We start from the raw sequence: 114,152 nt of genomic DNA, 5'->3' as shown, positions 1-114,152 counted from the left end.
CTCACCCTGGTTGAATCCCAACTCCTTCGACCAGGTCACCGGGTTGACCGTCGTTCGCTCCACTGCCACATCAACTCCATTGGGTTTGCCGGGATTACGTACGTCCATCGGCCAGGTAGCCGTCATGCCTGACGTCGCCGCAACGAGCCTCCCAACAAATCACGACACCCTCGGTCATGTATTCCTCTAGGGTTTTCGCATGCGTGCCGACCGGCTGGTCTCACTGGTCCTCCTGCTGCGCCAGCGCGGTCGCCTGACCGCGGACACACTGGCCCGCGAGCTGGGGGTATCCACCCGCACCGTGCTGCGCGACATCGAAGCGCTGTCCGCATCGGGCGTCCCGGTCTACGCCGAACGCGGCAGGCACGGCGGGTTCGCGTTGTTGCCGGGCTTCCGGACCGAGCTGACCGGACTGAACCACGACGAGGCCCTCGCGTTGCTGACCGCCGGATCGGGTCGCGGCGAGCAGGTTTTCGGCCTCGGCTCGGCGCTCGCGGCGGCCATGCGGAAGGTGGTCGACGCGCTGCCCGAGAGCCACCGGGCCAGCGCGAGCGACGCGGCCCAGCGATTCCTGGTCGATCCGGAGAGCGACCTGCTCTCACGCCGACGGGCCACGGAGGACATACCCGGCGCCACGATGGTCGAGGTCAGGCGCGCGGTGCTCGCCGGGCACAAGCTGCGCATCCACTACGCGGCCACGGGCCGGCAACCGCAGTGGCGCACGGTGGACCCCATCGGCCTGGTCACCGTACGAGACCGGGCCTACTTGCTGGCCACCCGGGCCGGCGAGGACCGCACCTACCGGCTGTCGCGGGTGCTGGCCGCCGAGGAACTCCCCGAAACGGCGCAGCGCCCCAGCCGGGTCGACCTGGACCGGATCTGGCGGGAACGCTCCGCGCGGTTCCTCTCCGGCGGCGATCACCTCACCGTGCGGGTACGGATGAACCCGGTACGGCGGGAAGAGCTGCTGGCCACGGCGCTGGCCGTGCGCGCGCAGGAGCCTGAAGCCGACGGCTGGCTGCGGCTCGAGGTGACCTTCCAGGATTCCCGGCATGCCGAATGGGCGCTGTGGCAGCTCGGCACGGACGCGGAAGCCCTGTCCCCGCAGTCGCTGCGCACTTCCCTGCATGAGCGCGCCGTCCTGATCGCCGCCCGATACGCGGACTCGTCCTGAGACTGGCCCTGCCCGCCGGCCTCCTCGGATCTGTCACTTCTCTGCACCGCATCTTCATACGGGTGAGTCCTGTTACCCGGCTATGACATACCGATCTTGAATCGGCCGCGAACGGCAAAGTAGGTTCGCCATGCACCGAGTTTCTGACACAAGCCGGCGTTCCGGCGCCGGGAGGAGATGCCACATGGGTTCCCACGCCCGCCCCAACAGGCTGCACCGGACCGGAGCCCGGATCGCGACCGTCGCGCTCGTCGGAGCCGTCCTGCCGATCACCGCCGGCGGCCTCGCCCAGGCGGCCACTCCCCATGCCACACACGCCGCCGACGAGAGTCAGGACGCGCCGGACACCGGATCGCGGGACGCCCCCAGCGTCAAGGCCGACCACGCCTTTCTCCTGGACGCCCGCGACGGCAGCCAGGAGCGGGAGTTGTGGGCCGGGCCCAAGGCCGACGAGAGCATCTCGATGGCCAGCACAACAAAGATCATGACCGCTTTGGTGGTGCTCAAGCACCCGGAGTGGCTGGACCGGCAGATCACGGTGAAGCAGGAGTACCGCGATTACGTGACGGAAACCGGCTCCAGCACGGCCGACCTTCAGCTCGGCGACAAGCTGACCGTCAAGCAGTTGCTGCACGCCATGCTGATCCCGTCAGGGGCGGACGCCGCGATGGCCCTGGCCGACCACTTCGGCACCGGGGACACCACGGAGGCGCGGATCGCCGACTTCGAGAGCCAGATGAACGCCGAAGCGCGGCAACTTGGCATGACCGGCACGCACTTCGACTCCTTCGACGGCATCTCGCAGGGCGACAACCGCAGCACGGCTCGCGACATGGCCAAGCTCGGCCAGCGCGCGATGCTGCAGCCGGTGTTCGCCGACATCGTGAAGAACAAGCAGTACAAGACCGAGGCCCCGGCGGCCAACGGACGCACCCGGTACTACACCTGGGACAACACCAACGCGCTGCTGAGCACCTACGACGGCGCTCTGGGCATCAAGACCGGCAGCGGTGCCGAGGCCGGCTACTCCCTCGTCTTCGCCGCCGAGCGGGACAACCGCACCCTGGTCGGCGCGATCATCGGGACCGACAAGAGCCGCTTCGACGACGCCACCAAAATGCTCGACTGGGGCTTCGCCCACTGACCGGACAGCCCCACGTCCCCCGCTAACTCCACCGTGTCCGCCGACGCAACCAGCGGAGCGCCGCTTCGCCCTGAGCACCCTGGAACGCACGCAGTGTCGGCAGCCCGGGCGGCGCGGCCTGGACGGACTGGTGAAGGAAGAAGCCGGCCACAGCGACCAGGACCACGGTGACGTTCTCGGAAGGAGCACCTCGGGCGTCAAGGTGCTCGTCGAGAAGAGGAATCAGGTCCTGGCCGCCCTGCATGACCACACTCGGCCCCATGGCGATCACGTCGAACCGAGAAGCCCCGACTGCCGCCGCGGGCCAGTCGACGAAGATGACCCTGTCTTCGGTCAGCAGTACGTTGTCCGCCCGCAGATCTCCGTGGACCAGGCCCCTACCGGCTGCGGCGGCCCGCCAGCCGCCCTCCAGCTCGGCGAGCCGCCCGAGATTGCGGCGCGCCCAGGGGTCGAGCCAAGCCAGGTCGTCGGCATGCTCCTCGAACGCCGCAGCCAGACGCCCCCAGCCCTGAAACTTGTCGCCGAACCGCTCGGCGACCGTGGGCGCCTCGACCGGCGAGGGGTCCAGCAGCGCCGACATGTCCGCGGCTGCCGCGAGCACACGCAGGAGTTGGTCGGTCTGCCATGGCTGGGCCGGCATCTTCCCCGCCACGTCCTCGAAGGCCAACACCACCCAGCCCTCGAATTCCAGCGCCATCAGCAGCGGGGGCACAGGAGCGGTGGCGGGCAGAGCCGCCGTGATGTGCGCCTCGGCACGGTGCATGCCGGGAGAGTCGGGGTTCGGTTCGGGTCCCACAGCCTTCAGGAAGACCCGCCGGCCATCGGCAAGGCGCACCCGCGCGGCGACACCGGGCGAGAAGCCCGCGTGCTGGGACACGGCACTGCGCACCGGGGAGCCCAAGCGCGTCTCGACGAGGTTCCGCACCGCCACGGGAACGGCCCGCCACTCCATGCGCACGCCCGCAGCCGCGGGCGCTCCCGGGTTCGCTGCGGTAACACGTCGCCTCATGCCCACATGATCCGGGCGGCCTCCCCGCCGGAACAACGTGTTTTCCGCACGCCGCCCGCCCGGAACACCAACGCCGGGCACGCCGCCCATAAGGGAGAGCGGCGTGTCCGGCCCGACCACAGGGAACCGGCGCTCCCTACGATCCGATGCGCATGGTCACTTGTTGACGCAGAGGTTGTTCGACGCCGGGTTGAGCAGTCCGACGACGTCCACACTCAGGCCGCAGGCGTTGACCGGGACGTGTACGGGGACCTGGACAACGTTGCCGGACAGGACGCCGGGGGACTTGACGGCGCCGCCTTCCGCGCCGGAGTCGGCAGCGGCGGCACCGGCGCCGCCGAGAAGGGCGGTGGCGGCCAGAGCAGCGGCGGCAAAAGCAGTACGAACACGCATGGTTGTGCTCCTTCAGGTGGAGGCGAACACTCAACTCGTTCTCCGGCCGGTGACCGCCATAACACCCGTGCCCCGAAGGAACCAGCCGCATCACCCACCCGGGTCAGACGGACGTGGGCCAACCGGCCGAGACGGCGCTTGCTCGCGAAGCGCCGGCGGGCAAGCGGCCGGGCCGGGACCGGGGCGCCCGTCGGGCTTCGGCGCCTCGTACTACCAACCCGCTCAGCTCCGCCTCTCCACCGTCCCTCCGTCCCGCTGTCTCATACGAGCGTCCTCTATATGAGACGGCGCTACGGGATCTCCGCAGGGATGCCTATGGTGGTGCGCATGTCCGGACCTGCCAGTCAGCTCGCTCTCGCGCTCTTCGCGGCCACGCCGTGGAGCGTCGACGACGCGCTCTGTCGCCGCTGACGCCCAGCGCCGCGGCCTCTCGCCGCTGACGCCTCGCTCCGCGCTCACGCGAGCCACGCCTGTCCGACTCCCCCCTCCCGTTCCCGGAGACCCCCTTGACCACCGCTGCCGATGCCGGGGCGCCGCCCAGGACCGCCCTGCTCACCCCCGCCCCCACCTCCGCCCCCGTCCCTCCGGCCGAGGCCTCGCCGCCGGTCCGGCGGGTGCCGCTGGCGGTCGCCGGCGTCATCGGTGCCGGGCTCGCCGGCTACGTCTTCGCGGAGCACGGGGCCAAGCCGGGTGTCCTGCTGCTGCTCGGCCTCGGACTGGGTTTCGCGCTGTTCCACTCCCGTTTCGGTTTCACCTCCGCCTGGCGGCAGCTGGTGGCCGTCGGCAACGGCACAGGGCTGCGTGCCCACACCCTGCTCCTCGGCACCACCGCGACGCTCTTCGCCCTGGTCATCGGCACCGGCAGCGGCCTGTTCGGGTCGGTGCCGGCGCCCAGCGCCGGGCCGATCGGCGTGGCGCTGCTCGTCGGGGCCTTCCTCTTCGCCATCGGCATGCAGCTCGGCGGCGCCTGCGCCTCCGGCACCCTCTTCGCCGTCGGCTCCGGCCAGGGCACGATCGTGCTCACCCTCTTCGGCTTCATCACCGGCTCCACGCTCGCCGCCTGGCAGTTCGGCCTCTGGAACGACCTGCCCGCGCTCGACCCGTACGTGCTCTCCGACCACGTCGGCTGGTTCGGCTCCTGGGCAGTGACGATCGCGGTGCTCGCCGGGATCTGGTTCATCGCACGTGCGGTGCAGGCCCGCCGCAATCCCCCGCCGGTCGGCACCCCGCCATCCGCACGCGGCGTCCTGCGTCGTACGGTGCGGGGCTCCTGGCCGCTGGCCGTGGGCGCCGTGGTCCTTTCGCTGCTCGGTGCCGGGGTGCTGCTCGTCTCGGGCGGCGCGTGGGGCGTCACCAGCGCGTTCGCCCTGTGGGGCTCGAAGGTCGCGGGCGCACTCGGCGGCTCGCCGGAGACCTGGGCGTTCTGGCAACAGCCCGGCAACGCGGCTCAGTTGTCGGGGCCTGTCCTCGCCGACAAGAACAGTCTGACCGACATCGGCATCATGGTCGGCGCGGCCGTCGCCGCGGCCGCCGGCGGCGTGTGGCAGCTGCACCGCGGCATCCCTGCCCGCACCGCGCTCGCGGCCGTCATCGGCGGCATCCTGATGGGCGTCGGCGCGCGTCTCGCCGGCGGCTGCAACATCGGCGCCTACCTGGCGGGCATTGCTTCGGGCTCCCTGCACGGCTGGATCTGGGGCGCCGTAGCGATCCTCGGTACCTGGGCCGGCCTGCGCCTGCGTCCGCTGTTCGGCCTGGGCAACCCGAAGCCGACGGACAGCGTCTGCTGACCTCCGCCCCACATCGGCGTGGGGCCCCGTGTCCACGGACAGAGCACTCCGTGGGCGCGGGGCCCTTCACTGCTTCGGCCGCTCGACGCAACCGCGCGGCGGCCGGATGATGCGATTCTCACCCCGGGGCCAAGGCCCCTTCGGTCACCTGCAGTTGGGCACTACGCCAGCGGCCTTGACGTAGCGAGCGGTGACCCAGCCCTTGGGCATGGCGACCCGGTACCAGGTACGGTTGCCGGCCACCGGCTGACCGGCCTTCTTGCAGACCAGGTCGATGGTCTGGCGGTAGCGGACGGTCCCGGCGACCGGCGAGGCGGAGGTCGGCTGGCGACGTACGAAGAGGCCGACCTTCGAGGTGACGGTGCCCTTGACCACCTTCGACCTGTTCGGGGCCGGAACGGTCAGATTCGTCTTCGCCACCCACTTGCCGCAGCCGACGCCGCCCACCACGACCTGGTGGCTGCCGGGAGCGGCCTTCCCGCTCACCGCGGCCCGGCCCGTGTACATCAGGGGCTTGGTCTTCTTCGTCAGCGACACCGGCCTGGTGAAGGCGTCGGACTTCGCCTGGACCGAGCGACAGGTCTTGGGAGCGCCTACGACCTTCACCGTGACCACGGTCTTCTGCTTGACCGTGGACGGGGTGACCGTGACCCTCGGCTCCATCGTCGGGGCATCGGACGCCGATGCCGGCGCAACACCAGTGAACGCCACAGAGGCGAGAGCCACCACAGCACACCCGCTCACAGCACTACGAACCATTATTTCGTCTCTCCTTGGTGACGCGCCGGGCTTGTCGAGGGAGCCCGAACTTCTGCGCTGTGCCGGAAACATAGGACTGCCGCCGGGCATATGAAGCGATCCGCCACACGACACGCCCCTGATCACCAGAATGCAGGAGCTTGGACGCGTCGCTTCCGCCCGACCGCGAACATCACGACGCCGCCGGCGACAGGTGCCCGCGGAGCGCCGGCGACCACCGGTGCGACCACCGGTGCGTCCGCCTCCTTGTCGTACGCCTCGGCATGAACCGAGAATCAGGCCCACAGCTCGCGAGCCCGCCGGTTTCCGCCAAGGAGCCCTCCCGTGAACCTCGGACCGACACCGCCGGCCCACCGCCACGTGACGGGGACAGCCGGGGAAAGGCATGGGTCGCGAACGCGCGGCCTGCTTCGTCCCTCGCGCGCAGAACGCGGGCTGTACCGCCCTGGTGGATCTCCCGGAGCGGCCGCTCGTCCCCGCCTCCGGAGGTATCCATGGACTCGCCGGTGACCACGTACTTACTGCCCCTCGTCCTCGCCGTGATCATGTACGGTCTCGGACTCGGCCTCACCGTGGCCGACTTCCGCCGGGTCGCCGCCTACCCGAGGCCGACGGCCGTCGCCCTCTGCTGCCAGCTGGTGCTGCTGCCCGCCGCCTGCCTGGGCCTGGTCCTGGCCTTCGGCCTCGGCCCGGAACTCGCCGTCGGCATGATGCTGCTCGCGGCCTCCCCCGGCGGCACGATGGCCAACATCTTCAGTCACCTCTTCGGCGGCGACGTCGCCCTCAACATCACGCTGACCGCCATCAACTCCGTCATCGCCGTCGCCACCCTGCCCATCGTCGTGAACCTCTCCCTCGACCACTTCATGAGCGGTACGGACGAGGCGCTGGGTCTGCGCTTCGACAAGACACTGCAGGTCTTCCTCGTCGTCCTGGTACCGGTAGCGGCCGGGATGCTCACCCGCCACCGCTACCCGGGCTTCGCGGAACGCTCCACCCGCGCAGTCAAGGTGACGGCGGTGGCCGCGCTGGTCGTCATCATCATCGTCGCGGTCGTCGCGGAGCGGAACAACATCGCGGGCTACCTCGCCGACGTCGGCCTCGTCGTCGTCCTCTTCGCGGCGATCTCCCTCACCACGGGCTATGGGGCTACCCGTCTTGCGCGCGGCGATCACCGGCAGTCCGTCGCCACCTGCTTCGAGATCGGCATGCACAACACCACACTGGCGATGGCCATCGCGCTCAGTCCCTCGCTCCTTGACAGCACGCGCATGGCCATCCCGTCCGCGGTGTACGCGGTGGTGATGTTCGTGATGGCCCTTGCCGCCGGCTCCCTGCTGCGTCGCATGGCTCCGCCGGCCGGGTCAACTGGCTTCGGCACCAAGGAAGTTGACGCCCCCCGGCAACGGCCGAGCACCCCCGGACAGCGGAAGGCCGCGGAAGAGCCCGGCGATGCTGCCTGATGGACTGGTCTTGCGGCGAGTCGCCAGGCCGTCGCCCCGGAGATGTCGGCCTGAACGCAGAGCAAGGCCCGCTAACGACCATCGACTCAAGGCCAGGCGGGTCAGGCGGGTCAGTTGAAAGGCATGTGACGGTTCCGCCGGCCGGGTCGCGAACAACTCGCTCCCCGCTCTGGCCAAGGGCGCGCTCTCCGACGACCATCCGAGGGAGTTCTTTCGATACGGCGGTCGGGGAGGGCCCGATGAAGGCCATCGTCCAGGACAGGTTCGGAACCGCGGAGTTGCTGCGTCTGCGGGACATCGACCGCCCCACGCCCGGCGAGGACGAGGTGCTCGTCCGGATCCACGCGGCCGGCGTGGATCCGAGCGTCTGGCACCTCATGACAGGGCGGCCCTATATCGCCCGCCTCAGTCCGCAGATCGGACTCCGGCGGCCCAGTCACCGGGTCCGTGGCTGGGATGCCGCCGGGACGGTCGAAGCGGTCGGCGCGAAGGTGCGCGGCGTGAAGGCCGGGGACGAGGTCTTCGGCGAGTGTGACGGGTCTTTCGCCGAGTACGCGTGCGGCAAGGGCAACCGGCTCGCCCCCAAACCCGCCTCCCTGTCCTTCGAAGAGGCCGCCGCGCTGCCCGTCTCCGGTATCACCGCGCTCCAGGCCCTCGCCGTGACGAGCCCGGGCCCCGGCCAGAAAGTCCTGGTCATCGGGGCTTCCGGCGGTGTCGGGACGTACGCCGTCCAACTCGCCGTCCACTACGGCGCCCGGGTCACCGGCGTCTGCGGCCCCGACGCGCACGACATGCTCCGCTCCCTCGGCGCCGCCGACGTCATCGACTACACCCACGAGGAGATCACCGACCGGTCCGTCCGCTACGACTTCATCCTGGACGCCGCGGGCAACCGGCCTCTCTCCCTTCTGCGCCGTGCCCTCGCCCCGCACGGCACGGTCGCTTTCGTCGGCGGCGAGAACGGCGGTCCCGTACTCGGCGGCATGGACCGCTGGGCGCGCGCTCTCGTGCTGTCCGCCTTCGTGGGCCAGACCTTCCGCCCGGTGTTCGCAGCTGTCCGGCAACCAGCCCTGCTGACCCTCAGAACTCTCGCCGAGGCGAAAGCGATCACCCCGGTCATCGACCGCACCTACCCACTTGCCGAAGCCCCGGCTGCCGTACGCCATTTGGAGAAGGGGCACCCCCGCGGCAAGCTCGTCATCAGCGTGTGAGTGCGTCGGCTGCCGAGCGGTGCCTACGGAGCGCAGGAGTCGGGGGGCGTCGAGTCGGTCGGCGAGGGCGATGGCGATCCCGTGGGTGAAGGGGTGGGCGGAGGGGAAGAGGGATCCGACGGCGTCGGGGTGCCGGAGGGCGATGGGTCGCCTGTCGGGGACGCGTCGTCGGAGGGGGACGGAGTGGGGCAGTCCGGGGTGGTGGGATCCGGATTGGTGGGCGCGGGAGTCGTCGGTCCGGGGCGCGGGCCGGGGGCGGTGGGGCGTGGGCCCGGGCGGGTCGGGGTGGGAGACGCGGAGTCGCCGGGGCGCGGGTTCGGCGGGTTGCCCGGCTGAGGGCCGATGACCAGGCCGCCGCCGTCCCCGCCGTTCGGGCGGGTTGCCGGGGTTTTGCCGCCCGGGCCGGGGCTGGTCGGCAGTGGGCCCCGGCCGTCGGGAACCTCGTGGACGCCGCGGCGGTAGAAGTCCAGCCAGGCCAGGACCGTGCGCAGGTAGGCGGTCGAGTGGTTGTAGCTGAGGATCGCCCGGTCCAGGTCCGCCTTGACGGAGAGGTCGCGGTCGCCCGCGCACAGGTAGCGGGCTGCCGCGAGCGCGGCGTCGTGGATGTTGTTGGGGTCGGCGCGGCCGTCCTCATTGCCGTCGGCGCCCCAACGGGCCCAGGTGGAGGGGATGAACTGCATCGGCCCCACCGCCCGGTCGTGCGTCGCGTCGCCGTCGTACTCCCCGCCGTCCGTGTCGGAGATCCGGGCGAAGCCGTTGCCGTTGAGGACGGGGCCGAGGATGGGGGTGAGGGTCGTGCCGTTGTCGTCGACCCGGCCGCCGCGGGCCTGTCCGGACTCCACCTTGCCGATGGCCGCGAGGAGTTGCCAGGGCAGGCGGCAGCCGGGGTCCGTGTCGGCCAGGGCATCCTCGGCGCGTCGGTAGGCGGTGAGGACCGTGGCCGGGATGCCGGACTGGGTGCGCACCTCGGAGGTCTCCACATCCTTGCTCCCCGACGTGCCTTTACTGCCTCGCAGGGGTGGAAGTTCGGTGTGGTACGTGTCGGATGAAGGGCCCGCGGGCGGAATCCAGCCGTCGTCTCCCGTGGCGCTGTCGGGGGCGGCGTCACGGCTGGGTGCGGCGAGAGGGCCACCGGGTGCGCCCGACGCGGTGAGTCCGGCCACCGCTACGGCCGCGACGACGGTGCCGGCCATGCCCCGGCGCATGCGGCCGCCGGCCTTCTTGCGGTGTCTGTTGGTCGTTGCCATGACTCACCTCTCGGAGTTTCGGCGCTCAGCAGTCGGGGGTGGCGGGCCGGCCCGCGAAGCGGTCGGCGAGATACGTCATGGCCTCGGCGTTCGCCGCCTGGATCGGCCAGAGGTGGTCGGCGACCGGGGGGTGACTCGTGGTGTCGTACGTCTTCCAGGTCAGCGGCACGCCTTGGGCGCAGTACTGCTTGTGCAGGGCGTCGGCCTGGTTCGGTTCGACGAGGGCGTCCTGTGTCGCGTGGTACTGGAGCACCGGCACCTTGATCTTCGGGCCGCTGCCGAGGGTGTTCTCCGTGTAGCGGGCGACCCAGGGGGCGTCGACGAGCGGGCTGCGGGTGACGTACGCGGACAGCGCTTTGTTGCCGTACTTGTTGATCATCTCGAGCGCGCAGCCGCCCGCTTCGAGGTCGGCGACCATGGCGCGTCCGGCGTCATTGAGCACGTCGCCGAACTTGAGCTCGGGATAAGCGTTGTCGAGGCCGATCAGGGCGTAGAAGAGGAAGCCCGAGCCGGGGCGGCCGTTGAGCGGCAGGGCCACCTCCATCAGGTTGGCGGGGACGCCGCCCGCGACGATGCCCTTGAGCTTGAGCTCGGGCGCGTAGTCGGGCTGGAACTCGCCCGCCCACAGCGCGGCCCCGCCGCCCTGTGAATAACCCCGGAAGGCGACCGGCGCGTCGGCGGAGAGTCCGCTCGCGGGCAGCCGCTGGGCGGCGCGGACCGCGTCGATGAGGGCGGGGCCGAGGGATTTGCCGACCATGTAGGTCGTCTCCGGCCCGGGCCGGTATCCCTCGTAGTCGGGGACGGCGACCGCGTAACCCGCCTTGAGCATGGCGTTGACGACCCACTGCTCGTACAGGGCGCCCTTGGCGATCATCCGGGACGGGGTGCAGCGGAAGGCGGGGCCCTGGCTGCCGGGGCCCCAGCCGACAATGGGTCGTGACGCGGGGCTTCCCCCCTTGGGCACCATGACGGTGGCGGTCAGCGCGTGGGATTCGCCGAGCGCGTCGGTGGACCGGTACATCACCTGCCAGGTGTCGGCCAGGGCGCGCGGCGTCGGGGTGCCGGGCTCGATCTTGCGGGAGCGGATGACGTCGCCGGGCTTCCCGTCGGGGAGGGCGGACGGCGGTACGTAGAAGTCGTCGGGCGGCGGCGTAGCGGCCGCGCGCTCCCCGGCGTCGGCGCTCGCATTCGTACTCGTACTCGCGGCTGCCCGGCCGGGCTCGCTGCCCGCCGGGCCCGGAAAGAGCGTGCAGGCTGCGAGGGACAGGGCGAGGACGGCGGTGAGCCGTCCTGCCCGGCGGGATATCCGTGTCGGCATGTCAGTTCCCTCGGGAGCTGGGGCGTGTGGCGCGAGTTGCCCGGCAGTTTGTGAGGCCGTCCGGCCGGTCAGGTCATGCGGTTGATCGCTTCCGGTCGCGGGGCGTGCGCGGGCTCCGCTAGATCTGCAGGCCATGCCGCGGGTTCTCCTGCTCCGCGATGGCCAGCGCTTCGAGATGTGCCGCCGCGGCGGGGGCTCCGCCCGCTTCGCGGAAGGAGTGGCCGACCCGGCGGGCGGCCGCGGCGAAATGCGGCTGTCCCAGTACGGCGTCCAGGGCGCACCCGACGGCCTTGGCGTCGGTCCGGCCGAACCGCACCCGCACGCCCGCGCCCACGGTGGTGACCCTGGCGGCGACCACGGGCTGGTCATCGCGGACCGGGGCCACCACCAAGGGGACGCCGTGCCACAGGGCCTCGGTGACGGTGTTGTGCCCGGCGTGACAGACGAGGGCGTCCGTGTGGGCCAGGAGGGCTAGTTGGGGCACCTCGGTGCAGATCAGCAGGTTGTCGTCGTCGCGCGGTGGCCCGAGGACCCCGTCGGGGTCGACGACCACCGCGCGCAGTTCGCGTGCCCTGGCGCGTACGCCGTCGACGCACTGCGCGAGGAAGTGGGCGCCCATCGTGGTGTCGGCGGTGTCGAGGCAGACCAGGACGAGTGCCCGGCCGTCGTCCCGGTCGACCCACCCCCACGGGAAGTCGGTGGTATCGGCGCGCGAGTCGGGCAGCCGGCCGAGCGCGGGGCCGACGAAGCGCACCGGGCCACGGCCCGGCGGCTGCGGGCCGGTGAATTCGCTGGTGGAGAAGACAAGCGTGAGACGCGGCGAGAAGCGCGGGTCGTAGCGGGCCGAGGGGTCGCCGAGGCGCAGCCGGAGTCCGTCCAGGAGGTCGGTGATCCACGGGTCGGACGGATCGGACCCATAGGCCGGATCGGAGGAGTCGGAGGGGCCGGAGGGGTCGGAGGCGTTGGACCGACCAGGGCTCGGGGTGCCGACGGGGCCGGCCGACAGCTCCGTCGAGGTGGTCGAGGAGGTGACGTAGGGGACGCCGAGCCGCTCGGCGACCAGGGCGCCCGCCACCGTCTGCTGATCGACCACGAGCAGGTCGGGCCCGAACTCCATGACAGCGGCGGTCACTCCGGGCGCCATGGCGTACGCGAGCGGCGCGAAGAACTCGTCCCACCGAAACCTCAGGGCCGCCACGCCGCGCAGATCACGGGGTCTGTCGTCGATGCCGGGCACGCCCGCGCAAGGAAAGACGGGGTGGTCGGCGGCCACCAGGCCCTCCAGGGCCGCGGGTTGCCCGGCCCAGGCCACCTCGTGCCCCCGGTCCACGAGTTCGGCGGCGACGGCCGAGGCCGGGGTGATGTGGGCGGCGAGCGGTGGCACCACGAGGAGGAAGCGGCTCACGGGGCATCGCCGCCGCACGGCGTGACGAACCCCGCAATGCCCAGGGCCGGTTGGGCATTGCGGGTGACGGTGAGCCCGGCGCAGCGGCGTTTGTCCGTGCCCGGGGCGAGGTGGGCAACGGCCGGTCCCCCGTTCGCGCGGCCGGAAGGGCTCAACCCCGGGACCGCGTCCGGGATTGCCTCACAAGACAGCATCAGAACTCCGACCGCTCGGCGACACAGGCACAGTCACGATCCGGACCGCGTCCGGACTCGGACTCGGACCCAGACCCCGGCCCGGGCAATTACGTTGAATTGACAATCGAGCCGGAAACGGAAGCTAGTCGCGCCCGGAGAAGCCGGTCAAGAGTCGTTTCACCGCATGCCGAAGATCTGTTGCGAGGTGAGTAAGGAACCGGGATCAGTTGTCACCGGGGCGCACCCCGCGTTTTTGGCATCGCGGCACAAGTCCCGTGTGTGCATTACTCACCTGCGTATGAAGCAATCCCTAAATCCAGGCAGCTGAATTCTGCTGGTAATTGACACCTTGACCGCCCAACTACCCGTCAGTAGTTTACCGATCCGAAACAGGACCGTATCTGGCGAAGATAACGACATGTACGGCCATTCTTCCTTCACCCGTTCTGCTCGTTCACGCAGTACGAGAGGCAGCTCATGAGAGCTAAACGAAAGAGAGCCGGGGTGCGTGGCGCCCTGGCCGCGGTCGCGACCGCCGGTCTTGTCACCGGCCTGATCACGGCAACCGGAGGTACTGCTTCAGCCGTTCCGCTGAAGCTCACGCAGAAGTACACCTGCAAGTTCCCGATCATCAACAACGATCCGATCGAAATCGAGATCACCGCCGACATGCCCGCCACCATGAACGTGGGCGAGACGGTCCCCGAGTACGACATCAAGGCCGTCACCAAAGTCAGCGCCAGGGCCGCTCAAGGCCTCGGCGTCATGGGCGCGGTCACCCTGGAAGGCAAGGCCACCGCCGATGTGAACGTGACCCTGCCCGGCGGCACCGGCAACCTGCCCATCAAGGTCGTCAACACCGTCGCCCAGACCAACATCCCCAACCCGGCGGCAGCCTTCACCGTCGACGCCACCGGCAAGTCGCCCGGCTCCCTGCTGACGTGGGCCGACCCCGGTACGGCCAAGTTCGACGTCACAGGCCTCAAGCTGCACAACATGATCGCCCGGGGCGCGGACGGCGCTCCGGTCCAGCTCCCGCCGTTCGGCGACGAGTTCGAGACCGCCTGCACGCTCGACGCGGGTCAGTCCACGCTTCTGCACACGATGGAGATCCAGGGCGGCAGCACCGACCCCGATCCTGACCCCGGCCCCGATCCGGACCCGGGCCCCTCCACCGGCAAGCAGAACGTGAACACCAAGGTCACGCCCAAGCAGGGCGGCGGTCAGCTCACCATGGCCCAGAGCGGCGACACCGTCGCACTGTCCCCGGTCGAGGAGGGCGCGGGCGGCAGCTCGACCGGCGCCCTGCAGAAGGTGACGGTCAAGGACGCCCGTAACGGCGCCACCGGCTGGTCGCTCACCGGGAAGGTCACCGACTTCACGGGCGGCGCCGGCACCATCGGCGCGGACAAGCTCGGCTGGACGCCGTCCTGCGAGACGGCGGCCGGGTCGGCGAGCACCTGTGTGCCGGGCACACAGGGGACGGTGGGCGGGGCGGGCGCCACGCTCGCCAGCGCGCCCGACGCGGCGCAGACCGGAGGCGAGTTCACGGTCGGCGCGGGCCTCGCCCTCGACGTACCGGCGACCGCGGCCGCCGGCGACTACGCGGCCGTGCTCACGCTGACGCTCACCTGATCCACGCTCTGCCTGGTGGGCCGGCCGTCGTGCGACGGGCGGCCCACCTTCGGCATTGCTCCGTCCTGACCCTCCCCTCCCCTCACCTCTCCCGCTTCTTCGCTCGCTCTGGGGGCCGCATGCACCACGTTCGTACGCAGCTCACGCATCACAGATACGCCGCCGTGCTCCTCACCGCCCTGACCCTGGCGCTCGGCCTGCTCACGGCGAGCGTGCCACCGGACGCGTACGCCGCCGACAACGGCCGATGGTCCGTCTTCCCCGCGGGCAAGAAGTCCGCCGAGGACGCACCCCATCGCTCGTATTTCCGGATGAAGGCGGATCCGGGCCGCACCCTGCGCGACAAGGTCACCGTCTCCAATCTCGCCAAGGAGCCGGTGACCTTCCTGCTGTACGCCGCCGACGCCTACAACACCCCGCGCGACGGCGGCTTCGCGGTGCGCGAGCCCACCGAGAAGCAGCGGTCCGTCGGGGTGTGGACGCGTCTCGCGCGTTCCGAGGTCACCGTCCCGGCGGGCGGCAGGACCACCGTGCCCTTCACCGTCGCCATTCCGCGCAGCGCGTCGCCCGGCGACCACCCCGGCGCCGTCATCGCCCTCGACAAGCGCGTCGCCCGCGCCAAGGGAACCGGCGTCGGCATCCGGCAGGCGGTCGGTGCCCGGATCTACCTCCGGGTCAACGGCGAACGGAGGCCCGGACTGAGCGTCCAGGACGTCCGGTTCGACTACGAGGTTCCGCTGGTACCCGGCCTCGGCAAGGACGCCACGGTCACGTACACGCTCGTCAACAGCGGGAACGTGCAGCTCGAGCCGAGGGTCGACCTCAAGGCGAAGGGCCTGTTCGGCCGGACCTCCTTCGACAGCGCGGGCAACAAGCTGCCCGCCGAGCTGATGCCGGGCCAGCGGGTGCGGATCACGCAGAAGTGGGCCGCGCCGCCTCCGCTGGACTGGGGCAGCGTCGAGCTGACCGCGAGCGACAAGGGCGGTGAACTGGTGGAGAGCGGGAGCACCGCCTATCGCACGGTCAACTGGGGTGTCCTCGCGGCGCTCGCCCTGCTCGTGCTCCTCCTGATCGCGGGCGTGGTGGTGCGCCGCCGCAGGTCTCGCACCGCCGCGCGGAGCTGATCCGTACAGCGTGTTCCCCGTGCTGCATGCCCCGGGCCTGTACGGCATGACCGCGGGCCCGGAGCGCCGCCGCTGCTCCGGGCCCGCTCTGCGCGCTGCCGTACGGCGGGAGTGCCACGGAACGCCGGACACCGGATGGCCGTACAGCAGCCGGCTCAGAGGGTCTCCTCGTCCCTCCGGATGCGCCGCGGCAGATAGTGGAAGGCCGCTATGCCGGCGGCGCCGAGGCCACCGGCCGCCGCCAGCATCAGGCCGATGCCGGACGTGCCGGTCGCCGCGAGGCTGCCCGAGCCGCCGGTCACCCGGGTGTCCAGCTGGGTGCCGGCGGATTCGGAGCCGCCGCTTGAGCCGCTGCCGCCCGAGGTTCCGTAGTCACCGCCGGCAGAGCCGCCAGCAGAGCCGCCGGCCGTGGTGCCGGGGTCGGTCGGGTCCGTGGGATCGGCGGGGTCGGTCGGCGGGTCGGTGGGCGGGTCCGTCGGAGGATCGGTGGGCGGGTCGGTCGGCGGGCCCGTCGGATCGGTCGGGTCCGTACCGCCGTCGCCCGTGATCTTCATCGTGTGCAGGTGAGTTTTCTGGCCTGCGTCGAGAGTGCACTCCGCCGTGAACTCGTCGCCGTTCGGCGGCAGTTGCACGGGCTTGCCCGCCGCGTCCCTGGCGATCATGTCGTGCAGCTTCAGACCCTTCACGTCGAAGGCCGCATCGCCTGGCTGGCCCCAGGTGAGCAGCCCGCCGGGTGACTTTCCGGTCGCCGTCACCTCGAACGGGGCCGCGGGGGCGGGGATATCGGCCTTGGCGACGGTGTTGACGACCTTGATGGGCAAGGTGCCGTCGCCGCCGGGCTGGGTGACGACCACGTCGGCGGTCGCTTTGCCCTCCAGGGTGACCGCGCCCATGACACCGAGGCCCTGCGCGGCGCGCGCGCTGACCTTGGTGACGGCCTTGATGTCGTACTCAGGGACCGTCTCGCCGACCTTCATCGTGGCGGGCATGTCCGTGGTGATCGCGGCTTCGATCCCGTCATTGCTGATGATCGGGAACTTGCAGGTGTATTTCTGCGTGAGAGACACCGGCTCGGCCGACGCACTGCCACCGCCGCCGGTCAGCGCCAGTACCACCCCCGCGGCCCCGGCCAGGACCGAACCGCGCACCGGCCTTCCCATTACTTTTCCCGGTTGTTCTCCCTTGCGGGCTCCCCTGCGGACTCCCATGCGATCTCCCATGTGTGGTCCCACTTCTGAAATTGACACAATCCAGAAATGACTACTGACAGGTAAGGTGCCCGTCAACCCGATCGGCAGAGTTCGGCGGGGTTGGGCGGAGTAAGGCGAAGCGGGACGCACAATTTGTCATCCCCGCACCAGCGTGTACTCACCGGGGCCACAAAACTGCCGGGACGTCAACTTCCGTTCGGCGGCGGCCGGAGCAGCCCTTGACCGCCCAACTACTCATCAGTAGTTTGCGTATCCGAAACACCGCCGTAGCGTCTGCGGTAATTCAGTCGGCAGATTCCCCAGCGGCGGCGTATTTCGCATCTCCGATTCCCCTGGACAGCTGGGCCGGCGAGTCCGGAATCGCAGAGGTGGCACCGACGTTCGTTTGTGCCCGTTCACGTAGCCCGAGAGGTAGCTCATGGGAGTGCACAAGAGACAAGCCAGGGCACGCAGTGCCCTGAGCGTGGTGGCGGCCGCCGGCCTCGTCACCGGCCTGGTCACCCTGAGCGGCGGTTCCGCCTCCGCCGACCCGGTGAAGCTCACGCAGAAGTACACCTGCAAGTTCCCGATCATCAGCAACGATCCGATCGAAGTCGAGATCACCGCCGACATGCCCGCCACCATGAACGTGGGCGAGACGGTCCCCGAGTACGACATCAAGGCCGTCACCAAAGTCAGCGCCAGGGCCGCTCAAGGCCTCGGCGTCATGGGCGCGGTCACCCTGGAAGGCAAGGCCACCGCCGATGTGAACGTGACCCTGCCCGGCGGCACCGGCAACCTGCCCATCAAGGTCGTCAACACCGTCGCCAAGGGTGACATCCCCAACCCGGCGGCAGGGTTCACCCTCACCGCCACCGGCAAGTCCCCCGGCTCCCTGCTGACCTGGGAGAAGGAAGGCACGGCCAAGTTCGACGTCACGGGCCTCAAGCTGCACAACATGATCGCCCGCGACGCGGACGGCAATCCCGTCCAACTCCCGCCGAACGGCGACGAGTTCCCCGCGGACTGCACCCTGGACGCGGGCCAGCCCACCGCTCTCCACACGATGACCATCGGCGGCGGCAGCACGGATCCCACGGACCCGACCGACCCGCCGACCGATCCGCCCACCGATCCCCCGACCGACCCTCCCACGGACCCGCCCACCGATCCTCCGACGGACCCGCCCACCGACCCTCCGGGCGATGAGCCGGTCAAGCTCGACTTCGACATCAAGGGCAACTCGTTCATCAAGGCCGCCAACGGCAACGCCCCGCTCTCGGGCGGCATCAACACCCGTTACGACCTGAACAAGGGCACCTTCGACGCCGATCTGCGGCTCGACCCGACCAAGGGCAAGTTCACCATCATGGGCTTCCTGCCCACGACCGCGGACATCGCCTTCGAACAGACCGGCAAGACAACGGGAACCCTCGACACCGCCGGTGCCCTGAAGTCGAAGTCCGAGATGTTCGTCAAGCTCTCCAGCGTCAACGCCTTCGGCCTTCCCATCGGCGGCGGCGCCGACTGCAAGACCTCCTCGGCCGCCAAGGTCGACCTCGCCAGCGAGGGCCGCTTCCAGCCGTACAAGGGCGGCAAGCTCAAGGGCACCTACACCCTGCCCGGCCTCAAGGGCTGCGGCGTCCTCAACGACATCATCAGCACGTTCATGGCAGGGCCGGGCAACACCATCGACATGGACCTGACCTACAAGAGCTAGGCCCATGTCACAGCGGCAAGCAGTCCGCCTCCCGATCCGGCCCCCTGCCCCCTTCGGGGCGGGGGGCCGGACCCGTTCCCAGACCCGTTACCCCGTCCCTAGAACTTGGAGAGGCAGTGCTGAGATCGCGCGCCACAGGATGGCGGGCCGCCCCCGCCCTCGTGCTGCTCGCCGGACTGATCGGCTTCACCTCCGGCCAACCGGCCGCCGCGGACCCCGTCTCCCTGACCCAGACGTACGAGTGCGTGTTCCCGATCATGGAAGAGGATCCGCTCACGGTCACCGTCAAGGCGGACCTGCCGGCCGAGGTGAAGGTCGGCGAGCGTATCCCGGCCTTCCGGGTCACGTCGGTGTCCGAGGTCAGCAAGGCGGCAGCCACCGCACTGCGCACGGTCGGCGGCGTCACCCTCGAAGGGACCGCCACGGCGGACGTCACCGTGCACATGCCGGAAGGCCCGCTGAACATCGGCCTCGACAACACCATCCCGAAGACACCCCTGCCGCAGCCGCCCGCCGACTTCCAGGTGACCGCGACCGGCCAGGCCCCCGCGCTGACGTTCCGGCAGCCCGGCAACGTGCGCATCGACGTCAACAGCCTGCTCCTGACGATGACCCCGCGGGACACGACCGGCGCCAAGACGGCCCTCGACACCTTCGAGACCGAGTGCGCCCTCGACCCCGGCGACCAGGACAAGACGCTGCACACCGTCCGGGTCGAACCGGCCACGACGGATCCCACCGACCCGCCGGACCCCGGCGGCGAACCGGAGCCGCTGAGCTTCGGCATCAAGGGCAGCTCGTACATCAAGGCGGCCAAGGGCAGCGCGCCACTGACCGGCGGCATCCACATGCGCTACGCCCCGGACACCGGCATCTTCGACGCCGATCTCGAACTCGACCCGTCCAAGGGGCAGTTCACCCTCCTCGGCTTCCTGCCGACGATCACGGACCTCGCCTTCGAACAGAAGGGCAAGACCACAGGAACCCTCGGCTCGGCGGGCAGCCTCACGTCGCACTCCGAGATGTACGTCAAACTCACCGCCGTCAGCGCGCTCGGCCTGCCCATCGGCGGCGGACCGGACTGCGGGACCACCGAGCCCGCCGAGGTCGACCTCGTCAGCGAGGGCCGCTTCCAGCCGCACGCCGGCGGCAGGCTCAAGGGCACGTACACCCTGCCGGGCCTGACGGACTGCGGCGCCCTCAACGACATCATCAGCACGTTCACCGCGGGCCCCGGCAACACCATCGACCTGGCCCTCACGTACAAGAACTGACGCGCACGCGTGGGTCCGGGCAGCGTGCTGCCCGGACCCACGCTCACTCAGGCCGTCAGCGGCGCATCAGTGCGAAGACCCCCCAGCCGAGGTACTCACGCTGGTATCGCGCGTAGCGGGCGGGAGCGGTGGTGAGCTCGGCCCGCACCTCGTCGGCCAGCTCGTCGCCGGGGTTCCGGTCGAGCCAGCGGCGGAGGTTGAGCCACTGGGCCGCCTGGTACCGGTCCCAGCTGTCCTGGTCGGCAAGGACCATTTCCACGACGTCGTACCCCAGCTCGCCGAACTGCTCGATCAGCTCCGGCAGTACGAGGAAGTCGTCCTTGCCGCGGGCGTGGCAGGCTTCGGCGGTTTCCTGGTCCGGCACTTCCCGGCGCCAGTACGGCTCGCCGATCAGCGTCAGGCCGCCGGGTCGCAGGCTCTCGCCGAGCAGCTCGACGGTGCCGGCCACGCCGTCCCCGATCCAGGTGGCGCCGACGCACGCGGCGACATCGACCGGCTCGTCCGCGACGAAACCGACGGCGTCACCGTGCACGAAGGTGACCCGGTCGGCGACGCCGAGTTCGGCGGCACGGGCGCGCGCCTTCTCGGTGAAGACCGTGCTGATGTCCACTCCGGTCCCGGTGACACCGTGGTCACGGGCCCAGGTGCACAGCAACTCGCCCGATCCGCCGGCAAGGTCGAGCACGCGCGTCCCGGGCTCCAGGTGCAGTGCCTGGCCCAGGGCGGCGAGCTTGCCGGGGGTGATCGGGTTGTGCAGACGGTGGCTACTTTCGCGGATGGTGAAGATGCGTGGAAGATCCACGAGATGTGTTCCTTCGGTTTGATGAGGTCATGGCGTCTGCGGGAGACAACCGACCGGAGTCGGCAGTCGTGACTCGGACCGTCATCAAATACACCTCGTTCGAACGCACGGATCTTGAGCCGCCGAGTGTAGACATCCCGGGTGGGTATCGACACCGATTTATCGGCTCTTCGCGCGGGGCGCACGCAGTCGCCGAACAGCCCGTTCCGCCCGCAGCCAGAACGGCGTCGGCAGGAACACCAGGTCCCCCACGACGGTGATCGCCGAGAACATCGGCAGCGCCATCAGCAGTCCGATGCCCAGATGCGTGCCGAGCATCACGACCAGGACCACGTACTTGAGCCGCGGGACGAACACCAGCGCGGGGAAGAGCAGCTGGGACACGACGGTGACGTAGGCGAGCAGCGCGAGGGCGCTCCCAAGGCCCGCCAGCCGGACGGAGAGCTCGGGGAAGGTCGCGAAGTCGTCGAGCCGCAGGGCGTAGTGCAGCGCGCTGCCGTCCCGCCACGTCGCACCACGGATCTTGTACAGGGCCGCGGTGCCGTAGACCACCATCACCTGGAAGGCGATCAGCGCCATGCCCGCGTTGTGCAGGACGGTGACGACGCGGCGCCGCAGTTCCTCGTACCGGCTCACGGATGCGGGAGTCGCGCGCGCGGCGCGGCGGGCGTCCAGGGACCAGCGGCGGCCCGGGGCGCAAAGGACCAGGTAGTTGGCGAACAGCAGGCTCAGCAGCTCGAACCCGCTGGCGGCGACTGCCGAGCGCATGTAGAAGCCCGCGACGACGAAGGCGAAAAGGACCGCCATGAGGCGGGTGTGCCAGCCCAGCAGATACAGCGCGCTGACCGCGACGGCCAGCACGTAGGCGGCCCTGAAGTAGTCGGGGCTCTGTGTGCCCAGCCAGGTGTACCACCAGGACAGCCGCCCGTCGGCGCCGCGCGCCTCGACCGAGGCACGGAAGAGTTCGGGGGTGTACGGGGATCCGGGCCCCCAGAGGCGGTCCGCGTGGGCCGCCTCGCGGAGCAGGTTGAGCAGGAAGAGGCCCGAGACACCGATGCGCAGGACCGCGGCACCGTACAGCCCCAGCGGCGTGCGGGTCACGGCGTGCAGCCGGTGCCGCGCGTGCCGGGCACCGTCCCGGGGCGTGGCGATCTCCGGACCGAGGGCCCGGGGCAGTGTCACGGCAGGACCTCCCAGGTGCCGAGCGGCCGGCGGCTCGCGGCCGGTGCGGGGTGGCCGGGCGGGGCGATGGGCAGGGTGCGCAGGCGCAGCTCGACGGTGTCCGGGCGGGGCTCGCCGAGGTCGTCGAGGCGTACGACGACGACATTGCGCAGATACTGCGCCGCGGGGGTCAGCGGCGCCCTCAGCTGGGTGTGGGGCGAGCCCGCGAGGTGGGCGCTGACCGCCTTGCGCAGGACGGTCTGGTCCTCCCGGCTCGGCAGCGGGTTGCCTCGGTGGGCGGCGACGTCGTGCGCGGTGAGGTCGATCCACCGTCCGGGGCGGTCCGCGCGCCAACCGCGCACCTCCAGACGGGTGTTGGCGCGTGGCGGGTCGGGCGCGAAGATGTTCCAGTCCTGCGGGAAGAGCGGCCGCAGCCAGGCGTCGGCCCGCGCCGGGCGGGCGGTGTCCGGGGAGAGCGCGGGGCCGACGTACAGGAGGAGCAGCGCCATGTGGGTCAGCGCGACGGCCATGACCAGCAGGGCGGCGCCCCTCGCCACCGCCCGCAGGGGGCCGCCGAGCGGGGTGCCCCGGGGTGCCAGCGGGTCGGGCGGCTCGGCCGTTAGATCGGCGCCGTCCGTACGCTCCGTGTCGCCCCTGCCGTCCGTGCCGTCCGTGCCGTTCACGGGCGTCCCGCCCTTACCCGGCCGATGGTGCCGAGGGTGCGGTGCCGGGCAGGTTCTCGCACTCCGGCGCCTTGTCGAAGGCCTGCTTGAGCGCGGGGTCGGCACGGAAATCGTGGGCGGGACCCTGGTATCCGCCCGCCTTGTCCATGCCTTCGCCGGCCTTCTTCAGCGCCGCCTTGAGGGACTTCTCGTCGGTGACCTTCGCCTTCCTGAGCTGTGAGGTGGTGCCGGCCAGGCTGCTGCGGGCGGTGCGGAGGTTCTTGAGCGCCTTCTTGTACGTGGCGTCGCCGCCGTCGACGGGCGGTGCGCCGTCCTGCCGCATCTTCTTGTCCAGAGCGCCGAGTTGCCTGTCGAGCGCTTCCATGAAGGTGACGACCTGCGTGTGGTACTTCTTGGCGTCCTTCCGGTCCGCGGCGGGCAGCTTCAGCTCGGCCCCGACATCCTGCACGCTGTCACAGACGTCCGAGGCCCAGTCGACCCGCGGGCCGTCGTCGACGCGTGAACTGCACCCGGACATCACCGCCGCGACCGCGACCCCGAGGGTGGCGGACAAGAGCGCGGTGGTGCGCCGCTTCCGTCTGGTGTTCTTCATGTCTGACTCCCCTTTTCCGGCTGTCTCTTGGACGGAACATTCCGGTCTCACCTGCTGAACGTGTCGATGTTCGCGATCCGCCAGGCCCCGCCCCGGTGGACGACGTCCACGGCGAACATCGCTGCCGCGTGGGTGGCCGAACCGCCCTTGGCGGTGCTGGTGTTGCTCTGGTCGGCGAACACCAGGACCCGGGCCCGGTCCTCGTCGATGACCTCGACTCCGCTGTGCGTGACGGTGGTGCTGAGGACGAGTTTCTGCCGGTCCCCTTGGGAGCGGACCTGCGCGAGCATGTCCCGGTGCTGGCCGACCGCCTTGCCGGTGAGGTACTTGTCCGCGGCCTTCTCCGTCCGGCCCGGGGCCGCGTGGTCGTAGGAGAAGACCGCGTCCACCGCCTGGCCGACCGTGCCTTTGACCTCGCTGGTGCGGGCCGTGTCGGTGAGCGCCGTGTTGCGCAGGGCGGGCAGATCGCGTGCGGCTTCGGCCCGGCTGTGGGCGAAGACCGCGAAGGCCGCGGCCAGTACGGCGAGCAGCGTGAGAAGCGCGAGCAGCAGCGGCCGGGGAACGGCTCCGCGCGCGGTCCGGGCGGGCTTCTCCCCGGACTTGGGGCGCGGGCGCGGGGCTCGCGGTGCGGGCGTGGGTGTCTCGCGGGCCTTGACCGCGGCAAGGCGCCGCTGCCGGTTGACCATATGGCGTGTCGTCGACATGGATCGGCCCCTCAGTCGGACGGAGTGTCGGTGGGCGTCTCGCCGGCGGGGGCCTGGCCGAGCCCGCTCAGTTTCCAGCCGTCGCCGGTGCGGGTGAGCTCGCCGAGCAGCCGGCTCTCCTTGGTGCTCGGCTTCTTCTTCGGCGGGTCGACGGTGATCCGCACGGCGATCAGGACACCTGCCCGGCCCTCGCGCTCGTCCAGTTCGGTGACGGCTCCGGACAGCACATCGGCCGTGGTGACCGTGCGCGCGGTGCGTACCTGTTTCTCGAACTCGACTCTGCCCTCGCGCAGTTCGTCGAGGAGGTCTCCGGTGGCGGACTGCTCCCAGGCGTCGAGGCCACGCTCGAGGTCGCGGTGGTCGAGGGTGTTCATGTTCAAGACGGCCTGTTCGCCCGCCGCGAGTACCTCGTCACGGGTCCGCGCGAAGTGCGCGGAGTCGTCGTGGGCCGCCGCGTACCAGGACGACCCTGTCCAGGCGGCGAAGCCCAGGGCGAGGGCTGCCGCCGCGGACGCGAGCGAGAGTTTCGTACGGTGCCGGAATGTCGTACGTGCCATGTCCCTCTCCGGTGGTGTCCTAGCGGGCCTTGATGTCGGTGATCGTCCAGTGGCCGTCGTCCAGGCGCGCGGTGATCGAGAGCTGGGCGGCGGCGGTGGTCGCCTTGGCGCCTTCGCGCTTGGCCCGCTGGTCGAGGAAGACAAGGAGCCGCGCCTTGCCGCCGGTGAGCTCGACGGCTCCGGCCCGTACCACCCGGGTGGTCAGCGACAGCTTCTGCTTGGTGACCTGCCGCCGGAGTTTGCCGAACAGGGCCCGGTAGTCCTCGGCCGCCTTGCCGCGCAGGACGTCGTGTGCGCGTCGCTCGGTGGTGGCCAGGTCGTCGGGCGTGTAGGTGAAGACGGTGGTGAGTGCGTCGCTGATGTCCGCGATGACCCGGCGGGTTTGCTCGCCGTCGGTCAGCGCCTGGTTGGCGGCGCCCGGTGCGTGGGCGGTCCGGTCGGCGAGGACCAGGAGTGTGCCGCCGGTCAGGAGCAGCGCGGCCAGGACGAGGGCGAGCAGCGTGCGGCCCTTGCGCCCCGCGCGGCGACCGCGTGCGGGCTGTTCCTCGGTGTCCGCGTCCCTGCCCGTCGCGGCTGTGCCGGCTTGCGCCGCACGCCGGGGTTTCAGTCCGGCGATCATCTGCGTCTCCTCATTCGTCCGCGCCCTCTCATCCGGTGAGCCCTCTCATTCCGCTGCGACCGGGACCGCGCTGAGCGAGCTGAGTTTCCAGCCCGCCCCGTTGTCGTCGAGGCCCGCCTCGAAGCGTTTGCGGTCGGTGGTGGACTTGCCGGTGCGTGCGGTCACCTCGACGCGGACGGTGGCGATGACCTTCGCCGTGCCCGCGCGGCTGTCCAGGGCGGTGACCGCCGCGTCGGTGACCGTGGCGCGGGTGCTTGTGCCCTCCTGTTCGAGGACCTTGGCGCTGTCGTCGCCCGTGCGCCGCAGTTCGTCCGCGAGCGGCCCGTCCGCCGCCTTGGTCCAGGCGCGCAGCGAGGTCCGTACGTGTTGGCCGTCCATGGTGTTGAGCACCGCGATGTGCCGACGGGCGGCGTCCAGGGCGCTGTCACGGTCGCGTGCGTAGGCCAGATCGTCGTCCGCCCGCGTGTGCGCGTACGTCCATCCCGCGAAGCCGCAGAACAGCGACCCCGCCAGTAGTGCGGCCGACCACGCGCTCCGCCGCCTCACGGCTCCCGTGTCGGTCATGACTCCCCCATTCCGAGCAGTCCGCCCAGGTCGTCCGGGCTGTTGGACGGCGTCCGGCTCTGTGCGGGATTGCCCGCTCCGGGCCGGGCGGGCTCGGGCACGCCGCCGCGCGGTGCGTTGCCCGAGCCGCGTACGTTCTGGCCGCTGCCGGGGCCGGCGGTGCAGGCCGCCTCGGTGTTGGCGGGGGCCGGTGAGGTGTCCAGGCCGTTGCGGTAGGTGGTGCCGCCGTATCCGGCGGTGCAGGGCAGCGGCTTGAAGAAGGTGGTGATCATGCCGAAGCGCACGCCGTCGGGGCCGACGGCGGTGGCTCCGGCGGAGGCGACCTGCGGGATGCGCACCATCAGTTCGCGGGTGCCGCGCTGGCGGGTCACCAGGAGCTCGGAGGTGGTGACGAGGTTGGCGAGCAGGACACTCAGACCGGGGTCGGTGTCGTGCAGCAGCGCGGTGAACTGGGTGGCCGCCTGCGGGGCCCGGGCGATGAGGCGGCGCAGGTCGGGGTCGGACTTCTCCAGTTGGGCGGCCAGTTCGGCGGTGCCGTCCGCGAAGGACTTCAGGGAGGCGGACTGCTCGTTCTGGGTGCGCAGGACCGTCTCGCCGTCGATGAGGAGTCTGGTGGTGGCGGGCAGTGACTTCCTGGCGGCCCGGATGAATTCGCTGCTGGTGTCGATGAGGATCTGCAGGTCCTGGCCGCGCCCCTCGAAGCTCTTGCCGAGCTCGTCGACGAGGGTGCGCAGTGCGGTGGTGTCCACCGAGGAGGCGAGCCGGTCGACGCTGGTGAGTACGTCGGTGACCGGTGCGGGAGTCCGGGTGGCCGCGCGCGGGACCACCGAGCCGTCGGCGAGGTAGGGCCCGTCGTCGGTGCGCGGGCTCAGGTCGAGGTACTGCTCGCCGACCGCCGAGAGGTTGGCGACCCTGGCGTCCAGGTCGCTGGGGATCTTCGAGGCCGTTTCCTTGATGCGGATGCGGGCCTCGACTCCCTCGTCGGTCAACTCGACGGCTTCCACGCGGCCCACGTCGACGCCCCGGTAGGTGACGTTTCCGTGACTGAACAGGCCGCCGGTCTCGGCGAGTTGGACCCGCACCGTGTAGTAGTCGCGGGCGCCCACGTACCGCCCGAGATCGGCGTACGTCGTTGCTATGTAGGCGAGGACGAACACGCCGAGGACGAGGAAGGCGATGTTCTTGAGGTGGGTGGAGCGGGTGAGCACTAGGAATCGCCTCCCGTGGTTCCGGTGACCGCGGGCAGCGGCAGGGACGAGCGGGTGGCGGTGCCGCCGCCTCCGCGGACCGGTGGCACGATCTCCGTGCCGGGCGCCGCGGCGATCTTCAGGTAGACGTTGAGGTAGTCGCCCTTGACTCCGCTGAGCACCTCGTCCGTGAACGGGTAGGTGAACATCACCTGTAGCGATTCGGGCAGGTCGGCGCCCGAGTCGGCGAGGTTCTTCAGGACCGGGGCCAGCGCTTTGAGGTCGGCCACGAGGTCGTCCTTGGTGCGGTCGACGGTGTCGACGGCGACCGTGGAGAGCGAGTCCAGGGCGCGCAGCATGCCGACGAGGGAGGAGCGCTGGTCGCTGAGGACCTTCAGACCGGGCGGCAGGTCGCGCAGGATGTCGCCGATCTTGCGGTCCCGGGTGGCGAGGGTGGTGGAGAGCCGGTTCATGCCGTCGAGGGCGGCGGTGATGTGTTTCTTGTTCTTGTCGAGGCTCTTCGCGGTGGTGTTGATCTGCCGCAGCACGGAGCGCACTTCGCCTTCCTTGCCGCCGAGCGCCTTGTTGAGTTCGCGGGAGATGGTCTGGATCTGCTGTACGCCGCCGCCGCTGAGCACCATCGACAGGGCGCCGAAGACTTCCTCGATCTCGGGGTTGCGGTTGGTGCGGGCGAGCGGGATGACGTCGCCGTCGCGCAGCCGGCCTTGGTTGCCGGCGTACGCCGCCGTGGTGCCCGCCCCGGAGTCCTGGAGGTCGGGTCGGGCCCGCATGTCCGTGGGGGCGACGAGCTGGACGTACTTCTCGCCGAGGACGCTGGACTGTTCCAGGTTGGCGTAGGCGTTGGCCGGCAGTCGTACGCCGCCGTTGACCTTGAGGGTGACGCGGGCGGCCCAGCCGTTGTCGGCGAGGGATATCCGGGTCACGCGGCCGACGGCGACGTCGTTGACCTTGACCGCGGAGTGCGGGAAGAGGCTGACGACGTCCTGGAACTCGGCGGTGATCTCGTACGGATGGTCGCCGAGGTCGGCTCCGCCGGGCAGCGGCAGATCCTGCAGGCCGTCGAAGTCCGGCAGGCCGCCGGCGCCCAGGGCGAGGCCGGCCAGGGCCACGGTCAGGGAGAGGCTCATCGCGATGCGTGCGGTGCGGCGCTTCATGGCCGGCCTCCCCCGGCGTTGTCCGCCGTGCCGTACACGGTGCCCACCGGCGGCAGCGGCAGCGCGGGCAGGTTTTTGACCCGCTTTTCGGGGACGGCGACGAGATCCTCGGCGGCGCCGGACGGGTTGCCGGTCGCGCCGGCCAGTTCGTTGATGTTGGCGCGGCCGTCGATGGTGCGAGTGCGCGGGTTGTACGCCTGGTCGAGGTTGGCGGCAGCCAGCGGCAGGACGTCCAGGGCCTCGGCCACGGAGGCCCGCTGCTCGACGACGGAGCGGGTGAGGCTCGCCAGTTTGTCGACGTTCGACTTGAGGCGGCCCCGGTTGTCGCTGATGAAGCCCTTGACCTGGCCCAGCGCCGTACCGAGCTCTTTGAGGGCGCCGGCGAGGTCGTCCTTGTCCGCGGCGAGGAAGCCCGCGACCTCCGACAACTGCTGCTCGGCGCGCGCCACTTGACCGTCCTTGCGCTTGAGCATGCTGATGAACTCCTGCAGCTGCTCGACGGTCTTGACGAGGTCGCCGCTGTTGCCGTTGAGGACGGCGGAGGCGCCGCCGAGCTGGTGGATGGTGTCGCCGATGTACTTGCCGTTGCCGTCGAGGTTCTTCGCCCCGGTCTCCACGAGCCCGGCCAGGGCGCCGTCCTTGTTGGCGCCGTCGGGGCCCAGGGCGTCGCTCAACTCGGTGACACTCTTGAGCAGTTCGTCGACCTCGACGGGGGTCGCGGTGTGCTCGGCGCTGATGACGGCGCCGTCGCGGATCTGCGGGCCCCCGCTGTAGGCGGGACTGAGCTGCACGAACCGTCCCGAGACCACGCTGGGGGCGACCACGACGGCCCGCACGTGGGCGGGCACCTCGACTCCTTCGTCGATGGTCAGCCGCACCCGTACTTGCCTGCCCTGCGGCCGGATCTCGTCGACGCTGCCGACACGGACGCCAAGCACCTTGAGGTCGGATCCTTCGTGGACGGCGACGGCCCGGTCGAAGTAGGCGGTGATGTGCTTGCCGTCCCCGCCGCCCGCCAGGGCCGTCACGCCTGCGATCCCGCCCGCCGCGAGGAGCACGAGGGCGACGAGAATGACCACGAGCCGCCTGCCCCACAGGGCCCCGGTCGCATCCGCGATCCGCTCGCCGAGCCCGGGCCGCGCGCGTTCGCGTAAGCGCGCCGGCGCCTGTGTGCGGGCTTGCGCTTGGGAGCGGGCCATCAGCGTCCGCCTCCCTTCTTCGGCGGCATGCATCCGGTTGCCGGGCCCGTGCCCGCGGGCAGATAGTCCTTGGGGACCAGGCCGCACAGGTAGCCGTCCATCCAGCGCCCGTTGCCCAGGGAGTTGCCGACGAGCCGGTAGTACGGTCCGGCGGCGGCGAGGGCCTTGTCGAGGTTCTTCTGGTTCTTGGACAGCACGCCGGTGACCCGGTCGAGTGCGGCGAGCGCGGGCCCCAACCGGTGTTCGTTGTCGTCGACGAGCCCGCCGATCTCGGTGCCGAGGTCGCGGGCGCCGGTGAGCAGCGCGTGGATGGACTTACGGCGGTGGCGTACCTCTTCGAGCAGCAGGTTGCCGTTGTCCAGCAGCCGCTCGAACTGGGTCTTCTTGCTGTTCACGGACGTGGTGAACTGCGCTGACCCGTCCAGGAGTTCGGCCAGTTCGTCGTTGCGCGTGGAGACCGTGCGGGAGAGCGCGCTCAGGCCCTTCATGGCCTTGCGGACGTGCGGCGGGGTTTTCTCGAAGGCCCCGGAGACGGCCTTGAAGCTCTTGGCGAGCTGGTCCTCGTCCAGCGCGCCGGTCGTGCGGCTCAGACCGTTGAAGGCCTCCATCACGTCGTACGGAGAGGTGGTGCGGCGGACCGGGATGCGCTTGCCGGGGTCCTGTCTGCGGCTGCCGAGCGGATCGACCGCGAGGTACTTGGCGCCCAGGAGGGTCTTGACGGCGATGCCGATGGTGCTGCGGTCGCCGATCCAGGCGTCCTTCACCTCGAAGGTGACCTTCACCTTGGGGCCGTCGAGGGCGACGTCCTCCACCTTGCCGACACGTACGCCCGCGATCCGCACCTCGTCGCCCGCCTTGAGGCCCACCGAATCCCTGAAGTCGGCGGTGTAGCGGGTGCCGCCGCCGATCACGGGCAGCGATTCGGCGTTGTAGGCGAGCAGCCCGATGAGGGTCATGGCGAGCAGTCCGGCCAGGGCGACGGTCACCGGGTTGCGCTCGTTGACGGGTTTGAGGCGCGGGCGCCGCAGTCGGGGCAGTTTCCCGCCGGGGAGCTTGATGTACGTAAGTCTCACGCGCGGCACCTCGCGTCCTTGATCGCGAGTCCGGTCGGCGGCGGGCTGTCGTCGTAGGTCGAGACACCGCTGACCTTCGCTTCGCAGAGATAGAGGTTCAGCCAGGAGCCGTAGGAGGCCATCCGGGAGACGGCGGCCATCTTCCGCGGTGTCTTCTCCAGGAAGTTCTCGATGAGGGGCTCGTTGTCGGCGAGGGTCGCGGACACCCGGCCCAGATCGCGGATGCCGTCCTTCAGGGGCGCCCGGCCCTTGCCGAACAGGTCCGCCGTGCTCACGCTGAGCTTGGCCAGCGAGTCGACGGACCGCCCGACGGTCTTGCGGTCGTCGGCGAACCCCGAGACGAGCTTCTCGACCGTGCCGATGAGTTCGGTGAAGCCCTTCTGACGGGTGTTGACCGCCTTGAGGACCCGGTTGAGGTTGCTGATGACCTCCCCGATCACCCGGTCCTTCGCGGCGACGGTGGTGGTCAGCGAGCCGACCGTCCCAAGAAGGCTCTCGACCGTGCCGCCCTCGCCTTGGAGGACCTGCACGATCGACCCCGCGAGTTCGTTGGTGTCCTTCGGGGAAAGCCCCTGCATCAGCGGCTGGAATCCGTTGAAGAGCTGGGTCAGGTCGAGTGCCGGGGTGGTGCGGCTGAGCGGGATGGTCTGCCCCGGCCGCAGGGTGCGGCCGACCGGTCCGGCGCCGCGGCCCAGATCGACGAAGCGCTGCCCGAGCATGTTCAGGTACTTGATGGACGCCGTCGCGGAGGCCGGCACCCGCCGCTCCCCGTCCAGCGTGAACTCGACCTGTGCGTAACGGCGTTGGACGATCTCGACGGATGACACCCGGCCCACCTCCACTCCGGCGACGCGCACCGAGTCGCCCTCGTTGAGACCGGTGGCGTCGGTGAACCAGGCCTTGTAGCTGCGGGTCCCTCCGGCGTCGCCGCCCGAGACGCTCAGGGCGAGCACGGTGGTGGCCAGCGCGGTCACCACGACGAAGATCAGCGACTTGACGGCGGGTCCGGTCAGGCTGCGCTGTCCGCTCACTTCAGCCTCACCTCCGCTCCGCGGAAGGCCGGACCGGCGAGCACACTCGACCAGTCGGGCAGGGCGCCGCGCCGGTCCTTGTCCGGTGCGGCGAGAAGTTCGGTGACAAGGTCGTTCTCCTGGGGCGAGTTGGCCACGCCGAGCCCGCCGGACACTCCGCTCAGGGTGGTGGCCGTGCTCTGCCGCGCGGCGTACGAGCCGCCCGTATAGGGGACGGGGTAGCAGCGCGGCCCCCCGCCCGCGTCGTAGCGGGGCGTGTCCCGGCCCGGTGCGTAGGCGCCGCGCGAGGGCACGACCCGCACGTCGACGCGCAGGCCCGGCCGGTCGGTGCCCTTGCCCAGGGCGGCGTCCATCGCCGGCACGAAGTCGGCGACCGTGCTCAGGGTGCAGGGGAAGGCGGGCGCGTAGCGCGCGAGGATCTCCAGCGTCGGGCGGCTGGTGCCCGTCAGCCGGATGAGGTTGGCCCGGTTGCCGCGCAGCCAGCTGCCGGTCTCCCGGGAGCTGCTGGTGACGGAGGCGTACAGCGTGGACAGCTCGGCCCGTCGCGCCGCGATGGTGGCGCTGGTGGTGGTGGCGTCGTGCAGCGCGTCCACGAGATCGGGGGCGGCGTCGGCGTAGGTGTCGCTCAGCTCGACGAGTTGCTCGATGTCCCGGTTCAGGGACGGCAGATGGGGGTTGAAGTCCTTCAGGTAGCCGTTCAGCTCCACCAGCGACTCGCCGATCTTCTCGCCCCGCCCTTCGAGGGCCCGGGCGAGGGCGGACAGCGTGGCCGACAGCTTCTGCGGCTGCACGGCGGTCAGCAGGGGCAGCAGATTGTCGAGCACCTGCTCCAGCTCGACGGCGCTGCGGCTGCGGTCCTGCGGGATGACGCTGCCCGCGGCGAGCGGGCGCGCCGAGGGGTTCTCGGGCGGTACGAGGGCCACGTACCGCTGCCCGAACAGGGTGGTCGGCAGGAGCTGGGCCCGGACGTCGGACGGCACCCGGCCGATCTTGTCGGGCCGCAGGGCGAGGGTGAGCCGCGCGGTGCGACCGCCCGTCTCGATCTTCTCGACCTCGCCGACGACGACGCCGCGCAGCTTGACCTCCGCGCTGGGGTGCATCTCGCTGCCGGCCCGCCCCGTCTCGACGACGACGGTCGCGGAGTCGGTGAACTCCTTCTCGTACACGGCGATCGACAGCCACACCAGCAGGGCGGGCACCACGAGGTACACCACTCCGGCCAGCCGTCTGCGGCGGGCGACGGCGCCCTCGGTGGGGCGCGTGCGCACGGCGGGCATGGCCACCGGGCGGGGCCTGATCTTCGGCGGGGCGCTCATCCGGCCACCTTCACCGTGGTCGTGGCGCCCCACAGGGCCAGGCTGAGGAAGAAGTCGGTGACGCTGATGAGGACGATCGCGGTGCGCACCGAGCGGCCGACGGCCACGCCGACCCCGGCGGGTCCGCCCGAGGCGCGGAAGCCGTAGTAGCAGTGCGCGAGGATCACGAGCACGCTGAAGATCAGCACTTTGAGGAAGGACAGGAGCACGTCCGTGGGGACCAGGAACAGGTTGAAGTAGTGGTCGTAGGTGCCCGTGGACTGCGAGTTGAACAGCACGGTCGTGGCCCGTGAGGCCAGGTAGGAGCCGAGCAGGCCGATGCCGTAGAGCGGGATGACGGCGACCGCGCCGGCCACGATGCGGGTGCTGACGAGGAAGGGGGTGGAGCGCACGCCCATGCTCTCCAGGGCGTCGACCTCTTCGTTGATGCGCATCGCGCCGAGTTGCGCGGTGAACCCGGCGCCGACCGTGGTGGACAGCGCAAGGGCGGCGACCAGCGGGCCGATCTCGCGGGTGTTGAAGTAGGCGGAGACGAAGCCGGTGAACGCGTCGGTGCCGATCTGGCTGAGCGCCGCGTACCCCTGGAGTCCGACGACCGTGCCGGTGAAGACGGTGATGCCGATCATCACGCCGACGGTGCCGCCGATCACCCCGAGGCCGCCGCTGCCGAACGCGACCTCGGCAAGGAGGCGCTGGATCTCCTTGGGGTAGCGGCGCACGGCGCGCGGGATCCAGAACAGCGCCCGCAGGTAGAAGAGGAGTTCGTCGCCGGGCCGGTCCAGCCAGGCGAAGGCGCGGCTCTTGCCGCCGCGTTCCGTCAGGGCCATGGGTCACAGCCCCTTCGGGGGGACGAGCTGGAGATAGACGGCCGTCAGGACCATGTTGACGAAGAAGAGGATGAGGAAGGTGAAGACGACGGACTGGTTCACCACGTCCCCCACGCCCTTGGGCCCGCCCTTGGGGTTGAGGCCGCGGTAGGCGGCGACGACTCCGGCGATGAAGCCGAAGATCAGCGCCTTGAACTCGCTGATGTAGAGGTCGGGCAGTTGGGCGAGGGCGGAGAAGCTGGCCACGTACGCGCCCGGAGTGCCGTTCTGCATCACGATGTTGAAGAAGTAGCCGCCAAGAATGCCCACCACGGAGACCAGGCCGTTGAGGAGCACCCCGACCAGCATGACGGCGAGCACGCGCGGCACGACGAGGCGCTGGACGGGCGAGACACCCATGACCCGCATGGCGTCGAGCTCCTCGCGGGTGGTCCGCGATGCGAGGTCCGCGCAGATCGCGGACCCCGCGACGCCCGAGATGAGCAGGGACACGATCAGCGGGCTCGCCTGCTGGATGATGACCAGGACGCTGGCGCCGCCGCTGAAGGACTGGGCGCCGAACTGCTCGATCAGGGAGCCGACCTGGAGGGCGATGACCGCTCCGAAGGGGATGGTCACCAGCATCGCGGGCAGGATCGTGACGCTCGCGATGAACCAGAACTGCTCGACGAACTCCCGCCACTGGAAGGGCCGCTTAAAGATCAGCCGGAGCACGCTGACGGCGAGCGCGAACAGGTGGCCGATCTCGCGCAGCACGCCGAGGCCCGGCAGCGGCCGGCGTGGCACGGGGGGCGCGCTCATGTGGCCGCTCCTCTGACCACCCGGGGCGCGGCGAGCGTGGGGGCGTCCTGCTCCCGGAGGCTTGCCTCGACGGCGCGGCGTGCCGCGGGCGGCAGGTCGTGCAGCATGCCCTGGACGCGCTCCCGGCGCCGGCGCACCGCCTGCCGCTCGGGCAGTCCGGGGGTGGGTGCCAGCTGCGGCACGATGGTGCGCTCGGTGGCGGGTCCGGCGATGATGCCGTGTGCGGCCTCCAGGTCCAAGGTGGCCTGGTCCTTCTCCTCGGACATGCCGATGGGGCCCGCCCTGCGCGCGGTGAGGAACTGCTCGACCACCGGCTCCTGGCTGGTCAGCAGCACTTCGCGGGGTCCGAACGTCACGAGGTTGCGGCGGAAGAGCATTCCCATGTTGTCCGGGACGGTCGCCGCGATGTCGAGGTTGTGGGTGACGATGAGCATCGTCGCGTCGATCTCGGCGTTGATGTCGATGAGCAGTTGCGAGAGGTACGACGTGCGCACCGGGTCGAGCCCCGAGTCCGGCTCGTCGCACAGGATGATCTGCGGGTCGAGCACCAGGGCCCGGGCCAGGCCCACGCGTTTGCGCATGCCGCCCGATATCTCGCCGGGCAGCTTCTTCTCGGCGCCGGCGAGGCCGACCAGTTCGAGCCGCTCCATGACGACGCGGCGGATCTCCGTTTCCTTCTTGCGGGTGTGCTCGCGCAGCGGGAAGGCGACGTTGTCGAAGAGGCTGAGCGAGCCGAAGAGCGCGCCGTCCTGGAACATCAGGCCGAACAGCTTGCGGGCCTCGTACACGTCCCGTTCACGGCTGTTGACCATGTCCACGCCGTCGATGAAGACGTGTCCCTGCTCGGGGCGGACCAGGCCGACGATCGACTTCAGGAAGACCGTCTTGCCGGTGCCGGACGGGCCGAGCATCACGCTGACCTCACCGCGCGGCAGGGTCAGGGTCACGTCCTGCCAGATGTTCTGCCTGCCGAACGACTTGGTCAGTCCTTCGACGACCACTTCGACTCCCATCGCACCTCCTTGCTCAGAGTTCGGGGTTGCTCACGGTTCAGGTCCCGGGCCCCGGCTCGCGGCCCGCCGGGCGATCAGAGGTCGGGGACCTGCGGTGTCTTGCAGGTCGATCCGGCGCCGCAGACGCGTCCCTGGCGGATCTTGAGTGCGTTGCCGGGACCGGAGACCGCGCCGGAGAGCAGCGCGTCCAGGTCCTCGCCGTTCGTGCCGCACCCGCCGAGCGCCGGGATGTCCAACTCGCCCTCAAGCAGCCCGCCCTCGCTGACCGGATAGCTACCGGTCAGCTCCGTCTCGACCGGCCGCACGGTGCGGCACCGGGGCCCGACGTCCAGAGGCACCCCGTTGACCCGCACGTCGTACAGGCGCAGGTGCTGGCGGTAGCCGACCTTGGTCACCGGCGGCTTGCCCGGCCTGATGATGTTGACGATGGTGGCCGGTTCGGGCTCGAAGCGGACCTTGGCGGTGGTGGGCTGGAAGCCGAAGGTGAGGAACGTGCCCTCGGTGTCGGGCAGTTGCATGAGGCCCAGGTGGTCGTACTCCACGTAATCGGGCGCCCTGACCTCACGCATGCGCATCGCCAGATGCATGAGCCCGACCCGTTGCCCGCGCGGGTCGTTGACCAGGGCCGAACTCTTCAGCTTGCGCAGGGTGGCGAAACCCGCCGGCACCGCGCACATCGAGGTCGGCTCCAGCTCCTCTGCCGCCCCGCCCGGCGGCACCGGCGGCAGCCGCTTCGGGTCGAGCTTGCCCGCGGGCGGCTGCGCGGGGCAGGCGTCCGCGGCGGCGCGGGGCCGGGTCCCGGCGTCGATGCCCTCAGGAGTGTCGCGCGGGGTATCGCTCTCCGGGCCGGCGGAGCCGGTGGCCGGCGCCGGGGGCTCCGGGGCGGGCGCCTCGACGGGGACAGCCGCGAGCAAGGTGTCCGCGCCCCCGGCCGGAGTACAGGTCAGCTCGGCCGGGGCGGGCCGCGCGCCCGCATCGCCGGTGTCCGGACCGGCGGCGGCAGTCAGGGCGAGGTCCAGCTTCCCGGCCGTGAAGGTCACATCGCCCGCGGAGCCGACCGTCACATGGGGCACGTCGCCGCTGAAGCCGATCCCGACGAGGCCCCCGGCGGGCATCCGCACCTCGGGGGAAGCCAGGTCCGCCCATCGGGCCACCGCCCGCTCCCGCCCTTGGGCGACCGTCGTGGCCAGCACGGCCGTCCCCGCGACCGATGTCGTCCCCTCCGGCAGCAGCTCGGCCACGACCGGGCTCGGCAGGCTCACCCGTACGCTCACCGCCGTGGGTGTGATCGGCTTGCCGATCGCGCCGCGCCCGGGAAACGTGGCGCCGAAGGCGACCTCGGCCCGGCGGGTGCCCGAGGGCGTCGTGCAGTCGTACGCGGCCGTGAGGCGGGCCTCCCGCTGATCCCGCGCGGCGGATCCCGAACCGGGCAGCAGGCCGAGCACACACGCCACGACGGCGACCGCGGCCACTCGTGCGGTGCGCCGGCCGCTCAGGGCACCAGTCATCGCTGCTCTCCGATCAGAGGGCGGACCCCGCGGCAGGGGGGCCGCCGCGGGGTCCGATGGTGTGGTCCTCGTGTGGTCCGGGGAAGCCGGGACCACCGGCGCGAAGGGGCGTCCGCGCCCCGAGGACCGAAGCAGGCGCCGGGCAATACCGTCCAATAAGGCCCGATCTGCTTCTTGTTCGACTTTCGAATCGGACCTTACGCACGGGTAACTGAGCGGCGCAACGGCCGAATTGGAAAAGCCCCCCGGACCGGAAAGACCAGGCATTTCCTTGTCCCTGGTACAGCAAATCCGGGAACGGCTTCGTACGCAGGTGAGTAATCCGTGCCCGACCCCTTGACGGACCCTGCTCGGGCGGGGCGCCCTGAACACCTCACCAGCGGAACGTCGTTGACCGAAAGAGAGCGATGAGCAGGGTGCACACCGGCTGTCCATGGTCTACGGTGCCAGGGGTTCCAGAGCGCCGAGATCAATGGTGACCCGCTGCCGGCCGGCTCCACCGCACTCGTCGGGGATCGGTTCCGTCTCCAGCCACTGCCGGTCAGCGGTTTCGATCACGGGTGGAGTTAGGGGAGTTCCATGACTACTGCAGTAAAGGCGGGGGATGCGGGACATCCGGCCTCTGCTCTCCCTCGCGAGTTCGCCGCGATCATGCGACCCGAACTTCCCGGGCTCATCCAGGAAGTCATCGACGAGATCCACCGTTCCTACCCCGAGTACGCGGAAGTCCTCGACGGCCCCTATTCGCGGGCCGTACATCTTATTGTCGAGCACAACCTGACGAGCTTCGTGGATCAGGTCGCCGCCCCGGACACCTCCACCGTGCAACGCGACAAGGTGTGCCGCATGTTCGGCCGCTTCGAGGCCTACGAGGGCCGCAGCCTGGACACCATGCAGGCGATCTTCCGGCTCGGCGCCCGGCTCGCCCTCAACCGGGCCAAGGGGATGCTGCGGCGGCTCAACCTGCCGGCCGGTCTGATGCTCTCCTTCGCCGACGCCCTGCTGGCCTACGTGGACAACCTCATGGAGGTCTCCCGCGAGGGCTACCAAGAGGCACGGGCCGAGATGGAGCAGGGCCAGGACATCCAGCGCCAGCGCCTCTTGAAGCACCTTCTGTCGGACGTGTCCGTCCCCCGGGCGACCCTCGTCGAACTCGCCGAGCGCGCCAAGTGGCAGCTGCCCGACGAGGTCACACCGATCGCGTTCAGCACGGACGGCCGACCCGACCGGGGCGCCGTCGCCGAGGACGTCCTGGTCGACCTGAGTTCCTCGCTGCCGCACGCCCTGATCCCGGGCCCCGTCGACGAGCACCGCCGCGCTTTCATGGACGCGGCCCCGCACACCATCCGCGCGGCCGTGGGCCTGACCGTGCCGCTGGCCGACGCCGCGGAATCCTTACGCTGGGCCCGAAGAGCCCTGAGCCTCGCCGAGGCGGGCATCCTGGAGGGCGGCGCCCCCTACATCCACTGCCGGGACCATCTGGTGGCCCTCTCGCTCTTCGCCGATCCCGGCCTGGTATCGGCGCTCGCAAAGCAGCAGCTCGCCCCTCTGGCAGGCCTCACCGCCAACCAGCGCGACCGGCTCATCACGACCCTCCGCGCGTGGCTCGACACCCGCGGAAACGTCCTTCAGATGGCCGACGCGCTCCACCTCCACCCGCAGACGGTCCGCTACCGGCTGCGCAACCTGGAGAAGGTCTTCGGCGACCTGCTGGCCTCACCGGACGATCGATTCGCCACCGAACTGGTCCTGCGCGCCCTGGAGTTGCGCTCCCGTCGAACCGCCACGGCCCACCGTCCGGGCCCGCCGCGCCTTACGGGCTGAGCGTCAGGAAGGCGCGTACGCGCCGCAGGAGGCATCGGAACGTCCCGCCCGGTTTCCCGTTGTGATCAGCCGCCCCTCCACCGTGCCGATCACCAGTTCTCCGTCCGGAGCGGCGCTCAGGCACGTCGGGGTGTAGACGTGCCCGCCGAGGGTGAGCGTCCCGCGCCGCACCACCGTGCCTTCGACCGCGCGCAGCGTGAGCAGCTCGCAGGAGCCGGCGCCGGTCACGGCATGGACGAGACCCCCATGGACGTCGACCCCGGTGACCTGAGCCTCGAAGCGGTGCGCCCAGATCACGGCCCCGCCCGGGTAGGCGCGGCGTACGAGATGGGTGGCGTCGTGCGCCGTACAGGTGTGGATGATCCCCGGACCGGCCGCGTCGTCGACGTACACGGCGGGGCCGCCGCGCAGGTAGGGGCCGAGGGAGTCGTCCCAGGAGAACGGGAACAGCCGCTCGATCCCCTCGGGGCCCGCTCGCACGACCCACTTCTCCAGGAGTTCCGTCCTGACGTCGGCGGCACCGACGCCATAGAGGAAGAGCAGGTGGGGCGAGCGCCGCACCCGGAAGTCGTAGGAGGTGCCGCTCTCCCCCAGGGGCAGGGTGGCAAGCCGCCGGCCGGAGGGTGTGAGCACGACGCTGTCGTACGGCGGCCACCTCGGCCCGGGGAACAGCTCGCGGGAGTCCCGGGCCACCCAGACACCGTCCGTGCGTGCGGCGATGGCGACCGGGAAGTCGTAACGCTGCTCGTCGAGTTCGGTGCCGTCGGCGAGGGCGAACCGGCGCAGCAGGGTGCGCCGGTTGCCGCTGTCGCCCTGCAGGACGGGGAGCCAGACGCTTTCCTCGTCCGGGGTGACGTACAAGCGACAGCCGCTGCGCTGGAACGCGTCGTCGGGCGCCGGCACGGACCAGAGCAGGGTGCCGTGCGGGGACCAGCACTCCAGCAGGGCCCCGGTCAGTGCGGAAACCAGCATCCGGCCGTCGCTCAGCACCTCCAGGGCGGATGTTCCGGGCCGCCGGGTCCAGGCGCGGCCCCTTTCCGCGGCGAGGTCGGCGAGGTAGCGCTCAGGTTGTTCGATGCGCGGCCCCCTGATGCTGCTCCCGTCGGCCTTCACCGGCACTTGGGGCCACGAGATCTGCGCCGCGAGCACGTCGGCGGTAACGCCGTGCCAGTCGTCGTGCTCGGCGACGGCTCTTGTCCAGGTCACTCGGCCCGGGTCCTCGAAGTCGATGACCGGCTCGGCGAACGTCACCTCGAGGCGGCGCGCGTCCCGCCAGCAAAGGACCGGGACACCGGCCCCGGCGACGGCCACATCAGTGCGCCGCCGGGTCTCCGGCTCGTACAGGTGCAGGCCGCCCCTGAGGGCGAACTCGTCCCCGTCCTCCGTGCCCACGGCGAGCACGGGCACGACGGGATGGAAGCCAAGCCACTCGACGCCCTGCTCCAGCACGATCTGGTCCCACAGGGCGAGGTCGCTCGTCCGGTAGATCACGACCCGCTCCATGCCGTTGCGACCGGCGGCGTGGCAACTGACGGCGATCCAGCTGCCGTCCGCGCTCACGTCGGTCGTCAGCGGGGCGCCGATCTCGGGGAACGGATCGTCGGGTATCAGACGCATCGCAGGAGCGTACCGTCTGAAGATCGTCGGCGAACGGCGGTCAGCGGCTCACCGGCGACCTGCCGTCGCTGCCGGCGTTTCCGCGTTGCCGTTGCCGTGGCCATTGCCGCCGGCGGCGGCGGTGGCGTCGCTGTCGGTACGCATCCACACCGTCCGCTGCGGGAAGGGGATTTCGATGCCCGCGGCGTCGAGGGCCGTCTTGGCGCGGCGGCGCAGTTCACGGGTGACGCCCCACTGCTTGAGCGGGACGGTCTTGACCGCCAGGCGCACGACCACCCCGTCGGCGTCGAGGGACTGCACACCCCAGACGGACGGGTCCTCCAGCAGGATGCCCTCGAACTCCGGGTCCTGCCGCATCTCGTTGCCGGTCTTCTCCAGGACGCTGTAGACCGTGTCGAGATTGGCGTCATAGGCGACGGAGATGTCCAGGACGGCGCGGGCCCATTCCTGGCTGTCGTTGCGGACACGGAGGATCTCGCCGTTGCGGATGTGCCAGAGACCTCCGTTCAGGTCGCGGATCTGGGTGAGCCGCAGGCCGACGTGCTCGACCTCGCCGACTGCTTCGCCCAGGTCGACGGAGTCCCCGACGCCGTACTGGTCCTCCATCATGATCAGCATGCCGGACAGGTAGTCCGCCACCAGGCTCTGCGCACCGAATCCGATCGCGAGGCCCACCACGCCGGCGCTGGCCAGCAGGGGGCCGAGCGCGATGCCGATCTGGTCGAGGACCATGGCCATGGCCATCAGGCCGACGACGATGGTGACGGCGCTGGAGAGGACGGAGCCGATGGTGCGGGCGCGCTGTTCGCGCCGTTCATTGGCACGGGAACGGTCGCGCTGCAGGACGGCCGGGCCGCGGCCGGTGCGACGCGGCTCGTTCCCGCCGTCGGACGGCTGCAGGATGCGCTGGACGACGCGGGTGATGGCCTTCTTGGCCACCGCCCGCACGATCGCCGCTCCGACGACGATCAGGACGATGCGCAGCGGGACGCCTATGAGAGCGCCGACGTTGTCCCGCAGCCAGCCCGGTGCCGCGAGGGCCTGTCCGCTCGTGCCGGGCTGGAGGACGTACGACGCCGACGCGCCGGTGGGTGCCACGGAGAAGACTCCATTTCCTTGGGGTACGGCTTGTCGCAGCGGGGACCATAACCGCCACGGTCGAACCGGGCCAAAAGGTGTGCAGGGGCTGTGTGAACGCGGTGACGGCACCGAGAAGGGCAGGCCAGGCGCGGCGGTTCAGCCCGCAGAGCCGGCCGGCGTCCGCCGGGGCCGGCTCGTCGTGTCGCAGGTCGACAGGGCTCAGTCCTCTTCGATCCTGCGGCGCAGCTGGTACAGGCCGCGGCGCGCGTGGCTCTTCACGGTGCCCAGGGGCAGACCGGTGCGCTCGGAGATCTGGTTCTGTGTCAGGTCGTCGTAGAACGTCATGCGCAGCACCTCTTGCTGGCGCCGCGGGAGGCCTGCGAGCACGTCGGAGAGCAGCACGCGGTCCAGGATCCGCTCCGTCGTCTCGGGCCTGCGATCCCCGGGGACGGAGTCGACGGAGCGGGCCGCCGCTTCGATCAGGTGGAGGCGCCGGGTGCGTGCCGCCAGCGTGTCGACGATCTTGCGCCTGGTGATGCCGACGAGCCAGGCGCCCAGCGCCCCGCGTTCGGGATGAAACCCGGTCCGTCCCCGCCACGCCGCGAGGAAGACCTGCTGGGTGACGTCCTCCGCTTCGCGTGCGTCGCCCAGTGAGCGGGCGGCCATGGCGTGCACCTGAGGACTCCAGCGCCGGTAGATCGCGGCGAACGCCTGTTCGTCCGCGCCGAGGAGCCCGCGGACCAGCTCCTCCTCCGGCACTGTCTTGCCGGCCTGCGGAAACAGGCGTTCCGAGGTCTGCATGGTCGCGCTCATGGGGTCGTTCCTCCTGCGGAGCGGCGTTCGCGGGACAGGTGCCTTGCGTGCCTGCGCCGGGGTGCCGACGGGCTGCCGGACGCCGGCTCGGTGCTCGCCCGAGTCTTGGACGCACAAACGACGCAAGCAACACGCGTCGGTTGTGCGTCGTACGCTGGACGGGTGAGCCCGATCGAGCACGACGAACCCGCGGGCCTGTCGACCGGCGCGGTGGCCCGCCTTCTCGGCGTCGCTCCCACCACGGTGCGTTCCTGGGACCAGCGCTACGGCCTGGGCCCCGTCAGCCACACCAGCGGCAGGCACCGCCGCTGGACGGCCATGGACATCGCGCGCCTGGAGCGGATGTGCGCGCTGACCATGACCGGTGTGCCACCGGCGGAGGCCGCCCGCATCGCACGCGACGGCGCGCCGCCGCCCCGGGAGCCCGCCGCCGCCCCGAAACGGCCAGGGCCTGCGCGCGGCCGCTCCGGCATCGGTCTGCAACTCGGCGACGCGCGCCGGGAGTGCAAGGGCCTGGCCCGGGCCGCGCTACGGCTCGATGCCCCCTCCCTGGACGGCCTGCTCACCGCGGCGATCGCCGACCACGGCCTGGTCACCGCCTGGCAGGAGGTGATAATGCCGACGCTCCAGGCGGTGGGCCGCAAGTGGGAGAGCTCGGGCGAGAAGTACGTGGAGGTCGAGCACTTCCTGTCCTGGCACGTATCGAGTGCGCTGCGACGCAGCACCCCGCCGGTTCCGGCCGGGCAGTCGGCCGACGTCACGCTGCTCGCCTGTGTGCCCGGCGAAAACCACACACTGCCGCTGGAGGCGCTGACCGCCGCCCTCGCCGAACACGGCCTGCCCGTGCGCATGTTCGGCGCGGCCATGCCCACCCAGGCACTCCTGGAGGCCGTACGCAGGACAGGGCCTGCGGCCGTCGGGCTGTGGGCCCAGTCCCGCACCACCGCGAGCCGCCCCCTCGCCCAGCACGTGGCGTCGATGCAGTGGGGCGTGCGCGGCGCACGCAGGCACCCGCTCGTGCTGACGCTCGGCCCTGGCTGGGCCGGTCAAACCGTGCCCGGTCTGCCACGGCCCCCGGGACTCGCCGAAGCCCTGGCCGTTCTGCGGACGGCGGCAACCGACGACACCCGTCGGCCTGTCACGCAATGAACCGGCGCGAGGCGATGACATCCTGACCCACCGTCGGCCCGCTCCGACCGCGACACCGGGCCGGCAGCGGACCGCGAAACGAGACGAGGAGACAGCTGATGGCCTCTCACAACCAAGCGGCCCCCGGCACGATCGTCGTCGGTGCGGGGCTTGCCGGACTCGCCTGCGCGCTGGACCTGACCCGCGCCGGACAGCGGGTCACTCTGCTGGAGGCCTCCGACGCGGTAGGCGGGCGGATGCGCACGGACCGCCGCGAAGGCTTCCGGCTCGACCGGGGCTTCCAGGTGTTCAACACCTTCTACCCGCAGGTGAAGCGACGTCTGGACCTTCGCGAACTGCGCCTGCGCCCCTTCACCCCCGGCCTGCTGGCGCACACCCCCACCGGCCCCGTACGGCTCACCGACCCGACCCGGCGCCCGCGAGAGGCAGCCAACCTGCTGCCCGGACGGGCCTTGGGCGCCCGCGACCTTGCCGCTCTCGCCGCCCTGACCGCACGCGACACCCTCCTCCCGGCCCGCGCGCTCACCCGCGGTCAGGACCGGACCACCGCACGGGCACTGACGCGCTCGGGCCTGTCGCAGGACACCGTCGACCACCTGCTGCGGCCGTTCCTGTCGGGCGTGTTCCTCGAGACCGGCCTTGAGACCTCCGCGCGCTTCTTCCACCTCGTCCTGCGCAGCATGGCCCGCGGCACCCTGTGCCTGCCATCCGACGGCATCGGCTCGGTTCCGGCGCAGCTCGCCGAGGGCCTGCCGACCGGAGTCCTGCGCCTGGAGACGCCGGTCGAGGCCGTCACCGACGACGGTGTCCTGCTGGCCGACGGCCGCGAAGAGCCCGCCGCCGCGGTCGTCGTCGCCACCGACACCCGGACGGCCGCGCGGCTGCTCCCCGGCCTCGCCGTGCCCGACGGACGGACCGTCACCACCTACTACCACGCCACCGACACACCCCCGCTGCACGAACCGACCCTGGTCACCGACAGCACCCTGGCCGTCCTCAACACCTGCGTCCTCACCGAAGCCGCCCGTACCTACGCCCCGCCGGGCACCGCGCTCGTGTCCACCTCGGTGCTCGGCGGCGACCCGCCCGGCGCGGAGACCGCCGTACGCCGCCGTCTCGCCGAGCTGTACGGCGCGGACACCGCGTCATGGACGCTGATCGCCGCCTACACGATCCCGGACGCGCTGCCCGCGATGCGGCCGCCCTGGCCGCTCAGCCGCACGACCCGCCACGCACCGGGACGGTACGTGTGCGGGGATCACCGGGCGACCGGGTCAGTGCAAGGCGCGCTCGCCTCCGGGACACGGGCCGCACGCGAGGTGCTGGCCGACCCGGCCCACCGATGACTCCGACCCGTACACCGCCCGGCGCATCCGCCGCAGCGCCACAGCCCGAAGAAGAACGACGGAGCCGGTCGGGCCGGCCGAGCAGGCGGTCACCGGAGAGACAGGGGACGGATGCACGACACGGAGATCGCCATCGTCGGGGCGGGCGCGGCAGGCCTGTCCCTGGCCTACCGCCTCTGCGCCGCCACGGGCCATGACATCCCCGCCATCACCCTGATCGACGCCCCGCGGGGGCCGCTGCGTCCACCGGAGCGGACCTGGTGTTTCTGGGAGAGGCCCGGCGGTGAATTCGACGCCGTGACGTCGGGAGGCTGGGACACCCTGCGCGTACGCGGAACAGACGGCACGCCCGTCACCGGCTCGGCCGCACCGCTGCGCTACAAGATGCTCCGCTCCCCCGCGTTCGAGTCCTTCGTCAACCGACGCCTCGACGCCACACCGCAGGTCAGGCGCCTGACCGCCACCGTCCACGACGTATGCGACCTGCCGCACGGCGCGCTGGTGCGCGGCACCACCGCGCAAGGGCAGCCGCTGGCCCTGCGAGCCCGCTGGGTGTGCGACTCCCGCCCGCTGCCCCGGCTGCCGCCCGCCCGGACCACCCTGTTGCAGCACTTCCGCGGCTGGTTCCTGCGCGCCGACCGGCCGGTCTTCGACCCGCGGGTGGCCGACCTGATGGACTTCCGCACCGTCCAGCCCGGACACGGACTCTCCTTCTGCTACGTCCTGCCGAGCAGCCCGTACGAGGCCCTGGTGGAGTACACGGAATTCTCCGCCACGGTTCTGGACCACGCGGGCTACGACCGGGCGCTGCGGACCTACGTGAACGAGCAGTTGGGGTTGGAGCACGTCGAGGTACGCCGGACGGAGCAGGGCGTGATTCCCATGACGGACGCGCGCTTTCCGCGCCGGGCAGGTCCCTCGGTGCTGCGCGTCGGCACGGCCGGCGGCGCGACCCGCCCGTCCACCGGCTACACCTTCGCCGCCATCCAGCGACAGGCCGGGGCCATCGCCGCCGCCTGGCACGAGCAGGGCAAGCTGCTGGCGCCGCCCGCGCACTCGCGTCGTTCGCTTGCCATGGACGCCGTCCTGCTTCGGGCCCTGGGCACCGGCCGGGTGGACGGAGCGGACTTCTTCACCCGTCTCTTCGGCCACGTGCCGCTGGAGCGGCTCCTGCGCTTCCTGGACGGCGCCACCCGCTGGGACGAGGACCTGCGCATCGGACTGCACACCCCGGTGGCCCCCATGCTCCGCACCACGGCCGAACTGCTCTGGCTGCGCCGCCGACCCTCGCGCGGAACGGCGCAGCGCAAGGCCTGACCAAGTGCCGTAACCACACACCGACCGTCGACGACGCAGGACGACACAGGAGGAAGGCCCCCATGCCCATGCCGGGTCACCGCCCATCACCCACCCACCCGAACCCCGCCGGAGGCCGGCAGCAGCCTGCGGTCCGGCGCGGACGTGACCGGCGCGCCCGCATCCTGCACGGGCCCGCCGGGCAGGCGCGGGTGCGGGGCGAGGCGCCGCGAGTCGCGGTGATCGGCGGCGGGATCGCCGGCCTCGCCGCGGCGACGGCGCTGGCGGAGCGGGGCGCCAAGGTCACCCTGTACGAACGCGAGAACCAGCTCGGCGGCCGTCTGGCGGGCTGGCCCGTGGGGCTCGCCGACGGATCGACGGCCACGATGAGCCGCGGCTTTCACGCCTTCTTCCGGCAGTACTACAACCTCCGCGGCCTGCTGCGGCGCGCGGACCCGGGCCTGCGGATGCTCACGCCCCTGCCCGACTACCCCCTGCAACACAGCGGCGGCCTGAGGGACAGCTTCGCCCGCGTCCCGCGCACACCCCCCTGGAGCGCGCTGGGCTTCGTCGCGCAGAGCCCCACCTTCGGCCTGCGGGACCTCGCCCGGATGAACGCGCGGGCGGCCCTGCCCCTCCTCGACATCCGCGTGCCCGACGTCTACGAGCAGCTGGACGGGATCAGCGCCCGGGATCTGCTGGACCACATCCGTTTCCCGCAGGCCGCCCACCACTTGGCCTTCGAGGTCTTCTCCCGCAGCTTCTTCGCCGACCCGCACGACCTCTCCGCGGCCGAACTGGCCCTGATGTTCCACATCTACTTCCTCGGCTCCAGCGAAGGCCTGCTGTTCGACGTCCCCGACGAGCCGTTCCCGGCCGCGCTGTGGGAGCCGCTCGCCGGCTACCTGGCCGGACACGGCGCCGACCTCCGCACCGGTGAGGGCGTCGAGAGCATCCAACCGGACCGGCACGGCGGCTCACACGTCGTCACCCGGCACACCGAGAGCCACCACGACGCCGTGGTCCTGGCTCTCGACACCGGCGGCCTGCGGCACTTGGTCGCCCGCTCCCCGCAACTCGCCGACCAGGACTGGCGGGACAAGGTGCGGCAACTGCGCACCGCACCCGCGTTCCTGGTCTCCCGGCTCTGGCTCGATCGCCCGGTGGCCGCCGACCGCCCGGGGTTTCTGGGGACCAGCGGGTACGGCTCGCTGGACAATGTGAGCGTCCTTGAGCGCTGGGAGGGCGAGGCGGCGCGATGGTCCGCTCGCACCGGCGGCTCCGTCGTCGAACTGCACGCCTACGCCACCGACCCGCACGCGCGGCGCCAGGACCAACAGGAGCGCCTGCTGGCCCAGTTGCACCGGGTCTACCCCGAGACGCGCGAGGCGAAGGTCCTTGACGCGTGCCACGTGTGGAACGCCGACTGCCCGCTGTTTCCCGTGGGCGGATACGCCGACCGGCCCGGGGTGCGCACTCCGGATCCCTCCCTCACGCTGGCGGGCGACCTGGTGCGCACCGACTTGCCGGTCGCGCTGATGGAACGGGCGGCCACCACGGGCTTCCTCGCCGCCAACGCGCTCCTCGCGCAGTGGGGTCTGCGCGGTCAGACGCTGTGGACGGTGCCGGACAGGGGGCGGATGGGCCTGCTGCGGGGCCTGAACCGCATGTTCGGCTGAGGATTCGGCCGATCGCCCCGCCTGTGCGACAAGCCTGTGCGACAAGCTCGCGCGTGTTCAGCCCGGGAAGCGGCCGGTGCTGCGCAGGGTCCAGCGTCGCTCCGCGTAGGCCAAGTCATCGCGCCACAGGCGGGCCGCGGCGGCACGCATCAGCGGGCGCAGCGCGGGCGCCGCGGCCCGGGCGAGGGCGAAGCCGCGGCGGTGTGACGCGGCGACGACCGCCTCGACGACCGCGGTACGCGGCCTCCCTCTGGCATCGGGGGCCAACGGGGTGGCGTGTGTCTCGACGACGGAGCCATGTCCCTCCCCCTCGGTGATGTGCATGACCACTGTGCGCGGTTCGGGCGCGGTGAACACGGCCCGTACCGGAACGACCGCGCGGCCGGCCACCTTGAAGGAGACGTCGACGGCGAACGCGTCCTCTGCCTGCTCGCCTGCGCTGCCCGGGTCGCCCGGCCGGCCGACGACGGTGAGGTCGACGAACGAATAGGGGTGGAACCACGCGCCGTGCCAGGGATCGAGGCGGTTGGCGACGACGTCCTCGGGCTCGCAGACTCCGACGGCTTCATAGACCGCCGTGACGGAGCGTGCCGGATCCGGGCGGGCCGGCACCACCGGCCGCTCCAGCGGCGGCTCGCCCCCGAGTCGGTCGAGCCTGACCCAGAGCAGTACGCCGTCGTCGTACGCCGGATAGGGCTCCCAGCCCGCGGCGGCCCGTCCGTCGAAGGGCATGCCGTGCCAGTGGCAGATGAGGGTGCCGCAACGGACCGGGCTGTCCTTGAGCGGAGCTCCCAGATGCGGGCAGCTGCCGGGTCCGGCCCGGAGCACTCCCGCCGCGTCGCGCCAGGCGACGACCTCGACACCGGCGATACTCCGGCCGAGTGACCGCTCGGCGCTCACGGCCGACGAACCGCCGAGGACATACCAGTTGCCCGACGGCCGGGCCTGCGCCCGCTTCAGGGCAGCGGCGATGATGCCCGGCTTCGCCTCGCTCCAGGTCGGCCGCTGCCGCTCCCAGGGAACGGGCCGGCGGCGCAGCCGCAGGGGGATGCGCCCGGCGCCGGGGACACGGCCCTCTTTCACGCTGTCTCCTTCCACGAGGACCAGGGACCTTCCACGCCCCGCAGCCGGGGTGCGGTCGAGCGCGGGTGCGCCGGGGCGGGCGCGCCGCGGGTGCGGGCCAGGGCGAGACGGACCAGGCCGTCGCAGGCCACGGCTGCCCGCTGCCGGCGGGGGACGACCGCGCGGCGGTGCAGCACCGCGTATCCGTCGTCGGCGATGGCGTCCAGGATCGTGCCGTACAGCACGAAGGCGGTGCGGATACAGGGCCGGGAGACGGGGGCGAGCATGGCGATGCCGGGTGCCGCCTGGCGGTAGACGTCGCGGGTGAGGTGCGCGGCGGTCCTGAGCATCGAGGTGATGCGCCGGTCGCCGGTTTTGGTGTCGCGGCTCCACTGCAGGAGGTCGCGGTCCACGCCGTGGGCCGCCAGCAGGTCGAGGGGGAGGTAGAGGCGGCCGCGGTCCAGGTCCTCGCCGACGTCCCTGAGGAAGTTGGTCAGCTGGAAGGCCACCCCGAGTGCGGCGGCGTGCGGTTCGGCCTCTTCGCGTGGGACCACGGTGCCGAGCACGGGCAGCATCTGGAGTCCGATCACCGCGGCGGAGCCGTGCATGTAGCTGCGCAGGTCCGCGTAGGTGGCGTATTCGCTGACCTCCAGGTCGCTGCGCATGGAGCGCAGGAAGTCGGTGAAGTGCCGCGGTTCGATGGCGTAGCGGGCGGCGGTGTCGGCGAGCGCGGCCACCACCGGCTGGCCGCGGGACCCGTCTCGCAGCGATGCCGACAGATGCCGCTCCAGACGGAGCAGCGCCTCGGCGCGCTCGGCGGTGGTGGCCGTCGAGTCCAGGTCGTCGACGATGTCGTCGGCCCAGCGGGCGAATCCGTACAGGGCGTGCACCGCGGGCCGGTGCACGACGGGCAGCAGCCGGGTGGCGAGGAAGTAGGTCTTGCCGTGGCGTGCGTTCAGGTGGCGGCAGCGTGCGTAGGCGGTGCGCAGCTCCGGGTCGGTGATGCCTGCGGCGTCCAGTTCCCGGCGGGTCATGCGACGGGTCCCTTCGTGACCGGGCCCGCCGCCCGCGGGCGTACGCGCGTCGGTTGCCCCGCTCCGGTCACGCGGGCTGCGGCCAGCTTCCCCGAGAGAAGGACGGTCGGCACGCCGACGCCCGGTGTGGTGCCGCAGCCCGCGAGGACGGCGTTGGTGGTGCCGCGCACCAGGTTGGCGGGCCTGAAGGGGCCGGTCTGCGCGAACGTGTGGGCCGCGGAGAACGGCGAACCCGCGGCGTGTCCCTGCGCGCTCCAGTCGGCGGGCGTCACCAGGCACTCCTCCTGGACGGCGGCGCCGAACCCGTCGAGCCCGCGCCGCTCCAGCTGCCGCACGAGGGTGTCGCGGTAGCGCGGGGCAAGGTCGCGCCACTCGCGCACGCCCGCGCCGATGTCCGTGTTGGGGCAGGGCGCGAGGACGTAGTGCAGATGGCGGCCGGGCGGCGCCAGCGAGGGGTCGGTCGCCGTGGGCCGGGTGATGAGCAGCGAAGGGTCGCTCATCAGGCGCCCGGTGCGGGTCAGCTCCGTGAAGGTGCTTTTCCAGGAGGCGCCGAAGGACAGGGTGTGATGGGCCAGTTGGGGCCAGGTGCGGTCGGTGCCCGCGTGCAGGACGACCGCGGACGGGGCGTGGCGCAGGGGGACGGGACGCCGCGGGCGGTGGGTGAGCAGCCGGTAGGCGATGGGCAGATCCGGGGTGAGGACCACGGCGTCGCAGGGGATGCGTCCGCGGTCGGTGATGACGGCGGTGATGCGCTCGCCGGAGCGTTCCAGGCGCGTCACGTCGTGCTCGAAACGCAGGTCGCCGCCCGCGTCCGAGGCCGCCTGCGCCATGGCCCGTGGCAGGGCGTGCATGCCGCCCGCGGGGAAGAAGACCCCGGCGACGGTGTCCATGTAGGCGATGACGGCATAGGCGGCCAGGGCGCGGGCCGGCGGGACTCCGGCGTACAGGGCCTGGAAGGTGAAGACGCGCCGCAGCCGCTCGTCGGCCAGGAAGCGTCCGACGCGGGCGTCAAGGCGGCCGAAGCCGCCGAGTACCGCGAGGCGGGCGAGGTCGGGGGTCAGCAGACCCAGCGGCGAGTCGAAGTTCGTGTCGATGAACCGGCGCATCTGCACCCGGTAGAGACGCTCGAGCCACCGGCGAAGGCGCCGGTAGCCCAGGGCTTCGCGGGCTCCGGCGAAGCGTTCGATCTCCGCTTCCATCGCCTGCGCGCCGGTGTGGACGTCCAGGGTGCCGCCGTCGGCGAACCGGGCGCGGTAGGCCGGATGCAGGGGGATCAGGTCCACGCGGTCGGCCAGCCGTTCGCCGACCGCCGCGAAGGCCTCGTCAGCGATGTCCGGCATGGTCAGCACGGTGGGTCCGGTGTCGATCCGGTACCCGCCCCGCTCGAGGAGACCGGCACGTCCGCCGGGCACCGCGGCCCGTTCCACGACCGTCACCTGCCGTCCGGCACCCAGCAGGTGCAGGGCGGCCGACAGGCCGGACAGACCCGCTCCGACGACCACGACATGATCGGTCGGACCTTTCAGCGTCCTCATCGACGGCTCGCTTCGACGAAGGGATGCACGGGGCCGGAAGTCCGACCGCCGTCGTACGCGGGGGACGTGCCGGCCGGGGCCTCGGGGGCGGGGACGGCCCGGAGACCCGCCGCCGTGCAGAACATCTCCCGCAGGTGCGCGGCCGCGGGATGGGCGAAAGCGACGCGATCCAGGTGCCGCACGCTCTGGGCGAGCAGCCGGCGGATCTTCGTCTCGACCAGATCGCGGGCTCCGCTTGCCTCCAGGGCGCCGCGCACGCGCTCCAGGTCTTCTTCCGTGAGTGCTGCCCCGCCTCCCACGTGAGTGTCCAGGATCTGGAGCAGCGCACGGTTGCCGGTGGCCTCGGCGCGGGCCCTGGCCACCGTCAGGAGATAGGTGACCTTGCCCTCCCTGATGTCGTCGCCGGAGGGCTTGCCGGTGTGCCCGGGGTCGCCGAACACGCCCAGCAGATCGTCCCTCAGCTGGAAGGCGATGCCTGCGCAGCGGCCGGCGGAACAGATCGCCCGGGTGGTGCGCTGATCGGCGCCGGCGAGCGCGGCACCAAGGGCCAGCGGCCGTTCCACGGAGTAGAGGGCGCTCTTGAGCGTGGCGGTCTTGACGGCCAGGGGCATCGAACGCGAACCCGTCCTCTGCCCGTACAGGTCGAGGAACTGACCGGCGACCATCTCCGACCTCATCGCCTGCCACAGCCCGCGCACGTGCTCGGCGGTGCCGGCCGGCATCCGGGTGGTCGCCACGATGTCGTCGGCCCAGGCCAGAGCCAGATCACCGACGAGGATGGCGGCGCCTGTGCCGAACGTCGCGCCGGGTCCGTCGGGGCGGGCGCGGTACTGCGCCGCCAGGTCCACATGGACGGCGGGCCGCCCGCGGCGTACCGATGAACCGTCCATCACGTCGTCGTGGACCAGTGCGCAGGTCTGGATGAGTTCAAGGCCTGCCCCCAGGCGCAGCGCGGCCTCGGTGCACTCCGTGTCGGCTGGGCCCCCGCAGGCCCGCAGGCCCCACCACAAGAACCTGGAGCGCATGCGCTTGCCGCCGTCCAGGGTGAAGCGGGCGACACGCTCGCCGACGCCCCGGGCGAAGCCGGCGTCGATGGCGACCGCCGCGGCGAGACGCTCGCGGAGAATGTCGTGCAGGACGCGTCCCACCGCGGCGCCGACATCGGTGTCGACCACGGCCGGGTCCCCGCCGGTGACGGGCGGTGCCTCCGTCCAGGTGCGGCGCATCGCAGGTTCCTCTCGTGGCGCGGTCGGTTCGGGCTCCTGCGTATTCCTCGCAGAGGCGCCGCGCGGATGCACCCGAGCGCGCTTTGGCGTGCCGAACCGGACGGAACGCCTCAGACCGCCGTGACCGTACGTGTTGTGCGTATCGTCTCCCGGCGGGTCAGGCAGCGCATATCGAACTCTCGGCAGGCGCTGCGTGGTCCGTCGGCGCGTACGTCATGTACGTCATGAGGCCGTGGCGAAACCGCGGTAGCCGTCCCGGGCGGCGGCATCGCACTGCGCCCGGTAGCGGTCCAGGCCGCCGGTGTAGGCCAGGAACACCCGGGGCTTGCCCGGTACGTTGCCGCCCGTGTACCAGGAGGCGACGGCGGGGTAGAGCGTCAGATCGGCGAGGTCGGCGACGTGCGCGCACCACTCCTTCTCGGCGTCGGCGGTCGCGTCGATCTCGGTGAGTCCGCTCTCTCGCAGGTGTGCGATGCAGTCGGTGATCCACTCCACGTGCTGCTCGATGGCCACCACGGCGTTGCTGAGCACGGACGGGCTCAGCGGACCGAGCACGGTGAAGAGGTTGGGGAAGCCGGACGACAGGAGGCCCAGATGGTTGCGAGGGCCGTCGGCCCACTTCTCGCGGAGCGTGGTGCCGCCCTTGCCGACGATGTCGACGGCGATCTGTGATCCGGTCATGGCGTCGAAGCCGGTGGCGTAGACGATCACGTCGACGGCGTGGTCCCGCTCCGGGGTTCTGATGCCGCTCGGTGTGATCTCCACGATCGGGGTTCTGGTGAGGTCCACGACGCTGACGTGCGGCTTGTTGTACGTGGCGTAGTAGCCGGTGTCCAGGCAGGGACGTTTGGTGCCGTAGGGCAGGCCGCGCGGGGAGAGCGTCTCGGCCGTCTCCGGGTCGGTGACGATCGAGCGGATCTTGGAGCGGACGAACTCGGCGACGGTCTCGTTGGCATCCGCGTCGACGAGGATGTCGTTGTACGTCCGCAGCAGGCCGCTGAGCAGGCCGGACTCCCAGGCCGCCGCGTAGGTGGCGGCGCGCTCGGCGGCGTCGGCCGCCAGGGCGGAGCGGGTGGGCGGCTCGAAGACGGTGCCGCCTCTGGACTGCCGCTGGGCGATCCGGAACTGCGGGTAGCGAGCCTTCAGTTCGGCGTTCTCCTCGGCGGTCAGCGCACGGTTGTGTGCGGGAAGCGCGTATACCGGGGTGCGCTGGAAGACGGTGAGCGCGGCGGCCTGCTGGGCCAGGAGCGGGATGGCCTGGACGCCGGAGCAGCCGGTGCCGATCACCGCGACTCGTTCGCCGGTGAGGTCGACGCCCTCGTGCGGCCAGTCGGCGGTGTGCAGGGCGCGGCCCCCGAAGGAGGCGGCGCCGGGTATGTCCGGCTCCTTGACGGCCGACATGCAGCCGGTCGCCAGGATGACGAAACGGGCGGTGAACCGCTCCCCCGTGTCGGTGCCGACCTGCCAGAGGTGGCGGTCCTCGTCGTAGACCGCTCGGGTCACGCGGGTGCGCAGGGTGATGTCCTGCCGCAGTCCGAAGCGGTCCGCGACGTGCCGGAGGTAGCGCAGCAGCTCCGGCTGCGTCGCGTACCGCTCGCTCCACTCCCACTCCTGGTCCAGTTCGGGCGAGAAGGAGTAGGAGTACGACGTGCTCTCGATGTCGCAGCGCGCGCCGGGGTAGCGGTTGCGGTGCCACGTACCGCCGATGTCGTCGCATGCCTCCAGGACGCGGACCGACAGGCCCAGTTCGCGCAGGCGGTAGAGCTGGTACAGGCCGGAGAAGCCCGCTCCGACCACGATGGCGTCGAACTGCGGGACGGTGGGCCGGGACGGGGGGACGCTGGGCATGCCGTTCTCCTGACGGGTCACTGGGGTCCGTGGGGCCTGCGAACGCCTCTGCCTCGCACGCCCCGGGCAGGCGTCAACTCTCGGTCGGGCGTGGGGCGGTGTTTTGCGGGCGAGCGGCACGGGCCGTGAGGGGTATCACGGCGAGCGCGAGCACTCCGCCGCAGACGGCGAGGAGCGGATATCCGCCGCCTGCCACGACGAGCCCGGAGACCAGGCCGCCGGTGGCTCCGGCGAGCGACATTCCCACGTCGACGAGGCCTTGCGTGGAGGCGCGTGCCTCGGCGGGTGCGGCCTCGGTGACCATGGCGGTGCCGCTGACGAGCGCCATGTTCCAGCCGACGCCGAGCAGCACGAGCGCGGTGCCGAGCAGGGTGGTTCCCACGGCTCCGGTGGGCGGTGCGAGGGCGGCCAGGAGTCCGGCGACGAGCAGGACGACGCCGGAGGACGCGGCCACGGGCAGGCTGCCGGACCGGTCCACCGCGAGGCCGGTCAGGGGCGAGGGCAGGAACATGGCGCCCACGTGCAGGCCGATCACGACCCCGGCCAGCTGTGTGCCGTGTCCGTGGTGGGTGAGGTGCACCGGGGTCATCGTCATGACGGCGATCATCACGAGCTGCCCGCTGATCATCACGGCAGCTCCGGTGACGACCCCGCCGCTGATACGGCGCACGTTCTGCCCGCCGGCTTCCTGTTCGGCGGCCTCCCGGTGTTGGCTGCGGGCGAGCAGCAGCGGGTCGGGGCGCAGCCAGAGCACGACGACGAGGGCGGCGGCCGTATAGGCGACGGCGGCAAGCAGGAAGGGGCCGGTGAGGCGGGGCAGGCCGAGGGAGCCTGCCAGGGTTCCGGTGGGGCCGACCAGGGTGGGCCCGGCCACCGCGCCGAGCGTGGTGGCCATGAGCACGGTGCCGGTGGCCCGGCCGCGTTTCCTGGGCGGTGCGAGGTCGGTTCCGGCGTACCGGGCGAGCAGGCCGGTGACCGTGCCGGCGCCGTACACGACGAGGGCGGCCAGGAGCAGGGGCACGGTGCGTGACCAGGCGGCGACGATCACGCCGACGCTGCCCAGGGCGGCGCCCGCGTGCCCGATGGCGAGGCCCGGGCGGCGTCCCCACCGCCCGGAGATCCGGCCGATGAGCAGGGCGCCGAGCGCGGCTCCCGCGGTGAACAGGGCCACGGGCAGACCGGCGAGGCCGGTGGAGCCGAGCAGGTCCTGTGCGAGCAGCGCGCCGACGGTGATGCCCGCCGCCATTCCGGCGCCGCCCAGGGCCTGGGAGGCGACGAGCACGGTCAGGATGCGGCGTTGCACCTCGGGCCCGGCGAGCTGCGGGGCGTGGGCCGCCGATGTCACGCGGCGGCCCTGTCGGCCGGGTCAAGGGCGGAGATCTCGGCCAGGCTCCTGCCCAGCTCGTGGTGGAGGAAGCGGACGATGGTCCAGTACGGCAGCGCGTCCTCGTCGAAGGGGCCGAACGCGGCGGTGTAGAGCGGGATCCAGCGCAGGGCCTCCTCGGCCGCGACCCGGCGTTGCCCGTCGGCCCGGCCGCCGCCTTCGCCGCCCTGGTAGTCGGTGTAGGCGATGCTGCGGTGGTGGATGAAGTACGCGCCGGGCAGGCGTTGTTCGCACAGTTCCCGGTATTCACGCGTCTGGAGGATGAGGAAGTGCCAGATCTCGTCGATCTCCTGCTCCACCGGCAGGAACAGGCCGCCGAGCCGGTCGGGGTGGCGCGAGACCAGGTACAGATAGCGCAGACACTCACGCACCTGGTGCTCGATGTGGGTGCGGGGGCGTTGCGTCTTCGCGGTGAAGTGATCGACGACCTCCTTGTGCAGTGCGCTGCCCAGGAGGTCTTCGGCGGTGGGGGCGGGAATCGCTGACGTGGTCACGGGGCGGGGTCCTGTTCGGGCGTGAGGGCGAGGGGCGGTCGGCGCAGAGCGCACGCGGGTCACGAGGGACGCGCCAGCCAGACGTACTTGCCGGAACGGCCGATCGGCAGGTCGGCGCGGTGCTCCAGGGTGCAGACGCGGCCGGTGAGTTCACCGACGGACTCTTCGAGGTGCGCGGTCTGCCCGGCGTCGAGCGGGGCGCGGTCGAAGGTGGTGTAGCGCAGGATCGCGTCGTCGGAGGTCTCGGACAGGCTCAGTTGGGCGAGGAAGACGCGGTCGGTCGCGTCGTGGACACGGGCGTCGAGGTCGGCCTGGGCGACGGGTCCGCCGGGCGTGTCGAGCAGTTCCTTCTCCCGGCCGCAGAAGGCCGCGATGCGCTCGGGGTCGGCGGAGCCGTCGGTGGTGCGCACGCAGTCGCCGGAGCGGTAGCGCACGAGCGGCATGAAGGGGTTGCGCAGGCTGGTGACGATCAGGCAGTGGATGCCGCTGCCGGGGGTGACGGGGATGAGCTCGATGCTCATGTCGTCCAGGTGGGGCCGGTAGCGGCCGGTCCGGGGGTCGCTGGAGTAGAGGTAGCCCAGTTCGGTGCTGCCGAAGAGGTCCACGACGGGGCAGTCGAAGTGGCGGTGCAGCAGGGCGCGTACGTTCAGCGGGGTGTACTCGTAGGCGTGGACGATGCTGCCCGGCTGCGGGAACTCGTCCCACAGCCCCCAGTCGTCCACCTTCTGGACGAGGTGGGCGAGGTGGTAGGCCGAGCAGTCCAGGTGATAGGTGCCGGTGGGGTGGGCGTCGCTGACCTCGCGGATCTCGGCGAGCATCCGGCGGACCTCTGTCCGGTCCCAGTCGGCCGGGTCGAGGGTGTTGTTGAGGTAGAGGGTGCGGTCGTCGAGCCAGCGCTCTCCCGGCGTCGCGCCCGGCTTGCGGGCATTGACGCGGGCGACGTGCTCGGTGGCGAGCACGGTGGTCAGGGAGATGCGCTTGGCGCCCGCTTCCCAGGTGGCGCGCAGGTCGGGGTGTTCGCTCCACAGCCGGTAGTAGGAGCGGAGCAGGAAGTACGGCGGCCGGATCAGCTGCATCCGGGCGTGGTTGGTGCCGGTCGACAGGACGAACTCCGCCTGGCCCGACTCCAGCGCCGCGGCGAGATCGGGCGTCATCCAGTTGTCCGGGAAGCCGCGGGCGATCTCGGTCTTCTCCAGGATCGGGAAGTCGCCCCGGGCGGCGGACGCGCGGTAGATGGGGATGTCCCGGACCCGGTCGACGACGTGCGGGCTCGGCAGCGGGCTCATGTGTGCTCCGGGGGGTGGCAGGCCGGGGCCGCCGCCGAGAAGGGACGGCGGCGGCCCGGGCGCGGGCGGGCGTGAGTCAGGAGATGCAGCCGCTCTTGCCGGCGACGCTGATGCAGCCGGACTTGGGGGCGGCGCTGATGCAGCCGTCCTTGGCGCCCTGCGCGGAGTTGGCGGCCACCCACTTCGACCAGTTGGCGTCCTGGGTCATCTGCTTGATGAGCTTGTCCATCACGGACCTCCTCGAGTGCCGGGGAATTGCGGACCGGGCAACGAAATGGATCTTCGTCGACCGCGCAACGAACGTAAAGATCAGGTCAATCGCATGTCAAGGGATGGTCAAGGAGCCTGGCTCGAAATGACCACTCGCCTCCCTCGCCCGACCCCGCCCGGGACGCAACAAATCGCCGCGTGCGCCCCCCGCCCGGCCTCTCCGCCTGCACTATTTCGACCTCCGCCGCACGGAACCCCTGCGCACCGTCACGCCTGTGCCGTTTCGCCCTATCGGATCAAGGTGGCCTGACTCCCCACGCTCCGCGTCCGACTCCGCCGTCACCCTGCGCGGGACACCGCTCGGCACGACTACGGCTTGCGGCACCGAGGCCAGGTGAGATATTCGATGGAATAAGCGGCCCCCGGCCCCGCCCCGACAAGTCCGGCGCCGATCCGTCCGCTCGCCCCGAACGTCAGGGAGTCGTCTGGTGGATGACCGCGCACAGCAGCACGACCCGCGGTGGCGTCCGTGATGCGGCTCGCCCTGTATCTCCCCGGAGCGGGCGCTCTCCCGCGTTGGCTGCAGATCACGGTCGCCGTCGTGGTCATCGGCTCGATGGCCACCCGCATCTGGCTGTTCATCCGCCGCCGTAAGTGACTACGCATCGCGGGCGGAAGGGGCCGAGACCAAGGCAGGCGGCCTGGATCCAGATGCCGGTCGAGGCGGCCGGCTATGCCGGCTTTCGTGCGCCCTCGGGCAGCCGTCAGCTCTGCGCCGCCCACGCCAGGAGCTGCTGGATGCGCAGCCCGCGCCGGGCGTCGATCGGCGTCGAGCGGCCGCTGCGTACCGCCTGCGCGAACTCCCGGCGCAGCACCGGCCAGCACTCCTCGTGGTCCAGTTCCGCCGTGTCGTAGACGAGTTCGTCGCCGGGGCCGAGCAGCTCCACCCTGGTGCGGGCCCGCGGCAGTTGTACGGAGCCCGAGAGCGAGGCCTGGCTCACCGCGCCGTTCTCGTGTTCGCAGGTCAACTCGATCCAGCGGCGCGGGTCTCCGGTGGAGCGGATGGAGGTGACGGGGCCGACAACCGTGTCGAGGAGGTCGAGCAGGTGCGGGCCCAGGTCGAGCAGGGCGCCGTGCTCCATGCGCCAGGCGGTGGCGAAGTCGCCGCCGAGGAAGGCGCCGTGGAGGTAGCAGGACCGCGCGCCGGTGACCTCGACGTGCTGTGCCGCCTCCAGGAAAACGCGGGTGGCCGGGTGGTACCGCTTGGTGAGGACCAGTTGGGAGACCACGCCTGCCTCTTCCACCGCGTCCGCCACGCGCCGCGCCCCGGCGAGGTCCGGGGCAAGGGGCTTCTCGAGCAGCAGCGCCTTTCCCGCCTTCGCGGCGCGGGGCGCCAACTCGGCCTGGACCGCGGGGGGTACGGCGAAGGCGATCGCCTCGCAGCGGTCGAGGAGTTCGTCGAAGCTCGCGGCGACCGCCGCGCCGTAGGGTGCCGCGGTCTCGGCGGCGGCTTCCGGGCGGCGGGCCCACACGGCGGCCAGCGTGGTCTCGGGTCCGGCGGCCAGCATCCGCGCGTGCATGACGCGCGCCCACGGCCCGGCACCGACCAGGCCGACCCGCAACGGGGCGTGCGCCGGGTCCGGCGAGGGGCGGGAGCTGCTGTCATCGCTCATGGGAGTTCTCCGTGTATGCGGGGTGCTGGTGTACGGGCGCCATGCCGCGCTGCCTGCGCGGCCGGCTCACTCGCCGGTCGGGAGGCACCGGCGTCAGGTGGCCATGGCGTCGAGGCGCGCGTCCGCGCGATCCGGCGAGTAGAGGTGTTCCACGACCATCTCGCCCGCGCCCATCAGGCCGGCCCGGTCACCCAGTTGTGCCGTGACGACGTTCAGGTTGGCGGTGGTCCGGGGCATGGCGCGTTGGTAGAGGAGTTCGCGTACGCCGGTCATGAAGGGCGCTCCGGCGAGGTCTCCCGCGAGCATCAGGACGCCGGGGTTGAGCAGGGTGACGACGGTGGCCAGTACCTCACCGACGCGCTGGCCCGCCTCCCTGGCCAGGCGGATGGCATCGGGCTGACCGTCGGCCAGGTGCTGGTGCACGCCCGAGCCTGAGGTGGTGGGGATGCCGAGTGCGGAGAGCTGTCCGGCCAGGGCGCGGCCGCTTGCGACCGCGGCCAGGCAGCCGTAGGAGCCGCACATGCACAGGGCGTCGGGCCGGTCGTGCAGCCGGATGTGGCCGATGTCGCCGGCGCCGCCGTCGATGCCGCGGTAGACCTCGTCGCCGACGACAACTCCCGCGCCGATGCCGGTGGATGCCTTGATGAGCAGGAAGGCCGAGCAGTCCGGGTGGCCCGCCCGGTGTTCGGCGTAGGCCATGAGGTTGGCGTCGTTGTCGACGAGGACGGGCACCGGGCCGGGCTCCAGCGAGCGGCCGACCTGCTCCGCGTACGCCGTCTGCATCTGTTCCCGGATGGGGAAGCGGTCCCAGCCCGGCATGATCGGCGGCTGGATGACCTGGCCCAGGTCGAAGTCGACGGGGCCGGGGACGGACATGCCGATGCCCGCCACCTTGCCCGGCTCGGTGCCGGCTTCGGCGAGCAGGGGCAGGAACCAGCCGGCCAGGGTGTCCAGGACCTTGGCCGGGCCGTCGGTGACGAGGACGGGCCCGGAGGTCTCGGCAAGGACTTCGCCGGCCAGGTCGAGGACGGCGGCCCGCGCGTGCCGGGTCTCCAGGTCCACCGCCAGGACCACCGCGTGCGAGGCGTCGAACTCCAGGAGGGCGGAGGGCCGTCCGCCGGTGGAGGCACCTGCGGTGTCGCGCAGCCAGCCCGCGCCGAAGAGCTGGTCGAGGCGCAGGCCCACGGTGGAGCGCGACAGACCTGTGGCGCGCAGGAGTTCGCTGCGTGTGGTGGCCTCGCCGCTGCGGATGAGCTGCAGCAGGTGGCCCGGGCTTGCTTGGTTCGCCGGCATCATTTCCCCGTCTCTGGATTCTCGCGGGACCGCGGGAGCCCGTACCCGTCAACTCTTGTCGGCGCCGCTGGTCAGGCCCTCGGTCAGCAGGCGTTCCGCGGCGAAGAACAGAAGTATCACGGGGATGGTCAGGACCACGGACCCGGCCATCAGGACGGTCTTGGAGACCTCGATGCCGTTGGACAGTTGGGCAAGTCCCAGGGAGACCGTCCATTTCTCGGGGTCGGCGGCCAGGAAGAGCAGCGCGAAGAGAAACTCGTTCCACGCGATCATGAAGACGTACAGGCCGGTCGCCATCAGGGAGGGCAGGGCCAGCGGCAGGATCACCTTGCGCAGCGCCTGGAGCCGCGAGCAGCCGTCGAGTGCGGCTGCCTCCTCGATGGAGTACGGGATGGTCACGAAGTAGTTCTTCAGCATGTAGATCGAGACGGGCACGGTCTGCGCCACGTACACGATGGCGAGGCCCGCGAGGCTGGAGGAGAGACCCAGCTTGGCGAACATCACGAAGAGCGGGACGGCGAGCAGCGTCGCCGGGAACATGTAGACGGCCAGGAACATCGCGCTGATCTGGCGGTTGCCGAAGAACTTCAGGCGACTGATGGCGTAGGCGCCGGGCACGGCGGCGATGAGCGTGAGGGCGACCGTGCCGAGGGAAACGAGTGCCGAGTTGAGCAGCAGTTGCAGGAATCCCTGGCCGCCTTCGGACTGGGGCTTCAGCACGTTCTCGTACGTGCTGAGGGTGAACTCCTTCGCGGAGACCCACAGGGAGCCGGGGTCGAGCAAGAGGGAGTCGATGGACTTCACCGACAGGAGCACCATGTAGTAGAAGGGCGCGATCGTGATCACCGCGAGGAAGGCGATGACGACCCACCGCAGGACGCCGAAGAGGCGCTCCTCGAACTGGGTGCGTGTCATGGACAGCGGCGACATCACGACTCCTCCTGGACCTTCTTGCCGAAGAACTTGAAGTACAGGCCGAGCAGCACCATGAGGACGGCGGCGAGGACGAGGGCCTGTGCGGCGGCGGCGCCGACGTCGTAGCGCGAGGTGAGGAAGTCGTAGACCCGCACCGCGGCGACCTCGGTGCCCGCTCCGCCATTGGTGAGCAGGTAGACGTCGTCGAACTTGTTGAACGTCATGATGAAGCGCAGGACACACAGCAGGGCCATGACCGGCATCAGCTGGGGCAGCAGGATGTGCCGGAAGCGCTGCAGGGGTGTGGCGCCGTCGACCTTGGCGGCTTCCTCGAGTCCGCCTGGCACGGCCTGGAGGCGGGCGAGGATGAAGAGGAAGGCGAAGGGGAAGTAGCGCCAGGTCTCGAAGGCGATGACGGTGAGCAGCGCCAGGGGGATGTCGAAGTGCGCCCCGAGCAGGCCGACTTCGTACTCGCGCGTGGAGAGGAACGCGATCGGGTCGTCCCAGCCGAAGAGGGAGCGGCCCCATTCGTTGACGATGCCGTACTGGGGGCTGAGGGCGACCTCCCAGACGAAGGCGACGGCGACGACGGGTGCGACGTAGGGCAGGAGCATCGCGCCGCGCAGCAGGCCGCGCCCGCGGAAGGGGGTGCGCAGGGCGAGGGCCGCGATCAGGCCGAGCACGACGGAGCCCAGGGTGGCGCCGACGGTGTAGACGAGGGTCGTGGAGAGGCTTGACCAGAATCCGGCCGAGCTGAAGACCTGGGTGAAGTTGTCCAGGGTCCAGTTGCCGAGCAGACCCATGTCCTGGATGTCGACGAGCTTGGCGTTCTGGAAGGCGAGCAGCACCGTCCACAGAATGGGCAGGATCACGACGACGAGCACGACCACGAAGGTGGGGGTGACGAAGGCGAGTCCGGCACGGTTCTCGCGGCCGGTGGCGCTCGGCGGCCGTGACTTCTTGCGCTGCCGCTGCTCGTCGGCCGGTGGCGGCTCGGGGGTGGTGGCTGCGGTGCGGCGCTTCGTCGCGCCGCTCTGGGCAGTGCTCATGGGTCAGTTCCTCGGGGTGCCTGGGTGCGGGCCGTCGGCTGAGGGCGGCGTTCGGTGGGGCGGCTGAGGGTGAAGACCGACTGTGCGGCGGTTGCCGGTGAGGGCTGCCGATGGGGGGGTGCCGGTGGGGGGTGGCTGTTGGTGGCCGCCGGGGCTAGCGGAGGGATTTCTGCAGGGCGGCCACTTCGTCGCGTGCCTCGCGTGCCGCCTCCCGCGGGGAGCTCTGGCCGCTGGTCATGGCGCCGATGGCCTTGGGCACGGGCAGTTCGCCGTTGGTCGCGCCGACGAGGGCTCCCTCGCCCTGGCTGATGCCCCAGCGGCGCATATTGCTGACGCCGTCGGCGAGCCGGTCGAGGAGCTTGTCGGAGAAGACCCGGTTCATGGGCTCGCGGCGGTCGACGCCGAGGTCACTGGAGCGCCAGGCGTCCAGGTACTTGCCGGGGTCGTCCGCGGTGCCGCCGCGTACGGGAATCTTGCCTTCGGGAGCCATACCGAACCAGTCCTCGTAGCCGGCGCCCATCATGTACTCGATGAACTGGCGGGAGGCGTCGGTCTCCGCGGTCTTGGTGGTGACCCAGGAGGTGATCTCGCCGAACTGGGCGGGCTTGGTTCCCGCCGGGCCGCCAAGGGCGGTGGTGATGCCGGTGTTGTCGGCCAGGAAATTACGGTCATCGCGGCACTCGGCGCAGCTGGGCAGGGCGTCCTTGCGCAGTCCCGCGAGCTCGTCGAGGAGGAAGGAGGACCAGATGACCATGGACGACTTGCCCGCGAAGTAGGTGGCGCGGGTGGAGTCCACGGTCTGGGTGCCGGGCGGGCCGTACTGGTCCGCGAGGGTGGCGTACGTCTTGAACGCCGTGGCGCACTGCGGCGAGCCGAGGTCGATCTGCCCCTTGTCGTCGACCAGTTGGCAGTTGTTGGCCAGGGCCAGGCCCTCGAAGCTCTGCTGGGTGAAGACGTCGCTGGGGTCGGTGGCGGCGGAGATGCCGTCGCGGCCCTTGGTGGTCAGGGCTTTGGCGGCCTTGAGCAGGCTCCGGTAGCTGTCCGGTGCCGGCAGGTCCGCCTGCTTCAGCTGGTCCTTGCGGTAGGCGAGGAGCTGGAGCCAGGCGTCGGAGGGGACTGCGAGCCGGGTGGCGCCGTCGGAGGTGAGGTCGAGGGCGTTGGAGTTGAACGTGGAGCGGCCGAGCTTGTCGACGATCTGGCGGGGGATGTCGGTGTTGAGCAGGCCGTTGCTGTACATCTGCCAGGTCTGGCCCATCGGGGCCGCGCCGATGACGTCCGGGAGCTTGCCGGACGCCGCTGCGGACATGATCAGCTGAGGCATCTGGGCCTCGTCGACGCCGACCAGATCGACCTTGACGCCGGTCTTCTTCTCGAAGCGGTCGATGATCTTCTCGGTGGCGTCGACGCGCGGGGTCAGGTTCTCCTGCGACCACACGGTGATGTGCCGGTCGGCCTCGGCAGGGCCGCTCTGGCTGTCACCGGCGCAGCCGGCCAGCGCCGCCATTCCCAGTGCCGCCGCGAGACCTGAGGCGATCACCTTCGATCGGCCGGTCCTCATGCGCATGTTCAGTCCTCATCGACTCGCCGACTTATGTCTACCGGGCACACATCTCAGCACCTCTTTTGCTTGTTGACAAGACATAAGTAAGAGATAGTCTCGACATATCCGGGCGTCGCCGCGCCCCGCAGCGCCCCGGATCCCAGCTCTCACCACACTCCCGAGCCCTCGGAGCCTTTTCGTGGAACGCGTCGTCCAATTCACCGGCCCCCGTCAGGTCGAGGTGGCCGAGCACGCCAGTGCCCCGCTGCCCGCCGGACATCTGCGGGTCCGCACCCTGTACTCGGGCATCTCCGCCGGCACCGAACTCACCGCCTACCGCGGCACGAACCCCTACCTGACCCGCACCTGGGACCCCGGGGCCCGGCTCTTCCGCGAGGGCGCCGCCGGCATCGAATACCCCGTCGTCGGATGGGGCTACTCCGAGGTCGGCGAGGTCACCGAGGTCTCCCCCGAACTGGTCGCCGCGCCCGCGATACCCGCCGTCGGGGACCTGGTGTGGGGCATCTGGGGCCACCGCAGCGAGGGCATCGTCCCCGCCGAGCGCATGGCGGGCCACACCCTGCCCGCCGGTCTCGAGCCCCTGGCCGGTTCCTTCGCCCGCGTCGGCGCCATCGCCTACAACGCGGTCCTGTCCGCCGACATCCACCTCGGCGAGGACGTCGCCGTCTTCGGGCAGGGCGTCATCGGCCTGATCACCACGCGGCTCGCCCAGCTCAACGGCGCCCGCGTCACCGCGGTCGACGCCATCGACGGACGCCTCGAAACGGCGAAGAAGTACGGCGCCCACAGCACCCTCAACGCCCGCACCGACGCGGTCGCCGAGCAGATCCGCGAGGCCACCGCCGGAGCGGGCGCCGACGTCGCCATCGAGATCAGCGGCGTCCACCCCGCCCTCCAGGAAGCGCTGCGCTCCGTCACCGTCGGCGGCCGCGTGGTGGCGTCCGGCTTCTACCAGGGCGACGGCATCGGGCTGCGGCTCGGCGACGAATTCCACCACAACCGCGCCCAGTTGATCTGCTCCCAGATCGGCGGCGTACCCCCGCAGCTGTCGCACCGCTGGAGCGTCGAGCGGCTCCAGCAGACCTTCCTGCGGCTCGTCGCCGAAGGCCGGGTCGACGTCGAGTCCCTGGTCAGCCATGTCATCCCGGTCGCCGACGCGGCCGACGCCTACGTCCTTCTCGACGAGCGCCCCGCGGACGCTCTTCAGGTCGTCCTGGAATTCTGAGAGAGGCCCCCGTGTTCAAGACCGCCGCACAGGAACAACTGCTCCCGGGCGACACCCTTCAGCAGAAGTGGGAGTTCGCACAGGCCGCCGGATACGACGCCATCGAGCTGCGCGCCAAGGGAGACCTGCACTTCGCCTCCCGGCTGCCCGAGCTGAAGCAGGCCCTCGCCGACGGCGTCGTGATGCCCACCGTCTGCGTCGAGATGCTGCACTTCTTCGGCGCCTTCGACCCCGACCTGCGCCGTGACGCCATCGCGCAGATGAAGTCCCAGCTCACCGTGATCGCCGAGATCGGCGGCAGGGGCGCGCAGACCCCAGCCTCGTACGGCATGTTCTCCACCCGGCTGCCCCCCTTCGAGGCCCCGCGCAGCGCCGAGGAGGACCGCGAGGTCCTGCTCGCCGGCCTCACGGAGCTGGGCGAGCACGCCAAGAGGGAGGGAGTCCAGCTCTACCTGGAGCCCCTCAACCGCTACGAGGACCACATGGTCAACCGCCTCGAACAGGCCGCCGACCTCCTTGCGACCGTGGGCCTGGACTCGGTGAAGATCGGCATCGACAGCTACCACATGAACATCGAGGAGGCGGACCCCGCCGCCTCGATCCTCAAGTACGCCGACTACATCGGCCACGCCCAGGTCTCCGACTCCAACCGCTTCCAGCCAGGAGCCGGACACCTCGACTGGCCGGCCTGGCTCTCCGCCCTGCACGCCATCTCCTACGACGGCTACCTCGCCGCCGAGTGCCGCCTCACCGGCGACCCCGTGGACGCCGTCCGCTCCATCCCGGGCTTCCTGCGGGGTGCCGGAGCATGACGGCCCTTCTCGGCGACACCGTGGTGGGGCCCGGCGCCGGCCCCACCACCGACCCCGGCGGCGCGGGCCTGCGACGCGGCGCGGCCCGCGTCCTGCTCGGCAACTGGACCGGCACCGCCACCGTGCCCTCGCGCACGCTCTACCCGCACCAGTGGAGCTGGGACTCGGCCTTCATCGCCATCGGCCTGCGCCACCTCTCCGTGCGCCGCGCCCAGCGGGAGCTGGAGACACTCCTGGGCGCCCAGTGGGGCGACGGACGCATCCCGCACATCGTCTTCAACCCGTCGGTACCCCTGGACGCCTATTTCCCCAGCCCCGACTTCTGGCAGTCCTCGCGGGCAGGACGCGCCGCCGGTGCCCCGCCGGCACCCGAGACATCAGGCATCGTGCAGCCACCCGTGCACGCCCTGGCCGCCTGGCTGGTGCACGAGGCCGACCCGGCCGAATCCGCCCGCCGCGGCTTCCTCGCCCGGGTCTACCCGCGCCTTGCCGCCTGGCACCGCTACCTGACCTCCCGGCGCGACCTGGGCGGACACGGGCTCGCCGCGACGGTCCACCCCTGGGAGCCGGGCATGGACAACAGCCCGTGCTGGGAAACCCCCCTCGCGCGCATCGAACCCGCCGCGCCCGGATCGTTCCGCCGCGCCGACCTCGACCACGGCGCCGCAGCCGACCGCCCCACCGACCTCGACTACGGACGCTACGTCCGCCTCGCCGTCGACTACCGCGAGTCCGGCTACACCGACCGCGCCGGAACACACGCCTTCGCCGTCGAGGACCCCGCCGTCAACGCCCTGCTGATCGCCGGCGAACACGCACTCGCCAGGATCGCCCTGACCCTCGGTGCCGATCCCGCCGAGCACCACGAGCGGGCACGAACACTCACCACCGCACTGGTCGACCGACTGTGGGACCCGGCCTCGGGCATGTTCCTCGTCCGGGACCTGGTGGGCGGCGAACTGATCCCCGAACGCAGCGTCTCGGGCCTGATCCCGCTGATCGTGCCGGGCCTCCCCGCGCCGATCACCGACAGCCTCGTCGCCACCCTGGGCAGCCGGCACTTCCGCACCGACGCCACCGCCCTGGTGCCCAGTTACGACCTGGCCGGGCACGCCTTCGACCGCTCCCGCTACTGGCGCGGACCCGCCTGGTTCAACACGGCCTGGCTCATCGAACGGGGCCTGCGTCAGTACGGAGCCGCCGAGCAGGCCGACCGGCTGCGCGCCGCCTTCCTCTCCGCCGCGGGCGCATCGGGTTTCGCCGAGTACGTCGACCCGTACACCGGCGAGGGCCGCGGCACCCGCGACTTCGCCTGGACCGCCGCGCTCGCCCTGGACCTGTCCCGGCCGCCGCACAGCAAGGAGAGCACCCGATGACGGACTCCGAGCGGGTCCTGCTCGTACGCGACGGCACCTTCGTCTCACTTGGCTCCGACGGCGCTATCAACGGCGGCGCGGGGTCGTCACCCGAGGGACTCTTCCTGCGCGATGCCCGTCACCTCAGCCGCTGGCAGCTGACCGTCGACGAGACGCCTCCCGCCGTCCTGGCCGGCGCGTCCGAGGGGCCGGGCGCCACCTGTGTGCTCACCCCGGCGGGCACCCGCGACGAGCCGCCCGCGTACACCGTCTTCCGCGAGCAAGCCGTCGAAGCGGCCGTGTTCACCGAACGGCTGCGGATCGTCAGCAACCGTCCGGACGCCATGACCGCCCGCCTCGCCCTCTGGGTCGACGTGGACTTCGCCGACCAGTTCGAGCTGCGCTCCGACCACCGCACCTACCCGAAGCCGGACGCCGCTCATACGGTCGAAGTGACGCCGCGGGGCGTCGAGTTCGGCTATCGGCGGGGTGACTGGCACTCCCGTACGTCGGTCGTCGCCACTCCCGCCCCCGACGAGACGGCGGCCGGGTCCGACGGCACCGCCCGCTGCCTTGTCTGGTCGGTGCGGCTGCCCGCACACGGACAGGCGGAGGTGAATCTGCGGGTCGAGGCACACCCGTCCGGCGGCACACCGCAACCACTTCCGACACCAGCAGGCCAGTTGCCTGAACTCCCGCAGGCCGAGGGCGATTTGCTGCGGGCCTGCACACAGGGCCTGGCCGACCTGGACCTGTTGCGGATCACCGCCACCGGCCCGGAGGGCGAACCGGTGTCCGTGCCCGCCGCGGGCATCCCCTGGTTCCTCACCCTCTTCGGCCGGGACTCCCTGCTCACCTCCTACTTCGCGCTGCCCTACCGGCCCGACGCGGCGGCAGGCACCCTGGCCGCGCTGGCGGCCACCCGGGGCACGGAGTACGACGCGTTCCGCGGCGAACAGCCCGGCCGCATCGTGCACGAGGTCCGCCACGGCGAGCTCGCCCACTTCCGGCAGGTGCCCTACGGACGCTACTACGGTTCCGTCGACGCCACCCCCCTCTTCCTCGTCCTGCTGCACGCCCACGCCGAGGCCACCGCCGACAGCGCGCTCGCCGCACGCCTGGAACGCCACGCCCGTGCCGCGGTGGACTGGATGTTCACCGACGGGGGCCTCGACGAGCACGGTTACCTGGTCTACGAACCCGACCCCAACGGCCTGGTCAACCAGAACTGGAAGGACTCCGCCGGCGCCATCTGCTTCACCGACGGCACCCAGGCCAAGGGCCCGGTCGCGGTGTGCGAGGCACAGGGATACGCCTACGACGCCCTGATCCGCACAGCATCCCTGGCCCGTACTACTTGGCACGACCCGGCGTACGCGGAGCGGCTGGAGACGGCGGCCACCGCCCTGCGCACCCGCTTCCACCAGGACTTCTGGATGCCGGAGCAGGGCTTCCCCGCTCTCGCCCTGGACGGCGAGGGCCGACAGGTCGACGCGCTCGCCTCGGACGCGGGTCACCTCCTCTGGTCCGGCATCCTCGACCAGGAGCACGCGGAGCGGGTCGGCCGGCGGCTGCTGCGCCCTGACTTCTTCACCGGCTGGGCGATCCGGACCCTGGCCGCCGGGCAGACCCCGTACCACCCGCTCTCCTACCACCGCGGCAGCTGCTGGCCGCACGACAACGCGCTCGTGGCGCTAGGGCTCGCCCGGCACGGCCTCACGGAGGAGCTCGCGACGCTGACCCGTGGTCTGGTCGACGCGGCAGCACACCACGCCTACCGACTGCCGGAAGTGATGGCGGGCTACGACCGCTCCGAGCTGCCCGAGCCGGTCCCCTACCCGCACTCCTGCTCCCCCCAGGCGTGGGCGGCGGCGACACCGCTCGCGCTGCTTACGGCACTGCGCGCAGGCAGCTGAGGCTCTCCCCCTGAAGCGCCCGCGCCCCCCAAGACCCGTGCCGTGGTGCACCGCACTGTGCATCACGGCACGGACAGAGCCGGGGCCGCCGGACACCTGACGTTCCGGCGGCTCCGGCAAGAGCCGGGCATCCGCGCACTCGTGAAGCCCTTCCCCGGCACGGCTAGGGTGTCGGCGGCGGACGGGACCGCGTCGAACTGGATGCGTCCGTCGCGGCCGACCAGCCGCATCTGCTGACCCTCGGGGCGGGCCCCGGCCAGGAATTCGTTCTGCAACCCGGCCGCGCGAAGGGCCCGTTGGCCGGATTCGGGCTGCATGTCGAGACTTCCGCCCTGGTCGTGTGCGGTGCGGGAGGCGTCAGCGTCGTGGACGGTGGCGGTCTCCGTCCTCTCGACTGGCTGCCGTAGTCGGATTGTTCTGCGGGCGGCTTGTGGCCTGTGGGGCCCGGCCTCCTTCAGCGGGACCTCCTACTGGAGTGCGGCCGGCGATCCCTGACCTGAGTTCCGAGGGCTCTGCACACCGATGGCCCTGAAACACGGACGGCTGTACGCGCGCTGCAACGTACAGCCGTACAGCACAGGCATTCACCGATCGCAGCCGCCGGTAGGCGGACGGCGGCTGCGGAGCCGCCATACCTCAGACAGCCGGAACGGTCGCCTCGCCCGCCGGACCGCCGTCCTCCTCGGGTGCGTCTCCTTCCGGGCCCAGCGGGCGTCCCTCCCACAGCAGGGCCCGCCAGCCCTCTTCGGGCGAACCATCGAGGACGACCACGCCCGTGTTGCCCAGCGGATGGCTCGCCGAGTACGCGACATCGACGTTGACCGCACGGGCGGCCACCCACATACGGATCACGGCGCCGTGGCTGACCATGGCCACCGTCTCGGCTCCCGTCGCGGCCGCCTCGGCGACGACGGCGTCAAAGCGCCCCAGCGCCTCCACACCGTTCTCGCCACCGGGCATGCGGCGCTCGGTGTCGCCCGCGGACCAGGCGAAGGCGGCATCGAGATAGGCGGTGGCGGCCTCATGGTCGCCGCGCATCTCCAGATCGCCGGCGATCAGCTCCCGGATCCCCTCCCTGACCCTGGGCTCAAGCCCCTTCGCGGCAGCCAGCGGCGCGGCGGTCAGCTGCGTCCGCAGCAGCGTGGAGACATACAGGGCATCGATCTTCTCCCCCGCCAGCGCCTCCGGCAGCGCAGCCGCCTGGTCCTGCCCCAGCGGCGTCAGCCCCGGGCCGGGGGCCCCGGTGTCCAGGAGGTGCTTGAGGTTGGACGGGGTCTGACCATGACGGATGAGCAGCAGGCGCATGCGGGAAACTACCTCCACTGGACGGAACAATCTCCTCCACTGTGCCACCAGAGGGACCCGAGGCGACGCCCTGCCGAGCGGGACGGCTTCACCGAGCGGCAGCCCGCCACCACACTGGGGTCAGCTCACTGCGAAGGCGCAGGGCATGAGGTCGGGAGCCTGACGTTGTGGGGATTCTTGCGACCGTGGGTCGTCCTGGTCGCAGTGGCGGCCGGGGCGGGCGTGACAGGAGCAGCAGTGTGGTTACCGGGCTGGGCCACGGCTGTCGTCGCGGCAGCGGGCGCGGCCTTGACCGGAGTGTTCACCGCTGAAGCCCAACACGCACTGGCCCTGCGCCGCCGACTTCCCCGGGCGCATGGACGTCTCAGGCCGTCCCGCGTGCGGGACGTCTTGGACCCCATCGCTCTCGGCGTTCACCCCGCCGCGGTTCGCGGTGGCTCAGTAACCGCCGCAGACCGTCTGCCCGACTTCGTCCGCAGAGACAGGTTCGATGACGTCAGACGCCGCATCGCCGCAGGTGGCTTCCTCCTGATCATCGGTGAATCGACGGCCGGCAAGTCGCGGCTGGCGTTCGAGGCGATGAAAGTCGCGGCACCCGAGCGCAGGTTCTTCCACGCGCGGCCGACGCAGGACCTGCGGGCATTGACGGAGCAGGTGGCCGCCACCCGCGCCTGCGTGGTGTGGTGCGATGAGTTCGATCAGTTCCTGCAAGCAGGAGGACTGACCGCGGACATGGTCACCACCATGCTCGCCGGGCCACGCCGTCACGTTTCTCTGATCGCCTCGATGCGCAGCAGGGAATTCGACCGGTACAGCGCCCGACGACGCGACGTGACAGAGGCCGCTACCTGGCAGGCTGGCCGCGAAGTACTCCTCATGGCACATGATCCCGTCGAGCTGGACCGCCTGTGGACCCGGCGTGAAGTGCGGCTGGCGCGATCTTCCGTGGACGACCCGCGCGTCAGGGCGGCAACCGAAGGCGCCAGCCGGTTCGGGGTGGCCGAACTCCTCGCGGCGGGGCCCGAGTTGGTTACTGATTGGAAGCATGCCTGGCAGGCGGGCGGACACCCGCGCGGCGCCGCCGTCGTCGCGGCCGCAGTGGACTGCCGGCGCATGGGATTGCACCGTCCGATAGGCGAGGAGTTCCTGTTGCGACTGCACGAGGACTACCTGGCCCGGCGAGGCGGCCCCCTTCTGCGCCCCGAATCCCCGGAAGCGGCCTTCGGCTGGGCCACATCGGCCGTGCACGGGGCAAGCAGCCTCCTGCTCCCGGCGGACGGCGGCTACCTGGCCTTCGACTATCTGATCGACCTGGCCTGGCTGCCCCCGGTCCCCGAAACCAGCTGGCGCGCTCTGCTGGCCACGGCCTCACCCGACGAGTCGTTCGGTATCGGGTGGGCTGCCGTGCACCTGATGCGCACGACCATCGCGGTCGAGGCATTCGACTTCGCACGCCGCAGCGGGGTACCCGAAGCCGAGTACGCGCATGCCGTGGCACTCGGCAACGCCGGCCGCCCCGCGACAGCCGTCCGGGCACTGTGGTCCGCTCTCGAACAGCGCCGCGGCGAGCTCGGCGACGACCACCCCGCGACCCTCGTCGCCCGTAACGACATCGCCCGCTACCTCCTCGAAGCCGGAGACATCGTCCGGGCATCCGACATCCTGGAGCAGCTCGTACCGGACCGGGAGCGCATCCTGGGCGTCGAGCACGAGCAGACACTGGGAACTCGCAGGGTGCTGGCGCGCTCCAGCAGGGAATCGGGGGACTTCGCCGAGTCCGTACGGAGGTATCGCGCGCTTCTGCCGGATCAGGAACGGATCCTGGGCAAGGAGCACATGGAGGTCCTCCTCACCCGACAGGAACTCGGCCGCGCCCTGGGGCTCGCGGGCCACGAGACGGAAGCGCTGGAGGAATTGCGGCGAACGCTGGCAGACCAGGAACGGGTCATCGGCCCGTCCCACCCCCATGTCCTCACCACGCGGCACGAGATCGCTGTCCTCACCGGCCTGACCGGTGATCCCGCCGGGGCCGTCCAGCAGCTCGAAGCCGTACTCGCCGACCAGGAACTCATCCTCGGACGGCACTCCCGGGCCTTGAGCACCCGGCATCAGCTCGCGCGCTTCATCGGGGAGGCCGGCGACCCGGGAACGGCCGCTCGCCGACTGGCGTGCGTCATCGCCGAGCAGCAGGAACTTCACGGCCCCCACCACCCGCGCACTCTGGCGACCCGCTTCGACCATGCCCGCATGGTCGGCCTGTCCACCGGCCGGGACAGCGCCCTCACCCTGTTGGCCGCTCTGGCCGAGGAGTGTCGCAGAGAACTCGGCGACGCCCACCCCCTCACCCTCCGGGTGAACACCGCTACTTCGTAGCCCCCTGCGCAAAGCCGTTGTAGATGTAGCGCTGGAGGAAGAGGAAGAGGAGAAGTGTCGGCAGGATCACGAGGATTGCTCCCGCGGAGATGTTCTCCCAGTGGGCGCCGAAGGGGCCCTTGAAGCGGAACAGGGCGGTGGAGATCGTTCCCTTGTCCTCGGAGGGCATGTAGAGGAACGGGATGTAGAAGTCGTTGTACGTCGTGATGCCCTTGACGATGACGACGGTGGCGATGGCCGGCTTCAGGAGCGGCAGGATGATCTTGCGGTAGATCGTGAAGGTGTTCGCGCCGTCGAGGCGGGCGGCCTCGTCGAGCGAGGTGGGGATGGACCGGATGAACTGCAGGAAGATGTAGATCGACACGATGTCGGTGCCCATGTAGAGCAGGATGGGCGCCCAGTGGGTGTCGAAGAGGCCGAAGCTGTTGACCACCTGGAAGGTCGCCACCTGCGTCGTCACGCCGGGGACCAGCGTGGCGATCAGGAACAGGGCCATGACCGTCCTCTTGAGCCGGAAGTCGAAGCGGTCGATCGCGTACGCCGTCATGGACCCGATGAGCACGGTGCCCGTGATCGAGAAGAACAGGATGAACGCCGTGTTCCCGAACGCCGTGAGCATCTTGCCGTCGTTGAAGGCGGTCGCGTAGTTGGAGAAGTTCAGCCAGTCCCGCGGCAGGCTCATCGCGCCGCCGTCCGTCACCTCGCGGGAGGTCTTGAGCGAGGTGAGGAAGACGACGGCCAGGGGGACGAGCACCACGAGCGAGGCGACGATCAGCGAGAGGTAGGTCAGCGCCGTGCCGACCCGGGGCCGTTTGCCGGGGGCGGTGGTCCGCCTGCCGGAGACAGCGGGCCGGGTGGGCGTGGAGAGCGTGGTCATACGAGGTCCACCTTGTCGTCGGGCACGATCCGGCGCTGGATCCAGGTGACCAGCAGGATGATCAGGAGCAGCACGACGGCGCTGGCCGACGCCAGGCCTGTCTTGTTGAACTGGAAGGCGAGCTTGACCGTCTGGATGACGAAGGTCGAGGTGTCGGTCGCGCCGCCGGTCATGATGTACGGGATCTCGAAGACGGCCAGTGAGCCGGAGATCGCCAGGATGACGCTGAGGCTCAGGACGGGTTTGATGCTCGGCGCGATGATGTGCCGGAACTGCTGCCAGCGGCCGGCGCCGTCGAGTTGCGCCGCCTCGTACAGCTCGCCGGGGATCGACTGGATCGCCCCCAGGAAGAGCACGAAGTTGAGGCCGGTGAAGCGCCACACGGACACCCCCGCGAGGGAGGTGTTGGCCGACTCGGGGTCGCCGAGCCAGGCGTGGTCGCCGCCGACGCCGAACCAGGACAGGATCGAGTCGAGGGTGCCGCCGTCCTGGAAGAAGTAGAGGAAGACGAAGCCGATGGCGACGCCGTTGATGAGGTAGGGGAAGAACAGGATCCCCTTGAAGAGGTTGCGGAAGCGCAGGTCGAAGCTGAGCACCGTCGCGAAGTACAGCGCGATCACGATCTGTACGGCGGAAGCGGCGAGGTAGTAGAAGCTGACGAAGAAGACCCGGAACAGCTCGGGCCGCGTGAACAGTTGGGTGTAGTTCTCGACCCCGGTGAAGTTACGGTCGGGGCTGACCCCGTCCCAGTCCGTGAAGCTGTAATAGATCATGTTGGCCACGGGCACGTAGGTGAACGTGACGAGCAGCGCCAGCGGCGCGAGGAGGAACAGCCACGGAGTGATGCGGCGCAGCGGATGGTCACGCCAGGAACGGGCGGGCCCGGTGCGGCGTTTGGTCCGGCGACGGGCCGCCGCTGCCGGGGGAGGTTCGTGCGACGCCGGCGGCGCGGTGGATGTCGTGTGCGTCATGGCGGGCGGGCCTTTCGTGTTCCGCGACGAGTGAGCAGGCGGTGCGCGACAGCTGGGCGGTCCTGGACCGGGACGGGTCGGCAGGCGTGGGGCCCGGCCCCGCGGGCGGCGCGGGGCCCCGTGCGTGCCGGATTCAGGAACCCGCGGCCGCCGCAGCGTCGGCCCACCGCTTGTTCAGGTCGTCGAAGTACCCCTGCAGATCGCCGTCCTGCGCGCCGCGCGCGATGTCTATCAGCTTCTGCCGGTAGTCCTGCTTGCTCAGGCCGATCTCAGCGGCGTCGTCGATGGCGTTGACGTCCTCCGTCTTGGCCTCGGACCGCTCGACCAGCTTGACATCGTTGTCCTCGTAGGGCTTGAGGACCTCGGGCAGTTTGTCCGCCTTCAGGGCGGAGATACCGCCCTCCTTCGCGGCGAAGCCGGACTTCTCGGTGAACCAGTCGAGCCAGGCACGCGCGGCGCTCTTGTGCTCGGAGTGCGCGTTGACCGCCAGTTGGTAGTCCGAGACCATCGTGGCGCAGAACTGGCCGTTCTTCTGGACGGGGAACGGCATGAAGCCGATGTCGTCCGGCTTCTCGCCCGCCTTCTTCGCGGCGTCGCGCATCTGGTTGATGGCCCAGGAGCCGAGCAGCATGCTGCCGATCTGCCCCTTGGCCAGCTGCGTCTTGGAGCTCTCCCAGTTGGTGGTGGTGGGGTCCTTCTCGGAGAGCTTGCCGCGGACGACGTCGTGCAACAGGGTGTCCACCACGTCGAGATCGCCGCCTTCGGCCCACGGCTTGTCGGCCGCGGCCAGGGCGTCCCAGGCCCGGGCGTCGCAGCTCGGCGAGCCGACGCTGTTGGTCCAGGGTCCTGCCAGCGTCCAGCCGTCCTTGAAGTTGGTGTAGTAGGGCGTGGCGCCCGTCTTGTCCTTGACCGTCTTCAGGTCGTCGAGGAACTGGGCCGGGGTGGTGGGCCAGTCGGTGATGCCGGCCTTTTTCCACAACGCCTTGTTGTAGACGAAGCCGTTGGCGGTGCCGAAGTTGGCGATGCCGTAGGTCTTGCCGCCGACGTCGGTCTTGCCGGTGAAGCGGTACTTCTTCTTCATCGAGCCCGTACTGCCCAGCGGGGCGAAGAACTTCGGGTAGTCGCCCTTGGCGATGACGCCGGGGATGAGGAGGACGTCGCCGTAGTTCTCCGTGTTCATCCGGATCTTGACCTCCCCCTCGTAGTCGGTGATGCCCTCGAAACTGACCTTCACCTTGGGGTAGATCTTGTTGAACGCGGCGGCGTACTTTTTCATCGTGCCGTCCTGCACGAGGTCGGTGCGGTTGGTGAGCACCTTGATGCTGCCCGACACCTTGTCCGCGTCCGAGGGTGCGGTGGCCGTCTCGGTGGACGGAGCCCCTCCCCCGCTGCACCCCGCGACGGTCAGCAGCGCGGTGGCAAGCAGCGCTGCGCTCAGCGGCTTCCTCCTCATGTGCCCAACTCCTTTCAAGGGTTACGGCTCAGGCCCCAGCGGCTGACGGCACTATGTCAGCGATACGTGAACCGGTAAAGCTCCGATTTCCAGCGCGATACCCAATCGTTACCGGGTGGTCCGCGCCCAGTTGCCCCGGAAAGCCCTCCACCTGGGTTGTCGCGCGGCCCCTCGATCAGCACCTGAGGACTGGACCGGTTAACCAACTCGGGGTTAGGTTGACGCACATCGCATACGAGCACGGCCTGTGTCTGTCCGATTGGAGCCACAAATGAAGGACGTCACCCAGCTGACGGAAGGCTGGAGTCTCAGCCACGACGGGGCACAGCTCGATGCCCGTGTCCCCGGCTGCGTCCACACCGATCTGCTCGCCGCAGGCCTCATCCCCGACCCCTTCCTGGGTACGAACGAGAACGACATCGCCTGGGTGGGGCGGCGTTCTTGGACGTACACGCACACCCTCGGTGCCGCCGGGGAACTCGCGACCGCGCAGGCACACGAACGCACCGACCTGGTCTTCGACGGCCTCGACACCGCCGCCCGCATCAGCCTGGACGGACAGGAGTTGGGCAGCACGCGCAACATGCACCGCTCCTACCGGTTCGACGTCACCGGCCGCAGCGGCGAGCTGCGGGTCGAGTTCGCGTCCGCCTACGACGAGGCGGCCTCCGTCCGGGCATCGACCGGCGAGCGCCCCAACGTCTATCCCGAGCCCTTCCAGTACATCCGCAAGATGGCGTGCAGCTTCGGCTGGGACTGGGGGCCGACCGTGGTGACGGCCGGCATGTGGCGCCCGGTGCGAGTCGAGCACTGGTCCACGGCGCGCATCGCCCGGGTCCGGCCGCTGGTCACGGTCCACGACGGAACGGGGCGCGTGGAACTGCGCGTCGACCTGGAGCGCACCGCACAGGGCGCGGACCGCCCGCTCGTCGCCCGTGCCACCGTGGCGGGAGTCGAGACCCTGGCCCACGTGCGGGGCGATGCCGTCACACTCGTACTCGACGTACCGGACGTACAGCTGTGGTGGCCGCGCGGCTACGGCGAACAGCCGCTGTACGACGTCGGGTTGACGCTGCACACCGACGATGCCCCCGCCGGCCGCACCGCCCCCGCACCGGGCTCCGCGCTCGACACATGGCAGCGCCGGGTGGGCTTTCGCACCCTGGAACTCGACCAGAGCCCCGACGAGCACGGCACCGGCTTCACGTTCGTCGTCAACGGCGAGCGCGTGTTCGTACGCGGCGTGAACTGGATCCCCGACGACGTCCTGCCCTCCAGGATCACCCCCGAGCGCTACCGCACCCGCCTCACCCAGGCCGCCGACGCCAACATCGACCTCGTGCGCATCTGGGGCGGCGGCATCTACGAGGACGACGCCTTCTACGACATTTGCGACGAGCTGGGCCTGATGGTCTGGCAGGACTTCCTCTTCGCCTGCTCCGCCTATCCCGAGGAACAACCGCTGCGCGGTGAGGTCGAGGCGGAGGCCCGCGAGAACGTCGTACGGCTCATGCCCCATCCCAGCCTGGTGGTGTGGAACGGCAACAACGAGAACCTGTGGGGCTTTCGCGACTGGGAGTGGGAGGACACACTCGCGGGCGACTCCTGGGGCGAGGGGTACTACCTCGGGCTTCTGCCGCGCGTGGTCGCCGAGTTGGACCCCACCCGGCCCTACACCGCGGGCAGCCCGTGGTCCGGATCCTGGGACCACCACCCCAACGACCCCGACCACGGCACCTACCACTCGTGGGAGGTGTGGAACCGGCAGGACTACACCGAATACCGCGCGGACGTGCCGCGGTTCGTCTCCGAGTTCGGCTGGCAGGCGCCCCCGGCCATGGCGACACTGCGCGACGCCCTGCCCGGCGAGGACCTCGCCCCGGACTCCCCCGGCATGCTGCACCACCAGAAGGCGGAGGACGGCAACGGCAAGCTCAACCGCGGTGTGGAGCGCCACTTCGCCCTGCCGCGGGGCGACTTCGACCGCTGGCACTACCTCACCCAGGTCGTCCAGGCCCGCGCCGTCGCCACCGGCATCGAGCACTGGCGGGCGAACTGGCCGCGCTGCGCCGGAACCATCGTGTGGCAGCTCAACGACTGCTGGCCGGTCAGCTCCTGGTCCGCCGTGGACGGCGAGGGCCGGCTCAAGCCGCTCCACCACGAGCTGCGCCGCGTCTACGCCGACCGCCTCCTGACCCTCCAGCCCGGAACCGACGGAACCGACGGAACCGAGCTGGTACTTGCCAACCAGGGCGCCGAGGCGTGGGAGGCCTCCGTCACGCTGCGCCTGATGCACGCCGACGGCACGCTCGCGGCGCGTCTGTCGCTCGAACTGACCGCCCCGCCGCGCGAGGTACTGCGCCTTGCGGTTCCGCCGGAGGTCCTGCCCGCCGCGGGTTCCGCCAAGGAGTACCTGGTCGCCGACTGCGACGAACTGCGAGCCCTCCATGTGCCGGTACGGGACCGGGAGTTCGGCTACCCCGAGCCGCGCTACGACGTCGCCGTGGAGACCGTGGGCAGCGACCGGAACACCGTCGACGTCGTGGTCAGCGCGCAGACCCTCGTACGCGACCTGCTGCTGCAGCCCGACCGCATCGCCCCCCGCGCGACCGCCGACCGCGGCCTGATCACGCTCCTGCCGGGCGAGCAGGTCCGCATCCGCGTGCACGGGGCGCAGGGCGCGGGGGCCAACACCATCCGGGCGGCCCTGTTCTGCGTGGAACCCGCGTGAGCGCTCCCACCCAGCGCATCACCATCAAGGACGTCGCGGCCGCCGCCGGGGTGTCCAAGGGGGCGGTCTCGATCGCCTTCAACAACAAGCCCGGGCTCTCGGAACCGACACGCGAACGCATCTTCGCCGTCGCCCGGGACCTGGGCTGGGCGCCCAACTCCTCGGCCCGCAGCCTTTCCACGCAGCGGACCGACACCATCGGCCTCGCCCTGTGCAGGCCGGCCCGGCTGCTGGGCCTGGAGCCGTTCTACATGGAGTTCATCTCCGGCATCGAGAGCGTCCTTGCCCAGCAGTCCTGCTCCCTGCTTCTTCGCCTGGTCAGCAGCCTGGACGAGGAGATCGACCTGCAGGAGACCTGGTGGCGCAAGAGGCAGATCGGCGGGTCCATCCTGGTCGACTTCCACCAGGACGACCCGCGGATCGAACCGCTCAAGCGCCTCGGGATCCCGGCGGTGGCCGTGGGGCATCCCGACCTGACCGGCGGAATCCCCTCGGTATGGACCGATGACGCCAGCGCGGTGGCCGAGGCCGTGCGCTACCTCGCCGCCCTGGGCCACCGGCGCATCGCACGCGTGGGCGGGCCCTCGGGCCTGGGACACAGCGCCATCCGCGAGCAGGCGTTCCTGACGACCCTGCGGGAGCTGGACCTGGAGCCGAGTCCGCAGGTGTCGACCGGATTCGCCGGCGAGGAGGGGGCCCGCGCGACGCGCTCGCTGCTCCTGCTCCGTGACCGTCCGACCGCCATCGTCTACGACAACGACCTCATGGCCGTGGCCGGTCTGGGGGTCGCCGCCGAGATGGGCGTGGCCGTACCGGACGAGCTGTCGCTGCTCGCGTGGGACGACTCCCAGCTGTGCCGGCTCACGCATCCCACGCTGTCGGCGATGAGCCATGACGTGCACGGCTTCGGGGCGGAGGTCACCCGCGAGCTGTTCGATGTCATCGCCGGCCGCGCGGTGACGCCGCGCAGGGTCGCGACACCGTCGCTGACCCCCCGAGCGTCCACGGCGGCACCGCGCGGGCCGCGGGCCTGAGCCGCGGCACGGATACCGGAGCGAGGGGGCGTCGTACATCCAGGTGTGCGGCGCCCCTCGTGCATCCGGGTGTGCGGCGCCCCCGCTTTCTTATCGGCGCTGCGGGGCGCTGGTGCTGGCCCGGGGAACCAGCCGGGCGGCCGGGACCTGGCTGTCCGCGACGGGCTCCTCGTCGACGGCGGCCAGCAGTATCCGCGCCGCGCACGCCCCGTACTCGGCGATGTCCCTTGTCAGCGCGGTGAGTTGAGGACGTACGACCTGGGTGAAGGGTGAGTCGTCCCAGGCGACCAGGGACAGGTCGCGCGGCACGTCGAGGCTCAGCTCCTGCGCCACCGACAGACCGGCGACCGCCATGATGTCGTTGTCGTAGACGATCGCCGTGGGGCGCTCCGCGGCGATCAGGAGCCCCCGGGTGGCCCGCGCTCCCTCGTCGCCCGAGTAGTCGGTGTGCACCATCACCGGCTCGGGCAGACCGGCGGCGCGGCAGCCCGCCTCGAACGCGGCGTCGCGCACGGTCGTGTGCGCGAGCCGTGGCAGGCCCGCGACGCGCGCGATGTGGCGGTGCCCGAGAGCCGCCAGATAGGCGACGGTCTCGTGGATGCTCGCGCCGTCGTCCGACCACACGGCGGGCACCGGGCCGGCCGCCTCGGGCGGGCCGAGGGCCACCACCGGCAGGTCCATGGCCGCGAAGGCCGGAATGCGTACGTCGTCGTCGTGCAGGTCGACGAGCAGGGCGCCGTCCACCCGGCCCTCGCCCCACCAGCGGCGGTAGAGCTCGATCTCGTCGTCGTGGCTGGTGACGGTCTGCAGCATGAGCGCGATGGACCGCGGTGCGAGCTCGGACTCGATGCCGCTGATCAGTTCCATGAAGAACCGCTCGACGCTCAGGGTGCGGGCGGGGCGGCAGACGGCCAGGCCCACCGCGCGGGCCTTCGCGCCGTTGAGGGCGCGCGCGGCGTTGCTCGGCCGCCAGCCCACCTCCCGCGCGATGGCCTTGATCTTCGCGCGGGTCTGCTCGGAGACGCCGGGCTGGTCGTTGAGGGCGTAGGACACCGCGACCTTCGAGACTCCCGCGCTGCGGGCGATGTCCGCGATAGTCGGCCGTTTCATGCGCCCTCCTGCTGTACCGGTTCCGCACTTCAGCGGCCGACCTTACCGGCCGCCCGCCGAAGTGCGCGCATCCGGACACTGAACCGGGGTTCAGGCCGTGGCGCAGGTCTTGCCGTTGAGGGTGAAGGCGTCCGGTACGGCGTTGTTCCCGGTGGAGGAGCCGTTGAGGCCGAAGCTGACCGACCCGCCGGCGGGTATGGACTTCGTCCAGGACTCGGGTGTGACGTGCACGCGGGCCCCGTCCTGGGTCGCCCTGGCGTTCCACACCGAGTTGATCTTTTGCTGTGCGGGGAAGGCGAAGTCCAGGGCCCAGTCGTCGACGTTGCGCGCGGAGGGGTTGCGGACGGTGATCTCCGCGTTGAAGGAGGTGCCCCAGTCGCTGAGGCGGTAGCTGACGGCGCAGGCACCGCTCCCGCCGCCGTCGGAACCGGCGAAGACGCTCGCCTCCTTGGCGGTGGCCTTGATGCCGTTGGCGCCGTCGAACAGGCGCTTGCCCCAGCCGGAGAGCTGGGCCGCGTCGAAGTTCCGCACCAGGTCCAGGTACTCGACACCGCCGCCGTTGCCGCTCCAGGACCAGCCCAGGTAGCCGATGCCCAGCGACTGGGCGGTGGCCATGATGGCGTCCTCGTCGGGGTTACCGTCGGAGTGCATGTCACCGAACTCGCCGACCACCACGGGCAGTTTGGCCGCCTTGAAGCGGTTGAGGTAGTCGCTGACCTCGGCCGGGGTGTCGTAGACGCCGTACATGTGGATGTCGAAGACGGTGTTCTTGTCCGGGTCGGCGGCGAAGACACCGGCGGCGTTGTCCCGCATGGTGAAGGACCAGTCCTGGCCCCAGTTGGGGGCGTCCACCATCAGGGTGTGATCGATGCCGCCGGCCCGGAGGCGGCCGATGGCGGTCTTCGTGTCGCCGGTCCAGGCGGCGTAGTTGGTGTTGCCGTAGGGCTCGTTGCCGATGTTGACCAGGACGTACTTCTCCTGGCCGACGAGGGCGCCCTTGACGTCCAGCCAGTAGTCGACGGCCTTGGACAGCGGGGCCGCGGCGCCTGCCTCGCCGTAACCGGTGGTGTCATGGGCCTCAAGGACGCAGATGAGGCGGTTCTTCTTGCACTGGTCCACCACGCGGGCCACGTCTGCGGTGTCGTTCTTGGTCCACTGATCGCCCGTACTCAGCACCACGCGTACGGAGTTGGCGCCCTTGGCCTTGATGTCCTTCAGCGCCTGGTCGGTGCGGTCGGGGTACCAGGTGTGGGCGTGGTTGACGCCTCTGAGCACGAAGTCCTTGTCGTTGGCGTCCAGCAGTCGTCCGTCCTGGACGTGGAATCCGGGGGATTCGGCGGCTTGGGCGGGCGGGGCCACGGCGAGTAGGGATGCGCAGGCGGCGAGCAGGGCGCTCGTCGCGGCGGCGGCTCGGAAACGGCTCATCCAGTGCTCCTGTTCCGGTCGGGGGTGTCGGCTTCGCGGGCGTGCGGGACCCACGGGCGCGGTGTGGCTTGTCGTCAGGGGCTGCGGGTCGGCGCGGGCCGGCGCGGGCATGCGGGCACGGTGCTCTCCCGCGTGCGGCGCGCCTCGTACGCCCGGCGACGGCCACGACATTAGGGGCCGCGGAGGCGCGCCACAACGCTTTGAACAGAACCGGTTAAGTCAGGCTGGAGTTATGCGTGGTGCAGAAGCACGCCAGGCGGACCGGCCCTTCGCCGGAGCAGGGTCGAGTCGCCGGTGAGGGCCCGGCGCGTCGGCGAGCAGCCGGGCAGCGGCGGCGGCGCCGACGAGTCCCGCGTCCTGCGCGAGGGCCGCGGGCCGGACTTCGAGACCCCGCACGAAATCGAGGGTGGCGTAGGAGTCCAGGTGCCTCCGCAGCGGCGTGAACAACAGGTCCCCCGCCTGCGCCACTCCCCCGCCGATCACCGCCACGCCGATCTCGACGAGGGAGCCGGTCGCGGCGATGGCGGCGGCAAGCGCCCTCGCCGCCCGGTCGAAGGCCGCAAGCGCCAGGGCGTCCCCGCGCCGGGCGCCCTGCGCCACGGTGGCGGCGGTGGCCGGCTCTCCCGCCGGCGGGACCCAGCCGGTCGCGAGCGCGTGCCGTGCGATCGCCGTGCCGCTGGCCATCCCCTCGACGCAGCCCCGCGCACCGCACGGGCATGCCTCGCCGTCCAGGTCCACGGTGATGTGGCCGATGTGCCCGGCATTGCCGGAGGGGCCGGGACGCAGGCGGCCGTCGAGGACGAGCCCGCCGCCGACGCCGGTGGAGACCACCATGCACAGCGCGTCGTCGAAGCCGCGCGCCGCGCCCAGCCAGTGCTCGGCGGCCGCCATCGCCACGGCATCCCCGATCAGCACGGGCTCGATGCCCGCGAACAGCATGGGATGCGCGCGCACCTCGTCCACCAGGGGAAAGCCGCGCCACGCGGGGATGTTGACCGGACTGACGGCGCCGGCGGCCGTGTCGACCGGCCCCGCACTCGCGATGCCGAGCCCCTGGACGATGCCCCAGCCGGGATCGCGGGCCAGCTCGTCCAGCACGCTATTGACGGCCCCCATCAGCACACCGGCCGACTCTTTTGCCGGCGTGGGGCGTTGGGCGCGCCCCACCACACCTCCCTCCTCGTCGACGAGTGCCCCCGCGATCTTGGTCCCGCCGATGTCGAGTGCTGCGTACATGACCCCACCCCTTCCGATACGGACCACCGGGCCCGTCGGCATGACAACGTTGCCCCCGTAGACTACTTAACCAGTTCAGTTAAAGGTTGCCGTGTCATGGCGTGTCATGCCGTGACCGGGCCGGGAGGCAGCGGCCTCCCGGCCCGTCGCGCGTCAGCCGGTCGGGGTGGCCGACGCCTCGGGCGAGAGCGCGGATTCCTCGCCGTCCTCGTCGACCGTGGCAACGGCGTAGTAGTACTTCGTGCCTGCCGTCAGCCCGCGGTCCACGTACTCCGTGCTGCTCGTGACGTGGGTGAACTGGGCGTTCTCCCTGGTGACTCCGGGCTCGGCGGAACGGTAGACGCGATAGCCGGCCACGGGCGCCTCACCACTGCCGTACGGAGCGGCGTACCACTGGAGCCGCACGCTGCCCGCACCCGGTGCGACCTCGTAGAACTGCGTGGCTCGCGGCGGCTGCGGCTCCGAGTACGTCGGCTTGACCGAGGCGGAAGCAGCCGAGGAGACGCCGTGCGGGGTCGTCGCGACGACGGCGTAGTGGTAGTCCCGTTCGCCCTCGCTCTCGCCCACCGTGCCGGTGTACTCGGTACGGGTCGTGGTGCCCACCCGGTTGGCAGCGTCGGTGATGTCCACCGGGGAGGTCTTGGAGCGGTAGACGGTGTAGGAGGAGACCGGTACGTACGCGCTCTGAGACCACCTCAGGGCGAGCCTCCTGCCCACGAGTTCGCCGCCTTGCACGGTGGGAGCCGTGGGCACGGTGGCCTCGGTGACGGTCTTGGTGCCGTACTCCCAGTTCGACCCCCGGGACTCGTTCCCGGCGGCGTCGACGCCGCGCACCTCGTATATGTATTGGCGGCCCGGCTCACCCTTGGTGTCACGGAAGGTCAGCGACGTCGTCGAACCGACCTTGGTGTATGCGGAGTTGGGTGACTCGAAGCGGTACAGCACGTACTTCACCGCGTCGGAGTTGCCGCTGCGCCACGTCAGCGTCACCCCACGCTCGTCCTCGCGGGCGAGGGTGAGGTCCTGCGGCGAGAGGGGCGCCACGGTGTCCCGGGTGCCGCGGACGGGATCGGTGTAGGGCGAGACGTGACCGGCGTCGTCCAGGGCGCGGACCTTGTAGGCGTACTCAACGTCGGGATCGGCGTCACTGTCGACGTACGAACTCTCGGGCACGGTGGCGAGCAGCTTGTACGGGCCGACCTCGTCCGGCTCGGTGCCCTCGGCCTCGGCCCGGTACACCTCGTACGCCGTGGCCGCGGAGAGCGAACCCCAGGACAGGGAGACGGCCTCGCGCCCGGACTGCGCGTTCAGGCTCTCGGGGGCATCGTAGAGGGGATTGTCGGGCTGGTCCGGGTCGTCGCTGATGTGGCGGGCGGAGCTGGGTGCCGCGGTGGGCGCGGCGGCGTGGGCGGTGCCGGATATACCGAGGGCGAGGATGACCACAGCGGCCGCGGAGGCGACGGCTGCGGGTCTGGGGTGGGGTCGTCGAGACACGGCTGGCTTTCCCTTTCCGGTGGAACCACGTACGGGTGTACGGGAGTTGGGGATGCAGTCGTGGGGGGAGTTGGTCGGTCGTGCCGTGGGGGCAAGCACTGTAGCTGTATATGACCGGGAAATGGGAAGCGGCGCGCCATGCCGGCGGAGCCCGGACTCCTTGCGCGGTCGGTCAGCGGTACGCCGGGTACGGGCCCGGCGCACCGGCAACTCCATGCCTGTAGCGGCGGCGTTCGGCGCGGGGCCACCGTCAGGACTTCGGGAGACCTACCACGTCACGCCGGTTGCCCCGCCGGGTCCTTGGTGAGCCGGACAGTCCTGCCGGGCCGCCTGCGCCTGACCACCGCGATGGTCACGCCGATCCCGATGATCAGCAGCCCGATGCCACCGAAGATCAGTGGCAGCAGCCACAGCGAGAAGAAGCTGTTGATGCGCGCGTCCTCGGGAGAATCGGCGCGGTACAGCACCTCGACTCGCTCCATCAGGTCGTACGCAGGCGGATTGGAGCCCGTCGATCCCCTGAACGTCCTCGACCTGCCGTCCGCCGAGGTGAACTGGACGACCGGGTATGCCGTCGGCCCGTCGTTCGCCCGGCGCTTGCCGGAACCTCCGTCGCTGCGCCACTCCATCGACACCACCGTCCCCCGGGCATGCTTTCCATTCGCCACGTATGAGACCGACACCCCCGCCAAGATCAGCCCGATGGCCAGGAACAGCGACCCGAAGGCGATCGCCCCGAACGTGATCCACTGGCCGGCACTGCGCCCACGTACCCGAAACCGCACGACGTCCCTCTCACTTGTCCAAAGGACAGGGACGCTATCCCGGGCGTCGGGCCGCGCTGCTCGCGCCCCTGCGGTTGGGGTCACTCGCGCAAACGACTCATAGGTCTTTGCGCATGAGAACGCACATCGTCTCGTGGCGACGGATCACCCCGTCGGGCCCCTCCATGTCCCAGCCGTCCGGCGCGCGGCCGTACGCGACGTAGCCAAGACGCTCGTACAGGGCACGTGCCCGGGAGTTGGACTCTTCCACCGCGAGTTCGGCCCGGCGCAGACCGCGGCCGCGGATCCGCTCTTCCGCACCCCGGATCAGCAGTGTGCCCAGGCCACAGGACTGGAGTGCCGGGAGCACGGCGAGCTGCCACAGGGTTCCGGCGTTCTCCGAGACCGCGTAATCGACGCCGCCGATGGCCACCGGCAGATCCGCGGGGGTGCATACGGCCAGGTAGTCCACCTCACCGGCCGCCGCGCGCGTCAATTCCGCTGCCACGTGGCGCAGATGGGTGGCCGAACCCGCCCAGGTGCAGGCGGGCAGGTCCCGGGGGGACAGGTCACGCACCCCGACAGATACGGCGATCGTGGCGTCGGCGGAGCCGTGGGCAGTATTCACGGCAGTGAGCATGCCGACCCGCCTGCCGCCACCGCAACGCGTTTCTGCCGCTCACGAGTCGCTCACGAGCCGCCCTGACACCGGCCTCGCTAGGCTCCGCGCTTCTTCGCCGTCGTCTTCTTTCCGGCCGTCGTCTTCTTCGCCGTGGTCTTCTTGCCGGCCGTCTTCTTCCCTGTCGTCTTCTTCGCGGCCCGCTTCTTCGGCATCTCGTGGACGGTCGCGTCCTTGCCGCTGCCGCCGCTCTCGCCGCGGGAGGCCTGTGCCTTGGAGACGGACTCCTGGAGCGCGGCCATCAGGTCAAGGACCTGGCCGGCCGGTGCCTTCTCCTCGGCCGGCTTCGGCGGCTTCTTCCCGCCGGCCTTCGCCCGGATGACCTGCTCCAGGGCTTGGGTGTAGCGGTCGGTGGACCACTCATGGCCGGTGATGTCGTCGGTCGTCATGGAGTCGATGAGGAGCACCGCCCTGTCGATCTCCTCGTCGCTCACCTCGACGGCCTTGGGAGCAAGCTCCTGTGGATCGCGTACCTCGTCGTCCCACTTCATGGCGTGCAGCACGATCACCCCGTCCTGTACGCGGAGCAGCCCGAGGCGTTCCCTGCCGTGCCACGCGAATTTGGCGACGGCGGCCTTGCTGTTGCGTTCGAGGGCTTTGCGCAGGAGCGTGTAGGGCTTGGCGGCGACCTGGCCGTCGGCCTGGAGGTAGTAGCCCTCTCCGATACGGACCGGGTCCACGCTCTCGTAGCGCACGAACGCGGCGATCTCGATGGCCTTGGCGGTCGGGAGCGGCATCTCTTCGAGCTCGGCGTCGGTGACCGCGACGATCGTGTCCTTGCTGACCTCGTAGCCCTTGCCTATCTCGGCGTTCGTGAGCTGCTTGCCGTCGATCTCGCACACCTTGCGCGTGCGGACCCGGCTCATGTCCTCGAGGTGGTACTGCCGGAACGAGATCGAGTGGTTCTCGGTGGCAGGCAGAACCTTGATCGGGATGGTGACGAGGCCGAACGAGATCGCGCCGGACCAGACGGGGCGGGGCATGCGGTACCTCCGTGACAGCCCCGAGATCGTCAGTGTAGGTTCTCCGGCTTCGCTCCACCGCTTGAGATCCGGCTGCTTCCGCGGGCGGAAGAGGCTCGTTTCGGGTCAGTGGGCGGATCGCTCGGGGGAAGGCTCCGCGTGGTCGGCGTCGCGGGTGGCGGCCCAGGTCGCGAGGAGGCGTAGCCCCTCTTCGGAGGGGGAGCCGGGCTCGGCGGTGTAGATGGTGAGGGTGAGGCCGGGTTCGGCGGCCATCTCCAGTCCTTCGTAGGCGAGAGTGAGGTCGCCCACGGCCCGGTGATGGAAGCGTTTGGTGCCGGTGCCGTGGTGGCGGACGTCGTGTGCGCCCCAACGGGTTCGGAAGGCGTCACTGCGGGTGGACAGCTCACCGACGAGGTCGTGGAGGTCCTTGTCGTGCGGGTCGCGGCCGGCTTCGGTGCGCAGGATCGACACGGCGACGTCGGCGGCCTGCTCCCAGTCGGGGTAGAAGTGCCGGGAAGCGGGGTCGAGGAAGTTGAAGCGGGCCAGGTTCGCCCGGTTGTGGGGCGTGGCGTAGACGTCGTCGTAGAAGGCGCGGGCGAGCTGGTTGGTGGCGAGCACGTCCATGCGGCCGTTGCGGACGAAGGCCGGGCCCGCGGTGACGGCGTCCAGGGTCCATTGCAGGCTGGGGTGCGCTTTCCACCGGGAAGAGCGTCGCCGGGGGCGGGAGAGAACGTCGGAGCCGGCTGCCGCGTGGGCCAGGTTCAGCAGGTGGGCGCGCTCGGCCTCGTCCAGCAGGAGTGCGCGGGCGAGGGCCTCGAGGACGGCCGGGGAGGCGCCGGCGAGGTTGCCGCGCTCCAGTTTGGAGTAGTACTCCACGCTCATGTCGGCAAGCGCGGCGACCTCGCTGCGGCGCAGGCCCGGCACCCGGCGCCGGCTGCCGGAGGGCAGGCCGGCCTGCGCGGGGCTGATCTTGGCTCGCCGCGAGGTGAGGAACTCGCGGACCTCTGCTTGGTTGTCCACGCCCTCGACGGTACGTCGCGTACGCGGCCACAGGGATGTACTGGCGGTACACCCTTCGACGGTGCCTCGCTGCGCGCGCCGGGAGCGGGTTGGCTGGGTGACGTGGTGCTGTTCGCCCGGCCGGGTGCCGGGCCGGGCGAGGCGGCCACCGTCTTCCGTTCAGCCCGGGCCGGAGGGCTTCCACGGCACTGAACTTCCACGGCAGTGAGCTTCCACGGCGCTGCGCTTTCACGGCACTGAGCGCATCGGCTGTCCGCCGCGCTGTCCCGCCGCCGACGGCGCCCCGCGCCGTCCACGGCCGGGGTCGGCGACCTGGCGTACTACCGGCCGTGGGGCAACCCGCCGCTCATCCACCAGGACGGCCCCGGCCCGTCCGCGGACCACCCGGTCCCCGGGCACACCGATACCCCCGCCGGGCACCCGGCACCGGCCGAGCGGCTCACCGTCGAGCCCGCCACCTGACCACCGCCCTCCTCCAAGCACGGAAAGAAGCTCCCTCATGCCCCACCCCGCCGCTCCCGCGCCGGGCAAGCTGCCCTTCGTCGTGTGGGTGCTCTCCGCCGGCACCTTCCTGATGGGCACCACCGAGTTCGTCGTCGCCGGCATCCTCCCGGACATCGCCCCCGACCTCGGCGTCAGCGTCTCCCGCGCCGGACTGCTGATCACCGCGTTCGCCGTCGGCATGATCGTCGGCGGGCCGGCCATGGCCCTGGCCACCCTGCGCCTGCCCCAGCGCCTCACCCTCGTCCTGGCCCTGGCGGTCTTCGCCGCGGGTCACGTCGTCGCGGCCGTCACCGGCTCCTTCACCGTCGTCCTGACCGCCCGGTTCGTGACCGCCCTGGCCACCGGGGCGTTCTGGGCCGTCGGCTTCGTCATAGCCACCACCTCCGCGGGTCCCGCGAACGCCGCCCGGGCCGTCGGCGTGATGATGGGCGGCCTGACCCTGGCCAACGTCGTCGGGGTCCCCGCCGGGTCCCTGGCCGGGCACGTCACCGGCTGGCGCGGGCTGTTCTGGGCGCTGGCCGTACTGGCCGCCCTCGCCGCCGCCGTGATCGGCCGCTACCTCCCCCGGACGGAGCGGCGCGCCCGTATCTCCGTGCGCGGCGAGCTTCAGCCACTGCGGCAGGGCCGGCTGTGGTCGGCCCTTGCCGCGGCCGTCCTGATCATGGGCGGGGTACTCGCCACGTACACGTACATCACTCCGCTGCTGACCGAGCGCGCCGGTATCCCGGCCGGCGCCGTGCCGCTGGTCCTGATCGCCTTCGGCGCCGGAGCGCTGGGGGGCACCGCGATCGGCGGCCGGTTCGGCGACCGCCGTCCGATGGCCACGACGATCCCGGCCGCCGCGGCGACCTCGCTGGTCCTGCTCGCGCTGATCCCGCTGTCCACCGTCCCGGCCGCCGCCGTCGCCCTGATCTTCCTGATGGCGCTGACCGGGTTCACGATCAATCCGGTCGTCACCGCCCTGGCGGTCCGCTTCGCCGGTGACGCTCCCACCCTCACCTCGGCGCTGACCACGTCCGCCTACAACACCGGCATCGCGGCCGGCTCCGCGCTCGCCGGGCAGGCCCTCGCCTCCTCGCGGGGTGTGACGGGCCCCGCCCTGGTCGGCGCCGTCTTCGCGGGCCTGACCCTGCTGCCGTTGATCGCCCTGGCCGTCACCGGCACACGCACGGCTCCCCCAGGGCCCGAGTACGCCGAAGCCGGGGCCGCCTACAACTGATCTCGCGGCGCTCACGGTGTCCGTTATTTGACGAAGTGCCTTTTCCGCCCCGGCCCTTGGCGCGAGGATTGAATCCCACGCACCCCTGGGCCAACGGTATCCAGGGATCCGCGAAACTCAGCCGCAACGCTCAGCTAACATGATCGAACTCACAACGAGTGCCGTGATCGCCGCCATTCAGCAGAAAAACATGCCATCTAGCACGAAGAGTGAGCCAAATAACTGACACCTAACAAAACGGCCAAAACATTGATATCTGCAGCATCTCGAGCGTTTTCGCGAAAAAACTTCAGAACAATGTTCGTCGCGTGGCGTCAGCCACGGGCGCTGCTGTGGACCGCGGCAAGTGTGGTGGGCCTCGGATTCCTCGTCGCACTGGAGATCGCCGCGCGCCACTACGGTGTGGCGGGGCCGATCGCCAACCAGGCGCGGGAAGTGATCTTCGCGCCCAAGTCGGGGCCGCTGCTCTACGCAGGCATGGCGCTGATGATGGTGGTGCTCACCTGGCGGCAGAGATTCATCGCCTTCGGCATCGCGGTGGGCATCGACATCGTCTTCTTTCTGGTCCGCTGGGCCGTCGACGCCCAAATGATGTTCGGCAACGGCGCGTTGTGGGTGATCCTGGGCTGCGCGGTCATCGCCGTCACGCGCCGCACCGGCCAGGAACGCGTCCTGCTCCTCAAGGGTGTCGGACTGAGCCTGCTTCTGGTGGCGGGCCGCAAGACCGGTGACACCTGGCTGCTCATCACGTCGAAGACCCGCCCCGCGGTGCTCGACCAGTACGTGGCAACGGCCGACCACGCGCTGGGCAACCCGTCATGGGTGGTGGGCCGGATGGTCTCGGCCACCGGCTCGATCGGCGCCCATGTTCTCGACTACGTCTACATCCAGCTCGCGGTGGCCGCGGTGATCGTCGCGCTCTACCAGCTGCGCAATGTGGCGACCGAACGGCGCTTCCCGGGCCACCACCTGGTGCGCACGTTCCTGGTGATCGGCCTTCTCGGGCCGGCCATCTACATGATCTTCCCGGTGGTCGGACCGATCTTCACCTACGGCGACGGCGCTTTCGGCACCGGCGGCCAGCAATGGGCCCTGGCCGACCTGTGGCCGCACACCACACCGCAGATCACCACGCCGCACTCGATGCCCTTCGACGAGATCACCCCGCGCAACTGCATGCCGAGTCTGCACACGGCGTGGGCCACCACGATCTTCATTCATTCCCGCAAGGGCCCACGACACCTGCGCTACGCGGGTGTGTTCTGGCTGATAGCCACGCTCGGCGCGACGCTGGGATTCGGCTACCACTACGGCGTGGACATCATCGCCGGTGTCGTGTTCGCGTTCACGATCGACGCCGCGCTGCGCTCGCTCGACCGCGGCTGGGACCGGGCGGGAATCCAGCTGGTCGCCTACGGCACAACGGTCTTCGCGCTGCTCCTGGTGTCGTACCGCTATCTGCCGATGCAGATGGCCAGGCATCCCGAGGTGTTCGGGCCGCTTCTCGTCCTCGCGATGATCTCGGTGGTGTACGGCTATGTACGGACCACCAAGCTGTGGGAGCCGAAGACCACCCCGACACCGCAGCCGGAGCCGCAACCCGAAATGGTCTGACGAGCGCGCCCCGACGGTCGGCTGACCGGGGAATCGGGGCGGGGCTCCCAAGGACGGTCAGCCGGAGATCTTGAGTGCGTTGATCTTGGGCACACGGAGACAAGTGATCTTCGTTGACGTCCGCCGTGAGGGAGCCCAATGACCGTACCCACGCGCCTGGTTCGCCGCACGAACCGTGAACGGCGCTTCAGTCTGCGGACGACCGCACTGTTCTTCGCGCTCCTCGCGATCATCCTGTGCGGCCTGGTGGCCCTGGGCCGGACCGCGGCGAGCATCCTGGAGAGCCGCCCGCTGTGGTCCGCCTATCTCGTCGTGATGGGCGTCGCCGTCGCGGTGCTGTGCCGGTCCCGGTGGCGCCGCTTCTCCGCCGCGAGATACGCGCGCCGGGCCGCCGAAGCCCTGGAGGAAGCGGCCGAACGCGCCTCCGACAGCCTGGCCGACGTGACGTCACAGACAGACCCGGGAGCGCCGTCCGAGGTACAAGCCGACGCGCAGGACGAGTTGGATGCCGACGGCTTCGAGCACGCGATAGCCGGGCTCTGCGCCCGTGACGCCTGCCGGGAGGTGGAAGTGGTGGGCGGCGCGGGCGACCTGGGCGCCGACGTCGTGGCGATCACCTCCGACGGGCTCCGCGTCGTCATCCAGTGCAAGCTCTACGGCGACGGCAACAAGGTCGGCTCGCAGGACCTCCAGCGCTTCGGGGGAACGTGCTTCACGGTCCACGAAGCCGACGTCGCGGCGCTCGTCACGACGAGCGACTTCACCGCTCCCGCCCTGGAGTACGCGCAGCAGTGCGGCATCGTGTGCGTGAACGGCGAGGAGCTGGAAGCATGGTTCGACGGCACCGGGCCCAGCCCTTGGGAGGCTGCGGGCATCGAGGCCTGAGCGGGTAGCTGCGGTCGCGCCGGGGCGTACCGCCCTGCCCGGCGCGACCGCCTCAGGAGAGCCGGTCCATCCTGCCCAGCGCGGCGACGCCGAGGGCAGCGAGGCCGATCTGGATGAGCCACTGCGCCCAGTCGACGCCGTCGGTGTTCGCGACGCCCAGGACCATGGCGACGGCCGTGCCGATCAATGCCGCCGCGATACCGACGACCAGCGTCCAGAGAATGCCGATGTGCTGCCGTCCCGGTACGACGAAGCGCCCTAATGCCCCGATGACGAGTCCGATGAGTACGGCACTGATGAGACCTGAGATTTCCACGTCTGCCCCTTGGTCGGCGTCCTCTCACCCACCGGGTGCCCCCGGGCCGGACGGATAGACTCCGGCCGCCCCGCGCCGATCAGCGGGAGCCGACCTGTCCAGCCGCCTGAGCACCGGTGAGGCCGCGGCCCCGTGCAGCATCACCGACAGCAGGACCGTGAACGTCACCACCGCCCACAGTTCCGCCTCGAACGCACCGAGGTCCGCCTCTCCCAGCACATAGGCCAGGTAGAAGACGGACCCGATCCCCCGTACGCCGAAGAAAGAGGTCACCGCGCGCTCCTTCCGCGTCGTCCTGCCCCGCAGCTGGGCGATCCAGCCCGTGAGCGGACGGATCACGACCAGCAGCAGGACGGCTGTCGACGCGCTGCCCCAGGAGAGCGCGGACAGACCGCCGCAGGCGATGAATCCTCCGATGAGGAACAGCACACCGGCGGTGAGCAGCCGCTCCACCTGTTCCATGAAGGTGTGCATCACCACCTGGTAGCCGTGGGCGCGTTCGGCGGACCGGATCGCGCAGGCCGTCGTGAACACGGCGAGGAATCCGTAGCCGTGCAGCACTTCGGTGAGGCCGTACGAGAGGAAGGTCGCCGCGAGGGCGACGAACCCTTCCCTGTGCTCGGAGAGCCGCAGCGCCTCCCAGCCCGCCCGGAAGAACATCCAGCCGAGCAGCCGCCCGATCAGCAGGCCGACCGCCACTCCGACCGTGACGCGCAGCACCACGTCGCTCCACAGCCAGTGGCCCACCCACTCCCCGGACCAGCCCGTCTCCGAAGCGGCGAACATCGCGAGAGCCGCCAGGACCAGCGGGAAGGCCAGACCGTCGTTCAGGCCCGCTTCTCCGGTGAGGGCGAAGCGCACCTCGTCCTCGTCGTGCTCGCCCTCGGTCGGCTCGCCCACCCGTACCTCCGCTGCGAGCACGGGGTCGGTCGGTGCGAGCACCGCACCCATGAGCAGGGCGACGGCCGGCGGCCAGCCCACCAGGCCCCGGGCGACAAGGGCGGTGGCCACGACGGTCAGCGGCATGGTGATGAGCAGCAGGCGCCACGCCGTGGACCAGGACCGGCGGCCGAACGGTCTGTTGATCGCCAGCCCCGCCCCCATCAGGGCCACGATCACGATCACCTCGGTGAGGTGCTCGACCCACGCCCGGTGCTGGTAGGGATCAAGGTCGGGAAGCCCGGTCGGCAGCAGATAGACCAGAAGGCCCACGGCCAGGAACACCATCGGCATCGACATGGGCTGCCGTGCCACCAGTCTGGGCAGGACCGCGGCGAGCAGAGCGCCTATCCCCACGCAGGCGTACCCGACGTCCCCGGCCGTCACTTCCATCTTCCGCCCCTGTCCTTGTGACCGTCCCGCTGCTCAGCCCGCCTGCCCCTCTCGTGCCGAAGCAGGCCGGTGAGGGGACGTCAGGGCGCGGGGTAGGGCTGCTTGCCGAGCAGTTCGGCCAGGTGGTGGGCGTTGACCGCGAGGGCGTGTGTGGCGGAGGAGACCGAGTCGGGCGTCTTGTCGAGGTCCTGGTAGTCGGTGCCGTGCTTGGCCTCGCCGACCCAGTAGGTGACCGCGTTGGCCGCCAGGGTGAAGCCGATGTCGTTGAGGCCCTGGAAGACGTCCGCGCTCACCTTGTGGGCGCCGTCCTCGTTGCCGACCACGGCCACCGCCGCGACCTTGCCGTACATCAGGGGCCTGCCCTCGTCGTCGGTCTCGGACATGTCGGCGTTCAGGCGCTCCAGGACGCGCTGGCAGACGCTCGACGGATGGCCCAGCCAGATCGGCGTGGCGATCAGCAGGATGTCGGCCCCGAGCACCTTCTCGCGCAGGGCCGGCCAGGCGTCGCCGTTGCCCAGGTCGGCGGCGACGCCGGCGTGGACGTCGTGGTCGGCCACCCGGACCGTCTCGATCTCGACACCCAGCTTGCCGAATTCGGCCATGACCTGATCGGACAGTGCTTCGCTGCTGGACTCGGTGGGCGAGGAATTCAGGGTGCAGACCAGGGACAGCGCGCGCATGGGGGCTCCATTTCGTAAGTGATGGGGTGGGGTGGGCTTCAGTGCCCTGTGAGGGGTGCCCCGCCGCATCAATCCCTAACCGAATAGTCATGCTTTCCGGCGAGGCAGAGATCCGGCCTATATCGGGACAGCGGACTTCGGGAAAGTCAGTGAGGACCGGCAGGAAAACCTGCGGCGGGCGGGCTGTGCAGAAGCGAACGGAGCAGGCGGTCACGCTTCTTGGTCCACGTACCGCTGGAGCACGTCGCAGCAGTGCTGGAACTCCTCCATGAGGCGGGTGGACTCGACGACGAGAACTCCGTAGGGGCGAGCCGGATCATCCAGCGGGAGGCCGGCCCGGCTGGCTCCGTCGCTCACGCACCGGCGGCATTCCCGGGCCTCGTCGGCCAGCCCGCACAACTGGCGGGCCTGTTCGTCCAGGGAGTCCTCGTCCAGCTCGCCGAGCACCTCAGCGATCTTCGAGAGGGACTCGAGGAAGTCGGCGTAGCCCCGCAGGAAAGCCCCGTCGTCGTGCCGGCTCCCGTCCTCCTCTTGCCATTCGTGCAGGCTGCGCGTCAGGGACGACACCTGGTACAGCGAGCGTTCGAGGGCGGCGAGGACCGCGCCGTACCCCTCGAAGGAGCGCTTGCCGCGGTACCTGCGCAGAAGCCGGCGGGGGTTGAAGTAGAGGCTTTCCTGCGCGGTGTTGAAGCCGTCCTTGGCCTGGGTGATCAGCCCCCCGGTCTGCTCGGCCCTCCGGCGCCACTGCCGCAGCCGCTCCTCGTCCAACTCGCCGTCGCGCAGCACCGGATACATGTCGCTCACCAGGTCGCCCAGCGCGGTGGACAGCGAACGGATCCCGTACTCGGCGCTGCGGTAGCGCATGGGCGGCGCGACCGTGACGTTGACGATGACGCCGATGGTGCAGCCGATCAGGACCAGCAGGATGATCTGCCCGAGCTGGGTGACCTTGTCGGTCGCCGACGTGGCGGAGGCGTAGGTGGAGAAGGCGAAGAACGCCGCGGTGGAGACCTGCGGACCCTGGGCTCCGAGCGCGGGCCAGCGGCCGATGGTCAGGCCCGCGAGAGCGACGAGTACGAACGTGAGCAGGTCGGGGCCGCCGAGGAATCCAAGGGCCGCGACCATCGCCACACCGACCGCCACCGCCCCCAGGTAACGCAGCGACTGCAGCAGGGACTGGTACACCGTCACCTGCATGATGAGCACGGCGGAGAACGGCGCGAACGCCGGGGAGGGTGAGTCGAGCAGGTAGTACGAGACCACCCAGGCCAGGGTCGCTGCCAGTGTGCTCTTGAGGACCAGCAGCAGGGTGTACCGCTCGTAGCCGGCCGTCCCGCGGGCCCGCAGCCACCATTGCCGGACACGGTCCGGCCACCCCCGGGCCGCGGCTTCCGTCCGCTGCCCTGCGCCCTCGCCGGCCATGCACCTGACTCCGTTCCGTTCAGCAGGTCTTCGGGGCCAGCCTGGTACCCGGTGAGGCGGTCCGCATGCGGAACCGGCGCCGCCGCTGGCCCTCCGGACACGCGAACGGTACGTCGCAGTTGCAAATCATGGGGTGGCGGGGCTCACGGAACGGCGGGGCCGAGCGCCTACCAGTAATGCTTTCGGCCGCCCACCGCGTGACCGACGGAGCCGAGAATCCACAGGACCGCGCCGATGACGATCAGGGCGACGCCAATGGACCACAGGATGGAGATACCGGCCACCATGCCGATGATGAGCAGGATGATTCCGAGTGCGATCATTTGGTCCTCCGACCCTCAGAATTGTTTCAAGTATGCGCCTGTTCGGTGTGGGCGGCACCGGCACGTTTTGGGCATCCGGGGGCACAAGGAGGCTGTGCGGGAGCAGCTCAGCATTCATGGTGACCTTGTGTGACGGCAGGTCACCCGGTCGTGCGTCCACATCCGTGCCGATTCTGTGCATCTTTGCAGTCAGTGGCATGGAACCCGGACGAGACCTCTCATCTTGCTGAGCAGCGCCCGTGGACTGCGTGATAACACGGAGTGATCAATTCCAAGGAGACGACGAAACATGGGTATCTTCAGCCGTCGCCAGACCGCGACCCTCGAGCCGACGCCGTCCGTCGGCCACGGTTCGCCTTTCCCCGAGGCCTCCGATGCCGGGCTCGACCCGGCACTGCGTGCGCTGACCGGGCATTGGACCATCGACCGCCCGCACAGCCGCATCGGATTCTCCGTGCGGCACGCGATGGTCACGACGGTGCGAGGTGCCTTCGCCGACTACGACAGCACCCTGTACTTCGACGGGGCCCGGCCCTCCGAATCGCGGGCCGAGATCGTCATCCGGATCGCCAGTGTCGACACCGGCGTGGAACAGCGGGACACGCACCTCATAGGTGCCGACTTCTTCGACGCGCGCCGCCACCCGGAGATGACGTTTCGCAGCACGTCCACGGTCCATGAGGGCGGCGAGACCTTCCGCATGGCCGGTGAGCTGACCATCCGCGGCGTCACCCGGCCCGTCGAGCTGCAGCTGGACTACCTCGGCTCGGTCGTGGACCCCTTCGGTTTCGAGCGCGCCGGCTTCGACGGCACCACCACCATCGACCGCACCGACTGGGGCCTGGTCTACAACCAGCGCCTGGAACAGGGCGGCGCCATGGTGAGCGAGAAGGTTCGGCTGCAGTTCGACATCTCCGCGATCCGGGCCACGCTCCCGGAGTAGCACCCCCACCGGCGCACGCATGAGGGGAGGGCCCCACCCCGGCAGCGGGATGGGGCCCTCCCCTCATACGAAGGCCGACGACAGGCGCTCAGTCCTTGCCCTCCAAGTCACCTTCCGTCTCCAGGTAGGCCTGACGCAGGGCCTCGAGCACCGCGGGGTCGGGCTTGGCCCACATGCCGCGGGACTCGGCCTCCAGAAGGCGCTCGGCGATGCCGTGCAGGGCCCAGGGGTTGGCCTGCTTGAGGAAGTCCCGGTTGGTCGGGTCAAGGACGTACGTCTCGGTGAGCTTGTCGTACATCCAGTCGGCGACCACGCCCGTCGTCGCGTCGTACCCGAAGAGGTAGTCGACCGTGGCGGCGAGCTCGAAGGCGCCCTTGTAACCGTGGCGGCGCATCGCCTCGATCCACTTGGGGTTGACCACGCGGGCGCGGAAGACGCGGGAGGTCTCCTCGACCAGGGTGCGGGTGCGGACCGTCTCGGGACGGGTGGAGTCGCCGATGTACGCCTCGGGCGCGCTGCCCTTCAGCGCGCGCACCGTGGCCACCATGCCGCCGTGGTACTGGAAGTAGTCGTCCGAGTCGGCGATGTCGTGTTCACGGGTGTCGGTGTTCTTCGCCGCGACCTCGATGCGCTTGTACGCGCTCTCCATCTCCTCGCGCGCCGGACGCCCGTCGAGCTCACGGCCGTAGGCGTAGCCGCCCCAGACCGTGTAGACCTCGGCGAGGTCGGCGTCGGTGCGCCAGTCGCGGGAGTCGATGAGCTGGAGCAGGCCCGCGCCGTACGTGCCGGGGCGGGAGCCGAAGATGCGGGTGGTGGCGCGGCGTTCGTCGCCGTGCTCCGCGAGGTCGGCCTGCGCGTGCGCGCGCACGTAGTTCGCCTCGTCCGGCTCCTCAAGCGAGGCGGCCAGGCGGACCGCGTCGTCCAGGAGGCCGATGGTGTGCGGGAAGGCGTCGCGGAAGAAACCGCTGATGCGCAGGGTGACGTCGATGCGCGGGCGGCCGAGCTCCTCCGCGGGGATCGCCTCCAGGCCCGTGACACGGCGCGATGCGTCGTCCCAGACCGGGCGGATGCCGAGCAGGGCGAGGGCTTCGGCGACGTCGTCACCGGCGGTGCGCATGGCACTCGTACCCCACAGGGACAGGCCCACCGAGGTCGGCCAGTCGCCGTTGTCGGTGCGGTAGCGCTCCAGGAGCGAGTCGGCCAGGGCCTGACCGGTCTCCCAGGCGAGGCGCGAGGGCACCGCCTTGGGGTCTACGGAGTAGAAGTTGCGGCCGGTCGGCAGGACGTTGACCAGGCCGCGCAGCGGGGAGCCCGAAGGGCCCGCGGGCACGAAGCCGCCCTCCAGGGCGTGCACGGTGTGGTCCAGCTCGTCGGTCGTGGCGGCCAGGCGCGGTACGACCTCGCGCACGGCGAAGTCGAGGATGTCGGCGACCGCCTGCGGGTGGCCCGCCGCGACCGTGGCGACGGCGTCCGGGGCCCAGTCCGCGTCCTCCATCGCCTGGACCAGGGCGCGGGCCTGCTCCTCGACCCGGTCGGCGCTCGTGCGGGTGGCCGCCGACTCGTCGAGGCCCAGCGCCTCGCGCAGGCCCGGCAGCGACGCGGTGCCGCCCCAGATCTGGCGGGCACGCAGGATCGCGAGGACCAGGTTGACGCGGTCGGCGCCGGCCGGGGCGCCGCCCAGGACGTGCAGGCCGTCGCGGATCTGGACGTCCTTGATCTCACAGAGCCAGCCGTCGAGATGCATGATGAACTCGTCGAAGCCCTCGTCCTCGGGGCGGTCTTCGAGCCCCAGGTCGTGGTCGAGCTTGGCGGCCTGGATCAGGGTCCAGATCTGGGCGCGGATCGCGGGCAGCTTCGCCGGGTCCATCGCGGCGATCTGGGCGTGTTCGTCCAGGAGTTGTTCCAGGCGGGCGATGTCGCCGTAGCTGTCGGCGCGGGCCATCGGCGGTACGAGGTGGTCGACCAGGGTGGCGTGCACGCGCCGCTTGGCCTGGGTCCCCTCTCCCGGGTCGTTGACCAGGAACGGGTAGATCAGGGGCAGATCGCCCAGGGCCGCGTCGGGGCCGCAGGCCGCGGACAGGCCCGCGTTCTTGCCGGGCAGCCATTCGAGGTTGCCGTGCTTGCCGAGGTGGATCATCGCGTCGGCGCCGAAGCCGTTGTCGTCGGCGGATGCGGCGATCCATCGGTAGGCGGCCAAGTAGTGGTGCGAGGGCGGCAGATCGGGGTCGTGGTAGATCGCGATCGGGTTCTCGCCGAAGCCGCGCGGCGGCTGGATGAGGATGAGCAGGTTGCCGCGGCGCAGGGCCGCCAGGACGATGTCGCCCTCCGGGTTCTGCGACCGGTCCACGAACATCTCGCCGGGGGCGGGCCCCCAGTGCTCCTCGACGGACTCGCGCAGCTCGGCGGGCAGCGTCGCGAACCAGCGCCGGTAGTCGGCCGCCGGGATACGGACGGGGTTGCGGGCCAGCTGCTCCTCGGTGAGCCACTCCTGGTCGTGGCCGCCCGCCTCGATCAGCGCGTAGATCAGCTCGTCGCCGTCGCCGGAGACCAGGCCGGGCACCTCTTCGGTGCCGAAGTCGTAGCCCTCCTCCTGGAGGCGGCGCAGCAGGGCCACGGCGCTGGCCGGGGTGGCGAGGCCGACCGCGTTGCCGATCCGCGAGTGCTTGGTCGGGTAGGCGGAAAGGACCAGCGCGACGCGCTTGTCGGCGGCCGGAATGTGCCGCAGTCGCGCGTGCCGCACGGCGACGCCCGCGACCCGGGCCGCGCGCTCGTCATCGGCGACGTACGCGGGCAGACCGTCCTCGTCGATCTCCTTGAACGAGAACGGCACCGTGATCAGACGGCCGTCGAACTCGGGGACCGCGATCTGGCTGGCGGCGTCCAGCGGCGAGACGCCCTCGTCGTTGTCCTCCCAGTCACTGCGGGAACTGGTGAGGCAGAGCGCCTGGAGGATGGGCACGTCGAGGCCGCTGAGGGCACCGGCGTCCCAGGACTCGTCGTCGCCGCCCGCCGAGGCCTCGGCGGGCCGGGTGCCGCCCGCCGCGAGGACCGTGGTCACGATCGCGTCGGCGGCGCGCAGTTCCTCGATGAGTTCGGCCTCGGGGGTACGCAGCGAGGCGACGTACAGCGGCAGCGGGCGGGCACCGGCGTCCTCGATGGCGCGGCACAGCGCCTCGATGAAGGCGGTGTTGCCGCTCATGTGGTGGGCGCGGTAGTAGAGCACCGCCACGGTCGGCCCCTCGACCTGACGGGCGGTGCGCTCCAGCGGGCCCCACGAGGGCGCGGCGGCGGGCGGTTCGAAGCCGTGACCGGTGAGCAGCACGGTGTCGGAGAGGAACCGGGCCAGCTGCTCGAGGTTGTCGGGCCCGCCGTGCGCCAGATAGGCGTGGGCCTCGGCGGCGAGGCCGATGGGGACGGTCGAAGCGGCCATCAGCTGGGCGTCGGGCGCCTGTTCGCCGGTGAGGACGACCACGGGGCGGCCGGTCGCGATGACTTGGTCGAGGCCGTCCTGCCAGGCGCGCACTCCGCCCAGAAGGCGCACGACGACCAGATCGGCGCCGTCCAGGAGCTGCGGAAGGTCCTCGAGTGCGAGGCGGGAGGGGTTGGCGTAGCGGTAGGCGACCGGGCCGTTCGCGGCGCGGGCGCTGAGCAGGTCGGTGTCGGACGTCGACAGGAGCAGGATCATGCGGCGTCGTGCCTTCCTCGGGGTGTCCACGCCCCGGGTGGTGTCGATGGCGTCTCCCCTGCTCGAGCGGACGAGAGCTCGGGGAAGGGAGTTCCTGACTCACCCGGCACCAGGGCCGGGCTCACAGTGGCGGGACCGCGCCGGAATCGCACCGGGCTTCCTCCCCTTGTCGCCGTCTGTGGCGACGACGGGCCGGTCGGCCCGTCGCTAGGAATACTAAGGGCCGATCAACTGACGGGGGGCAGGCGGACCTGCTGCGATCGGTCGGTATGCTCGCCGCCATGCCCCCATCGGTCCCCTCACCTGCGCTGCCGGGAGACGAGTCTGCCCGCAGCCGTGGTGACGCCTGCCCCGGCACGCTTCGGCTGCACCGGGCGGACGACGGGGCCCTGGCGCGTGTCCGTATTCCGGGCGGCCTGCTGTCCGCGGAGCAGGCCGAAGTGCTGCGCGAGCTGGCCCGGCGCCTTGGAGATGACGAGTTGCATCTCACATCGCGCGGCAATGTGCAGTTGCGCGGTCTGGGTGAGCGGTGCGGGAGCGAACTGGCTCATGTGCTCGGCGGTGCGGGCCTGTTGCCCTCCGAACGCCACGAGCGTGCGCGCAACGTGGTGGCTTCCCCGCTCTCGGGACTCGACGGCCGCGGAGAACACGACATCCGCCCGTGGCTGTCGGCCCTGGACGAACTGATCTGCACCAGCGACCAGGCCGCCGATTTGTCCGGCCGGTTCCTGTTCGCCCTCGACGACGGCCGCGGCGACGTGGGGGCTCTGGGCGGGGACGTGACCCTGACGGCGCGGGGCGGCGACGCGGCACTGCTGCGGATCGGCCAGGGGCAGGACGCCGTAGTCGTACGTGCCGCGCAGGCACCGCAAGCCGCCCTCGCCGCCGCCGAGACGTTCCTGGACCAGGCCGCCGGCACGGGTGCCTGGCGCGTGTCGGAGCTGCCCGGCGGCACCGGCCGCCTGTTCGACACGGTCGTACACCGGTTGCGGCAAGCCGGGTTCGACCCCGCCCCCGTGACCGCCCCGCTCCCCCGGGACGCGGGCGGACCCGCCCTCGGCGTCGTCTCCGGCCCGCACGAGACGGCCGCGCTCTCCCTGGGCCTGCCCCTGGGACGCGTCAGCGCAGCCCAGTGGCAGACACTGACGGACACCGCACGCCACCACGGCAACGGCGAACTGCGCCTGACCCCCTGGCGCGGCGTCGTCCTGCCCGGAGTCGAGCGGCCCAAGGCCGTGGAACTCCTGGAGGACCTGAAGGCCGCAGGGCTCAGCACCGGACCCGACTCCCCCTGGACCGGCGTGGGTGCCTGCATCGGCCGGCCCGGCTGCGCCAAGTCCCTGGACGACGTACGCGCCACGGCGACCGCCGCTCTTGGCCCCGTGGGAGCGCTGCCCGTCTACTGGTCGGGGTGCGCACGCCGGTGCGGACATCCCCACGGAGAGTGGATCGACGTCGTCGCCACCCCCGAGGGGTACGAGATCAGCCGCGTACACGGCGAGAAACGAGACACCCCGGCGACCGTCCCCGGCAACCCGGGCGCGCTCGCCGCCGCCGTGGCCGCGGCCCGCGGCTGACACGACATGAACGACCTCGCGACACCTGACTGTTCCATGCCCTATCAAGAGAGCGAACGCACTGTGCATCAGTACGAGAAGGACGGACCGGCGATCTACCGCCAGTCCTTCGCCACGATCCGCGCGGAGGCGGATCTCGCGGGTCTGCCCGCCGACGTGAGCCAGGTCGCGGTCCGCATGATCCACGCCTGCGGCATGGTCGACCTCGTACGCGACCTCGCTTTCACCCCGGACGTGGTGGCCAGGGCCCGCGAGGCCCTGCGCGCCGGCGCCCCCATCCTGTGCGACGTGGCCATGGTCGCGAGCGGCGTCACGCGCAAGCGGCTGCCCGCGGACAACGACGTGGTGTGCACCCTGTCCGACCCGGCGGTGCCCGACCTGGCGGCCAAGCTCGGCACCACCCGCAGCGCCGCCGCCCTGGAACTGTGGCGCGATCGGATGGAGGGCGCGGTCATAGCCGTCGGCAATGCGCCCACCGCCCTGTTCCGGCTGCTCGAGATGATCGAGGAGGGCGCCCCGCGCCCCGCCGCCGTCATCGGGGTGCCCGTCGGCTTCGTCGGCGCCATGGAGTCCAAGGACGCCCTGGCCGCGCACCCGTCCGGCCTGGAACACATGATCGTGCGGGGCCGTCGGGGCGGCAGCGCCATCGCGGCCGCCGCACTCAACGCGATCGCCAGCGAGGAAGAATGAGCGTGAGCGAGCACGTGAGCGAGCACAACACCGGCCGCCTGTACGGCGTGGGCCTCGGCCCCGGCGACCCGTCCCTGATGACCCTGCGGGCGGTGGAGGTCATCGCCGAGGCCGATGTCGTCGCCTATCACAGCGCCCGGCACGGACGGTCGATCGCGCGGTCCATCGCGGCCAAGCACCTGCGCGCCGACCACATCGAGGAAGCGTTGGTCTACCCCGTCACGACGGAGACCACCGACCACCCCGGCGGCTACCGGGGCGCGATGGAGGACTTCTACGCCGAGGCCGCGGCCCGCCTGGCGGTGCACCTGGACGCCGGGCGCACGGTCGCCGTCCTCGCCGAGGGCGACCCGCTCTTCTACGGCTCGTACATGCACATGCACAAGCGGCTCGCCGACCGCTATCCCACCGAGGTGATCCCCGGTGTGACCTCCGTCAGCGCGGCGGCAGCCCGGCTCGGCACTCCGCTGGCCGAGGGCGAGGAAGTCCTCACCATCCTGCCCGGCACCCTGCCCGAGGAGGAGCTGACCGCCCGGCTTGCCGCCACCGACGCCGCGGTCGTGATGAAGCTGGGCCGTACGTTCCCCGCCGTGCGCCGCGCCTTCGAGACGTCCGGGCGGCTGCCCGAGGCGCACTACGTCGAGCGCGCCACGATGGCCGGTGAGCGCGTCGACGATCTTGCCGCGGTCGACGCCGGCTCCGTGCCGTACTTCGCGGTCGCGGTCCTGCCCAGCAGGATCGACGCGCCCCGGCCCGAGCGCGGCCCGGACTCCGGCGAGGTGGCGGTGGTCGGCACCGGACCCGCCGGGCCGCTGTGGCTCACGCCCGAGACCCGCGGGGTGCTCGCCGCCGCGGACGACGTGGTCGGCTACACCACCTATCTGGAGCGGGTGCCGGTCCGTCCGGGGCAGGTGCGCCACGGCTCCGACAACAAGGTCGAGTCCGAGCGCGCCGAGTTCGCCCTGGACCTCGCCCGGCGCGGCCGGCGCGTGGCCGTGGTCTCCGGCGGCGATCCCGGCGTCTTCGCCATGGCGACGGCCGTCCTTGAGGCGGCCACGCAGAAGCAGTACGCGGACCTGCCGGTGCGGGTGCTTCCGGGAGTGACGGCGGCCAACGCGGCAGCCGCCCGCGCGGGTGCTCCGCTGGGCCACGACTACGCCACGATCTCGCTCTCCGACCGGCTCAAGCCCTGGGAGGTCATCGCTGAGCGGCTGCGGGCGGCGGCCTCGGCCGACCTGGTGCTCGCGCTGTACAACCCCGGCTCGCGCAGCCGGACCTGGCAGGTCGGCAAGGCCCGGGACCTGCTGCTCGAACACCGCTCGCCGGACACCCCCGTGGTGCTCGGCCGTGATGTCGGCGGACCGGACGAGAGCGTGCGCACCGTGCGGCTCGCCGATCTCGATCCGGCCGAGGTGGACATGCGCACGATCCTGCTCGTCGGGTCCTCGCAGACCCGCTGGGAGCAGCGCGGCGACGGACAGCAGATCGTGTGGACGCCCCGCCGCTACCCCGAGGAACCCGCCGAGGGCACTCCGCGGGGCTAGGGTTCCGGTTCTTTTCGCCAGGACTGGCTGCCGCCCTGCGCGCGCAGCCAGGCCACGGCCTCCTGCGGGGTGCCGGCCACGCTCACGCCCCCGGGCACCGGCGGTCGGCGCACCACGACCACGGGGATGCCCGCCTCGCGGGCGGCCGCCAGCTTGGGGGCGGTGGCGGCGCCGCCGCTGTCCTTCGTGACGACGACGTCGATGCGATGGCGGCGGATCAGCTCGCGCTCCCCCTCCAGGGTGAACGGGCCCCGGTCGAGCAGTACCTCCATCTGCGGAGGGTGCGGTGCGTCCGGGGCATCCACCGACCGCATCAGGAACCACAGCCGGTCCAGACCGGCGAAGGCGGCAAGGCCCATGCGCCCGGTGGTGAGAAACACCCGCTGCCCGAGCCCGGGCAGCACCTCGGCCGCCTCGGCCAGGGAGCCGACCGGGTGCCAGGTGTCGCCCTCGGCCGGCACCCAGCCGGGCCGGCGCAGCGCGAGCAGGGGAACATGGGCGGCAGCGGCGGCAGCGGCCGCGTTGAAACTGACCGTCTCGGCGAAAGGATGGGTGGCATCGATGAGCGCGCTCACCCGGTGCGTCCGCAGCCATGCGGCAAGCCCGTCGGCTCCGCCGAAGCCGCCCACGCGCACCTCGCCCGGCGGCAGCTTCGGGCTTGCCACCCGTCCGGCGAGGGAGCTGGTCACCCGCGCTCCGGCGGGCAGCTCCGCCACCAGTGTCCCGGCGAGGCGACGGGCCTCCGTGGTCCCGCCCAGTATCAGAACGTGCATCGGATCCATCCATGAGTGAGGCGAAAGGCGGGCGCAGCGCCCAACTCAAGCACACCGGCCTGCGGCCCGGCTGGACGACCGGTGCCTGCGCGACGGCGGCGGCGACGGCCGCCTACACGGCCCTGCTCAGCGGCGACTTTCCCGACCCGGTGACCATCACCCTGCCCAAGGGCCAGACTCCGGCCTTCGCCCTGGCGGTGGAGGAACTGGTCGAAGGGCAGGCGACCGCGGGAGTGGTCAAGGACGCGGGCGATGACCCCGACGTGACGCACGGCGCGCTCGTACGGGTCACCGCGCGGCACCTGTCGCCGGGGGCAGGGGTGGTCTTCAAGGCAGGGCCCGGCGTGGGCACGGTCACCCTGCCAGGTCTGCCGCTCGACGTCGGCGAGCCCGCGATCAATCCCGTGCCGCGCCAGATGATCCGCGAGCACATCGCGCGGGTCGCCGCGGAGCACGGGGGCACGGGAGACGTCGAGATCACCGTTTCCGTCGACCACGGCGAGGAGATCGCGCGCTCCACCTGGAACCCCCGCCTGGGCATCCTTGGCGGCCTGTCGATCCTGGGCACGACCGGCATCGTGGTGCCCTACTCCTGCTCGGCGTGGATCGACTCGATCCGCCGCGGGGTGGACGTGGCGCGCGCCGCCGGGCACACGCACGTGGCCGGCTGCACGGGCTCGACCTCGGAGAAGACGGTGGTGACCGAGTACGGCCTTCCGGAGATCGCCCTCCTGGACATGGGGGACTTCGCGGGCGCGGTGCTCAAGTACGTGCGCCGGCACCCCGTGGACCGACTCACGGTGTGCGGCGGATTCGCCAAGCTCTCCAAGCTCGCCGCCGGACACCTCGACCTGCACTCGGCCCGCTCCCGGGTCGACAAGCCCTTCCTGGCCTCGCTCGCCCGCCGGGGCGGCGCGGACGAAGCCCTGGCGGCAGAGGTGGAAGTCGCCAACACCGGCCTGGCCGCACTGCAGTTGTGCCAGGCGCGCGGCGTCCCGCTCGGCGACCTGGTGGCCGTGGCGGCACGCGACGAGGCGCTGTCGGTCCTGCGGGGCGCGCCGGTCGCCGTGGACGTCATCTGCATCGACCGGGCGGGCACGGTCGTCGGCCGCAGCAGCGTGCGCTGAGGCGGGAGAACAGCGCCTGGACCGTACTGGCATACAAGGGCTTGGGCGGGGCCCCGATGTGGGTCGTGATCGGGCTCCTCGTCCCGGGACTGCAGCGCCCGACGCGACCGCTCTCAGCAGACGTGCCGGTCGCGTTCGGGTGAGTAGAGGTGGCTGTCGCGGAACTGTTCGGCGCCCAGAGTGCGGCCGACCATGATGACGGCGGTACGGATCACGCCCGCCGCCTTCACCTGGGCCGCGATCTCGTCGAGAGGGCCGCGCAGGATGAGTTCGTCCGGGCGGGAGGCCAGGGCCACGACGGCGGTCGGGCAGTCGGCACCGTAGTGCGGCAGGAGCTCCTCGACCACGCGGTCCACATACTTGGCGGCGAGGTGAAGCACGATCAGGGCGCCGCTGCGTCCCAGCGTGGCCAGGTCCTCACCCTCGGGCATCGCGGTGGCCCGGTTGGCGATCCGGGTGAGGATGACGGTCTGGCCGACGGTCGGTACGGTCAGCTCCCGCTTGAGCGACGCCGCGGCGGCGGCGAACGCGGGCACACCCGGCACCACCTCGTAGGGCACACCCGCCTCGTCCAGGCGCCGCATCTGCTCGTTGACGGCGCTGAAGACGGACGGGTCGCCCGAGTGCAGGCGGGCCACGTCGTGACCCTGCTCGTGGGCGGTGACGAGTTCGGCGGTGATCTGGTCGATGTCGAGCTGCGCGGTGTCGATCAGGCGGGCGTCCCCGGGGCACTCGGCGAGCAGTTCACGGGGGACCAGGCTGCCCGCGTACAGGCACACCCCGCACGCGGCGAGCGTGCGCGCGCCGCGCACCGTGATCAGGTCGGCCGCGCCGGGGCCCGCGCCGATGAAGTACACGGTCATTGGTTGTCTCCTGAGGGTTCTGCCGAGGGTTTTGCGGGGACTTCCGCCGAGCGTTCCGCGGCGGGGGACGTCGGGGGTTTGCGTACGGACCACTGGGTGACCGGCATCGCCTGGCGCCAGCCGGTGAACCCGCCCACGGGCACGGCGTGCGCGACGGCGAGGCGGACCAGATCACCGCCGTGCCTGCGGTAGCGCTCGGTCAGCAGCGCTTCGGACTCCAGGGTGACCGTGTTGGCGACCAGGCGGCCACCGGCGGGCAGCGCCTCCCAGCAGGCGTCGAGCAGGCCGGGCACGGTAAGCCCGCCGCCGATGAACACGGCGTCGGGCGTGGGAAGTTCGGCCAGGCTGTCGGGTGCCCGGCCGGTGATCACACGCAGGGCGGGCACGCCGAGGTGTGCGGCGTTGCGTTCGATGCGCTGTGCCCGCACCGGATCGCGCTCCACGGTGATCGCCCGGCAGGAGGGGTGGGTGCGCATCCACTCGATCGCCACGGACCCCGAGCCGCCGCCGATGTCCCACAGGAGCTCGCCGGGGGCCGGCGCGAGCACGCCGAGGGTGGCGGCGCGGATGTGGCGCTTGGTGAGCTGGCCGTCGGTTTCGTACGCCGCGTCGGGCAGGCCGGGAACGGCGCCGAGGCGCAGGGCATCGGGTTCACGCCGGCATTCGATCGCGATGACGTTCAGGGGGTCGCCCGGCGGGTGCGCCCAAGTGTCCGCGGTTCCTTCGGCACAGGCCTCGTCCTCGCCGCCGAGCTGCTCGAGGACACGAAGTGCGCTCGGCCCGAAGCCCCGCTCCCGCAGCAGCGCGGCGACCACGGCGGGTGTGTCGGCGTCCGCGCTGAGCACAAGGAGCCGGCGCCCGTCGTGCAGAGCCGCGGCGAGGCGGGCCGCGGGCCGGCCGACCAGGGTGACGACCTCGGTGTCCTCCAGCGGCCAGCCGATGCGGGCGCAAGCATACGAAACGGACGACGGGTGGGGCAGGATCCGCAGCCCGTCGGAGCCGAGCACTTCGGTGAGCGCCCGGCCGATGCCGTAGAACATCGGGTCCCCGCTGGCCAGGACGGCGATCCTGCTCCCCGCGTGCTCGGCGAGCAGAGCAGGCACTGCGGGCCGCAACGGCGAGGGCCACGGCACACGCCGCCCCGCGCACTGCGGCGGCAGCAGGTCCAGCTGGCGCTGCCCGCCGATCAGAACCTGCGCCTCGCCGAGTGCCGCGCGCGCCGCGTCGGTCAGTCCGGCCCACCCGTCGGCCCCGATGCCCACCACGCTTACCGCAGGAGGGAACACTGCAGGCGGGAGGGGGTGTGCGGCGGGTGCGGGGGTCACGGACGGTACCTCGGTGTTCGGGGGGCTGACGCACCCGAACTCTACTGTCCGGCTGCTTGCGGACACCGGCCAGGTGGCCCCTCCGGCCGATTGACGGAGCGGGTAGTGCCGGGCGGCTGCGGTCCGGCCGGTCGTGCCGACACCGACAGGTTCGAGCGTGCCGACCGAGCTGAGGAGTGCGGCGGCGTCCGGCGCCGGTGAGTCAGCAGCGGCAGGGCCCGGCCGCTGCCCTCATCCGCTTGTCCGGCTTTGCTGCACCGCACTACCTTTGCGGCGTGGATCTCTTCTTACGCTCATGGACAGCGCTGCGCGAGGCCGTCGCCGAACTGCCGGACGAGGACTTCGGGCGGCCCTCCGGCTGTACCGGCTGGCTCGTGCGGGACCTGGCCTGCCATCTGATCGTCGATGCCCAGGATGTCCTGATCACCCTCGTGACCCCCGCCGACACGGAGCCGACCCGCGACGCCCTGACCTACTGGGACGTCACCGCGACGCCGCCGACCGGTGAGGACCCGCTGGACGCGCTGACCGTCCGGCTGGCTGCCGCCTACGGCGAGCCCTGGCTGCTCAAGTTCCACCTCGACGACGTCGGATCGGCCGCAGGGCGCGCCGCCCGGCTCGCGGACCCCGGAGCCCGGGTGAGCACCCGCGACGAGGTCCTCACCGCGGGCGACTTCCTCATGACGTACGTCATGGAATGGACCCTGCACCACCTCGACCTGATCGCCCACCTCCCGCATGTGGCCGGGCCGCCCGCGGAGGGGCTCGCCCGCAGCCGCGGGATGCTGGAGGACATCGCCGGGGCCGCGTTCCCCAAGTCGTTCTCCGACACGGACGCGCTGCTGATCGGCACCGGCCGACGGGCTCCGACCGACGCGGAGCAGACCGAACTCGGCGCGCTGGCCGCGGAGCTCCCCTTCGTCCTCAACTGATCCCCGCCCGGCAGGGCGGGTCCGCGCCTTTCAGCCCGGTTGCCGCAGATACCGCTTTCTGTACGGCGTGCCCAACTGATGCTTCTCCATTGAGTGTTCACCCATGTCCATGCTAGAAACCGTTTACTCTCCACCTGGCGCACAGATGGTCTACGGCACGCGGCCCCGTCCCCCCACTCGCAAGGAGCCCCCATGCGCAAGCGAACCGGCACGCTCACGGCTGCCGTCTCTTCACTGGTCCTGCTCACCGCGGCACCCGCCGACGCCTCCGTCATCTGGGACGGGGACGCCTCCGGCGGCACCGGGGTGTTCTCCTCCACGCTCTGCGACAGCCCCGGCAGCGTCACCGTCCAGGACAACGGCGACGGCCGCGGCCAGGTCTTCAAGTTCAACAAGCCGCTGGGCCTGGAGCGTTGCGAGGCCCACGGGATCAGCGTCGGCGGCTCGCGGTACACGTTCAAGAACAACTCGACGTACTGGATCGGCTGGGACACCTCCACCAACACCCCGGACGCGGGCACGATCTTCCAGTGGAAGTCGTACGGCACCAATGACCAGCACCAGCAGAACTACCCGGTACTGATGAAGGTCGAGGGCGGCGCGCTCAAGCTGTTCCACATCGAGGCCGGCGAGAAGTGGACCCTGAAGTGGTCCACCCCCGTCACGACCAGCACGTACAAGCGCATCGTGCTCGGAATCCACACCTCGTCCGACGCCTCCACCGGGTGGGTGTCGGCCTTCTACAACGGCACCAAGGTCGCCGAGTTCTCCGGCCGCACCTGGGACGACCTGGGCAATGACACCCGCTTCGGCTCCTACGGCTCCGAGGTCGAGGACAAGCGGGTCATCAACTGGATCGACGGGCTCAAGGTCGGCACGACGTACGGGGACGTGGACAACTAGCCGGACCGGGGAACTGGCCGGGCCGGGACGACTACGCCGGCCGGGTCAGCCGTCCGTCGACCAGCTCCAGCAGGCTGTCGCGATGGCGTTCGCGCAGTGCCCGGTCGTGGGTGACCATGACGACCGGGCCCGTGAACTGCTGCACCGCGTCCTGCAGTTGCTCGACCAGGTCCAGACTGAGGTGGTTGGTCGGCTCGTCGAGCAGCAGCAGGTCCGGGCGCCGCGAGAACAGCAGCGCCAGTTCGAGCCGCCGCAGTTGCCCCACCGAGAGACGGTTCACCGGGACGTCGAAGTCCGCGCTCGCGAACAGGCCGAAGCGGGTCAGCTCGCGCGCCGCGTCGTCCACGTAGGCCGCGCGGTGTGCGGCGAAGGTCTCCAGGACGCCGCGCCGCTCCCCGGAGAAGTCACTCTCCTGGGGCAAGTAACCGATGCGCAGATCCGGTTGGCGTGTAACCGCTCCCGCGTCGGGGGCCCGGAGGCCGGCCAGTGCGGACAGGAGCGTGGACTTGCCCGAGCCGTTCGGCCCGGTGATCACATGCCGCGAACCGGGGGCGAGCTCAAGGTCCACGCCCCGCAGCACGTCACCCACGGCCAGGCCCGAGGCCCGCAGCAGCACCCCGTCGCCGGGCCGTTCCGCACCCTCGCCCGCCGGATCACCCTCAGGCGCCCGGAAAGCCAGCGGCTGGGGCGGGCGCCGCACCTCCTCGTCGAGCAGCCGCCCCAGTTGCTGCCTGGCGGCACGGGTCGCGCGGGCGGCGGCAGCCTGGGCGCCGCCTCCGGCGAGGTCGTAGGACAGTTTGTCGCTGTCCCGCCTCCCGCCGAAGACACGGCCGGACCTGGCCGCTCTGTCAAGACGCCGCCGGGCCTCCACGAGCTCCTGGCGCCAGTCGCGGTACTGCTGCCACCAGTGCGCTCGCGCCGCGGCGCGCTCGTCGAGGTAGTCGCGGTAGCCGCCGCCGTAGCGCACCGTGGTGCCGCGGGACCCGTCCAGGTCGACGATGGCGGTGACGGCCTTGTCGAGGAGCACACGATCGTGCGAGGCGATGAGGCACGGCCCTTGGTACCGGGCCAGCCACGGGACCAGCCAGTCCACCGCGCGGTCGTCGAGATGGTTCGTCGGCTCGTCGAGCAGCAACCCGGCGGGCTCGGTGAGGACCAAAGCGGCGAGCGCGAGGCGGGACCGCTCGCCGCCCGAGAGCGCCGCGGTGGGCCGAAGCCGGTCCAGGCCCCCCAGACCGAAAACATCGAGGACCTCGCCGACGCGGGCGTGGAGCTCCCAGCCGCCGCGCCGGGCGAACTCGTCCTGGAGCCTGCCGTACTCACCGAGCACCTCGCTCAGATCTTCCGCGCCGGATGACATCAACTCCTCGGCGGCGCGCATGCGTTCGGCCATCTCACCGAACTCGGCGGTCGCCCGCGCCAGTACGGTCTCGATGGTCGCACCGGCCGGAAAGCCCGGCTCCTGGGGCAGGAAGCCCACCTGACCCGCGACCGCCCGTACGACCTGCCCCCGCTGCACCGGCAGTTCACCGGCGATCGCGCGCAGCAGGGTCGACTTGCCCCGCCCGTTCTCGCCGATCAGACCGACCCGCTCGCCCCGTGACACCTTCAGCGAGACGTCACGCAGCACGAGGCGGTCCCCGAGCACGCAGTGCACGTTCTCGGCGAGGAGGTGTGCGGAGCGGTGGTCACCGGTGAGGACGTTCTGCGCGCCCCCGGTACGACCCGCATTCGTGTCAGACATCGTGGGGGGCTCCTGTCGTACGCCTGGACGCGGGCTGGTCGTGCTGGAAAGGCGGTGGCCTCAGTCGGTCAGGGGTGTGCCGCAGCGGGCGCAGTAGCGGGCATCCCGTTCGGCGGCGAGACTGCCGCACTCCGCGCAGACGCGATCGAGCAGGCAGACCGGCTCCCCGCCGTCTGAGCCGCCGAGCGGCCCGCTGCCGGGGAGCGGGTGTCGGCGGTGCGCGGTCGTGTAGACCAGCCCCTCATCCCCCTCATCCCCCGCGTCCACGCAGCGGCTGATGCCCGCGGGAAGCCAGGCGAGGGCGCCGGGCGTGAGCCGCCAGGTCGCGTCCGGGGTGCGGAGTGCACCGGTGCCGGTCAGCACGGTGAGCAGGACGCCGAACTCCTGCTCCGTGTGCTCGCCGGTGCTCGCGCCCGGAGCAAGGCGGATGACGTCGGCGTCCAGGTCCCTCGTACGGTCGCCGAGCGTCCACAGGACGCTGACCTGCCCTCGCCCGACGGCTGCGGTCTGTTCCGGTCCGACGAACACCGGAGCGGCGGGGGCGGGGGCGTTCATGGGAACTCCAGTCGGTGCGGACGGGCGGCGGCGTACGGCTCTCGTGCCGGTCGGCTGCGGCGCCGGCGGGATTCGAACCCGCGGACAGGGAAGGGCAAGGCCCGCCCGGATCCCGTCAGTCGGCGTGCGAGGGGCTTCCCGCACGCCGATCGCAATGGGCCGCTCTGCCACGGCACCGCAACCTGCGGGACCGCGCGATCCCGCTCCGGTGAGGATAAGGACAGCGCCCGGCGGGTGCG

99 protein-coding genes, 1 tRNA gene and 1 riboswitch (1 of these 101 running past the window's edge) are annotated in these 114,152 nt (G+C 71.0%); of the genes, 32 read left to right on the top strand and 68 right to left on the bottom strand.

Features of this window, described 5'->3' with window-relative positions; all coding sequences use genetic code 11:
- Window positions 1–63, bottom strand: the beginning of a protein-coding gene (locus IE226_RS02610; RefSeq protein WP_190079563.1) for a RidA family protein. It extends 333 nt beyond the left edge of the window; the window shows 63 of its 396 coding nt (coding positions 1–63); its start codon is at window positions 61–63; its stop codon lies off the left edge, out of view.
- A 136-nt stretch (window positions 64–199) separates the two neighbouring features.
- Here IE226_RS02610 and IE226_RS02605 point away from each other — a divergent pair, with 136 nt between their 5' ends.
- Window positions 200–1,174: a helix-turn-helix transcriptional regulator gene (locus IE226_RS02605; protein ID WP_190079260.1), complete on the top strand. Its 975-nt coding sequence runs from the start codon at window positions 200–202 to the stop codon at window positions 1,172–1,174.
- Between the two features lie 184 nt (window positions 1,175–1,358).
- Window positions 1,359–2,318 (top strand): D-alanyl-D-alanine carboxypeptidase family protein, encoded by a 960-nt coding sequence (locus IE226_RS02600; protein ID WP_190079259.1) that lies wholly within the window; start codon window positions 1,359–1,361, stop codon window positions 2,316–2,318.
- Between the two features lie 22 nt (window positions 2,319–2,340).
- Here the strand turns inward: IE226_RS02600 and IE226_RS02595 are convergent, their stop codons facing one another.
- Window positions 2,341–3,327 (bottom strand): phosphotransferase, encoded by a 987-nt coding sequence (locus tag IE226_RS02595; protein ID WP_190079258.1) that lies wholly within the window; start codon window positions 3,325–3,327, stop codon window positions 2,341–2,343.
- A 156-nt stretch (window positions 3,328–3,483) separates the two neighbouring features.
- Complete coding sequence (locus IE226_RS02590) at window positions 3,484–3,720, bottom strand: chaplin (RefSeq protein ID WP_190079257.1); 237 nt, start codon at window positions 3,718–3,720, stop codon at window positions 3,484–3,486.
- Window positions 3,721–4,226: 506 nt separating this feature from the next.
- Here IE226_RS02590 and IE226_RS02585 point away from each other — a divergent pair.
- A complete protein-coding gene (locus IE226_RS02585; protein WP_190079256.1) occupies window positions 4,227–5,507 on the top strand; it encodes a YeeE/YedE family protein in 1,281 nt (426 codons plus the stop codon).
- Window positions 5,508–5,651: 144 nt separating this feature from the next.
- Here the strand turns inward: IE226_RS02585 and IE226_RS02580 are convergent, their stop codons facing one another.
- Complete coding sequence (locus IE226_RS02580) at window positions 5,652–6,170, bottom strand: SH3 domain-containing protein (protein ID WP_190079255.1); 519 nt, start codon at window positions 6,168–6,170, stop codon at window positions 5,652–5,654.
- 590 nt (window positions 6,171–6,760) lie between these two features.
- Here IE226_RS02580 and IE226_RS02575 point away from each other — a divergent pair.
- On the top strand, window positions 6,761–7,729 hold the full coding sequence (locus IE226_RS02575) for a bile acid:sodium symporter family protein (protein ID WP_190079254.1): 969 nt from the start codon (window positions 6,761–6,763) through the stop codon (window positions 7,727–7,729).
- A gap of 239 nt (window positions 7,730–7,968) precedes the next feature.
- The gene (locus IE226_RS02570) at window positions 7,969–8,940 is read left to right on the top strand and encodes an NAD(P)-dependent alcohol dehydrogenase (protein WP_190079253.1); all 972 of its coding nucleotides are present in this window, start codon (window positions 7,969–7,971) and stop codon (window positions 8,938–8,940) included.
- Between the two features lie 23 nt (window positions 8,941–8,963).
- Here the strand turns inward: IE226_RS02570 and IE226_RS02565 are convergent, their stop codons facing one another.
- The 3 genes from IE226_RS02565 to IE226_RS02555 form a co-directional block, all read right to left on the bottom strand.
- Window positions 8,964–10,187, bottom strand: coding sequence for a lytic transglycosylase domain-containing protein (locus tag IE226_RS02565; RefSeq protein ID WP_190079252.1), 1,224 nt, complete (start codon window positions 10,185–10,187; stop codon window positions 8,964–8,966).
- A gap of 25 nt (window positions 10,188–10,212) precedes the next feature.
- Entirely contained in the window at window positions 10,213–11,505 is a 1,293-nt protein-coding gene (locus IE226_RS02560) for a lipase family protein (protein WP_190079251.1), read from the bottom strand.
- Window positions 11,506–11,623: 118 nt separating this feature from the next.
- Window positions 11,624–12,910 (bottom strand): glycosyltransferase, encoded by a 1,287-nt coding sequence (locus tag IE226_RS02555; RefSeq protein WP_190079250.1) that lies wholly within the window; start codon window positions 12,908–12,910, stop codon window positions 11,624–11,626.
- Window positions 12,911–13,563: 653 nt separating this feature from the next.
- Between IE226_RS02555 and IE226_RS02550 the strand changes: the two genes are divergently transcribed.
- On the top strand, window positions 13,564–14,721 hold the full coding sequence (locus IE226_RS02550; protein WP_190079249.1) for a DUF6801 domain-containing protein: 1,158 nt from the start codon (window positions 13,564–13,566) through the stop codon (window positions 14,719–14,721).
- A gap of 119 nt (window positions 14,722–14,840) precedes the next feature.
- Complete coding sequence (locus IE226_RS02545; protein WP_190079248.1) at window positions 14,841–15,845, top strand: COG1470 family protein; 1,005 nt, start codon at window positions 14,841–14,843, stop codon at window positions 15,843–15,845.
- A 155-nt stretch (window positions 15,846–16,000) separates the two neighbouring features.
- On the opposite strand, the gene IE226_RS02540 is transcribed toward IE226_RS02545, so the two are convergent.
- Complete coding sequence (locus IE226_RS02540) at window positions 16,001–17,005, bottom strand: DUF6801 domain-containing protein (protein ID WP_190079247.1); 1,005 nt, start codon at window positions 17,003–17,005, stop codon at window positions 16,001–16,003.
- Window positions 17,006–17,474: 469 nt separating this feature from the next.
- Here IE226_RS02540 and IE226_RS02535 point away from each other — a divergent pair, with 469 nt between their 5' ends.
- Window positions 17,475–18,755 (top strand): DUF6801 domain-containing protein, encoded by a 1,281-nt coding sequence (locus IE226_RS02535; protein ID WP_190079246.1) that lies wholly within the window; start codon window positions 17,475–17,477, stop codon window positions 18,753–18,755.
- A 116-nt stretch (window positions 18,756–18,871) separates the two neighbouring features.
- Entirely contained in the window at window positions 18,872–20,029 is a 1,158-nt protein-coding gene (locus tag IE226_RS02530) for a DUF6801 domain-containing protein (RefSeq protein WP_190079245.1), read from the top strand.
- Between the two features lie 55 nt (window positions 20,030–20,084).
- On the opposite strand, the gene IE226_RS02525 is transcribed toward IE226_RS02530, so the two are convergent.
- The 18 genes from IE226_RS02525 to IE226_RS02440 all read right to left on the bottom strand — a co-directional run bounded on the left by IE226_RS02525 (window position 20,085) and on the right by IE226_RS02440 (window position 36,841).
- Window positions 20,085–20,831: an SAM-dependent methyltransferase gene (locus IE226_RS02525; RefSeq protein WP_190079244.1), complete on the bottom strand. Its 747-nt coding sequence runs from the start codon at window positions 20,829–20,831 to the stop codon at window positions 20,085–20,087.
- 159 nt (window positions 20,832–20,990) lie between these two features.
- Entirely contained in the window at window positions 20,991–22,013 is a 1,023-nt protein-coding gene (locus IE226_RS02520; protein ID WP_190079243.1) for an HTTM domain-containing protein, read from the bottom strand.
- Window positions 22,010–22,675 carry a DUF5819 family protein gene (locus tag IE226_RS02515; protein ID WP_190079242.1) on the bottom strand — a complete coding sequence of 222 codons (666 nt, stop codon included), beginning with the start codon at window positions 22,673–22,675 and terminating at the stop codon, window positions 22,010–22,012. Before IE226_RS02515 ends, IE226_RS02520 begins: the two co-directional genes overlap by 4 nt.
- A gap of 13 nt (window positions 22,676–22,688) precedes the next feature.
- The gene (locus IE226_RS02510) at window positions 22,689–23,267 is read right to left on the bottom strand and encodes a hypothetical protein (protein WP_190079241.1); all 579 of its coding nucleotides are present in this window, start codon (window positions 23,265–23,267) and stop codon (window positions 22,689–22,691) included.
- A 47-nt stretch (window positions 23,268–23,314) separates the two neighbouring features.
- Window positions 23,315–23,971 (bottom strand): hypothetical protein, encoded by a 657-nt coding sequence (locus tag IE226_RS02505; protein ID WP_190079240.1) that lies wholly within the window; start codon window positions 23,969–23,971, stop codon window positions 23,315–23,317.
- Window positions 23,972–23,982: 11 nt separating this feature from the next.
- Window positions 23,983–24,528: an Rv1363c family protein gene (locus IE226_RS02500; RefSeq protein ID WP_190079239.1), complete on the bottom strand. Its 546-nt coding sequence runs from the start codon at window positions 24,526–24,528 to the stop codon at window positions 23,983–23,985.
- A gap of 19 nt (window positions 24,529–24,547) precedes the next feature.
- Complete coding sequence (locus tag IE226_RS02495) at window positions 24,548–25,147, bottom strand: hypothetical protein (RefSeq protein ID WP_190079238.1); 600 nt, start codon at window positions 25,145–25,147, stop codon at window positions 24,548–24,550.
- A gap of 45 nt (window positions 25,148–25,192) precedes the next feature.
- Window positions 25,193–25,711 carry an Rv1363c family protein gene (locus IE226_RS02490; RefSeq protein WP_190079237.1) on the bottom strand — a complete coding sequence of 173 codons (519 nt, stop codon included), beginning with the start codon at window positions 25,709–25,711 and terminating at the stop codon, window positions 25,193–25,195.
- Complete coding sequence (locus IE226_RS02485) at window positions 25,708–26,919, bottom strand: MlaD family protein (protein ID WP_190079236.1); 1,212 nt, start codon at window positions 26,917–26,919, stop codon at window positions 25,708–25,710. The genes IE226_RS02490 and IE226_RS02485 overlap by 4 nt, the downstream gene beginning before the upstream one ends.
- Complete coding sequence (locus IE226_RS02480) at window positions 26,919–28,073, bottom strand: MlaD family protein (RefSeq protein WP_190079235.1); 1,155 nt, start codon at window positions 28,071–28,073, stop codon at window positions 26,919–26,921. The genes IE226_RS02485 and IE226_RS02480 overlap by 1 nt, the downstream gene beginning before the upstream one ends.
- Window positions 28,070–29,272, bottom strand: coding sequence for an MCE family protein (locus IE226_RS02475; protein WP_190079234.1), 1,203 nt, complete (start codon window positions 29,270–29,272; stop codon window positions 28,070–28,072). Before IE226_RS02475 ends, IE226_RS02480 begins: the two co-directional genes overlap by 4 nt.
- Complete coding sequence (locus IE226_RS02470; RefSeq protein WP_268251269.1) at window positions 29,272–30,345, bottom strand: MCE family protein; 1,074 nt, start codon at window positions 30,343–30,345, stop codon at window positions 29,272–29,274. The genes IE226_RS02475 and IE226_RS02470 overlap by 1 nt, the downstream gene beginning before the upstream one ends.
- Entirely contained in the window at window positions 30,342–31,376 is a 1,035-nt protein-coding gene (locus tag IE226_RS02465; RefSeq protein ID WP_229870346.1) for an MCE family protein, read from the bottom strand. The genes IE226_RS02470 and IE226_RS02465 overlap by 4 nt, the downstream gene beginning before the upstream one ends.
- On the bottom strand, window positions 31,373–32,653 hold the full coding sequence (locus IE226_RS02460) for an MCE family protein (protein WP_190079561.1): 1,281 nt from the start codon (window positions 32,651–32,653) through the stop codon (window positions 31,373–31,375). The genes IE226_RS02465 and IE226_RS02460 overlap by 4 nt, the downstream gene beginning before the upstream one ends.
- 35 nt (window positions 32,654–32,688) lie before the next feature.
- On the bottom strand, window positions 32,689–33,519 hold the full coding sequence (locus tag IE226_RS02455; RefSeq protein ID WP_190079233.1) for an MlaE family ABC transporter permease: 831 nt from the start codon (window positions 33,517–33,519) through the stop codon (window positions 32,689–32,691).
- A 3-nt stretch (window positions 33,520–33,522) separates the two neighbouring features.
- Window positions 33,523–34,320 carry an MlaE family ABC transporter permease gene (locus IE226_RS02450; protein WP_190079232.1) on the bottom strand — a complete coding sequence of 266 codons (798 nt, stop codon included), beginning with the start codon at window positions 34,318–34,320 and terminating at the stop codon, window positions 33,523–33,525.
- Window positions 34,317–35,333 carry an ABC transporter ATP-binding protein gene (locus IE226_RS02445; protein WP_190079231.1) on the bottom strand — a complete coding sequence of 339 codons (1,017 nt, stop codon included), beginning with the start codon at window positions 35,331–35,333 and terminating at the stop codon, window positions 34,317–34,319. Before IE226_RS02445 ends, IE226_RS02450 begins: the two co-directional genes overlap by 4 nt.
- 74 nt (window positions 35,334–35,407) lie before the next feature.
- Entirely contained in the window at window positions 35,408–36,841 is a 1,434-nt protein-coding gene (locus IE226_RS02440) for a DUF6801 domain-containing protein (RefSeq protein ID WP_190079230.1), read from the bottom strand.
- A 579-nt stretch (window positions 36,842–37,420) separates the two neighbouring features.
- Between IE226_RS02440 and IE226_RS02435 the strand changes: the two genes are divergently transcribed.
- Window positions 37,421–38,665, top strand: a complete 1,245-nt coding sequence (locus IE226_RS02435) for a PucR family transcriptional regulator (RefSeq protein WP_190079229.1) — start codon at window positions 37,421–37,423, stop codon at window positions 38,663–38,665.
- A 3-nt stretch (window positions 38,666–38,668) separates the two neighbouring features.
- Here the strand turns inward: IE226_RS02435 and IE226_RS02430 are convergent, their stop codons facing one another.
- The 3 genes from IE226_RS02430 to IE226_RS02420 all read right to left on the bottom strand — a co-directional run bounded on the left by IE226_RS02430 (window position 38,669) and on the right by IE226_RS02420 (window position 42,175).
- On the bottom strand, window positions 38,669–40,282 hold the full coding sequence (locus IE226_RS02430; protein WP_190079228.1) for a hypothetical protein: 1,614 nt from the start codon (window positions 40,280–40,282) through the stop codon (window positions 38,669–38,671).
- A 48-nt stretch (window positions 40,283–40,330) separates the two neighbouring features.
- Entirely contained in the window at window positions 40,331–41,380 is a 1,050-nt protein-coding gene (locus tag IE226_RS02425) for a mechanosensitive ion channel family protein (protein ID WP_190079227.1), read from the bottom strand.
- Between the two features lie 201 nt (window positions 41,381–41,581).
- A complete protein-coding gene (locus tag IE226_RS02420) occupies window positions 41,582–42,175 on the bottom strand; it encodes an RNA polymerase sigma factor (RefSeq protein ID WP_190079226.1) in 594 nt (197 codons plus the stop codon).
- Between the two features lie 162 nt (window positions 42,176–42,337).
- On the opposite strand from IE226_RS02420, the gene IE226_RS02415 reads away from it, so the two are divergent.
- The 4 genes from IE226_RS02415 to IE226_RS02400 all read left to right on the top strand — a co-directional run bounded on the left by IE226_RS02415 (window position 42,338) and on the right by IE226_RS02400 (window position 47,645).
- Window positions 42,338–43,324, top strand: a complete 987-nt coding sequence (locus IE226_RS02415) for a MerR family transcriptional regulator (RefSeq protein ID WP_190079225.1) — start codon at window positions 42,338–42,340, stop codon at window positions 43,322–43,324.
- 98 nt (window positions 43,325–43,422) lie between these two features.
- Window positions 43,423–44,670: an NAD(P)/FAD-dependent oxidoreductase gene (locus IE226_RS02410; protein WP_190079224.1), complete on the top strand. Its 1,248-nt coding sequence runs from the start codon at window positions 43,423–43,425 to the stop codon at window positions 44,668–44,670.
- 111 nt (window positions 44,671–44,781) lie between these two features.
- Window positions 44,782–45,987, top strand: coding sequence for a lycopene cyclase family protein (locus IE226_RS02405; RefSeq protein ID WP_190079223.1), 1,206 nt, complete (start codon window positions 44,782–44,784; stop codon window positions 45,985–45,987).
- Between the two features lie 62 nt (window positions 45,988–46,049).
- A complete protein-coding gene (locus tag IE226_RS02400) occupies window positions 46,050–47,645 on the top strand; it encodes an FAD-dependent oxidoreductase (RefSeq protein ID WP_229870344.1) in 1,596 nt (531 codons plus the stop codon).
- Window positions 47,646–47,702: 57 nt separating this feature from the next.
- Here the strand turns inward: IE226_RS02400 and IE226_RS02395 are convergent, their stop codons facing one another.
- The 9 genes from IE226_RS02395 to IE226_RS02355 form a co-directional block, all read right to left on the bottom strand.
- Complete coding sequence (locus tag IE226_RS02395) at window positions 47,703–48,728, bottom strand: Rieske (2Fe-2S) protein (RefSeq protein WP_229870343.1); 1,026 nt, start codon at window positions 48,726–48,728, stop codon at window positions 47,703–47,705.
- The gene (locus IE226_RS02390; protein WP_190079222.1) at window positions 48,725–49,741 is read right to left on the bottom strand and encodes a phytoene/squalene synthase family protein; all 1,017 of its coding nucleotides are present in this window, start codon (window positions 49,739–49,741) and stop codon (window positions 48,725–48,727) included. Before IE226_RS02390 ends, IE226_RS02395 begins: the two co-directional genes overlap by 4 nt.
- Entirely contained in the window at window positions 49,738–51,276 is a 1,539-nt protein-coding gene (gene crtI, locus IE226_RS02385; RefSeq protein ID WP_190079221.1) for a phytoene desaturase family protein, read from the bottom strand. Before crtI ends, IE226_RS02390 begins: the two co-directional genes overlap by 4 nt.
- A complete protein-coding gene (locus IE226_RS02380) occupies window positions 51,273–52,502 on the bottom strand; it encodes a polyprenyl synthetase family protein (RefSeq protein WP_190079220.1) in 1,230 nt (409 codons plus the stop codon). The genes crtI and IE226_RS02380 overlap by 4 nt, the downstream gene beginning before the upstream one ends.
- 222 nt (window positions 52,503–52,724) lie before the next feature.
- Window positions 52,725–54,350 carry a flavin-containing monooxygenase gene (locus tag IE226_RS02375; RefSeq protein ID WP_190079219.1) on the bottom strand — a complete coding sequence of 542 codons (1,626 nt, stop codon included), beginning with the start codon at window positions 54,348–54,350 and terminating at the stop codon, window positions 52,725–52,727.
- A 73-nt stretch (window positions 54,351–54,423) separates the two neighbouring features.
- Window positions 54,424–55,695, bottom strand: coding sequence for an MFS transporter (locus tag IE226_RS02370; protein ID WP_229870342.1), 1,272 nt, complete (start codon window positions 55,693–55,695; stop codon window positions 54,424–54,426).
- Complete coding sequence (locus tag IE226_RS02365) at window positions 55,692–56,228, bottom strand: glycine-rich domain-containing protein (RefSeq protein ID WP_190079218.1); 537 nt, start codon at window positions 56,226–56,228, stop codon at window positions 55,692–55,694. Before IE226_RS02365 ends, IE226_RS02370 begins: the two co-directional genes overlap by 4 nt.
- A gap of 59 nt (window positions 56,229–56,287) precedes the next feature.
- Window positions 56,288–57,514: a hypothetical protein gene (locus IE226_RS02360; RefSeq protein ID WP_190079217.1), complete on the bottom strand. Its 1,227-nt coding sequence runs from the start codon at window positions 57,512–57,514 to the stop codon at window positions 56,288–56,290.
- Window positions 57,515–57,590: 76 nt separating this feature from the next.
- Window positions 57,591–57,743 (bottom strand): hypothetical protein, encoded by a 153-nt coding sequence (locus IE226_RS02355; RefSeq protein WP_190079216.1) that lies wholly within the window; start codon window positions 57,741–57,743, stop codon window positions 57,591–57,593.
- Between the two features lie 501 nt (window positions 57,744–58,244).
- Here IE226_RS02355 and IE226_RS02350 point away from each other — a divergent pair.
- Window positions 58,245–58,382 (top strand): hypothetical protein, encoded by a 138-nt coding sequence (locus IE226_RS02350; protein ID WP_190079215.1) that lies wholly within the window; start codon window positions 58,245–58,247, stop codon window positions 58,380–58,382.
- Window positions 58,383–58,488: 106 nt separating this feature from the next.
- On the opposite strand, the gene IE226_RS02345 is transcribed toward IE226_RS02350, so the two are convergent.
- From IE226_RS02345 to IE226_RS02325, 5 genes are all read right to left on the bottom strand, one after another.
- Window positions 58,489–59,397 (bottom strand): Gfo/Idh/MocA family protein, encoded by a 909-nt coding sequence (locus IE226_RS02345; protein WP_190079214.1) that lies wholly within the window; start codon window positions 59,395–59,397, stop codon window positions 58,489–58,491.
- 93 nt (window positions 59,398–59,490) lie between these two features.
- Window positions 59,491–60,690 carry an ROK family protein gene (locus IE226_RS02340; RefSeq protein WP_190079556.1) on the bottom strand — a complete coding sequence of 400 codons (1,200 nt, stop codon included), beginning with the start codon at window positions 60,688–60,690 and terminating at the stop codon, window positions 59,491–59,493.
- A gap of 48 nt (window positions 60,691–60,738) precedes the next feature.
- Window positions 60,739–61,605: a carbohydrate ABC transporter permease gene (locus IE226_RS02335; RefSeq protein ID WP_190079555.1), complete on the bottom strand. Its 867-nt coding sequence runs from the start codon at window positions 61,603–61,605 to the stop codon at window positions 60,739–60,741.
- A gap of 14 nt (window positions 61,606–61,619) precedes the next feature.
- Window positions 61,620–62,654: a carbohydrate ABC transporter permease gene (locus IE226_RS02330; RefSeq protein ID WP_190079213.1), complete on the bottom strand. Its 1,035-nt coding sequence runs from the start codon at window positions 62,652–62,654 to the stop codon at window positions 61,620–61,622.
- A 154-nt stretch (window positions 62,655–62,808) separates the two neighbouring features.
- Window positions 62,809–64,218, bottom strand: a complete 1,410-nt coding sequence (locus tag IE226_RS02325; protein ID WP_190079212.1) for an ABC transporter substrate-binding protein — start codon at window positions 64,216–64,218, stop codon at window positions 62,809–62,811.
- Between the two features lie 175 nt (window positions 64,219–64,393).
- Between IE226_RS02325 and IE226_RS02320 the strand changes: the two genes are divergently transcribed.
- From IE226_RS02320 to IE226_RS02305, 4 genes are read left to right on the top strand one after another with little or no spacing between them, the layout of a single operon-like run.
- A complete protein-coding gene (locus tag IE226_RS02320; RefSeq protein ID WP_190079211.1) occupies window positions 64,394–65,440 on the top strand; it encodes a zinc-dependent alcohol dehydrogenase in 1,047 nt (348 codons plus the stop codon).
- An 11-nt stretch (window positions 65,441–65,451) separates the two neighbouring features.
- On the top strand, window positions 65,452–66,252 hold the full coding sequence (locus tag IE226_RS02315; protein WP_190079210.1) for a sugar phosphate isomerase/epimerase family protein: 801 nt from the start codon (window positions 65,452–65,454) through the stop codon (window positions 66,250–66,252).
- Complete coding sequence (locus IE226_RS02310; RefSeq protein WP_190079209.1) at window positions 66,249–67,628, top strand: MGH1-like glycoside hydrolase domain-containing protein; 1,380 nt, start codon at window positions 66,249–66,251, stop codon at window positions 67,626–67,628. Before IE226_RS02315 ends, IE226_RS02310 begins: the two co-directional genes overlap by 4 nt.
- The gene (locus tag IE226_RS02305) at window positions 67,625–69,523 is read left to right on the top strand and encodes an amylo-alpha-1,6-glucosidase (protein WP_190079208.1); all 1,899 of its coding nucleotides are present in this window, start codon (window positions 67,625–67,627) and stop codon (window positions 69,521–69,523) included. The genes IE226_RS02310 and IE226_RS02305 overlap by 4 nt, the downstream gene beginning before the upstream one ends.
- 62 nt (window positions 69,524–69,585) lie before the next feature.
- On the opposite strand, the gene IE226_RS45015 is transcribed toward IE226_RS02305, so the two are convergent.
- Together IE226_RS45015 and IE226_RS02295 are read right to left on the bottom strand one after the other, a co-directional pair.
- Window positions 69,586–69,840: a hypothetical protein gene (locus IE226_RS45015; RefSeq protein ID WP_190079207.1), complete on the bottom strand. Its 255-nt coding sequence runs from the start codon at window positions 69,838–69,840 to the stop codon at window positions 69,586–69,588.
- A gap of 319 nt (window positions 69,841–70,159) precedes the next feature.
- Window positions 70,160–70,828 (bottom strand): histidine phosphatase family protein, encoded by a 669-nt coding sequence (locus tag IE226_RS02295; protein ID WP_190079206.1) that lies wholly within the window; start codon window positions 70,826–70,828, stop codon window positions 70,160–70,162.
- A gap of 378 nt (window positions 70,829–71,206) precedes the next feature.
- Here IE226_RS02295 and IE226_RS02290 point away from each other — a divergent pair, with 378 nt between their 5' ends.
- Window positions 71,207–73,201: a tetratricopeptide repeat protein gene (locus tag IE226_RS02290; protein WP_190079205.1), complete on the top strand. Its 1,995-nt coding sequence runs from the start codon at window positions 71,207–71,209 to the stop codon at window positions 73,199–73,201.
- Here the strand turns inward: IE226_RS02290 and IE226_RS02285 are convergent.
- The 3 genes from IE226_RS02285 to IE226_RS02275 all read right to left on the bottom strand — a co-directional run bounded on the left by IE226_RS02285 (window position 73,191) and on the right by IE226_RS02275 (window position 76,502).
- Entirely contained in the window at window positions 73,191–74,078 is an 888-nt protein-coding gene (locus IE226_RS02285; protein ID WP_229870341.1) for a carbohydrate ABC transporter permease, read from the bottom strand. The two genes, IE226_RS02290 and IE226_RS02285, sit on opposite strands and share 11 nt — an antisense overlap.
- A complete protein-coding gene (locus IE226_RS02280) occupies window positions 74,075–75,049 on the bottom strand; it encodes a carbohydrate ABC transporter permease (RefSeq protein ID WP_190079204.1) in 975 nt (324 codons plus the stop codon). The genes IE226_RS02285 and IE226_RS02280 overlap by 4 nt, the downstream gene beginning before the upstream one ends.
- 133 nt (window positions 75,050–75,182) lie before the next feature.
- The gene (locus tag IE226_RS02275) at window positions 75,183–76,502 is read right to left on the bottom strand and encodes an ABC transporter substrate-binding protein (protein WP_190079203.1); all 1,320 of its coding nucleotides are present in this window, start codon (window positions 76,500–76,502) and stop codon (window positions 75,183–75,185) included.
- 271 nt (window positions 76,503–76,773) lie between these two features.
- Here IE226_RS02275 and IE226_RS02270 point away from each other — a divergent pair, with 271 nt between their 5' ends.
- Both IE226_RS02270 and IE226_RS02265 read left to right on the top strand, forming a co-directional pair.
- On the top strand, window positions 76,774–79,233 hold the full coding sequence (locus IE226_RS02270) for a glycoside hydrolase family 2 protein (protein ID WP_190079202.1): 2,460 nt from the start codon (window positions 76,774–76,776) through the stop codon (window positions 79,231–79,233).
- Window positions 79,230–80,267 (top strand): LacI family DNA-binding transcriptional regulator, encoded by a 1,038-nt coding sequence (locus tag IE226_RS02265; RefSeq protein WP_190079201.1) that lies wholly within the window; start codon window positions 79,230–79,232, stop codon window positions 80,265–80,267. The genes IE226_RS02270 and IE226_RS02265 overlap by 4 nt, the downstream gene beginning before the upstream one ends.
- A gap of 90 nt (window positions 80,268–80,357) precedes the next feature.
- Here IE226_RS02265 and IE226_RS02260 read toward each other — a convergent pair whose 3' ends face one another.
- The 8 genes from IE226_RS02260 to IE226_RS02225 all read right to left on the bottom strand — a co-directional run bounded on the left by IE226_RS02260 (window position 80,358) and on the right by IE226_RS02225 (window position 88,957).
- Window positions 80,358–81,377, bottom strand: a complete 1,020-nt coding sequence (locus IE226_RS02260; protein ID WP_190079200.1) for a LacI family DNA-binding transcriptional regulator — start codon at window positions 81,375–81,377, stop codon at window positions 80,358–80,360.
- Between the two features lie 90 nt (window positions 81,378–81,467).
- Window positions 81,468–82,802: a cellulase family glycosylhydrolase gene (locus tag IE226_RS02255; protein ID WP_190079199.1), complete on the bottom strand. Its 1,335-nt coding sequence runs from the start codon at window positions 82,800–82,802 to the stop codon at window positions 81,468–81,470.
- 219 nt (window positions 82,803–83,021) lie between these two features.
- The gene (locus IE226_RS02250) at window positions 83,022–84,038 is read right to left on the bottom strand and encodes an ROK family protein (RefSeq protein ID WP_229870340.1); all 1,017 of its coding nucleotides are present in this window, start codon (window positions 84,036–84,038) and stop codon (window positions 83,022–83,024) included.
- Between the two features lie 153 nt (window positions 84,039–84,191).
- Entirely contained in the window at window positions 84,192–85,532 is a 1,341-nt protein-coding gene (locus IE226_RS02245; protein WP_190079197.1) for a fibronectin type III domain-containing protein, read from the bottom strand.
- Between the two features lie 275 nt (window positions 85,533–85,807).
- Window positions 85,808–86,161 (bottom strand): DUF3592 domain-containing protein, encoded by a 354-nt coding sequence (locus IE226_RS02240; protein WP_444546069.1) that lies wholly within the window; start codon window positions 86,159–86,161, stop codon window positions 85,808–85,810.
- Between the two features lie 253 nt (window positions 86,162–86,414).
- Window positions 86,415–86,936: a GNAT family N-acetyltransferase gene (locus IE226_RS02235; protein ID WP_190079195.1), complete on the bottom strand. Its 522-nt coding sequence runs from the start codon at window positions 86,934–86,936 to the stop codon at window positions 86,415–86,417.
- A gap of 77 nt (window positions 86,937–87,013) precedes the next feature.
- Window positions 87,014–87,958, bottom strand: a complete 945-nt coding sequence (gene ku, locus IE226_RS02230) for a non-homologous end joining protein Ku (RefSeq protein ID WP_190079194.1) — start codon at window positions 87,956–87,958, stop codon at window positions 87,014–87,016.
- Between the two features lie 105 nt (window positions 87,959–88,063).
- Window positions 88,064–88,957, bottom strand: a complete 894-nt coding sequence (locus IE226_RS02225) for an MmyB family transcriptional regulator (protein WP_190079193.1) — start codon at window positions 88,955–88,957, stop codon at window positions 88,064–88,066.
- Between the two features lie 499 nt (window positions 88,958–89,456).
- On the opposite strand from IE226_RS02225, the gene IE226_RS02220 reads away from it, so the two are divergent.
- From IE226_RS02220 to IE226_RS02210, 3 genes are all read left to right on the top strand, one after another.
- Window positions 89,457–90,680 carry an MFS transporter gene (locus tag IE226_RS02220; protein WP_190079192.1) on the top strand — a complete coding sequence of 408 codons (1,224 nt, stop codon included), beginning with the start codon at window positions 89,457–89,459 and terminating at the stop codon, window positions 90,678–90,680.
- Between the two features lie 297 nt (window positions 90,681–90,977).
- Window positions 90,978–92,294 (top strand): phosphatase PAP2 family protein, encoded by a 1,317-nt coding sequence (locus IE226_RS02215; RefSeq protein ID WP_190079191.1) that lies wholly within the window; start codon window positions 90,978–90,980, stop codon window positions 92,292–92,294.
- A 138-nt stretch (window positions 92,295–92,432) separates the two neighbouring features.
- On the top strand, window positions 92,433–93,179 hold the full coding sequence (locus IE226_RS02210) for a restriction endonuclease (protein WP_190079190.1): 747 nt from the start codon (window positions 92,433–92,435) through the stop codon (window positions 93,177–93,179).
- A 52-nt stretch (window positions 93,180–93,231) separates the two neighbouring features.
- Here IE226_RS02210 and IE226_RS02205 read toward each other — a convergent pair whose 3' ends face one another.
- The 5 genes from IE226_RS02205 to IE226_RS02185 all read right to left on the bottom strand — a co-directional run bounded on the left by IE226_RS02205 (window position 93,232) and on the right by IE226_RS02185 (window position 97,252).
- Window positions 93,232–93,495 (bottom strand): GlsB/YeaQ/YmgE family stress response membrane protein, encoded by a 264-nt coding sequence (locus IE226_RS02205; RefSeq protein ID WP_190079189.1) that lies wholly within the window; start codon window positions 93,493–93,495, stop codon window positions 93,232–93,234.
- A 24-nt stretch (window positions 93,496–93,519) separates the two neighbouring features.
- Complete coding sequence (locus IE226_RS02200) at window positions 93,520–94,827, bottom strand: cation:proton antiporter (RefSeq protein WP_190079188.1); 1,308 nt, start codon at window positions 94,825–94,827, stop codon at window positions 93,520–93,522.
- Between the two features lie 80 nt (window positions 94,828–94,907).
- Complete coding sequence (locus IE226_RS02195; protein ID WP_190079187.1) at window positions 94,908–95,507, bottom strand: flavodoxin family protein; 600 nt, start codon at window positions 95,505–95,507, stop codon at window positions 94,908–94,910.
- A 210-nt stretch (window positions 95,508–95,717) separates the two neighbouring features.
- Complete coding sequence (locus IE226_RS02190) at window positions 95,718–96,929, bottom strand: FUSC family protein (RefSeq protein WP_190079186.1); 1,212 nt, start codon at window positions 96,927–96,929, stop codon at window positions 95,718–95,720.
- 167 nt (window positions 96,930–97,096) lie between these two features.
- Window positions 97,097–97,252 carry a DUF6131 family protein gene (locus IE226_RS02185; RefSeq protein WP_190079185.1) on the bottom strand — a complete coding sequence of 52 codons (156 nt, stop codon included), beginning with the start codon at window positions 97,250–97,252 and terminating at the stop codon, window positions 97,097–97,099.
- A 289-nt stretch (window positions 97,253–97,541) separates the two neighbouring features.
- Between IE226_RS02185 and IE226_RS02180 the strand changes: the two genes are divergently transcribed.
- Window positions 97,542–98,195 carry a YceI family protein gene (locus IE226_RS02180; RefSeq protein WP_190079184.1) on the top strand — a complete coding sequence of 218 codons (654 nt, stop codon included), beginning with the start codon at window positions 97,542–97,544 and terminating at the stop codon, window positions 98,193–98,195.
- 88 nt (window positions 98,196–98,283) lie between these two features.
- Here the strand turns inward: IE226_RS02180 and cobN are convergent, their stop codons facing one another.
- Complete coding sequence (gene cobN, locus IE226_RS02175; RefSeq protein WP_190079553.1) at window positions 98,284–101,880, bottom strand: cobaltochelatase subunit CobN; 3,597 nt, start codon at window positions 101,878–101,880, stop codon at window positions 98,284–98,286.
- Window positions 101,881–101,949: 69 nt separating this feature from the next.
- Window positions 101,950–102,101: riboswitch (cobalamin riboswitch) on the bottom strand.
- Window positions 102,102–102,149: 48 nt separating this feature from the next.
- On the opposite strand from cobN, the gene cobG reads away from it, so the two are divergent.
- The 3 genes from cobG to IE226_RS02160 all read left to right on the top strand — a co-directional run bounded on the left by cobG (window position 102,150) and on the right by IE226_RS02160 (window position 105,691).
- Window positions 102,150–103,457 carry a precorrin-3B synthase gene (cobG, locus tag IE226_RS02170; RefSeq protein WP_190079183.1) on the top strand — a complete coding sequence of 436 codons (1,308 nt, stop codon included), beginning with the start codon at window positions 102,150–102,152 and terminating at the stop codon, window positions 103,455–103,457.
- A 63-nt stretch (window positions 103,458–103,520) separates the two neighbouring features.
- Window positions 103,521–104,147, top strand: a complete 627-nt coding sequence (locus tag IE226_RS02165; protein WP_190079552.1) for a precorrin-8X methylmutase — start codon at window positions 103,521–103,523, stop codon at window positions 104,145–104,147.
- Window positions 104,144–105,691 (top strand): precorrin-2 C(20)-methyltransferase, encoded by a 1,548-nt coding sequence (locus IE226_RS02160; RefSeq protein ID WP_190079182.1) that lies wholly within the window; start codon window positions 104,144–104,146, stop codon window positions 105,689–105,691. Before IE226_RS02165 ends, IE226_RS02160 begins: the two co-directional genes overlap by 4 nt.
- Here the strand turns inward: IE226_RS02160 and IE226_RS02155 are convergent.
- Entirely contained in the window at window positions 105,688–106,464 is a 777-nt protein-coding gene (locus IE226_RS02155; RefSeq protein ID WP_190079181.1) for a cobalt-precorrin-6A reductase, read from the bottom strand. The two genes, IE226_RS02160 and IE226_RS02155, sit on opposite strands and share 4 nt — an antisense overlap.
- An 11-nt stretch (window positions 106,465–106,475) precedes the next feature.
- Here IE226_RS02155 and IE226_RS02150 point away from each other — a divergent pair, with 11 nt between their 5' ends.
- Window positions 106,476–107,591 carry a cobalt-precorrin-5B (C(1))-methyltransferase gene (locus IE226_RS02150; RefSeq protein ID WP_190079180.1) on the top strand — a complete coding sequence of 372 codons (1,116 nt, stop codon included), beginning with the start codon at window positions 106,476–106,478 and terminating at the stop codon, window positions 107,589–107,591.
- 113 nt (window positions 107,592–107,704) lie between these two features.
- Here the strand turns inward: IE226_RS02150 and cobM are convergent, their stop codons facing one another.
- Window positions 107,705–108,454, bottom strand: a complete 750-nt coding sequence (gene cobM, locus IE226_RS02145; protein WP_190079179.1) for a precorrin-4 C(11)-methyltransferase — start codon at window positions 108,452–108,454, stop codon at window positions 107,705–107,707.
- Window positions 108,451–109,779, bottom strand: a complete 1,329-nt coding sequence (gene cbiE, locus IE226_RS02140; protein WP_190079178.1) for a precorrin-6y C5,15-methyltransferase (decarboxylating) subunit CbiE — start codon at window positions 109,777–109,779, stop codon at window positions 108,451–108,453. Before cbiE ends, cobM begins: the two co-directional genes overlap by 4 nt.
- A gap of 275 nt (window positions 109,780–110,054) precedes the next feature.
- Here cbiE and IE226_RS02135 point away from each other — a divergent pair, with 275 nt between their 5' ends.
- Both IE226_RS02135 and IE226_RS02130 read left to right on the top strand, forming a co-directional pair.
- The gene (locus tag IE226_RS02135; protein ID WP_190079177.1) at window positions 110,055–110,711 is read left to right on the top strand and encodes a maleylpyruvate isomerase N-terminal domain-containing protein; all 657 of its coding nucleotides are present in this window, start codon (window positions 110,055–110,057) and stop codon (window positions 110,709–110,711) included.
- Between the two features lie 192 nt (window positions 110,712–110,903).
- The gene (locus tag IE226_RS02130) at window positions 110,904–111,614 is read left to right on the top strand and encodes a polysaccharide lyase family protein (RefSeq protein ID WP_190079176.1); all 711 of its coding nucleotides are present in this window, start codon (window positions 110,904–110,906) and stop codon (window positions 111,612–111,614) included.
- Between the two features lie 31 nt (window positions 111,615–111,645).
- Here IE226_RS02130 and IE226_RS02125 read toward each other — a convergent pair whose 3' ends face one another.
- The 3 genes from IE226_RS02125 to IE226_RS02115 form a co-directional block, all read right to left on the bottom strand.
- On the bottom strand, window positions 111,646–113,358 hold the full coding sequence (locus IE226_RS02125) for an ABC-F family ATP-binding cassette domain-containing protein (protein WP_190079175.1): 1,713 nt from the start codon (window positions 113,356–113,358) through the stop codon (window positions 111,646–111,648).
- Between the two features lie 60 nt (window positions 113,359–113,418).
- Window positions 113,419–113,913: a cupin domain-containing protein gene (locus IE226_RS02120; RefSeq protein WP_229870338.1), complete on the bottom strand. Its 495-nt coding sequence runs from the start codon at window positions 113,911–113,913 to the stop codon at window positions 113,419–113,421.
- A 57-nt stretch (window positions 113,914–113,970) separates the two neighbouring features.
- Window positions 113,971–114,090, bottom strand: a tRNA-OTHER gene (locus IE226_RS02115).
- Window positions 114,091–114,152 lie beyond the last annotated feature (62 nt).

Origin of the sequence: Streptomyces longisporoflavus, from assembly GCF_014649775.1 — a bacterium.
Classification (GTDB): domain Bacteria; phylum Actinomycetota; class Actinomycetes; order Streptomycetales; family Streptomycetaceae; genus Streptomyces; species Streptomyces longisporoflavus.
The sequence above is the reverse complement of the archived record's forward strand: the minus strand, read 5'-3'. Positions and strand labels throughout refer to the sequence as shown.

Excerpts from the sequence above, each read along its gene's own strand:
- IE226_RS02605 (WP_190079260.1), top strand. The coding sequence starts at position 200 with ATGCGTGCCGACCGGCTGGTCTCACTGGTCCTCCTGCTGCGCCAGCGC.
- IE226_RS02600 (WP_190079259.1), top strand. The coding sequence starts at position 1,359 with ATGGGTTCCCACGCCCGCCCCAACAGGCTGCACCGGACCGGAGCCCGG.
- IE226_RS02595 (WP_190079258.1), bottom strand. The coding sequence starts at position 3,327 with ATGAGGCGACGTGTTACCGCAGCGAACCCGGGAGCGCCCGCGGCTGCG.
- IE226_RS02590 (WP_190079257.1), bottom strand. The coding sequence starts at position 3,720 with ATGCGTGTTCGTACTGCTTTTGCCGCCGCTGCTCTGGCCGCCACCGCC.
- IE226_RS02580 (WP_190079255.1), bottom strand. The coding sequence starts at position 6,170 with ATGGAGCCGAGGGTCACGGTCACCCCGTCCACGGTCAAGCAGAAGACC.
- IE226_RS02575 (WP_190079254.1), top strand. The coding sequence starts at position 6,761 with ATGGACTCGCCGGTGACCACGTACTTACTGCCCCTCGTCCTCGCCGTG.
- IE226_RS02570 (WP_190079253.1), top strand. The coding sequence starts at position 7,969 with ATGAAGGCCATCGTCCAGGACAGGTTCGGAACCGCGGAGTTGCTGCGT.
- IE226_RS02565 (WP_190079252.1), bottom strand. The coding sequence starts at position 10,187 with ATGGCAACGACCAACAGACACCGCAAGAAGGCCGGCGGCCGCATGCGC.
- IE226_RS02560 (WP_190079251.1), bottom strand. The coding sequence starts at position 11,505 with ATGCCGACACGGATATCCCGCCGGGCAGGACGGCTCACCGCCGTCCTC.
- IE226_RS02550 (WP_190079249.1), top strand. The coding sequence starts at position 13,564 with ATGAGAGCTAAACGAAAGAGAGCCGGGGTGCGTGGCGCCCTGGCCGCG.
- IE226_RS02545 (WP_190079248.1), top strand. The coding sequence starts at position 14,841 with ATGCACCACGTTCGTACGCAGCTCACGCATCACAGATACGCCGCCGTG.
- IE226_RS02540 (WP_190079247.1), bottom strand. The coding sequence starts at position 17,005 with ATGGGAAGGCCGGTGCGCGGTTCGGTCCTGGCCGGGGCCGCGGGGGTG.
- IE226_RS02535 (WP_190079246.1), top strand. The coding sequence starts at position 17,475 with ATGGGAGTGCACAAGAGACAAGCCAGGGCACGCAGTGCCCTGAGCGTG.
- IE226_RS02510 (WP_190079241.1), bottom strand. The coding sequence starts at position 23,267 with ATGAAGAACACCAGACGGAAGCGGCGCACCACCGCGCTCTTGTCCGCC.
- IE226_RS02505 (WP_190079240.1), bottom strand. The coding sequence starts at position 23,971 with ATGTCGACGACACGCCATATGGTCAACCGGCAGCGGCGCCTTGCCGCG.
- IE226_RS02500 (WP_190079239.1), bottom strand. The coding sequence starts at position 24,528 with ATGGCACGTACGACATTCCGGCACCGTACGAAACTCTCGCTCGCGTCC.
- IE226_RS02495 (WP_190079238.1), bottom strand. The coding sequence starts at position 25,147 with ATGATCGCCGGACTGAAACCCCGGCGTGCGGCGCAAGCCGGCACAGCC.
- IE226_RS02490 (WP_190079237.1), bottom strand. The coding sequence starts at position 25,711 with ATGACCGACACGGGAGCCGTGAGGCGGCGGAGCGCGTGGTCGGCCGCA.
- IE226_RS02480 (WP_190079235.1), bottom strand. The coding sequence starts at position 28,073 with ATGAAGCGCCGCACCGCACGCATCGCGATGAGCCTCTCCCTGACCGTG.
- IE226_RS02475 (WP_190079234.1), bottom strand. The coding sequence starts at position 29,272 with ATGGCCCGCTCCCAAGCGCAAGCCCGCACACAGGCGCCGGCGCGCTTA.
- IE226_RS02460 (WP_190079561.1), bottom strand. The coding sequence starts at position 32,653 with ATGCCCGCCGTGCGCACGCGCCCCACCGAGGGCGCCGTCGCCCGCCGC.
- IE226_RS02455 (WP_190079233.1), bottom strand. The coding sequence starts at position 33,519 with ATGGCCCTGACGGAACGCGGCGGCAAGAGCCGCGCCTTCGCCTGGCTG.
- IE226_RS02450 (WP_190079232.1), bottom strand. The coding sequence starts at position 34,320 with ATGAGCGCGCCCCCCGTGCCACGCCGGCCGCTGCCGGGCCTCGGCGTG.
- IE226_RS02445 (WP_190079231.1), bottom strand. The coding sequence starts at position 35,333 with ATGGGAGTCGAAGTGGTCGTCGAAGGACTGACCAAGTCGTTCGGCAGG.
- IE226_RS02440 (WP_190079230.1), bottom strand. The coding sequence starts at position 36,841 with ATGACTGGTGCCCTGAGCGGCCGGCGCACCGCACGAGTGGCCGCGGTC.
- IE226_RS02435 (WP_190079229.1), top strand. The coding sequence starts at position 37,421 with ATGACTACTGCAGTAAAGGCGGGGGATGCGGGACATCCGGCCTCTGCT.
- IE226_RS02430 (WP_190079228.1), bottom strand. The coding sequence starts at position 40,282 with ATGCGTCTGATACCCGACGATCCGTTCCCCGAGATCGGCGCCCCGCTG.
- IE226_RS02420 (WP_190079226.1), bottom strand. The coding sequence starts at position 42,175 with ATGAGCGCGACCATGCAGACCTCGGAACGCCTGTTTCCGCAGGCCGGC.
- IE226_RS02410 (WP_190079224.1), top strand. The coding sequence starts at position 43,423 with ATGGCCTCTCACAACCAAGCGGCCCCCGGCACGATCGTCGTCGGTGCG.
- IE226_RS02405 (WP_190079223.1), top strand. The coding sequence starts at position 44,782 with ATGCACGACACGGAGATCGCCATCGTCGGGGCGGGCGCGGCAGGCCTG.
- IE226_RS02400 (WP_229870344.1), top strand. The coding sequence starts at position 46,050 with ATGCCCATGCCGGGTCACCGCCCATCACCCACCCACCCGAACCCCGCC.
- IE226_RS02390 (WP_190079222.1), bottom strand. The coding sequence starts at position 49,741 with ATGACCCGCCGGGAACTGGACGCCGCAGGCATCACCGACCCGGAGCTG.
- crtI (WP_190079221.1), bottom strand. The coding sequence starts at position 51,276 with ATGAGGACGCTGAAAGGTCCGACCGATCATGTCGTGGTCGTCGGAGCG.
- IE226_RS02380 (WP_190079220.1), bottom strand. The coding sequence starts at position 52,502 with ATGCGCCGCACCTGGACGGAGGCACCGCCCGTCACCGGCGGGGACCCG.
- IE226_RS02375 (WP_190079219.1), bottom strand. The coding sequence starts at position 54,350 with ATGCCCAGCGTCCCCCCGTCCCGGCCCACCGTCCCGCAGTTCGACGCC.
- IE226_RS02360 (WP_190079217.1), bottom strand. The coding sequence starts at position 57,514 with ATGAGCCCGCTGCCGAGCCCGCACGTCGTCGACCGGGTCCGGGACATC.
- IE226_RS02355 (WP_190079216.1), bottom strand. The coding sequence starts at position 57,743 with ATGGACAAGCTCATCAAGCAGATGACCCAGGACGCCAACTGGTCGAAG.
- IE226_RS02345 (WP_190079214.1), bottom strand. The coding sequence starts at position 59,397 with ATGAGCGATGACAGCAGCTCCCGCCCCTCGCCGGACCCGGCGCACGCC.
- IE226_RS02340 (WP_190079556.1), bottom strand. The coding sequence starts at position 60,690 with ATGCCGGCGAACCAAGCAAGCCCGGGCCACCTGCTGCAGCTCATCCGC.
- IE226_RS02335 (WP_190079555.1), bottom strand. The coding sequence starts at position 61,605 with ATGACACGCACCCAGTTCGAGGAGCGCCTCTTCGGCGTCCTGCGGTGG.
- IE226_RS02330 (WP_190079213.1), bottom strand. The coding sequence starts at position 62,654 with ATGAGCACTGCCCAGAGCGGCGCGACGAAGCGCCGCACCGCAGCCACC.
- IE226_RS02325 (WP_190079212.1), bottom strand. The coding sequence starts at position 64,218 with ATGCGCATGAGGACCGGCCGATCGAAGGTGATCGCCTCAGGTCTCGCG.
- IE226_RS02310 (WP_190079209.1), top strand. The coding sequence starts at position 66,249 with ATGACGGCCCTTCTCGGCGACACCGTGGTGGGGCCCGGCGCCGGCCCC.
- IE226_RS02305 (WP_190079208.1), top strand. The coding sequence starts at position 67,625 with ATGACGGACTCCGAGCGGGTCCTGCTCGTACGCGACGGCACCTTCGTC.
- IE226_RS45015 (WP_190079207.1), bottom strand. The coding sequence starts at position 69,840 with ATGCAGCCCGAATCCGGCCAACGGGCCCTTCGCGCGGCCGGGTTGCAG.
- IE226_RS02295 (WP_190079206.1), bottom strand. The coding sequence starts at position 70,828 with ATGCGCCTGCTGCTCATCCGTCATGGTCAGACCCCGTCCAACCTCAAG.
- IE226_RS02285 (WP_229870341.1), bottom strand. The coding sequence starts at position 74,078 with ATGACCACGCTCTCCACGCCCACCCGGCCCGCTGTCTCCGGCAGGCGG.
- IE226_RS02280 (WP_190079204.1), bottom strand. The coding sequence starts at position 75,049 with ATGACGCACACGACATCCACCGCGCCGCCGGCGTCGCACGAACCTCCC.
- IE226_RS02275 (WP_190079203.1), bottom strand. The coding sequence starts at position 76,502 with ATGAGGAGGAAGCCGCTGAGCGCAGCGCTGCTTGCCACCGCGCTGCTG.
- IE226_RS02270 (WP_190079202.1), top strand. The coding sequence starts at position 76,774 with ATGAAGGACGTCACCCAGCTGACGGAAGGCTGGAGTCTCAGCCACGAC.
- IE226_RS02260 (WP_190079200.1), bottom strand. The coding sequence starts at position 81,377 with ATGAAACGGCCGACTATCGCGGACATCGCCCGCAGCGCGGGAGTCTCG.
- IE226_RS02255 (WP_190079199.1), bottom strand. The coding sequence starts at position 82,802 with ATGAGCCGTTTCCGAGCCGCCGCCGCGACGAGCGCCCTGCTCGCCGCC.
- IE226_RS02250 (WP_229870340.1), bottom strand. The coding sequence starts at position 84,038 with ATGTACGCAGCACTCGACATCGGCGGGACCAAGATCGCGGGGGCACTC.
- IE226_RS02240 (WP_444546069.1), bottom strand. The coding sequence starts at position 86,161 with ATGGAGTGGCGCAGCGACGGAGGTTCCGGCAAGCGCCGGGCGAACGAC.
- IE226_RS02235 (WP_190079195.1), bottom strand. The coding sequence starts at position 86,936 with ATGCTCACTGCCGTGAATACTGCCCACGGCTCCGCCGACGCCACGATC.
- ku (WP_190079194.1), bottom strand. The coding sequence starts at position 87,958 with ATGCCCCGCCCCGTCTGGTCCGGCGCGATCTCGTTCGGCCTCGTCACC.
- IE226_RS02220 (WP_190079192.1), top strand. The coding sequence starts at position 89,457 with ATGCCCCACCCCGCCGCTCCCGCGCCGGGCAAGCTGCCCTTCGTCGTG.
- IE226_RS02215 (WP_190079191.1), top strand. The coding sequence starts at position 90,978 with ATGTTCGTCGCGTGGCGTCAGCCACGGGCGCTGCTGTGGACCGCGGCA.
- IE226_RS02210 (WP_190079190.1), top strand. The coding sequence starts at position 92,433 with ATGACCGTACCCACGCGCCTGGTTCGCCGCACGAACCGTGAACGGCGC.
- IE226_RS02200 (WP_190079188.1), bottom strand. The coding sequence starts at position 94,827 with ATGGAAGTGACGGCCGGGGACGTCGGGTACGCCTGCGTGGGGATAGGC.
- IE226_RS02195 (WP_190079187.1), bottom strand. The coding sequence starts at position 95,507 with ATGCGCGCGCTGTCCCTGGTCTGCACCCTGAATTCCTCGCCCACCGAG.
- IE226_RS02190 (WP_190079186.1), bottom strand. The coding sequence starts at position 96,929 with ATGGCCGGCGAGGGCGCAGGGCAGCGGACGGAAGCCGCGGCCCGGGGG.
- IE226_RS02185 (WP_190079185.1), bottom strand. The coding sequence starts at position 97,252 with ATGATCGCACTCGGAATCATCCTGCTCATCATCGGCATGGTGGCCGGT.
- IE226_RS02180 (WP_190079184.1), top strand. The coding sequence starts at position 97,542 with ATGGGTATCTTCAGCCGTCGCCAGACCGCGACCCTCGAGCCGACGCCG.
- cobN (WP_190079553.1), bottom strand. The coding sequence starts at position 101,880 with ATGATCCTGCTCCTGTCGACGTCCGACACCGACCTGCTCAGCGCCCGC.
- cobG (WP_190079183.1), top strand. The coding sequence starts at position 102,150 with ATGCTCGCCGCCATGCCCCCATCGGTCCCCTCACCTGCGCTGCCGGGA.
- IE226_RS02160 (WP_190079182.1), top strand. The coding sequence starts at position 104,144 with ATGAGCGTGAGCGAGCACGTGAGCGAGCACAACACCGGCCGCCTGTAC.
- IE226_RS02155 (WP_190079181.1), bottom strand. The coding sequence starts at position 106,464 with ATGCACGTTCTGATACTGGGCGGGACCACGGAGGCCCGTCGCCTCGCC.
- IE226_RS02150 (WP_190079180.1), top strand. The coding sequence starts at position 106,476 with ATGAGTGAGGCGAAAGGCGGGCGCAGCGCCCAACTCAAGCACACCGGC.
- cobM (WP_190079179.1), bottom strand. The coding sequence starts at position 108,454 with ATGACCGTGTACTTCATCGGCGCGGGCCCCGGCGCGGCCGACCTGATC.
- IE226_RS02130 (WP_190079176.1), top strand. The coding sequence starts at position 110,904 with ATGCGCAAGCGAACCGGCACGCTCACGGCTGCCGTCTCTTCACTGGTC.
- IE226_RS02125 (WP_190079175.1), bottom strand. The coding sequence starts at position 113,358 with ATGTCTGACACGAATGCGGGTCGTACCGGGGGCGCGCAGAACGTCCTC.
- IE226_RS02120 (WP_229870338.1), bottom strand. The coding sequence starts at position 113,913 with ATGAACGCCCCCGCCCCCGCCGCTCCGGTGTTCGTCGGACCGGAACAG.